Origin of the sequence: Idiomarina sp. (assembly GCF_048260185.1) — a bacterium.
In the GTDB taxonomy this organism is placed as follows: Bacteria; Pseudomonadota; Gammaproteobacteria; order Enterobacterales; family Alteromonadaceae; genus Idiomarina.
The window spans coordinates 226,747-340,010 of record NZ_JBLXHB010000003.1 but is presented as its reverse complement, the minus strand read 5'-3'; the positions used below and the strand labels follow the sequence as shown (position 1 = coordinate 340,010).

Here is a 113,264-nt window from a genome sequence, read left to right as displayed (position 1 = left end):
AGATTCGCGCACCATAGACGATGAGCCCACGTTACAAATTGTGAGGCTGCCTTTATAGCCAAGCTTTTTAGATAAACGCAGTGCAGCCAGGGTGTCTGCCGTTTCACCGCTTTGTGAAATAGTCACCAACAAACTGTTCGGGTGAACATAGGACTTGCGGTAACGAAACTCCGAGGCAATTTCAACATTGCACGACACATTCGCCATCGATTCCAGCCAATAACGCGCCACCATACCCGCATGGTAACTGGTACCGCAGGCGACAATTTGAACGTGTTCAATGTCTTTTAAGATACTTGCCGCATCTTCACCAAAAGCGTTATCCAACACAGTAGTTTCAGACAAACGGCCTTCCAGCGTGTTACGCACGGCAATAGGCTGCTCGTAAATTTCTTTCAGCATAAAATGCCGATACTGACCTTTACCACCCGCGTCGTAGCTTACGTCAGATTCAACAACCTCGCGCTCTACCGCGCTACCTTCAGAGTCATAAATGTCGATTTCAGTGCGGTTAATATCCGCAACATCGCCTTCTTCCAGATAGATAAACTTACGGGTTACCGGCAATAAAGCAAGCTGATCGGAAGCCACAAAGTTCTCGCCAATACCCACGCCAATAACCAGAGGGCTTCCGGAACGGGCAACCACTAAACGCTCAGGATATTTGGTATCCATAACCACGGTGCCGTAAGCACCTTCCAGCTGACGTACTGCTGATTTAACGGCAGCCAGCAAATCGCCATGAGTTTTACGCTCATGGTGAATTAAGTGAGCGATTACTTCGGTGTCAGTCTGTGAATTAAAGACATAACCTTCAGCTTGCAGCTCTTCGCGCAGGCGTTCGTGGTTTTCGATAATGCCATTATGCACTACGGCAATTTCGTCTTCAGAACGGTGAGGATGGGCGTTAGCTTCCGTAACCCCGCCATGCGTTGCCCAACGCGTATGGGCAATACCAATAGTGCCGTCTAATGGGTTCTGGTCTATGGCGTCTTTTAATTCCTGTACCTTACCGGTACGGCGTACGCTTTTAAGGTGATTATCAGCGTCGATAACAGCCACACCCGCCGAGTCATACCCCCGGTACTCCAGTCGTTTTAAGCCTTCCAGCAAAATACCTGTTACTCGACGTTCAGACGTCGCGCCTACAATACCGCACATAAGTTAACTTCCTTTTTTCGACTGTGGACGTTGCCATCCGCTGATATTACGCTGCTTGCCCCGGGCTACAGCCAGTTCGTCATCTGCTACCGCCCGGGTTATGACCGAGCCGGCACCGACGGTTGCATTTTTACCAATGGAGACAGGCGCAACCAGAGAGCTGTTTGAACCAATAAAAGCGCCGTCACCAATTTCTGTAAGCGCTTTATTCACACCATCGTAATTGCAGGTAATGGTACCTGCACCAATATTTGCGTATTCACCCACCTGGGTGTCGCCCAAATAGGTTAAATGGCTGGCTTTAGAACCTTTACCCAGGTGGCTTTTTTTCATCTCGACAAAGTTTCCGACCTGCGCTTCATCCGCAAGTTCCGCTCCTGGTCGCAAACGCGCAAAAGGACCGACTTTACAGCCTTTCGCAACTTTTGCGTCTTCAATATGGGAGTTTGCGCGAATAATGGTGTCATCACCAATAACGGAGTTTCTTATGACGCAGTTTGGTTCAATGACAACCCGGTCACCCAGAACCACATTGCCTTCAAACACCGCATTAATATCAATAGTGACATCGCTGCCGGCACTCAGTTTACCGCGACAATCGAAGCGGGCAGGGTCAATTAAGGTAACGCCCTGGGTCATCAGCTCTTCAGCCTGACGCTGCTGCAGTGCTCTCTCTAAAGAGGCTAATTGCTGGCGGTTATTGGCACCTTCCACTTCCTGCGCGTTGTCAGGCTGTGCAGTGGCAATATTAACGCCTTCCCGCGCGGCCATTGCTACAATATCGGTCAGGTAATATTCTTTTTGCGCATTATCATTGCTCAGTTGCTCAAGCCAGCTTTTTAATTTATCGCTGTCGGCAATCATAATGCCGGTGTTCACTTCATTAATCGCTAATTGCTGCGCGTTGGCATCTTTTTGCTCAACAATGCCGGTAACGCTGCGGCGTTCATTACGCACAATACGGCCATAACCTGTAGGCTCCGCAAGCGTCATAGTCAGCAGGCCAAGCGAGGTGTTTGCGCTGGCGGTTACCAATTTAATTAAGGTGGATTCGGTCAGCAGCGGCACGTCACCATACAAAATAATGACTTTTTCACTGCTTTTCAGGTGTGGAATAACCTGCTGAACCGCATGGCCGGTACCCAATTGTTCGCGTTGTTCAACCCAGGTTAAGTCATCACCTGCTATCGCCTGTTTAAGCTGATCGCCGCCATGGCCGTAAATTAAATTAATGGCGTCAGGCTTTAGCGACCTGGCTGTATCAATAACATGCTCTACCATAGGTTTATTCGCCACCTTATGTAGCACCTTTGGCAGCTCCGATCGCATGCGGGTTCCTTTTCCTGCGGCCAGAATAACAACGCGTAACTTCATATTAATGGGTCCTTAATTCAATCGCTGGCGTAAGCCTTATTGCATTAGCTTATTGTAACGACAAAAAAGGCCCTGTTGCACTAACAACAAGGCCTTTTACGTATTTTAACGCAGAAGTTTTAGCGCTTAAGCTTACGAATAATATCGATTTGAGCTAACGCACGCGATAGCTCAGCAATAGCTTCTGCATAGGTCACATCAGAACCTGAATCGGCAATGGCTTCTTCAGCGCGTTTCTTCGCTGCTTCAGCTTCCTGCAAGTCAAGCTCGTCACCGCGAACAGCAACGTCCGCAAGAACAATAACGTGACCAGGCTGTACTTCTAACACACCACCGGCAACATAAAGAAGCTCTTCGTCGCCCGCTTCGCTGACATAACGAACCATACCTGGTTTGATTTTAGTCAGCAGGGGCGCATGACCTGGGTAAATACCCAGCTCACCTTCGCTACCAGTGACCTGAACCGTTTGTACAACGCCTGAGAACAATTTGTCTTCAGCGCTGACAACGTCCAGATTTAATGTTTGTGTTGCCATTCAAACCTCCCGGTCGGTTACAGGTTTTTGGCTTTTTCTACCGCTTCTTCGATGGTACCAACCATGTAGAAGGCCTGCTCTGGCATATCGTCGTAATCGCCGTCCAAAATGCCTTTAAAGCCAGCAATAGTATCTTTCAAAGACACATATTTACCTGGAGCACCAGTGAATACTTCGGCTACGAAGAAAGGCTGCGACAAGAAGCGCTGAATTTTACGAGCACGAGATACTGACAGTTTGTCTTCTTCAGACAACTCGTCCATACCCAGAATCGCAATAATGTCTTTCAGCTCTTTATAGCGTTGCAGTACTTCCTGAACACCCATTGCTGTGTCGTAATGCTCATCACCGATAACCTGTGGGTCCAACTGACGTGACGTTGAATCCAACGGGTCAACCGCAGGGTAGATACCCAATGACGCGATGTCACGGTTAAGTACAACAGTCGCATCCAAGTGAGCGAAGGTTGTTGCCGGAGATGGGTCAGTCAAGTCATCCGCTGGTACGTAAACGGCCTGTACCGATGTGATTGAACCTGTCTTAGTAGAGGTGATACGTTCCTGCAGAACACCCATTTCTTCGGCCAGGGTAGGCTGATAACCAACCGCTGAAGGCATACGGCCTAACAGTGCTGATACCTCAGTACCGGCCAAGGTGTAACGGTAGATGTTATCAACGAAGAAAAGTACATCGCGACCTTCGTCACGGAATTTCTCAGCGATAGTCAAACCAGTCAGAGCAACACGTAAACGGTTACCCGGTGGCTCGTTCATCTGACCATAAACCAGTGATACTTTATCCAGAACGTTTGAATCGTTCATCTCGTGATAGAAGTCGTTACCTTCACGAGTACGCTCACCAACACCAGCGAATACTGAGTAGCCGCTGTGCTCGATAGCGATGTTACGGATAAGCTCCATCATGTTAACGGTTTTACCAACACCAGCACCACCGAACAGACCAACTTTACCACCTTTAGCAAACGGGCAAATCAAGTCGATGACTTTGATACCGGTTTCTAACAGTTCGTTAGTGTTTGACTGTTCTTCGTAGCTTGGTGCCGCACGGTGAATAGACATTTTCTCTTCTTCACCGATAGGGCCCGCTTCATCAATTGGGTTACCCAATACATCCATAATACGGCCCAGGGTTTTCTTACCCACTGGAACCATGATTGATTCACCGGTATTTTTAGCGGTGATACCACGACGCAGACCGTCAGTTGTACCCATTGCGATGGCACGTACGATTCCGCCGCCCAGCTGCTGCTGAACTTCCAGAACCAAACCTTCTAAGCCACCTTCGGTCACTTTCAGTGCGTCGTATACTTTTGGTACAGCGTCTTGTGGAAATTCTAAATCCACAACGGCGCCGATAATTTGTACGACCTTACCTTGACTCATGACGTTTCCTCTAACTCTTCAATTCTGTTAACCGTTGCCGCGTTATACCGCTTCGGCGCCGGACACGATTTCCGAAATTTCTTGCGTAATTGCTGCCTGACGAGCCTTGTTATATCGCAATTGTAATTGGTCAATAATGTCTTCGGCATTGTCGGTTGCAGCTTTCATAGCAATCATCCGAGCGGCTTGCTCACTAGCAAAGTTATCCACTACGCCTTGGTACACTTGCATTTCTACGAAGCGACGAATTAGCGTATCCAGGATACTTTCCGGATTCGGCTCATACAGATAATCCCAGCTACCTGTCTGCACATCTTCTTCCGATCCTGCTTGCGGCAATGGCAACAATTGATGAATGGTCGGCTCCTGGGTCATCGTATTCACAAACTTATTGAATACAACGTACAAGCGATCGATTTTGCCTTCTTCAAAGGCATCCAGCATAACCTGGATTGAACCAGTGATTTCTTTCAGTTCTGGCTTATCGCCCATACCTGAAACTTGCGCTTTCAACTTACCAAAACGCTTGAAGAAACTGGTTCCTTTGCTGCCTATAGCGGCAAAATCCGCTTCAACATCCTGCTCTTTCCATTCGTTAGCGTGTTTAACGACTTTTTTGAACTCATTACCGTTCAAGCCGCCACACAAACCACGATCGGTAGACACAATGATGTAACCCACACGCTTAACCTGACGTTCTTCCATAAATGGATGACGATATTCAAGGTTACCGCGCGCCACATGACCAATCACCTTGCGAATGGTGTCCGCATAGGGGCGACTTGCCTCCATACGTTCCTGCGCCTTTTTCATTTTCGACGCAGCGACCATTTCCATAGCACTGGTGATCTTCTGAGTATTACCGATACTCGAGATCTGAGTTTTTATCTCTTTACCGCTGGCCATGACGATTCTCCTGTTAACTCAACGACAAATGGCCGCTACTGCGGCCAGGTGCGATTACCATGATTGCGTTTGCTTGAATTTCTCAAGCGCAGCTTTCAATTGCGCATCGATGTCGTCGTTATAGTTGCCAGTTTTATCAATCTCAGCCATTAGCTCGGCGTATTCGCTCGCCATGAAAGATTGCAGAGATTCTTCAAAATCCATGATTTTGTCGATTTCTACGTCTTTCAAGAAGCCTTTTTCAACGGCATAAATTGATACAGCCATTTGAGCCACGCTCATAGGCTTGTACTGTTTCTGTTTCATCAGTTCAGTAACACGCTGACCGTGCTCTAACTGTGAACGAGTCGATTCATCAAGGTCAGATGCGAACTGAGCGAACGCCGCCAATTCACGATACTGAGCCAGGGCAAGACGGATACCGCCACCCAGTTTCTTGATGATTTTCGTTTGTGCTGAACCACCAACACGTGAAACCGAGACACCAGCGTTAACCGCAGGACGAATACCTGAGTTAAATAAGTCAGTTTCAAGGAAGATCTGACCATCGGTGATAGAGATAACGTTAGTCGGTACGAATGCCGATACGTCACCTGCCTGAGTTTCAATGATAGGTAAGGCAGTTAATGAGCCGGTCTGGCCTTTCACTTTACCGTCAGTGAATTTTTCTACGTAGTCAGCGTTAACACGCGCAGCACGCTCAAGTAGACGAGAGTGAAGGTAGAAAACGTCACCAGGGAATGCTTCACGACCCGGAGGACGACGCAACAACAGTGAAATTTGGCGATAAGCGACAGCCTGTTTAGACAGGTCATCGTATACAATCAGAGCGTCTTCACCGCGGTCACGGAAGTACTCACCCATAGTACAACCAGAGTAAGCTGCCAAATATTGCAGGGCTGCTGATTCAGAAGCAGAAGCTGCAACTACAATGGTGTTTTCCATTGCGCCGTGCTCTTCTAACTTACGCACAACCGCTGAAATGGTTGAGTTCTTCTGACCAATAGCTACGTAAACACACTTAATACCAGAATCTTTCTGGTTGATAATAGCGTCTACTGCTAAAGCCGTTTTACCTGTCTGACGGTCACCGATGATAAGCTCACGCTGACCACGACCAACCGGAATCATCGAGTCAATTGACTTGTAACCCGTTTGTACTGGCTGATCAACTGACTGACGTTCAATAACGCCCGGTGCGATTTTCTCGACTGGCTCATAGCCGTCAGCTTCAATTGGACCTTTACCGTCGATAGGCTGGCCTAGTGTGTTAACCACACGACCCAACAGTTTTTCGCCAACCGGAACTTCCAGAATACGACCTGTTGATTTTACTTTGGTGCCTTCCTGCAAGTCTGCATAAGGGCCCATAACAACCGCACCAACAGAATCACGTTCAAGGTTTAGTGCGATAGCGTAACGATTACCAGGTAGCTCAACCATTTCACCTTGCAGGCAGTCTGCAAGTCCGTGGATGCGAATGATACCGTCTTGTACAGACATGATGGTACCTTCGTTGCGAGCTTCGCTGGTGACTTCGAACTTCTCAATTCGCTGTTTGATCAGTTCTGCGATTTCATTTGAATTCAATTGCATGCTCAAGTCCCCAATTAGGATTGCAGTGCGTAAGCAAGTCTGTCGAGCTTGCCGCGCAAGGTGCCGTCAATGACGGTATCACCAGCTTCTATAACAAGTCCGCCAATAATGGACTTGTCGACACTGCAGTTCAGCTTAATTTTGCGTTGCAGGCGCTTCTCAAGTGCTTTACTCAAAGCCGTTTGTTGTGCTTTCAGCAGTTTAACTGCTGATTTAACATCTACAGTGACTTCTTTGTCATGTTCAGCACGAAGCGTCTGATAGAGCTCACTAACTGCTGGTAGCACTGGCAGACGTTCATTTTCAGCCAGTACTTTAACGAAGTTCTTAGCGTTGTCGTCGAGCTCGTCGCCGCAAACACCCAAGAAAACCTCTGTTGTTTTCCCAACAGTCGAGGAGCTACTCAAAAATGAGGCAATAGTCTCGTCTTGCGCTACCGCAGCAGCGAAGCTAAGCATTTCTGCCCACTTATCGAGCGCTCCCTGTTCTAAAGCAAAATCAAAAGCTGCTTTTGCGTAAGGGCGAGCGACCGTAGTCAGTTCTGACATAAGCTCAAACCCCTTTATTAAAGTTCAGCGACCAGTTTTTCAACAATGTCACTATGAGCGTCTTTATCAATTTCACGCTCAATGATTTTCTGAGCCCCAGACACCGCAAGTACGGCAACTTGCTTGCGCAGCTCTTCGCGAACGCGATTGCGTTCAGCGGCAACTTCTTCATGTCCAGCCGCAACGATTTTTTCACGTTCTTCGTGGCCACGTTGAGTTTCTTCCTCAACAATTTTTGCACCACGTTTTTTCGACTGTTCAATGATTTCAGCGGCTTGCTGTTTCGCTTCTTTGAGCTGCTCGGCAATTTCTTGCTGGGCTTTCTCTAAATCTTTTTGAGCACGTTCACCGGCATTAAGGCCGTCAGCAATTTTCTTCTGACGTTCCTCGATAGCTTTGATGATCGGTGGCCATACAAATTTCATGCAGAACCACACGAACACGATAAACGCGATCGTTTGTCCAATTAGAGTAGCGTTGATATTCACAACGGACCTCCTTCAGTTGGTGACCGTCGAATAACGATTAGCCTGCTACCTGGGTTAAGAATGGGTTCGCAAACGTGAACAGCAATGCAACAGCAACACCGATCATCGCGATAGCATCGATAAGACCAGCAACGATGAACATTTTAACTTGCAGCTGTGGTGCCAGTTCTGGTTGACGAGCAGCAGCTTCCAGGAATTTACCACCCAGAATACCAAAGCCCAGGGCAGTACCCAGTGCAGCCAGACCGATCATGATTGATACAGCGATAGCAGTAAAAGCAACTACAGTTTCCATTGATTTCTCCAGTTTTTCAGTAGATTAAAGTTAAAAGTAAAGCTAAAAACTTTTGTTTCGAACACTAGTGTTCAGATGACGCCATGCTTAAGTAAACAATGGTCAGCATCATGAAAATAAACGCTTGCAATGTAATAACCAGAATATGGAACACTGCCCACGCAAAGTGCGCCGGTAGCTGCCAGAATCCAATCATTGCAATTAGAATAAATATCAATTCACCTGCATACAGGTTACCGAACAAACGCAGTGCCAGTGACGCTGGTTTTGCCAATAACGTGATACTTTCCAGTACAAAGTTCACCGGTATTAATGCCCAGTGATTAAACGGGGTGAAAGTCATTTCTTTAGCGAAACCTTTCACGCCTTTGTATTTGATTGAGTAGATAATAATTAGCGCAAATACGCTTAAACTCAATGCAAAGGTTGTATTCAGGTCTGTTGTTGGTACCACTTTCATGTACACGTCATGCGGGTCGTCAACAAAGCCTAACCAATAACCACCATACATAGCAGCTGTTGGTAACCAGTCAACCGGAATTAAGTCCATCAGGTTCATCAGGAATATCCAGACGAAGATGGTTAATGCCAGAGGTGCTATCAGTTTATCTTTACCGTGAAAGGATTCTTTGACGCTGTTGTCAACAAACTCGACAATCATTTCGACAAAGCATTGCCATTTACCAGGTACCCCAGCAGAGGATTTTTTCGCTACTCTGCGGAAACTCCACAGAAACAGCACACCCAGTAACACGGACCAGAAGATAGTATCGACGTTCACCGCCCAGAACCCTTCACCAACCGTCCAATTTTGGAGGTGATGCTGGATATACTGAGTCGGAGTTTGTTCTCCACTTATCATGTTGTTTCCCAGTTAGGTTGATTTTAAAAATAAAACCGGTGCTATCCACTGCATGGTGACGGCGATGACAAAACCGACCAATAACCACACAGGATATAAATTTGTTACCAGCAATGCGATTGTTAACAACATAGCTGTAAGCAGTAGCTTAACGCCTTCGCCTAAAAAGAAACTTTGTACAACTTTCTGATTAGCGCGCGCGCCTGCGTGTCTAAAAGCGATAAGTGCAAATAGAGCGCTTGGTATTACGACGGTTAATCCGCCACACAGAATACCCAAAGCTGACTGTGTATTCGAAACTGCTATCGTGACAAGTGCGGCTATCAAAACCGCTATAAATTGCGTACCTACAACTTTTCCTGCCAGCTTTTTACCTACCGCATTAAGTGCCTGTGTCACGACTAAAACCTTTTAACTGGCGGCTATTTTTTTGAGGCTTTCAACCAGCCACAACGAAACTCGCGCTAGTATAAAGATCTGCCATGTAATTGCAAACAAATTTGCCTGTAGGCGACGGTTTCTATGCCATTTAACAAAAGTTCTACAACAATCAATGCATTGGAAATTATTATTTGATGTGAGTCAGAATTCCATCCAGTTCGTCCAGGTTGGTGTAACTGATAACCAGTTTACCCTTTCCTTTACGACCATGGTTAATGGAAACTTTGGCTCCCAGGGTCTCAGACAACTTGGTTTCTAAATGTTCAATATTAGCGTCTGGCTCTGGTTTTTCAGTTTCTTTGGGAGGGTCAATTGTACGTCTGACGAGCTTTTCTGCGTCACGTACGGTCATATCTTTTGCGACAATCTGTTGTGCTACGTCGGCTTGTTGTTCGCCTTCCAGCGCCAATAACAACTTGGCATGGCCAAGTTCAATATCACCACGCTCCAGTAACACTTTAACGCCGTCCTGCAAGTTATTCAGACGCAGCAAATTGGTCACTGTAGTCCGTGATTTACCGACTGCCTGAGCAACGTCCTGGTGAGTCATCTGAAACTCGACCAACAAACGTTGTAACGCAGTGGCTTCTTCCATCGCGTTTAAATCTTCACGCTGAATGTTTTCAATTAACGCGATAGCTACTGCGGCTTCATCGGGTACGTCTTTGATTAAACAAGGAACCAGTTCAAGCTTTGCCAGCTGCGCCGCACGCCAGCGACGCTCACCCGCAATAATCTCATACTCGTCTTTGCCAACAGGGCGCACAACAATAGGCTGTATTATCCCCTGGGCTTTTACCGAAGCGGCTAAGTCTTCTAAAGCTTCGGGTGACATGTCTTTACGAGGTTGATAACGGCCAGGCTTTAAAAACTCAACCGGCAGCTTCTGTAACTCACCTTTGACTTCTTCCGTCACTTGCTCTGATTGACGGTCAGAGTTTTGCTGATTACTGGTCAGTAAGGCATCCAGACCGCGACCTAAACCTCGTTTTTTTGCCGACATGATTCGCTTTATTCCCTTGTTATGATTCTTTTGCTACTTCTTTACGATTTTCAGAACGTCGGATAAGTTCACCCGCTAAGGCTAAATAGGCCTTTGACCCGGTGGATGACTTGTCGTAGTACATAGCCGGCGCACCAAATGAAGGTGCTTCGGCTAAACGGACGTTACGTGGAATAACGGTCCGGTAAACTTTCTCACCAAAGTGGTTTTTGAGCTGCTCTGAAACATCGTTAGCCAGACGATTACGCGGATCGTACATAGTCCGCAAAATACCTTCAATTTCCAGCCCAGGATTAACCACGTCGGCCAGCTGACGAATAGTTTCCATTAATGCGGTAAGACCTTCCAGTGCATAATACTCGCACTGCATGGGCACCAGAATAGAGTCAGCGGCGGCCATGCCGTTAACGGTCAGCATATTCAGCGATGGCGGACAATCAATAAAAATATAGTCGTAGCTATCCTGAACGGCTTTAAGTGCATTACGTAAACGCAATTCGCGTGCAAAAACTTCCATTAACTTGATTTCTGCAGCTGTAGCATCGGCGTTAGCCGCTATTAAATGGTATTTACCGTTGGTGTCTTTTACGGCAACGTCGCCGACTGGCTTTTCTTCAATCAGCAATTCGTAAATGGTATTTTCAACATCGTACTTATCAACGCCACTGCCCATAGTCGCGTTACCCTGAGGGTCCAGGTCAATCAACAACACTTTGCGACGGGTAGCAGCCATGGACGCAGCTAAGTTAACTGCTGTGGTTGTTTTTCCTACTCCGCCTTTTTGATTCGCAATAGCAATGGTTCTAGCCACGGGTTTTATAACCTCTTGTTGTTGTCGGATAGTCGACTGTCGGTTGTTTTATGACCGTTTGCTTATAATGACGATATGCCGGCTCGCGTCAATGCCGGGAACGTTAATTTGCTCAATACTTTCAATTTTATATTGCTCGGGCAACTGCTCCAGTTCGTCTTGCGGATACAGCCCTTTCAACGCATAAAACCGACCGTTTTCAGCCGGTAAATGTTCACACCATGAAAGCATATCATTAAGCGAGGCAAAGGCTCTACTGATTACACCATCAAACTGCTTTTCGTCCTGATAGTCTTCCACCCGCGCCTGCACAGCCGTAACATTGGTTAGTTTTAGCTCATGACAAACCTGACGAATAAAACGGATTCGCTTGCCTAAACTATCGAGTAAAACAAATTCATTATCCGGTTCGGCTATGGCTAAGGGTAAACCCGGTAGCCCTGGTCCTGTACCGACATCGATGAAGCGCTGCCCATGTAAATACTTACGAACAGCCAGGCTGTCCATAATATGTCGGGTCAGCATATCCTTCGGATTTCTCACGCTGGTCAGGTTATAGGCTTTATTCCATTTATCCAGTAAGCCTACTAACGCCAGTTGTTGCTCAATCTGTGCTTCTGACAGGTTTATTTGTGCCTGATCTAATAATCCCTTTAACTGCTCTTTCACATTTCTTCCTTAAGCACTTTTACGCAATAAACCCTGCTTTTTCAGGTGAACCAATAACATTGAAACAGCCGCCGGAGTAATTCCGGAAATACGCGCTGCTTTACCAACGGTCTCAGGCTGATGATCATTTAATTTCGCAACCACTTCGTTCGATAACCCCTTAATTTTAGCGTAATCGAAAGGCGAGGGCAGCAAGGTATTTTCATGACGTTGTTGTTTTGCTATTTCTTCCTGCTGACGCGTTATATAACCCGCGTATTTAATTTGGATCTCAACTTGTTCTGCCGCTAAAGGATCGTCTAACCCCGGCGCAAAAAAGTCAGTTAAGGCTAAATCTTTGTAATGAATTTCCGGGCGGCGTAATAGTTCTTCGCCACTGACTTCTTTGGTGACAGGGCTTTTAACCAGCGCGTTAATTTGCTCTACAGATGCATGATCTTTATGCACCCAGGTAGTTTTTAAGCGTTGTTTTTCCTGCTCGACTGATTCCATTTTCTTATTAAACGCGGCCCAGCGTTCATCATCCACTAAACCGAGATTACGGCCAATTTCAGTTAATCGCATATCGGCGTTATCTTCACGCAGCAACAGACGATATTCGGCACGCGAAGTGAACATACGGTAGGGCTCTTGAGTGCCCAGAGTCGATAAATCATCGATCAACACGCCCATATAAGCCTGATCGCGTCGTGGAGCCCAGGATTCTTTATCCTGCGCCTGCAATGCGGCATTTAAACCAGCAATAAGTCCTTGCGCACCGGCTTCTTCATAGCCTGTTGTACCGTTAATCTGGCCAGCGAAGAACAAGCCGTCAATGACTTTGGTTTCCAGAGACTGTTTCAGATCTCGGGGATCAAAATAATCGTACTCTATGGCGTAGCCAGGGCGTGTGATATGAGCATTTTCAAAGCCTTTAATTGACTGAACCAGACGCTGCTGAACGTCAAACGGTAAGCTGGTTGAAATGCCATTAGGGTAAATTTCAAAGGTATCTAAGCCTTCTGGTTCAACAAAAATTTGATGCGAGCCTTTGTCAGCAAAACGGACAATTTTATCTTCAATTGAAGGACAGTAACGTGGTCCTACGCCTTCAATCACACCAGAATACATGGGCGAACGATCAAGCCCCGAACGAATAATCTCGTGGGTATTTTCGTTCGTATGCGTGATGTAACACGGAATCTGCTGTGGGTGATCAGAACGAGAACCCATGTAAGAAAATACCGGAGTAGGGGTATCACCCGGTTGTTCCTGCATAACAGAAAAATCAACACTGTGGCTGGCGATACGTGGTGGTGTGCCAGTTTTTAAGCGTTCAACTCGTAATGGCAATGCACGTAATCGTTTAGCTAACGCGTTTGATGGAGGATCGCCTGCACGTCCGCCCTGGTAGTTATCCAGACCAATATGGATCTGTCCGCCCAGGAATGTTCCTACGGTCAGCACCACGGTTTTTGCCGTAAATTTAAGACCCATTTGGGTAACAACGCCAGTAACGCGATCGTTCTCGACGATCAGATCGTCACAACCTTGTTGGAATATTGACAGATTTGGTTGGGTTTCCAGTGCGTAGCGGATCGCTTGTTTGTAAAGCTGTCGGTCAGCCTGAGCTCTGGTTGCGCGCACTGCCGGGCCTTTGGATGAATTCAGTGTTCTGAATTGAATTCCGGCTTTATCAGCTGCTTTGGCCATAACGCCGCCAAGTGCATCGATCTCTTTTACTAAATGACCTTTTCCTATTCCCCCTATGGCTGGGTTGCAGGACATTTGCCCTAAAGTATCAATATTATGCGTAAGCAATAGGGTTTTAACACCTAAACGAGCGGCGGCTAACGCAGCTTCTGTTCCGGCGTGTCCTCCACCGACAACAATAACGTCAAAGTGTTGTTGGCTCTGTTGTGACATGCAAAGTGACCTTTGTTTGAAGAATAGGAAGTTAGCCGATTATTTTAACGCGATTTCACTTAAATCTAAATGGTTAAATTTCGTTCAGCGCTGTTAAAGATCTTAAAGAAGATCAGTAAAGGATCTTATTTAGATCTTTTATTACTATTACTACTAGTCAGCGGATTCCTGTGAATAGATCGCTGAAGCCCTTTTTAAATATATCCTGGAGCAAGATCACTCTTTGTAGATAAGTGCCCTTGAACCGGGATCATAGATCGTGGATAAGTAGGGTAGTTATACACAGATCAGTTTATCCCCAGTGTTATACCCACTTCACTGACAGTGCTTAAGTGATCTTATTCCAACCTTAGTCACAAGCTGAAATCCTTGTGCACAAGCCTGTGGGTATGATCACAGAGCCTTTACAGCATCAGCGATCGCGGGCAACCAGTTTAATGCTTTCTCTTCCGGATCGTCTTCCAGCATGTCGATTTCTAAACGATCGGTCATTTGTGTCCCGCCTAATTCCTGTAAGCGTTTATCGCAATGTCGACCGGCTTCGCAGAAGGTGTCATAACAGGATTCACCAACCGCCACTACGGCATAGTTCAGTCCGGCTAAATCAGGGCTTTGAGGATCGTTTATTTCGTCGTAGAAATCGAGCATGGAGTCGGCATAATCGCCCGCACCATGGCTGGCGAGAAAAATTAACCAGGGTTGATCGCTGGGTAGCTTCTCAAACTCCGGTTCGTAATGAAGCTCGGTTTCAATGCCCTGCTGATTTAATTTTTCGCTGACAGTATCGGCTAAAAATTCGGTATTTCCAGAAGTTGTACCCACTAAAAGATGTAAGACAGTCATAAAATTTCTAACTCATTTGCTACTATTAAAAACACGAGAATCATACAGGAGAACCCAAATGGTAAAAGCTCTGGTTAATGTATTAGTCGCTTTTAGTGTAGCAATAGTTTCAACGAATGTTTTTGCCGGCATTGAGTCACCCAAACAGGTGTCAGATAAGTTATGGGTGATGGGCACACCATCAAATGAGCAGTTGGCTGACTTTGCTGATGAAGGTGGTGAGGTTGTTATTAATCTGCTTTCACAAAAAGAAATGACCGACAGTGAGGAAGCCGCAGTGGTTACCCGTAATGGCATGGCGTATTACCATGTACCGGTTAACGGTGCAGACGGAGTGACACTTGAAAATGCACGCCTGGTCGATCGTATTTTATTAAAGAACAGCGATAAAACGGTGCTGGTTCATTGTGCTTCGAGTAACCGGGTTGGTGCGTTAATGGCATTACGTGCTGGCTGGTTAGATGGAATGTCGGTAGAAAAGGCGTTAGAGGTTGGGCGTGAACATGGAATGACGTCTCTGGAAAATAAAGTGAAGTCTATGCTTTCAGAGTAGTTAAAAAAAAGGCCAGCTCATGCGGATGAACTGGCCTTATGCCGTTGTTATTTTAAATGCTCTTTCAGCAATTCCGGCTGACGCTCCGGCGTGAATATTTCAATCCAGTAGCCATCCGGGTCTTTAATAAAGGCAATGCCTTTCATTTTTCCGTCGTTCGCGCGTTTTTGAAATTCTACGCCCATTTTTTCGAAACGCTCACAGGCGGCATCGATATCAGGTACGGCGAAACCTATGTGACCAAAACCTTTGGGCTCTTCGTTACCACTGTGGTAAGACACCGAGTCGTCGTTCTCGTCGCCCCAGTTGTGAGTCAGTTCCAGCATGGCCGGGCGACCAAAGGTCTGTTCAATGCGCTTGTCTTTGTCGGTTGACCAGTCTTTTCGTTGTTCAGGCGACATGGCAGCCATGAAATACAGCGTAAACTCCATTTCCGGGAAGTCGAAGCGCTTAACCAACGTCATGCCCAGAACTTCACTGTAAAATTTTAAAGTGCGCTCCGGGTCTTTAATGCGGAACATGGTCTGGTTGAACACAAAGTCGTGTGTTGCGGGGTCGTGTTGTTCAGACAAACCCTTGGCTTCATCAAAATGTCTGCTCATAATGTCATCCTTAGTCGGTTCATTGAGTAACTGTTGTTACACTGTGTATTGGGTTTAGCAGGAGAGAGTTCAAGTCGTGAGTTGGGCGGTTTATCTAATTAAATGTGCAGACAATACGTTTTATACCGGTGTCACAACGGACATTGAACGGCGTGTGAATGAGCATAATACCGACGATAAAAAAGGCGCTAAGTACACACGAGCTCGTCGTCCTGTGGTGCTTGTCTGGAGTGAGAAACACCCGAACCGAACTAAAGCATGCCAGCGTGAATATGAAATTAAACGTTGGCCGCGCGCTAAAAAGGTTGAGTTAGCCGGTGGAATTTAGTCGCTTCTGACCGGTTAAAAGGTGCCCGAGAATGGCGTTTTTGTCTTTCATTCCCAGCTTGTCGCTAATTTGGGTGAGCTTGATTACGCGATGGTAGAAACGTGCTTTACGTCGGTTGTACTGGCTTTCGGTGAGTTTTGTTTTATTCAGCTGGTCAATTTCTTCGGTCAAAGTTTGCAGTAAGCTTTGATAACGCGCTTTTAAATTGGTTGGATAAATAAGCCGATAAGCAATTAACGAAAGTAGGGGGGCTGCAACGACTGCCAGAGCAATACTCGCTGAATGACCAAGGTGGAACGAATAACCTATAGAGGGCTGCATTAACAGCAAAAAGACCAGGTTGAAATCCATACTGCCGTTCGCCGTTTTTTGATGAGCCATAGGAAAACCCGCCAGCAAAATAACCGGCATTAAAGCAACCAGCATCCATAAAATGGAATCCTGATATTGCCAGACCGTTGCCTGAATAAGTACTGCTGTTAGCGCGCCGGCACACTGCCCAAAAAATACATATTTCATGGTTAATGCCGGATTGTCTGCGGTGGAGAACAGCGTCAACATAACTGAAGCACCCAGCATTAAATAAGCGAATTGAAATAATTCGGTATACCACCAGCTTGCGCCAATGAGCCCCATAATAACGAACGTTCGTATGGCGGCCTGGCGTGCACCCAACCAGTCGCGATGCAAAATGGTTTTGCTGAGTAAGGTGGAAGTGGCGGTTTTGCCTGAATCACGAAAAGATAACCGGTCATTGGTTGCTTCAACGAATTCATTAAAGCGCTTTTTCAATGCGGCGTTTTTAATGGATTCCAGAGCATTTTTAAGAGGTTCTATAATTTCAGTTCGTTTAGCGGAAGCATTTAATTTATTTGACGCGTCGAGTAAGTAATCGCTTACTTCCAAATTTTTTTCTGGCTCCTGGATATTCAGTTCAGCCAAAAACCCCAATTGGCTGTTAATAACTACACGTAACGTTTTGGCCGATTCATGAGCACTGACAGAGCCGGTACCGTGATCGAGCAGTTGGGCTTCCAGTGCTGCCAGTTTTGATAATTTATCGGCAAGGTTTAAATCGTTATTATCCGGTTCGGCGAAGTAACGGCTAATATCGTGCAAGTTAGCCGCGGTTTGTCGGCGAAGTTGGTTAATTAAGCTTTGTTCCGCTCTTTTATAAGTAAAAGCCCAGCCAATAACGAGTGATGTCATAATGCCGACAAAAACCGTGAGTAAACGGTCAACACCCAGCGGCATGAGTGCGTCTGAGCTTTGTGTTAGCAACACCACCATGGACGCTGAATAACCGGCAAGTATGGTGCCGTAAGAAATGAGCCCGTGCAGTAAATTACCCGTGTAAACACAAAGCGATACCCACAGAGTTAAGCCCGCCACCAGCCAAATGATTTCGCCACTGGCAGAAACAACCAGCACCATACCGAACATAGTCCCTAAAAGAGTGCCTAACGCCCGGTATGCGGCCTTTTCTATAAGAAGACCACGAGTTGGCTGGGAAACAGCCCAAACCGTCATAGCAGACCATTGAGGATGCTCTAAGCCCATAGCCCAGGCAATAATAAGAGATAAGCAGGCAGCAACGCCGGTTCGGAAGCCAAACCGCAGGCGAACATAGTCAAACCCCCATTGCGCTAACTTGTCTTTCACTGGTGCTCCTTAGTTGTACGACTAAGAAAAAGCTTTATTTACCAATACAAAACGAACCAAAAATCTGGCCAAGGAGATCATCGGAAGTGAATTCGCCGGTAATTTCATTGAGGTGCTGTTGAGTTAGACGCAGTTCTTCTGCCAGTATTTCACCTGCCATATTGGCTTCTAACTGTTCCAGACCTTGCAGTAGATGTACTTTCGCTTTAGCCAGAGCCTCTAGATGGCGGCGTCTTGCCATGAAACTGCCTTCGGAGGTTGCACTGTAACCAACACAATGTTTTAGGTGTTCTCTAAGCAATTCAATGCCGTGTCCGGTTTTGGCGGAAAGATGAATAACCGGAATGTTGTTGTGTTCATCTATACCCGTGGGCTCTTCCGATAAATCGACTTTATTGCGAATAACGGTGTAGGGCATATCTTCTGGTAGCTGAGCGAAAAACTCTGGCCAAATATCGTCGGGATGAATGGCAGAGGTTTCCTGACTGTCGACCATAAACAGCACGCGGTCAGCCTGGCGTATTTCATCCCAGGCGCGTTCAATACCAATTTTCTCAACATGGTCAGGGCTTTCGCGTAAACCTGCGGTATCGATAATATGCAGCGGCATACTGTCTATTTGAATGTGCTCCCGCAGAACATCGCGAGTGGTTCCGGCTATTTCTGTCACAATAGCTGATTCACGACCCGCCAGCGCGTTAAGCAAGCTGGACTTACCCGCATTGGGGCGTCCGGCAATAACAATGCGCATGCCTTCGCGCATGAGCGTGCCTTGCTTGGCTTCTTGTTCTATGTGGAACAGCTGGTCGATAATTTCAGCTAAATCGCCGGATACTTTGCCATCGGAAAGAAAATCGATTTCTTCATCAGGAAAGTCGATAGCCGCTTCAACGTATATTCTCAGGTGAATAACGGCGTCTACCAACTGATCAATTTTATGAGAAAACTCACCTTTTAGGCTTTGTAAGGCGGCTTTTGCGGCCTGCTCTGAGTTGGTATCAATTAGGTCGGCAATGGCTTCTGCCTGGGTGAGATCGAGCTTGTCGTTTAAGAATGCTCGTTCGCTAAACTCACCGGGACGAGCAGGGCGAATACCGGGAATTTCCAGTATTGCTCGAATTATCATATCGATAATAACCGGCCCGCCGTGGCCTTGCAGTTCTAAGACATCTTCTCCGGTAAAGGAGTTTGGACCTGGGAAAAAGAGCGCTATGCCTTCGTCCAACAGTTGTTCCTGTAAGTCATAAAAAGGCAAGTACTCTGCTTTACGAGGCTTGGGGCAGTGACCTAACAGCTTTTCTGCAACCTCTTTACAGGCTTTTCCGCTCACGCGAACAATACCAACACCGCCGCGTCCGGGAGGCGTTGCCTGAGCTACTATGGTGTCGTCAAAATCTGTTTCAGTTTGCATTTTTGCTGCTCCCAAAAGGACTAAAGCCCGGCATTAGCCGGGCCTTAATGCTGGATTACTTCTTGTTTCGAACGTTAATCCCTTTCTTTTCTAACCCACGGTAAATGATCAGCATTTGCGCAATGGTAATCAAGTTACTGACCAGCCAGTACAGTACCAGACCCGATGGGAACCACAGGAAGAATACGGTAAAGATAACCGGCATATACTGAAACAGTTTCTGTTGCATTGGGTCAGCTGTCGGTGTCGGCTGCAGTCGCTGCATCAGGAACATACTGGCACCCATTAAAATAGGCAGGATGTAGTATGGGTCTTTGGTTGACAGATCCTGTATCCAGAACACAAAAGCAGAATGACGCAGTTCAACACTTTCCAATAGCACCCAGTATAGCGCCAGGAAGATTGGAAGTTGTAACAGCATAGGCAGACAGCCGCCCAGAGGATTCACTTTCTCCTCTTTATAGAGCTTCATCATGGCGCCTGACATCTTTTGTCGGTCGTCACCATAACGCTCGCGCAGAGCCGTCATTTTTGGCTGCAGCATGCGCATCTTAGCCATTGAAACGTATTGCGCCTTAGTTAGCGGGAACAATAGCGCTTTAACAATAACTGTGGTCAGGATAATAGCCAGACCCCAGTTAATAACGATGCTTTGTAAGAACTGCAGCAGTTTGAATATCGGTTGAGCTAACCACCATAGGAAACCATAGTCGACGGTTAAGTCCAGATACTCGACGACTTCAGCCATAGCGTCTTGGTCTTTTGGACCCAGAAATACTTGAGACTCAATCGTTTTGGAGCTGCCTGGCTGAATATCAGTCATTGGATAAATGACACCGATAATTGCCTGGCTGCCATTGGCTACTCGAGAATAAAGACGATTTTGCTGACCTTGTTTCGGCACCCAGGCTGACACGAAATAGTGCTCAAGCATTCCGACCCAACCAGTTTGCGAAGTAACGTTCAGCTTTTTGTCCTGCATGCTGTCGAAATCGTATTTTTCGAACTTGTCTTCATCGTAGGAATAAGCTGCACCAAAATAGGTAGGCATGATCATACTGCCACTTTCGCCTGAGTGTACGGAACGTTTTAATTGGCCGTAAAATTGGGTTTCAAGCGTTTTGCTGGTGTTATTTTCTACTTCGTACCGAACATCAACAGTGTATTTTCCTGGCGTGAAGGTAAATACTTTACGATAAACAGAGCCGTTCTCAGCCGTATAGGTTAAAGGAACTTCAATAACCTCGCTTGTAGACTCGTAGCTTTCTTGTTCGTAGTTATAAGAAGGGCGGCCGTCTTTGCCATCAATTCCGTCCGGGCCAATTAGGCCTGACTGAGCGACGTAAACGTTGTTTGAACTGTTTTGCAGAAGTTGAAAGCGTTCTTCAGAACCCTGAGTTTTCGCAAACTTGAGTAAGTGAGTCGAAACAACATCACCACCGCGGGTATCTATCTCAACATCTAACACGTCGGTGCGAACGTGAACTGTGGTTTCAGCCCGCTGAGCTACAACCGGCTGATCACTTTCCGGGACGTCTGCCGAAACGGCTGAACTGCCTGAGGGCACATCGCTGTTTTCAGCGTTATTGCTCGATTGTGTTGAGGTAACGTTTTCAGGTGCTTTTGTTCCGGGTGCGGTTTCCACCATCCAATTCTGGTATAGGAAGAAAGACACCACTAAAAAGGCAATAAATAATATCGTGCGTGGCGAATTCATAGTGATTTCGTCTCTGTTGGCTGATTTAGTAAAGATTCGGATTCGCTGTTATTTTCTGGCTTGGCGTCTTGCTTAGCAAGTGGAACCGGGTCGTAGCCGCCCTCATGAGCTGGGTGACATTTACTGATTCTTACTGCAGCAAGGCCAATGCCACGGATTGTACCGTGTTTTTGTATGGCCTCACAGGCATAATGTGAGCAAGATGGATAAAAACGACAACGCGGGCCCAGCAGTGGACTGATAAACCACTGATAAACCTTTATGAACGCGATTGGTATTGTTCGCAACGCTTTGCTAATTTTCGCCATAAATAATTCAACGTATCCCGTAATGCGGCGTTATCCTGCTCGACAATACCCTGCTTAGCAATAATTACAATGTCAAAAGCGGGAATTTTATGTTGCCTTAAACGGAAGGTTTCACGTATTTGTCGTTTTATGCGGTTTCGGTCAACGGCGCGCTTAGCTCGCTTTTTGCTGACGGTAACACCAATACGTGGGTGCCCTAACTCATTGGGGGTTGCCAACATAGTGACATGAGCAGTAACGGCTTTTACAGGAGGGTTTGAGAATACAGTCTGGAAATGAGAGGGAGTTAACAGACGTAACTCCCTTCCGTATGAGATACTTTTATGCACTCAGTACTTTACGACCACGTGCACGGCGACGAGCCAGTACTTTGCGGCCATTTTTTGTTGCCATGCGAGCACGGAAACCGTGTGAACGCTTGCGCTTTAATACGCTTGGTTGAAATGTTCTTTTCATAACTAATATTCCATCGGTCAGTTTGCTATTTCCCACGCTGGCCGAATAAGTTGAAACCAAACGTGAACGGAATTTTTTAGAGCGCGGATCTTACCGATCTTTTCTCGTTGAGTCAATGACCAGAGGCTTTTTTAGGCAATAAATCCTAAAATAATATCATCCACAATCTGTTGAGATTATAACATTAATAATGTGGATAAAATAACAGTTATTCACTATTTGCTTTGTTTTCATGTTTTAGGGGAATATAGACTTTTAAGCAATTTATGCGCCAGTTTTGGTTTCAATGGCTATTTTTTAACTCCTTTATTGACGCTGTTTTCAGGCAGTTTATGCTAGCGAATATTAGCTGAGTGAAGTACAATCTTTGGTTATGTTTATAAAGAAACGATCCAGGAGAAGAGTGTGAATAATTCGCTTTGGCAACAATGTGCAGAGCGACTGCAATCGGAGTTACCGTTACAGCAGTTCAACACGTGGATCAGACCCCTACAAGCCAAACTCAATGGCGAAACATTAACCTTGTTTGCTCCGAATATTTATTCGGTAGACTGGGTGCGTGACAAGTACCTGAAAACCATTAATACCTATTTAGAAGCTTTGTGTGACGACAAAGTACCTAATGTAGTTTTAAAAGTTGGGGAAGCGTCACCAACACAGCGTGACAGCGGTTCACCGCAACGCGCTGCTGCAACCCGCAGAAAAACACCTAACTTCTCATCCGGTAATACCGATGTGGAAGTGCCTTTTGAAAGCAATATTCATCCGGAATACACCTTCGATAACTTTGTTGAGGGTAAATCAAACCAGCTGGCGCGTGCGGCTGCTATTCAGGTAGCAGAGAATCCTGGCGGCGTTTATAACCCCCTATTTGTTTATGGTGGTACCGGCTTGGGTAAGACTCACCTTTTGCATGCGGTCGGTAATGGCATTATGGCGCACAAAAAGGACGCCAAGGTGTTTTACATTCGGGCCGAACGCTTTGTGCAGGACATGGTGAACTCTATTCGTAACAGTTCAACCAATGAGTTTAAGCGTTACTATCGTTCGGTAGATGCGTTATTGATTGATGACATTCACTTCTTTGCGAATAAAAAAGGCTCGCAGGAAGAGTTTTTCCATACCTTTAATGCGTTGTTGGAAGGTAATCAGCAAATCATTATGACCAGCGATCTTTATCCGAAAGAAATAGACGGAGTTGAAGATCGACTGAAATCTCGTTTTGGCTGGGGCCTTACCATTGCCATTGAACCCCCGGAATTAGAAACCCGGGTGGCTATTTTAATGCGTAAAGCTGACGAACGTGGCTTACATATGCCACACGAAGTTGCTTTTTTCATAGCTAAACGTTTGCGTTCAAACGTTCGGGAGCTGGAAGGTGCATTGAACCGGGTTGTGGCTAATGTGCAACTCACAGGACGGCCTATAACTATAGATTTTGTCCGCGAAGCTTTGCGTGACCTAATTGCCGCTCAGGAAAAATTGGTTACTATTGATAATATTCAGAAGACGGTGGCGGAATACTATAATATTAAGTTAGCCGATATTTTATCAAAACGCCGTAGCCGCTCTGTAGCGCGTCCGCGGCAGTTAGCAATGGCCTTAGCTAAGGAACTGACTAATCATAGCTTACCGGAAATAGGCGACGCGTTCGGCGGTCGGGATCACACAACGGTTTTGCATGCTTGTCGGAAGATACAAGAATTAAAAGATGCGCAGCACGACATTAAAGAAGATTATCGAAATCTAATTCGTACATTGTCGTCATAAAAGTATGTCGTTATAAACAGGGGACTCAGTCATGAAATTTTCAATTAACCGCGATGCTTTTTTAAAGCCGCTGCAGGTTGTAAGTGGCGCTGTTGAACGGCGGCATACCTTACCAATTTTGTCGAATTTGTTGCTTCAGGTCGATAATGGTCAGCTTAAATTAACCGGAACAGACCTTGAGGTTGAACTGGTTTCGGCTGTACCGCTCGAGTCAGCGGATATGGATGCGGCTGTTACTGTACCGGCCAAGAAGTTGCTGGATATTGTGCGCAGCTTACCTGAGGGCTCTACCATCGAGTTTACCTCTCAGGAAGACAGTGCCACGGTTAAGTCTGGTCGCAGTAAATTTAAATTGAGTACCCTGTCTTCAGATGACTTTCCAAATATCGACGACTGGAAAAGTGACATCCATCTGGTAACAGAGCAGGCAGTATTAAAAGATTTAATGTTGAAAACGCATTTCTCCATGGCGAATCAGGACGTGCGCTATTATCTAAACGGCATGTTGTTCGAAACCGATAACGGTATGTTGCGTTCCGTAGCGACCGATGGCCACCGTTTAGCCATGAGCACTTGTGCTATTGACCAGCCAGGTTTGGCTCAACGCCAGGTGATTGTTCCGCGCAAAGGTGTTGTCGAATTACTTCGCTTGTTAGGTGACGACGATCAGGAAGTGTCAGTGTCGATAGGAAATAACCATATTCGTGTCGAAACGCCAGAGCTTGTTTTTACGAGTAAGCTGGTAGATGGTCGTTTCCCTGATTACCGTCGTGTCTTACCGAGCGGTGGAGACAAAGTTATTGTTGCCCATCGCGATGCGTTGCGGCAGTCCTTTGGGCGAGCATCAATTCTTTCTAATGAAAAGTTTCGCGGTGTGCGTTTAAACTTGAGTAGTGGTGAACTTTGCATTACGGCAACGAACCCCGAGCAGGAACAAGCGGAAGAAGTCATAGAAGTGGATTATCAAGGTGATGATCTGGAAATTGGTTTCAACGTTAGCTATTTGCTCGATGTCTTGAATAACATTGATGACGAACAGGTTTCTTTTACACTGTCTGATTCAAACAGTAGTGCATTAATTGAACCTCAGCACGACGAGTCTTGCTGTTACGTTATTATGCCGATGCGTTTGTAACCTGCCTCATAAATGTTCATTGAGACGTTGAATTTAAGCCACTTCCGAAATTTTTCAGAGGTGGCTCTATCTCCCAGCCCCAAAATTAATATCATAACCGGCGATAATGGCTCCGGAAAAACCAGTTTGCTTGAAGCTATCTATTTACTCGGTTTTGGACGTTCTTTTCGGCCGGGAGGGTTTCGTCAGTTGATTAAAGAAGGGAACTCTGGTTTCACCGTATTTTGCCGTTCCCAAGATTACGCTATAGGTGTAAGACGTAGTACCGATGGTGAACAGTCGCTTAGGTTGAATGGCGCCAACGTTCAACGCATGTCAGATGTCGCCCGCTTGGTACCGGTACAACTCTTAACGCCAGAGTCCGTCGATATTCTGCTGGAAGGTCCAGGACAGAGAAGACAGTTTATAGATTGGGGAGTGTTCCACGTGGAACACTCCTTTTATTCTGACTGGGTTGCATATACTCAACTCCTGAAGCAAAGAAACAGCTTACTCAAGCAACGCTCGCTTCCTGTAAGAGAAGATAGGTATTGGAAAGAGCAGTTAGCTTATTATGGTGAGCGCATTAGTAAAAGTCGCGAAAAATACCTAGAAGAACTGAATGATTATATACAAGAACTAGCGAAATCTTTTCTCTCCGATGTTACAATGGAGGTTCGATTAAAATCGGGCTGGGATACTAGCCAAAGCTTATTTGACGCCTTAGAAAGCCATACAGAGAAAGATAAGAAATACGGCTTTACCTCAGTTGGGGCACATAAGGCAGATATAAAAGTGATAGCGGATGGGGTGGAAGTAAAACATCGCCTGTCTCGCGGGCAATTAAAGACCGCGATTACCGCTTTAAAGTTAGCGCAAGGGAAGCATTACCAAAAAATAAAAAGGCAACCCTGCATTTATTTAGTCGATGATTTAACGTCAGAGCTTGATTCAAAAAATCAGGCGTTACTCTGTCGTGAGTTAGAAAATCTAGACGCACAAGTGTTTATCACCGCAATTACTGGAAAGCAGTTGTCGGATAAATTTCAAAAATCACCCCGAATGTTCCACGTGGAACATGGGGTAATAAACGAATGATATCGAGATAATACTATGGAAGAAAATAATTACGGTTCATCGAGTATCAAAGTTCTGAAAGGGTTGGATGCGGTTCGCAAACGCCCGGGTATGTACATTGGTGACACGGATGATGGAACTGGTTTGCACCACATGGTTTTTGAAGTTGTCGATAACTCTATTGACGAGGCCTTAGCGGGTCACTGTTCAGAAATTATGGTTACCATTCACTCTGACGGTTCAGTTAGCGTGAAGGATGATGGTCGCGGAATTCCAGTTGATATACATGAAGAAGAAGGTGTTTCAGCTGCACAGGTTATTATGACCGTATTGCACGCCGGCGGTAAATTCGACGACAACTCTTATAAAGTTTCCGGTGGTTTGCACGGGGTGGGTATCTCTGTTGTAAACGCGCTATCTGAAAAGCTGCAACTGACTATTCGTCGACAAGGCCAGGTTTACGAACAGACTTATCATATGGGTGAGCCTGACAGTGATGTAAAACCTGTTGGCGATACTGATACAACGGGTACAGAACTGCGTTTTTGGCCTAGCCATGAAACTTTTACCAATACTGAATTTCACTACGATATTCTGGCCAAGCGCCTGCGCGAACTTTCGTTCCTTAACTCTGGTGTTGGTATTCGGTTGCGCGACGAGCGTGACGACCGCGAAGATTTATTTAAATATGAAGGCGGTATTGCTGCCTTTGTTAATTATTTGAATAAGAATAAAACGCCAATTCACCAGAAGGCTTTTTACTTCACAATACAAAGAGAAGACGGTATTGGTGTTGAAGTCAGCATGCAGTGGAATGATTCATTCCAGGAAAACATCTATTGTTTTACCAACAACATTCCACAGCGTGATGGTGGTACACACTTAGCCGGTTTCCGTGCCGCTTTGACGCGTACATTGAACACCTACATGGAAAAAGAGGGTTATAATAAAAAATCCAAAACCTCTGCAACAGGTGACGACGCGCGTGAAGGTCTAACCGCCATTATTTCTGTTAAAGTTCCTGATCCTAAGTTTTCGTCTCAAACAAAAGATAAGCTGGTTTCTTCAGAAGTGAAATCTGCTGTTGAGCAGACAATGAACGAGCAGTTAGCGGACTATTTATTAGAAAACCCAGGCGAAGCGAAACTTATCATCAATAAAATTATTGATGCAGCAAGAGCTCGTGAAGCCGCTCGTAAAGCACGTGAAATGACACGACGTAAAGGTGCTCTGGATATTGCGGGCTTACCTGGTAAGTTGGCCGATTGTCAGGAAAAAGACCCGGCACTGTCTGAACTTTATATTGTGGAGGGTGACTCTGCAGGCGGTTCCGCTAAGCAGGGCCGTAACCGTAAAAACCAGGCGATTTTGCCACTTAAAGGTAAAATTCTTAACGTAGAAAAAGCGCGTTTTGACAAAATGCTGTCTTCAGTCGAGGTTGGTACATTAATTACTGCTATGGGCTGTGGTATTGGTCGTGATGAGTACAACCCGGATAAAACACGTTATCACCGTATTATTATTATGACGGATGCGGACGTTGACGGATCTCACATTCGTACTTTGTTGTTGACGTTCTTCTATCGTCAAATGCCTGAAATTATCGAGCGCGGATATATCTATATTGCTCAGCCCCCGCTATACAAAGTGAAGAAGGGCAAGCAGGAAGTTTATATTAAAGATGACCCTGCATTGATTCGCTACTTAACCAGTTTAGCTCTGGATAATGCATCTTTACATGTTAATGAAACCGCACCAGGTATTTCTGGTGAGAAGCTCGAAACTTTGGTTAACGGCTATCAGATGGCGCAGGAAAATATTAAGCGTTTAAGTCGTCGTATGCCTGAGCGTTTCTTACAGCGTCTGTTCTATGCGCCTCGTTTAACGGATGATCGTTTGAAAGATAAAGATTACATGGAGAAGTGGGTTAAAACATTAAATGATGATTTAACCGCCCGTGAAATTAACTCGGCAACTTATACCGTTTCTCTGCATGAAGATACCGAACGCAAGATGTGGTTACCGTCGACGACGATTCGTCAACACGGTGTCGACACAGATTACCCGCTGAACTATGAGTTCTTAATGTCTAAAGACTACGAACAAATAGTGACGCTTGGCGAAGAGATAGACTCTCTGGTTGAGCCGGGTGGATATGTGCTTCGCGGTGAGAAGAAGCAGCCAGTTACACACTTCGTTGAAGCTGTGGAATGGCTTATTGGTGAATCTAAGCGTGGTTTATACGTTCAGCGTTATAAAGGTCTGGGTGAAATGAACCCTGACCAGTTGTGGGAAACTACGATGGACCCTGACACTCGCCGTATGCTTCAGGTAACGATTGAAGATGCTATTGGCGCTGATCAACTGTTCACCACGTTAATGGGTGACGAAGTTGAACCGCGTAGAGCCTTTATTGAATCAAACGCTCTTAAGGTTGCTAACTTGGACGTTTAGTCCGAGCCGAGACATTAGCGATAGGCAACAAAAAAGCCGGCTTCATTTTCATGAGCCGGCTTTTTATTTATTAAAAATCAAAGTGTTGGTTACTGAAGCAAAGAAATATCCGCTATTTCTAAGAACAGCTGACGCAAGCGGAACAGCAAGTTGAGGCGGTTAATACGGACTTTATCGTCATCGGCATTGACCATGACATGCTCAAAAAACGCATCCACAGGCTCTTTAAGCTCGGATAAATGCGTGAGGGCGTCGTTGTATTTACCATCAGCAATTAGTGGCTTAACGGAGCCTTCTGTTTGATTAACCAAACGATAAAGTGTTGTTTCAGACTCTTCCTGTAGAAGAGCTTCATCCACGTTACCTGATATCTCTTCGTCAGATTTTGCCAGGATATTACCCACCCGCTTATTGGCAGCGGCAAGGCTGGCAGCAGAATCCATAGACTTAAATGACTGAACCGCCTTTACCCTTTGGTCGAAGTCCGTTGGCTTAGAGGGTGAGCGGGCAAGTACGGACTGAATAACATCGACAGAGATGCCTTGATCCTGGTACCAGGGACGAAAACGACCGAGTAGAAATTCGAAAACATCGTTAGCTACGGTGCTATTCGATAGCTTGTCACCAAAACCTTCGACGGATGCCGCTAACAGTTCATGCAAGTCTAATGAAAGCTCTCGTTCTACCAGGGTACGCAATAAGCCAAGAGCGGCACGGCGCAGAGCGAATGGGTCACGGTCACCTTTAGGTACCTGACCAATACCGAATATACCGACCAGTGTGTCGAGTTTGTCAGCTAAAGCAACGGCACAAGCCTCTTTAGTTAAAGGCAGTTCGTCACCGGAAAAACGAGGCCAGTAGTGCTGTTCTATTGCTTCGGCTACTACCGGGCTTTCGCCGTCGTTTAACGCATAGTGTTTACCCATAACGCCCTGGGTTTCAGGGAACTCAGAAACCATATCGGAAACCAAATCGGCCTTGCACAGCAGACCGGCTCGTTCTGAGGCTTTTACGTCGGCAGTTAACTGGTTTGCAATTTTACCTGCTAATACCGATATACGACGAGCCTTATCGCCAATACTACCCAGTTGTTTTTGGAACAGAACAGAATCCAGTGCAGCAACTCGCGACTCTAAAGGGGCTTTCTTATCGGACTCAAAGAAAAACTGTGCATCCGCCAGGCGAGGGCGAACGACTTTCTCGTTACCCTTAATGATTTGTTGAGGGTCACGGCTTTCAATATTGGTAATGAAAATAAACTGTGGCAGTAAGTTACCTTTGCCATCTTCCACCGGAAAGTAACGCTGGTCGTCTTTCATGGTAACGATAAGCGGCTCTTTTGGTACCGCGAGGAAGCCTTGATCGAAACTAGCTGTTAAAGCAACCGGCCATTCCACCAAGGCCGCAACTTCCTCAACTAACTCGTCATCCTGAATAACCTGGCCGCCGAGTTCTGAGGCAAGACGTGATACTTCCGACTGAATGGTTTCAATACGCTCCTCGAAGTTAGCGATCACTTTCGCTTCATGAAGCTTAGTTAGGTAGTTGTCGACATGATCGAGCTCAAAACCTTGGGGCGAATGAAAGCGATGACCCTGGATAAAGCGGGCACTCTTCGTTTCCAGAATTTCAGCTTCAATAAGCTCGCTACCCAGCATAACAGTGAGTGTGTGCACAGGACGAATAAATTGCGCCGTGCTGTCGCCCCAACGCATCGGTTTTGGGATAGGCAGAGCTTTAATTGCTGCTTCTAAGATACCCTGAACTAAGTCAGCTAGTGTCTGGCCTTTTACTGTCGCCTTATGCAGCAGCCATTCGCCCTTGTCTGTTTTAAGCCGGTCAGCCTGCTCTACCGTAATGCCGTTTGAACGTGCCCAGCCTTCGGCAGCTTTAGTTGGCTTACCGGTATCATCAAAGGCTACATTTACTGCTGGCCCGCGCTTCTCGACTTCTTTGTCCTGCTGTTCGGTTTCAACTTGTTTCACCAGCACGGCAAGTCGGCGAGGGGTTGCATACGCCTTGATGCTATCAAAACTCAGTTCGGCGCTTTTTAAGCCTGACTCAATACCCGACTTTAAGCTGTCACGCAGCGACTTTAAGGCTTTTGGAGGAAGCTCTTCAGTACCTAACTCAATCAATAAGTTTTCTTTTTGCACGCTCTGCTCTCCTTAGTTCGCTGCTGGTTTGTTTTTATCGTCGGCTAAAGGGAAGCCAAGAGCTTCACGAGTCTGGTAATAGACTTCGGCAACGGCTTTTGCCATGGTTCTGACGCGAAGTATGTAGCGCTGTCTTTCGGTTACAGATATCGCGTGTCGGGCATCCAGTAAGTTAAAGGCGTGAGATGCGCGCATAACCTGCTCGTATGCGGGTAAAGCCAGCGATTTTTCAATTAGCAGTTCACATTCTTTTTCGCAGTCGTCGAAGCGGCGGAACAGCACATCAACATCGGCGTATTCAAAGTTGTAAGTCGACTGTTCAACTTCGTTCTGATGGAAAACATCGCGATACAAGATTTTACCGCGCGGGCCGTCTGTCCAGACCAGGTCATAAATGCTGTCCACGCCCTGAATGTACATAGCTAAACGTTCAAGACCGTAGGTGATTTCTCCGGCCACCGGGCGACACTCAATACCACCAACCTGTTGGAAGTAAGTAAACTGAGTGACTTCCATACCGTTAAGCCAGACCTCCCAGCCCAGACCCCAGGCACCCAGAGTAGGCGATTCCCAGTTGTCTTCTACAAAGCGTATGTCATGAGTCAGTGTGTCAAAGCCCAGCATTTCTAAAGAACCCAGATAAAGCTCCTGAATGTTTTTAGGCGATGGCTTCATAATGACCTGAAACTGATAATAATGCTGCAGGCGGTTCGGGTTTTCGCCATAACGGCCGTCGGTAGGGCGGCGGCAAGGTTGCACATAGGCAAAACTGGCAGGCTCCGGGCCTAATGAGCGCAGAAAGGTCATTGGATGAAAGGTACCCGCGCCCACTTCCATATCCAGTGGCTGAACCACGGCACAGCCTTGCTGAGCCCAGTAATCCTGAAGAGCAAGAATAAGCCCCTGAAAGGTTTTCACATCGTACGTCGACATACGCATTCTCTGCTTTGTTATTTGTGGTTGACCGAAGGTCGAGAAATATGCGTAGATTATACCCTCTGAATCGCCTTGGTTATAGGGGAAGGTATGACAAATAATCAGCCAGAACGGTGTTCCTGGTGTGAATCCACTGACGACTACCGTGCTTATCATGACAATGTGTGGGGGCGTCCGGTAAGCGACCCGATAGAACTTTTTGCCAAACTGTGTCTGGACGGGCAGCAGGCGGGGCTTAGCTGGTTAACCATTCTGCGTAAACAGGCCGGCTATGAGAAAGCCTTTTTAGGTTTTGACCCACAAGCTATCGTGGCAATGAGTGACGCTGATCGTGAATTGTTGTACAGCAACCGTGATATTATCCGTAGCAAGGCCAAAATTGATGCCATTTTTACTAACGCTGAAGCGTATTTAAGAATGGAAGAAAAGGGCGTCAAATTTGAGCGGTGGTTATGGGAGTTTGTAGGCGGCTCACCGATTATTAATGAGCACCAGGCGCAAAGTCAGATCCCAACAGAAACAGAAGCTTCCCAAAGCATGGCAAAAGCGTTAAAAAAGGAAGGCTTTAAGTTTGTCGGACCGACCATTTGCTATGCTTTTATGCAAGCAGTTGGTATGGTGAACGACCATGTTACTAGCTGTCATTGTTATCAGCCTGTTGCTGACCAAATGAAACAGTTTACGTTGTAAAATGAGCGAAGGAAGAATGATAGAAATTACTCTTGCGGACTACAGCAACCCCAAACACCGTAATGCCGTTATTTCCATGCTGGATGCTTATGCCAAAGACCCAATGGGCGGTGGCGAGGGCATATCAGATGAAGTTAAAGAAAGCCTGATAGATGAAATGGCAAAGCGAGACCATGTGTTTTCTTTGCTGGCCTACGATGGTGACACTCCGGTTGGCGTTGCAAACTGTGTAGAAGGCTTCTCAACCTTCGCTGCTAAACCACTAATGAATATTCATGACATAGCCGTTATTCCCGAATATCGGGGGCAGGGCGTTGCTAAAAAGCTTTTAGAAGAAGTGAAAACGCTGGCGGAATTTCGCGGTTGCGTGAAGCTGACACTGGAAGTGCTTGAGAACAATGACCGGGCGAAAAAAGCCTATGAGAACTTCGGCTTCGCACCTTATGAATTAGGTGACGTAGGTCAGGCCGAGTTTTGGGAAATGTACTTGAATAAAGACAAAGCCTGACATCTAAAAGTCAGGCTATTAATGAGATTTCCTAACCCAGTAGCGGTAGGGCATTTCTTCGGTCACAGACTCCACCAACTCATGCTCCATAAACTCGCAAAAGCCCGGAATATCCCGGGTTGTTGCGGGATCATCCGCAATAATCAGTAATACCTCACCAACCTTCATTTTACGAATAGCAGCTCTTACCAGCATGACTGGCTCCGGGCATTTAAGGCCAAGGGTATCGAGTTCTTTGTCGCAGGTAATTTGAGTCATGACTTCTTTAAAAGATGTTAAGCGAAATTACCGAGTAGTTTAACACTTTCGCGACTAAGAGGTGAGGGGTGAGTGATGGATTGCTGCAGTCAAGCCCCCAGGGATGGGTTCACGGCGTGTTTCTGAGTATTTCCTGACAATAAAAAGGGGCGAGCCTTCGCTCCCCCCTTCCTCAGAGCAGTTAAAGTGTTAAACCGCCCTAACTTTGCTGTTTCTTTTAAACGCGTTCGAAGACAGTAGCAATACCCTGGCCAAGGCCAATGCACATGGTTGCTAAGCCAAGCTTCGCGTTTTTCTCTTCCATTAAGTTGATTAGCGTCGTTGAGATACGTGCGCCAGAGCAGCCTAATGGGTGACCTAGAGCGATAGCACCGCCGTTCAGGTTCACTTTTTCTTCCATCTTATCGAACAGTTTCAGGCCTTTAAGAACAGGCAGTGACTGTGCGGCAAAGGCTTCGTTCAGTTCAACAACATCGATGTCGTCAATAGACACACCAGCACGCTTCAGTGCTTTTTCTGTTGCCGGAACCGGGCCGTAACCCATAATGGACGGATCGCAACCTGCAACGGCCATTGAACGGATTTTAACGCGTGGCGTCAGACCCAGTTCTTTGGCTTTGTCAGCAGACATAACCAACATGGCAGCGGCGCCGTCAGACAAGGCTGACGAAGTACCTGCGGTTACCGTACCGTTAGCAGGGTCAAACACTGGGCGAAGCTGTGACAGGCCTTCTGCGGTGGTTTCTGGACGAATCACTTCGTCTTCAGTCACGCGTACCAGTTCGCCATCGGCATTGTGGCCGTTAATTGGGTAAATCTCTTTAGCAAAGCGGCCTTCAACCGTGGCTTCGTGCGCTTTGCGATGAGAGCGAGCGCCGAATTCGTCTTGTTGTTCACGGGTAATACCGAACTTACGAGACAATAGTTCAGCGGTCATACCCATGCTGCCAGAGGCTTTCGCTACAGACTTGTTCATGCCCGGGTGAAAGTCGATTCCATGAGTCATTGGTACGTGACCCATGTGCTCAACACCACCGGCCATAAAGATGTCGCCGTCGCCGTTCATAATAGCGCGGGCTGCGTCGTGCAGAGCCTGCATTGAAGAGCCACACAAACGGTTAACCGTTACACCAGCCACTTTATGCGGAATACCAGCAATAAGCGCCGAGTTACGCGCAATGTTAAAGCCTTGCTCCAGGGTTTGCTGTACGCAACCCCAGTAAATGTCTTCCAGTTCTTCCGGGTCAACTTCCGGGTTACGCTCAAGTAAGCCCTTCATCAGCGCAGCTGAGAGGTCTTCGGCACGAGTATGGCGGAAAACACCATTTTTTGAACGCCCCATTGGCGTACGAATACAATCTACAATGACGATGTCTTTCATTTTAATAACCTCCTCAAGCCTTACTTCGCGCTGGTTGTGTCAAAGTAAGATTTACCGGCTTTAGCCATTTCACGCATGCCGTCGGTAACCTGATAAATTTCACCCAGGTGCGCGTATTTGTCTGCCAGTTGAATAAAGTTGTCCATGCCCAGCGTTTCCAGATAACGGAAAGGGCCGCCGCGGAATGGAGGGAAGCCTAAGCCATAAAGCAATGCCATGTCTGCTTCATCAGCAGAGCCTACAATGTCTTCTTCCAGGCAACGAACCACTTCGTTCACCATAGGGATCATGCAGCGGGCAATCACTTCGTCGGCATCCAGTTTCTTACCTTGCTCACAGCCTAATAGCTCGTAAGTGGCTGGATCCGCTTCTTTGGTTGGCTTACCTTTTTTGTCGGTGCCGTAAACATAGAAGCCTTTACCATTTTTCTGGCCGTAGCGCTCAGCGGCTGCCAGTTTGGCAATGGCGCTGGACTCGTCACGCTTCATGCGGGCAGGGAAGCCTGCTTCCATAACAACGGTGCAGTGATCGGCGGTGTCGATACCGACAACATCGCTTAAGTAAGCTGGTCCCATTGGCCAACCGAATTGCTTCTCCATGACCTTGTCGATGCCGACGAAATCGACGCCTTCATCAACCATACCGGCAAAGCCTGCCAGGTAAGGGAAGAGTACTCGGTTAACAAGGAATCCTGGACAGTCGTTAACAACGATAGGGGTTTTGCCTAGTTTAAGCGCGTACGCTACAACGGCATTAACGGTATCGTCAGAAGTCTTTTCACCACGGATAATTTCAACCAATGGCATTTTGTGGACCGGGTTGAAAAAGTGCATACCGCAGAATTTTTCAGGGCGCTTCAGGTTCTTCGCCAGCTCAGTAATAGAAATGGTCGACGTGTTTGAAGTCAAAATGGCGTCATCACCAATCACGCCTTCAATTTCAGCCAGTACAGAACCTTTAACCTTCGGGTTTTCAACAACCGCTTCAACCACGATATCCACGTCTTTGACTGCTTCGTTCAGCAGCGTAGGCGTGATAGATGATAATATTTTAATCATCTTCTCGTTGTTAACCTTGCCGCGCTCAACGCCTTTTTTCAGGATCTTGCCGGCTTCTTTCATGCCTAAGTCTAAAGCGTCTTGCTTAATGTCTTTCATAACCGCAGGTACGCCTTTAAGCGCTGACTGGTAGGCGATACCGCCGCCCATAATGCCTGCACCTAAAACACCTGCTGTCTTAATTTCTTTGGTTGCTGCCTTAGCGTACTTTTTCGACTTACTTTTAACTGCCTGATCCGCCAGGAAGATACCAACCTGTGCCTGGCATGCCTCGGTTTGGGTGAGGTCGAAAAATGCGTTGTTTTCAGCTGTCAACGCGCCTTCACGATGCTCGCGGGCACCGTTCTCAATTGCTTCTAACGCTTTATGCGGTGCAGGATAGTGCTTGCCTGCTTTCGCTGCAATTAAGCCTTTAGCGGTCACCAGAGTCATCATCAACTCAGTGTCGTTAGCTTTTAACGGCTCAAGTTTTGGCTGACGCTTCGCTTTCCAGTCCTGTTGACCAGCGGCTGCATCTTTCGCCAAGTTAAGAGCGGCTTTGGTCAGGTTTTCCGGTTCAACAACGGCATCAACTGCGCCGACTTTCAATGCATCAAGAGCTTTGTTATTTTTACCTGTGGTTATCCATTCAAGCGCGTTGTCCGGACCAATCACGCGAGGTAAACGCATAGTGCCGCCAAAGCCAGGAATAAGGCCCAGTTTAACTTCTGGTAGGCCGATAGTTGCTGTGGTGTCCGCTACACGGTAGTCACAGGCTAACAATGCTTCACAACCGCCGCCTAATGCGAAACCTTTAACTGCACCAACTGTTGGTACAGGCAGGTCTTCCAATTGGTCAAATACGCGCGATGCTTTTGCCACCCAGCTGCGGGTTTTTTCCTGATCAGAGAACAGTGTCAGGAACTCGGTAATATCAGCGCCGACAATAAAGGTCGACTTGCTGCTGGTAACAATGACGCCGCGCAGGTCGTTAGTGTTTTGTAATTTTGTCAGTGCTTCACTGAATTCTTCTAATGTCGCCTGGTCGAATTTATTAACCGAGCCTTTCGCATCAAATTGTAATTCTGCGAAACCTGGTTCGATAAAATCGACCCGAATGCTTTCACCTTGATAGATCATCTTGGGTCTCCCACGACTTCCATTAATTTGTTGCTATAAAGAAACTGATTCTGCTATAGCTTTGGGTTAAGGTAGACAGAGTTTGGCGCGAATACGCCAATTTTTCAACGGTTATTTAAACATGCGTTTGAATTAATGAAAAAGCAGTCGTTTATCATACGTTACAGTGCGCCATTGTTTTTCGTGTTGTCCCTGTTAAGCATTGGTGCGGTTCAGTCTGAACCTGTTGATACAAAGCAACGGGAGCAGCAGCGTGAGCTATTCAAAAAAGCAGAGTATGCGGCTAAGCGTGGTCGCCTGGGTGAGTATCGGCTATTACTTAAAAAGCTGAAAGATTACCCTTTGCTACCGTACTTGGAATTGGCTCGACTTGAGCAAATTGGATACCTGGCCAATGAAGACCGCGTTCTGGCTTTTCTCGATAAGTATGAAAAGACGCCCCTCGACTGGCAACTAAGACAGCCCTGGCTTACTTATTTGGCAGGGCAGGAGGAGTATTCTCGTTTTATTCGGGACTTCCGGCATCCGGGAACCTTAACTCACCGTTGTCAATTTATTGAGTCGCAGCGTGAAAAGGGTCTGGACGACGGGCCTTTCAGGCGTCAGGTTGATGCTATCTGGAAGCATGGGTTTTCGCTTCCTTCGGCTTGCGACCCCATTTTGGACGAATGGCAAGAATTGGGTGGCCGTACCGAAGACAAAGTTTGGGAACGACTGGAGTTGGCTGCTGAGCATGGTAACCCGACTCTGCTCCCGTATTTAACTGGTTTATTGCCTGAGTTACAGCAGTATCTGGGTGAGTTTTATCACAAGGTGAGGTATTCACCCGCCGCTATAGAGGACGACTCTTGGTACAAGGGGCGCTATCCTGGAAAAGAGGCACAAATAGTTACCTATGCTTTAACCAAGCTGGTTTGGCGTGATGAAAACATTGCTCTGCGAAGCTATAAAAAGCTGAGTTCACAATTGCCTTTTACTGAACAGCAAGAGGGCCGCATCGCCGAAGAATTTGCTGTTGCGTTAAGCTTAAACTCTCATCCCGAAGCTCGTGTCTGGCATGATCGCGTCCCGGTAAACGCGCTAAATGAACGAGTTTTACAGTGGCGTTTGGCTATTTACCTTAAGGACAAAGATTACGAGGGCCTGAGAGACGCGATTCAAAGTTTGCCGGTTGCCATTCGGCAGGGTAATCAATGGCGTTACTGGCTGGCTCGCTCACAGGAGATAACCGGTAACGCTTTGGCCGCACAGGAGCTGTACGAAGATTTAGCCGACGAACGGCATTACTACGGCTTTTTGTCGGCCGCGCGACTGCAGAAGCCGGTGAGCCTTGAACAAGAGAAACTTGAAGTCAGTGTTGTTCAGCTTGAGCAAATTCGTAATCATCCTAGCGTGCAACGTGCGTATGAACTGATTCAACTGGAGCGTTGGGTCGACGCCCGGCGCGAATGGAACCATTTATTGACGCAGCTTGATGGCGAGGAGCAAAAGGTTGCGGCATATCTCGCCAGCGAGTGGGGATGGCACGATCAGGCAATATGGACATTAGCGCAAATAGGGCATTTTGACGCTGTGGGCATTCGTTTCCCTTTAGCCTACAAAGATATATTAGGGCGAGCGTCACAGGCCGCCGGAATCGATGAAAACTGGGCTTTAGCTATTACGCGCCGGGAAAGTAACTTTAGGCATGATGCGTATTCAAGTGCTGGTGCAAGGGGACTAATGCAGATTCTGCCTGGTACTGCAAAGCAACTGGATACTAAGAATAATAGCTGGCGTCGGTTGAACGACCCCGCTGTTAATGTGCGTCTGGGCACTGACTATTTAAGTCGACTGAAACACCGCTTTGAGAATAATTGGTTATTAGCTACGGCAAGCTATAATGCAGGCTATTATAGAGTCAAAGACTGGTTACCCGACGAGTCTGTTGCTGCCGATGAGTGGGTCGAAACCATTCCGTACCATGAAACCAGAGATTATGTAAAAGCGGTATTGAGTTATCAGCAAATTTATAGGATGTTGGGTGGTAACGAGGATAATTTGTTTGAGCAAGTTGTTGATATGACAATTGTTGATACTGAATAAGGCGATCCAATATGACTGCGATAGCAGATTTGTGGCCGTTGTTTCCTGACCATATAAAGCAGCTTCAGACTCGTGCTGAACGACTTTTTAAACGAGAAAATTTAGATTTAGTTGCTATTCATTCAGGCCAGCAAAAGCGCTGGTTTTTGGATGATATGAATTATCCTTTCCGTGCAAATCCTCATTTTAAAGCCTGGTGCCCGGAAACTCAGTTGCCTAATGCCTGGGTTATTTTAAGGCCCAACACGCGGCCGACATTAGTTTTATTAAGTTCTCCGGACTTTTGGCATACGACGACAAGCCTAGAGGGGGCTCCCTGGTTAGAAGAGTTCCACGTGGAACACATCAGTTCGCCAGAGGCCATTGAAAAACTACTTCCTTACGATAAGAAAAATGCGGCTTACCTTGGTGAACATATTGAGGTTGCCAAGGCTTTGGGCTTTGAGAATATAAACCCAGACCCCGTGCTTCATTTCTTTCATTATCATCGCTTGTTTAAAACCGATTACGAAATTGCCTGTTTGACCCAGGCTAATCATATTGCGGCTGAAGGCCATGTTGCGGCCGCTGACGCCTTCTTTAACGGTGAGTCGGAGTTTGATTGTCTGCTGAAATATATGGCAGCTACTCGGCAAGGGCAGAATGAAGTGCCTTACAACCATATTATTGGGCAAAATGAAAATGCCAGTGTTTTGCATCACTGGATGCCCGATAAGACAGCTCCTAGTTCACTCAAGTCGATGCTGGTTGACGCTGGCGCTGAGGTTTACGGTTATGCCGCAGACATTAGCCGTACCTGGTCTAAACAACACAATGAATACGAAGAGTTGATAGCTGCACTTGACCAAATTACATTGGCGTTAATTGATAAAATGAAGCCGGGCGTCGAATTCCCGGCGCTGCACCAGTTGGCTCATGAACAAATTGCTAATGTGCTTTTTGCTTTTGGTTTTGTCAGTTGCAGTCCTGAACAAATGATTGAAGACGGCATAACTACGGTATTCCTTCCGCATGGTTTAGGTCATCCTCTGGGCTTGCAGGTACACGACGTTGGTGCTGCGCAGGCTGATGAAAGGGGTACGCCAATAGCGCCACCCAGTGGTCATCTTACGTTAAAAACCACTCGTACCGTAGAGCCCCGACAGGTTTATACCATTGAGCCAGGAATCTACTTTATTGAGCCTTTGCTGCAGAAGCTGGCGAATTCGCGCAATAAGCATTTGATTAACTGGCGCCGGGTGGATGAGTTTAAACCCTTTGGTGGCGTGCGAGTTGAGGATAACATTGTGGTTTACCGGGAGCGAAATGATAACCTTACACGCCAAACCGCATTAGATGCTTACGTGAAAAAGGTTACCCGTCTTGCATGATCAGGATTACGACATTCCGGCTTCGGAAACGGAAGTCGAAATAGAAGTTAAAGGCAGCCGCTTTATTGCGTGCCTGGCACATACGCCAAACGCCGACAGCGCCGCTGAGTTTCTGACTGTTGTAAAAAAACGCTGGCCCAAGGCGTCTCACTATTGCTCTGCATCGCTTTTTTCCGCACCTAATAACAGCCAGAGTATGGCTTACAGCGACGACGGTGAACCCTCTGGAACGGCGGGGCGACCCATGCTTATGGCACTACAAAATAGCGGCGTAGGCGAGGTTACCGCTATAGTCGTGCGATATTTTGGTGGGGTGAAGTTGGGAACGGGCGGACTTCAGCGAGCCTATACCGACGCAACAGTCGCCGCATTAGCTGAACTTGAAAAAGAGCAAAGGGTTTTTAAACAACGCTTTCAGTTAAATTTTGCTTATACTGACCAGGGCGATGTTGAACCGCTTTTGCTTGAGGCTAATGCTGAAATGGAATCTTCGGAGTATGAAGAGAGTGTGCGACTTAAGGTATTGCTACGCCCCGTGAATGTTGGGGCGTTGCAGAAGAAGCTACAGGCTGCTACCCGTGGCCGGGTGCAATTGAAAGAACTGGACTAAAAGAACATCGCACTTGGCTGGAAGACTTTTTCAACCTGATCAATGTACTTTTTATCCAGCAAGAAAAGAATAACGTGGTCGTCGGAGTGAATAATGGTTTCACTGTGCGCCATAAGTACCTCTTGTCCGCGAACAACAGCACCAATAGTGGTTCCCGGCGGAAGCTTGATATCTTTAATGGCTTTACCCACCACTCGGGACGTGTCTTCATCACCATGTGCAATTGCCTCAATAGCTTCGGCAGCACCTTTTCGCAGTGAGTAAACGTTAACAATATCGCCACGGCGTACGTGAGTTAGTAGAGCTGAAACTGTGGCGCGTTGCGGTGAAATGGCAATATCAATTTCGCCTCCCTGCACCAAGTCAACGTAGGCGCTACGCTGAATGAGCACCATGGTTTTACGGGCGCCCATACGTTTAGCCAGCATTGCTGACATAATATTCGCTTCGTCGTCGTTGGTAACCGCAATAAACACGTCGATGTCTTCAACGTGCTCTTCTTCCAGCAATTTTTGGTCGGACGCGTCGCCGCGAAAAATTAAGGTATGCTCAAGGCTTTGCGAAAGCTCTTCCGCACGGGTTTCTGAGCGTTCTATCAGCTTAACTCGATGATCGACTTCCAGTTGTTTCGCCAGACCGGCACCAATGTTCCCGCCACCAACAATCATTATTCTGCGGTACTTATCTTCCAGCTTTTGCAGTTCCTGCATTACGGTACTAATGTGGCGGGTGTCTGCAATGAAGAAAACTTCATCATCGGCTTCGATGATCGTGGTTCCGGTAGGGCGTATAGGCTTACCCTGACGATAAATAGCCGCAACCCGGGTGTCGATATTGGGAATATGCTCCCGCAGTGTTGAGATAGCATGGCCAACGAGCTTTCCGCCGTAGTAGGCCTTTACCGCCACCAGGCTGGCTCGTCCGTTGGCAAACTCCATAACTTGCAGAGCGCCCGGGTAGTCAATAAGCCGGCGAATATAGCTGGTTACCAGTTGTTCCGGTGAAATAATGTGGTCAACTGGCGCATCCTGATTATGAAACAGCTGATCTTTATAGCGGATGTATTCTTCAGAGCGAATTCTGGCTATTTTCTTTGGCGTATTAAATATCGAGTAAGCAACCTGACAGGCAATCATATTGGTTTCGTCGCTGCTGGTTACTGCAATAAGTAAGTCGGCATCGTCGGCACCCGCGCGACGTAAAACATCAGGATGGGCTCCGTTACCAACGACGACTCGCAGATCATACTTATCCTGCAAATCGTCCAGTAAATCGTTATTGGTATCAACTATGGTGATATCGTTGCGTTCGCCAACCAGATTTTCCGCTAATGTGCCGCCGACCTGGCCAACACCGAGTATGATAATTTTCATTCGACTTTTTTCAATCTCGCGTAAAAGAAACCATCCCCGTTATGTTCACCCGGGAGCAGTTGCAGAGTTTTCTGCTTTTCATCAATAGGTATCAGACTAGCACTCGATTGCTGTTTTAGAAAAGACTCAATTTGAGTTTGGTTTTCCTGGCTTAGAATAGAGCAGGTTGCGTAAAGCAGTTCTCCGCCGGGTTTAAGTAAAGGCCAAAGCGAATTTAGTATCTGGTTTTGCAATTGCGCGAGCTCATTAATGTCCTCAGCGCGACGCAGCCACTTGATATCGGGGTGGCGGCGTATCACGCCCGTTGCCGAGCAGGGCGCGTCCAGTAGTATGCGGTCAAATTGCTCGCCGTCCCACCAATCATCAGTTGAAGCAACATCGGCGCAATGAACTATGGCACTTAAACCGGCGCGTTCCAGGTTTTCGTCCACTCGCTCAAGACGTTTAGCATCGATATCGATGGCCTGAACTGGTTGTTCAAAGTCATTTCGCTCAAGCAGGTGCAATAGCTTGCCTCCCGGAGCGGCGCAACAATCGAGTACGCGGTGGGAAGCCTTTACGTTCAGGTAATCCGCAGCTAACTGGGCCGAACGGTCCTGCACCGATGCGTGGCCCCGGTCAAACCCCGGAAGCCTTTCAACCGGAACAGGCGAATGCAGTCGAATGGCATCGCCGGCCAGGGTGTCGCCTTCGGCGGCAATACCGCTGTCTTCAAGTTGTCTTAAATAATCATCGCGATTGAAAAAACGACGGTTCACACGCAACCACATGGGCGGGTGTGCGTTGTTTTCTAAAAGAATGTCGCTGGCTTGTTGCGGGTGGTCTGCCTGAACTGCATCAAACAACCAGCGCGGATGATTTTGCATCGCATCAACAGGCAGTTCGCGCTGCTGTGACTCATCTGCGGTTGGTGCTTCGCGCAGCAATTGGCGCAGTATACCGTTTACCAGGCCTTTGTGATTACGTTTGCCCAGAATACGCGCGGCTTCTACTGTGGCACTGACGGCAGCGTGGTCTTTAATGCGCAGACAATAAAGCTGATAGGCACCTACCAGTAGTAAGTAGTGCAATACTTTAAGCTTACCTTTAAGTGGCTTATCCAGTTTAGCCCCAACCAGCTTGTTAAGGCTGGGCAGAACCCTTAAAACACCGTAGCTAATTGCACTGGCAAGACGTTTATCTGCGTCAGAGAGTTTTCCGGTGGCGTGGGGTAAGGCCGCGGAAAGCGACTCGCCTTTCTCTAATACATGAAAGAGGGCGGTTGCTGCGGCGGCCCGGCTAGTTGCTCCCTGACCGCCGTTTTCTGACTTTTTCTGCTGGCTCATTGTAATTCCAGTCCCGGGCTAAAGACATTGCTATAGCCGTTAACCAAGGTACTGGCTGGCTGAGTCTTTTTCCCTGGCATCTGTGCCTGAGTGATACGTAAAATACCACCCCCGGTCACCACGTCGATGCCTTCGTGTGTGCTATTAATAATCGTGCCCGGACCTTTATTGCTGGCGCCCTGAATAAGTTCAGCTGCGTGAATTTTTACTGTGTTCTGTTCGGCTTTTAAATGTTCTGACTGGCACCAGCTCATTGGCCAGGGGTTAAACGCTCGTACGCAGCGTTCGATAAAGGCCGCCGGTTGTGTCCAGTCTATTTTACCTTCCTGCTTGGTCAGCTTTTTTGCATAAGTGGCATTGGCATCACTTTGCGGTTTAGCCTGGCTCTGATAGCCGTCGAGATCTTTTAATACTTTAATTAACGCCTTAGGCCCCAGGCTTTCAAGCTTGTGATAAAGCGAAGCCGAGGTTTCGTCCGGACTGATGGCGCAGCGCTCTTCGTGCAGCACCGGACCGGTATCCAGCCCGGCTTCCATTTGCATAATGCAGACACCGGATTCTAAGTCGCCAGCCCATATCGCGCGTTGAATTGGAGCGGCACCTCGCCAGCGGGGTAACAAAGAACCGTGCACGTTCAGGCAGCCTTTTGTAGGAATATCTAATACTGCCTGCGGAAGCAGTAAGCCATAAGCCACCACAACCATAACGTCAGGTTTTAGATCGGCTAGTGCAGCCTGATCCTCTTCTGATTTCAGGGACTCGGGCTGATAAACAGGAAGCTGGTGTTCGAGCGCAAGCTTCTTAACCGCACTGGGTTGTGGCTTTTTGCCTCGTCCTGCAGGCCTGTCGGGTTGGGTATAAACACCCACTACCTGATGAGATCCATCAAGCAGTTGTTGTAAGTGTTTTGCTGCAAAGTCCGGAGTACCGGCAAAGACAATTCGCATTATTGTGCTTCCGCCGCTTGCTTCTCGGCTAAACGTTGCTCTTTCTCAAGCTTTTTGCGAATACGCTCGCGCTTCAGCGGCGATAAATAATCAACAAAGAGTTTACCGTCTAAGTGGTCAATCTCATGCTGAATACAAATGGCCAGTAGCCCTTCAGCAGAACGACTGAAACGCTCACCATTTTTATCCAGTGCCGTAACGGTAATTTTCTCAGCGCGTTCAACTTTGGCGTAAACGCCGGGAAACGACAGACAGCCTTCGTCGTTTTTAAAGTGGCCTTCTGCTTCGGTAATTTCCGGATTAATGAACACCAGTGGCTCGTTTTGATCTTCGCTGCAATCGGCGACAAATAGCCGTCTGTGCACGTCAACCTGGGTTGCCGCAAGACCTACACCTTGTTCTTCGTACATGGTTTCGAACATATCGTCGATAACCGAGCGGATGTTGTCATCTACCTTTTCAATCTTCTGTGCGACTTTGCGCAAACGTTCGTCTGGATATTGCAGAACCGTCATTTTTGCCATTAGAACCTCCAATTCTTGATCTACCCTTAGTTTACCTTAAATTGGTAGGTCAAGGACAGTCTGTGAACACACAGGAATTATGTGTATTAATGGGGATGACACGCGCATCAAACAAGGTACAGAAAGCTGCTCGGGAATGTGAGAACTGGGAAGCTATTTTTGAGCGATGGGGGCAATCGCTAAAACCGGTAGAGGCGCGTTGGTTAAACGCAGCTGAAAACTGGTGCCGTAGTGACTATCAGGGCGTTATTTCTTATTTTAGTGAAGACTACCCAGCTGCGTTAAAAACCATAGCCAATCCGCCCTGGTTACTTTATTACCGGGGACGTAAAGAGCTGCTACAGGGTGTTAGTGTGGCTATTGTTGGCAGCCGTAAAGCCACTCACAGTGGTTTACAAATTGCTGACTGGTTCAGCGAGCGCTTAGTGGCGGCGGGTGTTGTGGTGGTTAGCGGTCTGGCTATGGGCATTGACGCTCAAGCACATAAAACCGCAGCCGATAAAGGAAAAACCATAGCGGTTTTAGGTACCGGTATCGATCAGTATTACCCCAGAAGAAACAAAGCCTTACAGGACTTTATTGCGCATCAGGGGCTGCTGATTTCTGAATTTCCGCCGGGGCAAACCGCGCGAATCGATCATTTTCCCCGCCGTAACCGTATTATTAGTGGTATCAGTCAGGCCGTTGTAGTGGTTGAAGCAGCACGTAAGAGTGGTTCGCTTTCAACGGCAATACACGCGTTGAACGAAGGGCGTGAAGTCGGAGCTGTACCGGGGTCGGTGTTGCTGCCGGAGCATCAGGGCTGCCACTGGTTAATCCAACAGGGCGCTAAGCTAATTAATACGCCGCAGGACATTCTCGACTGGTTCTCGGTTGACGATACTGAGGTTGCCATAGAAGGTGATACAGAATGTCGCGATGAAAGCTTGGCAAACAATCGATTGTTCGCTAGTCTGAGTTCAGAGCCACGAACAATTGATGACATGGTACAATTGTCCGGACTCGAGGTTGCTGAAGTCATGGAGAAAGTAGTGTTACTCGAATTAGAAGGGCTAGTAGCAGCCGTACCAGGCGGTTATATCAAAGTGGGGAGGCGCTAAAGTATGTTTGATATCCTCATGTACTTGTTTGAAAACTACATTCATTCGGAAATGGAAGTTGTAGTTGATCACGATGAGTTAACCAATGAACTTACCCGGGCTGGTTTCCGTCACCAGGAAATCCAGAAAGCTTTGGCGTGGCTAGAACGGCTGGCCGATTTGCAGCAAATGGAAACCAAGTCTTATCTGGATGTTGCTCCGCAGCAGTCTACCCGTATTTATACCGCGGCAGAGATGACTCGTCTGGACAGCCAGAGTCGGGGTTTTCTGATGTACCTGGAAAACCTGGGGGTACTTGATTTTGCTACACGAGAAGTGGTTGTTGACCGTGTGATGGAACTGGAAACGCCGAACTTTACTCTGGATGACCTGAAATGGGTTGTACTTATGGTGCTGTTTAATGTTCCGGGCCAGGAAGCTGCGTACGACCAAATGGAAGGTTTGCTGTTTGAGGAAGCTGAAGGACCCCTGCATTAATGTCATCAGATGAGCGCTGCCCCCGTTGTGAGCGACCACTGGTTATTAAACATGTTGGGCATAACAGCTTTTTAGGCTGTACCGGTTACCCGGACTGCGATTATAAGCGAGGCCTTCGGGAGCAATCTGAAATTGAGCCCGAAGATCTCGGCGTTCCTTGCCCTGAGTGTGGCAAAGAACTGCAGTTAAAGAGCGGTCGTTATGGCCTATTTGTTGGCTGCAGCGGCTTTCCTGAATGTGAGTTCGTTACTGAACCGAACGTTGAGGAAGAAGAGACGATTCGCTGCCCTGAATGCGGCAAAGGCCAGTTACATCAAAAAACATCGCGGCGCGGTACCGTATTCTATGCTTGCGACCAATACCCGAAATGTGAATTTACCGTGAATCAGCCTCCGGTTGATGAAGCCTGTCCTAAATGCCAGTACCCGCTGCTGGTGAAAAAGAAAACCGCCGCCGGAATTCGCAAAGTCTGCCCGCAAAAGCAATGCGACTATAAGTCGGACGCGTTATAATCCGGCTCATTGAGTTGAGGAGTGATTATGGCAGATACATGGGAAGCAGCGCACAGCGCTATAAAAACGGGCATTATTGCCTATCCAACCGAGGCGGTATTTGGACTGGGATGCGACCCTCGCAATGAAGTGGCTGTGCAGAGGCTGTTAAGCCTGAAACAGCGACCCGCCGAGAAAGGTCTTATATTAATTGCCGCCGATTACAGTCAGTTACTTCCCTATGTTGAAGACTCCGCTATTGCGCAGGACAAACGTTTCAGCGTTTTGTCGCATTGGCCGGGGCCCGTTACATTAATTCTGCCGGTAAGAAAAGGCGTATCAACCTTATTGACGGGCGGTCGCGATACTATCGCTGTGCGCGTGACCGCGCATGAACCTGCCAGAGCGCTGTGCCGCGAGCTGGGTCATGCGTTAGTCTCTACCAGCGCCAATTTAACCGGGCAGGAACCCGCCCGAACTGCGGCGGAAGTTCGTCAGCAATTTGGTGACAGTGTGGACTGGATAATGGATGAAAGCACCGGTGGAGCCGCGAATCCGACTCGAATCATAAACCCACTAAATAATCAGGTTTTCAGAGACGATGCATAATGATTACTTGAAGCAGGTAAAAAGCTACCTGATGTCGTTGCAGGATGCTATTTGTCAGCAGTTGGCGCAGGCGGACGGTGAGCAGAGCTTTCAGGAAGACAGCTGGGACCGGCCGGGAGGCGGCGGTGGTCGCTCGAGGATCATAAAAAACGGTGCGGTTTTTGAACAGGGTGGTGTAGGTTTTTCGCACGTTTATGGTGAGAAAATGCCTGCCTCGGCAACGGCACACCGACCAGAGCTGGAAGGTCGCGATTTCAATGCCTGTGGTGTTTCTCTGGTAATGCATCCGGAAAACCCTATGGTACCGACGGTCCATATGAATGTGCGTTTTTTTATTGCGCAAAAAGAAGGTGAAGAACCTGTCTGGTGGTTTGGCGGCGGCTTTGATTTAACGCCGTTTTATCCTTTTGACGAGGACATTATCGAATGGCATCAACAGGCGAAAAACGCGCTCGATAGCGTCGATGAAAAGCTCTATCCGGAATATAAAGCCTGGTGCGACGATTACTTTTTCCTTAAGCATCGCGATGAAGCGCGCGGTGTGGGCGGCATATTCTTTGATGACCTTAACGACCGTTCATTTGACGAGTGCTTTTCGGTTATAAAAGCGGTAGGTGATGCTTTCGCCAAAGCTTATCTGCCTATTGTCGAACGTCGCAAAAACCTGGCTTATACTCAGCAACAAAGAGACTTTCAGCTATATCGGCGCGGGCGTTATGTGGAGTTTAATCTGGTCTGGGATAGGGGAACTTTGTTTGGTCTGCAAACCGGTGGCAGAACCGAGTCTATTTTAATGTCGATGCCACCGCTGGCGCGTTGGGAGTATGACTGGCAAGCTGAGCCAGGCTCTGCAGAAGAGCAGCTTACCGAGTATTATTTAAAACCCAGAGATTGGCTGTCCGTATGAAATCCGTGACCAGCCTGGGCGTATTCGGGAATCCCATAGCGCATAGCCTGTCGCCGCGTATTCATGCGCTGTTTGCGCAGACCCGGCAGGACTCAATTAACTATCAACGCTATTTATCCACGCCTTCGCACTTTCCCCGCCGGATTGCTGAATTTTTCCGCCATGGCGGGCAGGGTGCCAATGTCACCTTACCATTTAAACAGCAGGCCGCATCCTTGGTTACTAAACTGTCCGCTCGTGCGCGGTTAGCGGGGGCGGTGAACACCTTAATTCCTTACGGCAATGGCCAGCTGTTAGGTGATAATACTGACGGCGAAGGCTTGATTATTGACCTTGAAAACAAAGGTTTTAGCGTAAGTGAGCGCTCACTTGTTGTTTTTGGTGCCGGAGGATCAGCACGTGGGATAATACCTCTTCTGCTGGAGCAAAATCCGCGGTGTCTGTATTTGGTTAATCGAACGGCAGAGAAAGCCGAAATGCTTAAATCTCAGCTAGAGACACTGGGGCTGGTTGCAGCTAACCGAATTCAGGTACGTTCGTCTGCGTCTGCAATTGACGAACCCATAGATCTGTTAATTAACGCAACCAGCAGCAGTTTGAATGGACAGCGCTTAACACTCCCTACTCTGCTGTCCGAAAATGCTGCTGGCTATGATTTAATGTATTCCGACCAGCCAACAATATTTATGGAGCAACTGACGCAGGCTGGCTGCAAAAATGTCAGCGATGGATTTGGCATGTTGATTGAGCAGGCTGCGTCCTCTTACCAACTTTGGATGGGAGATGAACGCCCCGATACTGCATTTGTTATGGCTGAAATGCGAACTCCTAGTTGATTGATTGAAAAGGGGTTTTCTTTGCTTTTTATAAGTAAAGAAAAATGAGGAACAAAAGGTTATAAAAAAACTGAATTTGTCAGTAGATCATTGCTGATTTTATGGTAATCTGTCTGACCTGCTTTTGAGGCATTTCCTTCCATTTCAGGACAAAAGCAGAATAGTTTCCACAGTGAAACATAACAATAAAAAGTACTAGGTATTTCGGGAAACCTGCCGTTTTAAATCCCATACTATCAATAACTTAAGTAAATTTTGGACACGGGGAAATTCAAACTTCCGGCTGTGGCATGACTCGTTGTTAACAGAGTTACTAACAGGTTATGCACACTCTGTTCAGTGGCCTGAATTGCCGTTCTGTGGCATCCTATAGGTAACGCTTAATTTAGGTTCTTAACTATGGCCACATCTGTTCCAGAAAATCCTTTTATCCTTGTCGATGGTTCTTCTTATTTGTTCCGCGCTTTTCATGCGCCGCCGCATTTAACCAACTCAAAAGGTGAACCGACCGGAGCTATTTACGGTGTTGTTAATATGCTCCGAAGCCTGCTAAAGCGCTATAAACCCAGCCATATGGCGGTAGTTTTCGATGCCAAAGGCAAAACCTTTCGTAGCGACATTTACCAGGACTACAAAGCAAACCGTCCGCCTATGCCAGACGATTTGCGAAGTCAGATCAAACCTTTGCATGACATTGTCCGGGCTATGGGTTTACCGCTGCTTTGCATTGACGATGTTGAAGCTGATGATGTTATTGGCACGCTGGCGCGCCAGGCCGGCGACAAGGGTCGCTTTACGCTGATTAGTACCGGCGATAAAGACATGGCTCAGCTGGTCAATGAACATGTCATGCTCATTAACACCATGACCGATACTTTAATGGATCCTGAAGGGGTTGAGAAAAAGTTCGGGGTTAAGCCAAACCAAATTATCGATTATTTAGCGCTTATGGGTGACAGCTCTGACAATATTCCAGGCTTGCCCAAAGTGGGCGAAAAGACAGCACAGGCGCTGCTGCAAAGTATTCCCAGCATTGACGCTATTTACGAAAATGTGAATGCAGTAACTGAGCTCTCTTTTCGTGGTGCGAAGTCTATGCCGGCTAAGCTTAATGAATATAAAGAACAGCTGCTGATGTCGCGTGAGCTGGCGACCATTAAGCTCGATGTGGCAATGGACTTACAACCGGAAGAGTTGAAAATACAGACGGCAGACAGCGAAAAACTGCAGGAGCTCTATAGTCGTTGTGAATTCCGCCGGTGGCTTGGCGAGCTGATGGAAACTGGAGCGGCAACGGATCAGGCTCTGGGTGAAACCGATGGCGAAAAACCGACCAGCGATATAAACAGAGACGCGTATCGTGTATTGATGACTGAAAAAGAGGTCAGCGATTACATAACTCAACTGAAGAAATGTGATTACTTTGCCTTTGATACCGAAACAACCAGCCTTAATTATATGGAGGCTGAACTGGTTGGTGTGTCGTTAGCCATGGCACCTGGCGAAGCTGTGTATATACCTGTCGGGCATGATTACATGGAAGCGCCGGAGCAGGTTGGCCGGGACTGGTTACTAAAGCAGTTAAAGCCTTTACTTGAAGCTGAAAAGCCACAAAAAGTGGGGCAAAACCTGAAATACGACTCGCATATTCTGCGTCGCTATAAAATTCGCCTGGCGGGAATTTTAAATGACACCATGCTTGCCTCCTACGTGTTTAACAGCGTTGGATCGCGGCATGATATGGATACCTTAAGCCTTCATTATCTGAACCATAAAACCATTAGCTTTGAAGACATTGCAGGTAAGGGTGCGAAGCAACTGACGTTTAACCAAATTGCTTTAGAGCAGGCCGGGCCCTACGCGGCTGAAGATGCTGACATTACGTACCGGTTGCATGATGTGCTCTGGAACAAAGTAAAAGAAACCGGCAGTGAGCTGCAAAGTGTTCTAACCGATATAGAAGTGCCGTTAGTACCGATATTGTGCGATATGGAGCAATACGGTGTGCGCATTGACGCAAACTTGCTGGGTAAGCAAAGCCAGGAAATTGCGGAAAAGCTCGATGCTCTGGAGAAAAAGGCTTTTGAAATTGCAGGCGAGGAGTTCAACCTGGGTTCACCGAAACAGCTGCAACGCATATTCTTCGAAAAGCTTGAGTTGCCAATTGTGAAGAAAACACCAAAAGGCGCGCCGTCAACGGCTGAGGAAGTTTTGCACGAGCTGGCACATGACTACCCCTTGCCGGATGTGATACTGCAGCACCGCGGCTTGTCTAAGCTTAAATCAACCTATACCGACAAGTTACCGAAGATGATTAACCCCGATACAGGGCGCGTACACACCTCGTACCAACAGGCGGTTACCGCAACCGGGCGTTTGTCTTCAACGGACCCTAACCTGCAGAATATTCCAATTCGTACCGCCGAAGGGCGCAGAGTGCGTCAGGCCTTTATTCCTGAGCAAGGTTATAAGATTGTCGCTATCGACTATAGCCAGATTGAACTGCGCATTATGGCGCACTTGTCGCAAGATGAGTCTTTGCTTAAAGCCTTTGCCGAAGGCCTGGATATTCACCGTGCGACAGCGGCCGAAGTGTTTGGCTGTAAGGCTGATGAAGTCAGTAATGACCAGCGCCGTCAGGCAAAAGCGGTGAACTTCGGGCTAATTTACGGTATGTCAGCCTTTGGGCTGGCGCGGCAACTGGGTATTGCCCGTCATGAAGCTCAGCACTATATGGACAAGTATTTTGAACGCTTCCCTGGAGTTTTGCGTTACATGGAAGATACTCGCAAGCAGGCAAAAGAGCAGGGCTATGTTAAAACCCTGTTTGGACGTCGTTTACCCTTGCCGGATATAAAAGCCAGTAACGGAGCCCGTAGAAAAGGGGCGGAACGTGCAGCTATCAATGCGCCAATGCAGGGCACTGCAGCGGATATCATTAAGAAAGCTATGCTGAAAGTTGCCGACTGGATTGACAGTAATAACTGTCAGGATGATGTGCGTATGCTAATGCAAGTTCACGATGAACTGGTGTTTGAAATAAAAGAGTCGAAATTAACGGATTATATTGAACAATTAACTGAAGTAATGGAAAAGGCTGCAAGCCTTGATGTGCCTTTAATAGCGGAAGCTGGTAAAGGCAATAACTGGGACGAAGCTCATTAATTTTAAGAATTGTCTGAACTTTTTATAAAGGGTCTAGTCACAACAGGTGAGGGCATTAATCCTCCCTCAAAAAATTGTTCTCCCTGGATTACTTTTCGCCCGACTTTTTAGTCGGGCTTTTTTCTGTCTATTTCTGTGGTATACCAGCCATACCGGAGCGGCCTCTGCGGTTAGCGAACCAAACCCCAACTAAAATGGCGAGCATTCCAACTCCCTGTTGCAACCAGAAGTCTTCGCCATCAAGTATCCCTAGTATAAGAGCGACAATGGGAATTAGGTAGGTGACCGAGCTGGTAAAAACGGTATTGGTGAGTTGTACTACATGGTTAAAAATAACTAAAGCGCCGGCGGTTCCTGCGATACCCAGAGCCAGAACAGAAAACAGCGATAACATTGCGCCCGGCTGCTGAACCTGAGTAATAAACTCCGTTCCTGCAAACAAGTAGATTGTTGCCGGAACGGCAGCCATAAGCAAAGATATGCCGGTAATGGTTAATGGCGATAAGTCACTGATTTTGTGTTTGATGAGGTTCAGGTTGAGCCCATAACAAACGGTTGCGGCCAGGACTAACAAGGCGTACAGATTAAAGTCCCAGCTGCCATTAGCCGAAGCGGTAACCAGAAGCAAGGTACCAAACAAGCCAATGGCTACGCCAATAACCTGTGCTAAGCGCGCTTTTTGATGAAAGAACAATGCACCAATAACCAGTGTTGCGATAGGGGTTAATGCATTTAGGACCCCGGTAACGCCGCTTGCCAGCTGTGTTTGGGCAATAGCAAACATAAAAGCCGGAATAAGACTGCCAACCAGCCCGACACTGGCAAGCTTTAACCAATGTTTGCGGGTAATTTTATTCAGTCGGCGGGCAATGAAAGGGGCAAGCACAAGTCCTGCTGAGCTGATGCGTAGTGCGCCAACTTCCATTGGACCAAAGGCCAGTAAGCCTTTTTTTATTAACAAAAAAGAGCTACCCCAAATTAATGCGAGTAACCCTAATAATAACCAGGCACTAAGTGGTGGCGTGTTATTCGTCGTCATACTCTTTGCTATACCACTGGTTGAGTTTCTCTTCGACTTGCTCGACGCCTATGCGCTTCAATGAGGAAAAGGCTTCAACCTGGACGTCGCCGTTGAAGGCAATTGCCGCTTGCTTGGCTTTTAAAACGGTTGATTTGCGCGCGCCTTGTTTGAGTTTGTCTGCTTTAGTTAATAAAGCCAGTACCGGCAGGTCGCAGTCTACAGCCCAGTAAATTAATTCCTGATCGGTTTCGCGGAAAGGGTGACGAATATCCATTAATACCACGATGCCCTTTAAACTGTCCCTTTGCTGAAGGTACTCGCTTAAAGAACGTTGCCATTTTTCTTTGACAGCTAATGGAACCTTAGCGAATCCGTAGCCGGGTAGATCTATCAGTCGCTGACCTGTGGTTAGTTCAAAAACGTTAATTAACTGAGTCCGTCCCGGCGTTTTACTGGTGCGGGCCAACGCTTTTTGACGCGTCAGGGTGTTTAACGCACTGGATTTCCCTGCGTTAGAACGGCCGGCGAAAGCAACTTCAATGCCCGAGTCCGGAGGCAGTTTGCTGATATCCGGGGCACTGGTCACAAATTTTGCCGATGCGTAATCTAATTGCTGATCTGCCACTATTAAGGTCACTTTTATTGAAAAAACGGAACATCTACGCGCATTATGAAGTATCCGGACAGTATCTCCAATGATCATTTAGCAATTGATTCGGTTTTAATCATTTAATCCACACAAGTTTTGTGTAAAATAGCAACCTGCTTAAGGTGATTTATTGGGGCGCGTGGCGCCATCCAGAACAGAAGAGAAGCAAACATGAAAAAATTCGCAATCTTTTTGGGACTTTTCTTCGGTACCGCCGGTATCGCAGTAGCACAAAGCGGCGACGCTGAAGTCGGAAAAGAGAAATCGCAAGTTTGTGCGGCTTGCCATGGACCCAATGGTGAATCTCCGACCGATATGTACCCACATTTGGCCGGTCAGCACCAAAAGTATTTGTTGAAGCAGCTGAAAGATTTCAAATTGGCCTCTGAAACAGGCGGCGAAGAAGGCCGTAATAACCCCATTATGATGGGGCAGGTTGCCTCCTTATCAGAAGAGGACATGGCCGACCTTGCTGCGTTTTATGCAGCGAAGGACTCACCGAAAGGCGAAACTCCTGAAGACATCATCGCTAAAGGCGAAGATTTATTCCGCCGCGGGAACCCTGAGACCAATATGCCGTCATGTGCAGGTTGTCACGGCCCTCGTGGTAACGGCATTGGGCTAGCTGCGTTTCCTGACATTTCAGGTCAGCATGCCGCATACACTAAGTCTCAGCTAGAAATGTTCCGTAGTGGTGAGCGTGCAAACGACCCGAATGGAATGATGCAGGGCGTTACAGAGAAAATGACAGATGAAGAAATTGAGTTGCTGTCTAAGTTCTTGAGTGGCCTGTATTAAATTTGTATTTGCGAATAGAAAAGCGACTTCGGTCGCTTTTTTTATGAGTATGAAAAATGTTATGAGGAATATGCCTTTTTGTGCCTTGTTAATAAAAAGTAATAAAAAAGTGGTTTTTTAGATCAATAAAATCATTGAATTAATATTTGGTTCAAGTAGTCTTAACAACGCTCGGGGAGCTTCCAGACAGAAAAAAATGAAAAAAAGATGTTAAAAGCCCTTGAGAAAATAATAAAAAGACTGTAAAAATACAGCTGACTCGACACAAAAAAATAACAAGAGGTCGAGAGGTTATCGAAAAGTCAGATGTTATCTTATTTCTCGATAATCCAGGGAGTAAAGCCAACAGGCTCGCGGTTGCTCCACTTAATAATAACAATAATAAAAAGCAAACAGGTTACGGAAAACCGCAATAAAAACTCGGAAACAGTGACAACCATTCTCATAGTTGCAGTGCGCTGCCAATGTTATGAGAGAATCAGGCGATGTGAAAGCATCGCCTTTTTTCTTGCCTAAAAATCATCTCAGACTTGTAATTCGTTGCTCCCCACTGACGTAATCCACGTTATTGCGTTACAATAGACCACATTAGTTGTTATTCAGGAGCGACCATGACTCGCCGCAAAAAGACACGTAAAGCCGGACCACTGGCACAGCCTAAAACTCCGAGAGACGCACGCACAACAGATGCGGCATCTAAGGGCAAGAAAAAAGGAAAAGGACAAGCGCCTGGTCAGCGACATTCATCGGCTAAAGTTTTGCAACAAAGCAAAACAAAAGGAGATGAGAAAGATCCCCGCCATGGAAGTCGTCGTAAAATAGCTTTGGTGATGACACCTGAGCAGGAGCTGAAGCAGTTGCAGGAAGATACCAAACTGCAGCTACTGGCTGAACGCTTCGAAAACGATGAGTCTCTGACAGCAGAAGAGCAAAGCTACCTTGACGAGAAATCTGAGCGTTACGAGCAGCTGATTGCCAAACTGGGTTATGAACTCGATGAAGAATGGGACGACGAGGAGAGCTAATGTCCAGCGAACTCTATTGGATTATCGCCATTGTAGGCGTATTGATTATTGTAGCTCTGGGTTGGTACGCTTCGACTTTACTGTTGCGCCTGCGTACTCAGACTCAAGTTCGCGAAGCAGCGGTACAAAAACGCGTTGACCGTATTGATGAAAGCATTATTACCATAGCCAAAGCGATGCAGCAGGAGCAATGTCCGCTGTCTGAAGGATGCTTGAGAATTGTAGTGTTGCTTGATCATCGACCTGAAGCGGTCGATTACGATTACTCTAATGACTACCCTGCAATGCACGATATGTACGAGAAAATTAAGCACATGCCAACGCATGAATCGCGTAAGAAGTTTCCTAAGAAGAAAGTGAAGGAAATGGACGACGAGCGAGAAGGCTATGAGAAGTCCATGCGCGATATTATTCTTGCTGACGTTGATAAGCTATTAAAGCAATTTCCGGCGGCCTGAGGAGGCGGCATGGCGTTTTTTAAAGGTGTAAAAGAAGATATAGCCAGCGTTTTTGCAAGAGACCCGGCTGCGCGCAATACCATGGAAGTGTTATTTCACTATCCCGGGCTTCATGCTACCTGGTTTCATCGCGTAAGCCATAAGCTTTGGGGCTGGAAACTGTACTGGCTTGCCCGTTTTGTGTCTAATATTTCACGCTGGCTTACCGGTATTGAGATCCATCCCGGGGCTAAAATTGGCCGTCGATTCTTTATCGATCATGGTATGGGTGTGGTTATTGGTGAAACTGCGGAAATTGGTGACGATGTTACTCTTTACCATGGTGTCACTCTTGGTGGTACAAGCTGGCATAAAGGTAAGCGACACCCGACATTAAAAGACGGTGTGGTTATTGGTGCCGGCGCTAAAGTACTGGGTCCCATTACGGTTGGAAAGTCTGCCCGCATTGGTTCTAACGCTGTTGTTGTCCGCGACGTACCTGAGTTAACAACGGTTGTAGGCATTCCGGCTCGTGTGGCTCAGTCTGGTGTTGATAAAGAAACGACCGAGCGACGCAAGAAAATGGCTCAGGAATACGGCTTTGATGCTTATGCTATCTCAGCAGATAATCCTGACCCGGTGGCAACCGCAATAGGTCGAATGTTGGATCATGTGCAGGTATTGGATAACAAGGTGTCTGACCTATGCCAGGCGGTTAATAAGCTCGGTGGCGATGTCTGCGGCGAGATCCCCGAAGTTGATATGGACGACGTCGAGTTTCTGGAAGAAAGCGAGCGCGCCGCTAAACGGCGCGCCCACAAAGATGATGCTTCTGCATCAGATGAGCAAAACCATTAACTTTTTAAGTTAAAGCGCTCAATCAACGAATACAGCTCTTTGCTGGTATTTTGCAGTTCGTTGCTTGAGTGCTGAGTTTGCTCTGCCGTTTTCTGAGTCTCGCGAGCGGTATCAGCAATTTGAGTAATCTGTTCACTGATATGGTCGGCAACCCCGCTTTGCTCTTCGACGGCAGACGCCATTTGCGCTGACATGTCAGAAATCTCCTGAATTGCCACTGATATTTCACCCAAGGCACTGTCCGCGAGGCGAACTTTTTCCACCCCCTCGGATGCAGCCTGCTCTCCTTGCCTGGAGACTTCAACAGCATTACGGGCCCGATCGCGAAGTTGCTGAATCACTTTATGAATGCCCTCGGTAGACTGAGTGGTTCTTGAAGCCAGCGAGCGGACTTCGTCAGCGACTACGGAAAAGCCGCGACCATGTTCACCGGCACGGGCAGCCTCAATTGCGGCGTTCAATGCTAATAAATTGGTCTGGTCCGCAATAGAAGAGATTAAATCGGCGGCTTCGCCGATAGCTCCGGTAGATTGATCAAGCTCCTCAACCGTTTTGGCTATTTCTTTTACTGCGTCATGTAATCGGATTATCACTTCACTGGCTTCTCTTGCCAGCCCGACGCTTTCGTCAATGTTGGCCTTGGCTGATTCGGCCTGCTCCGCATTACGCTCTATTGTGTCGGCCACTTCTTGAATGGCGGTCGCCATCTGGTTCATTGCGGTTGCAGTTTGCTGAGTAGAGGCGGTCTGTTTATCGACATACTGACTGCTCAGCTGCGCCTGATTGTATGTATCTTCGGTGACTTTCAGAAGACCGCCGACCGCGTCTTTCATGCGACTTAAAGCGGTTCGGTTACGTGCGCCTTCGCTAATGAGCTGCATAGCAAGCCTGGCTTCCCGACCCTGCTTGTTGAAATAAGTCATGCCGACTAACTCAGAGTCGAAAGCATCTGTGCGCAAAGTTAATAACCCTTGCAGCATACGGCCAACATAGGCGCCATAAGCAAGCGTTGATATTGCGGTACCTGCTAAAGTGATAAGTGCGGCTACGGGCTCACCTAGCGCGGCTATAATGGCACTGGCTACCACACCGGGAACTATTACAGGTATTAAATCTTTACAGCCCAGCCATAGACGTTTGCCAAATGGAATGGCATGTTTTCCGGCATTCAGCCTGTCATAAACGCCTTGTGCGCGTCTTTTGAGTTCATCTGAAGTGGCAACCCGCACCGATTCGAAACCCACCGGCTTATCGTTTTCCATTATTGGTGTAATATAAGCACTGACCCAATAATGATCGCCATTTTTACAGCGGTTTTTAACCAAGCCCATCCAGGGTTTGCCACGTTTAATGGTTTTCCACATATGTTCGAAAACGCTGCCCGGCATATCGGGGTGACGTAAAAGGTTGTGCGGTGAACCAATTAATTCATCACGGGTATAACCACTAATATTAACGAAGTCGTCGTTACAATGTCTGATGACCCCTTTTAGATCGGTTGAAGATATCAATCGATAGTGGTCAGGAAAGCGGCTTTCCTTTCCTGTTACCGGACCGTTATTTTTCATAAGCGCCTTTAAGTTATTTGATTAACATCAATATTAGTAAGGTTATCGTGATTTTCTAGAAAAAGTTTAGCGAAGCAGGCATTTAGGCATAAAAAAACGCCGCTAAAAGCGACGTTTTTGAAATTCTTTGTGTAAACGTTCGATACCCGTAAGGGCAACGAAGGTTCCTTACATAGGAACTACGTTTTCAGCTTGTGGACCTTTAGGGCCTTGAGCTACGGTGAAAGAAACCTGCTGGCCTTCTGCCAGAGTTTTAAAACCGTCAGACTGAATAGCGCTGAAATGTACGAAAACGTCTGCGCCGTTTTCTTGTTCGATGAAACCGAAGCCTTTAGCTTCGTTAAAGAATTTTACTTTACCAGTAGTAGTAGACATGCTGATATTCCTCGTAGTGCATGTTGAAATCAATGTATTGCTCAAAAAACTTAGGTATTACTTGGACTTACAAAACGAGGTACAGCAAAAAGGACTTCGTAAAAAATCTCAAATCAATAGCCGAAATTTTCTCAGCGGTTTCGAGTATACGCTTAATATAACCCGAGTCAACAATACCTTGCGTTATTTTAACCAGTTACGGCTGATATGGCGAAAAGTATCGGTGCCGGACTTCTCTAACCATTCAAATGCCGCCATTTCTGAAGTAATAATTTCAACGCCGGCGTTCCGCATCCGTTCAATGGCGCTGTCTTTATCTGTTGGACGGCGTGAGCCTACTGTGTCAGCTGGCAAGAAGACCTGATAACCCGAAGCCTGAAGTTCTATGGCTGTTTGTAAGACACAGACGTGGGTTTCCATGCCCATAATAACCACATGCTTTTTATTGTACTCGGATAGCACATCGCGAAAAGTGTCGTCACGCAGCGCACTAAAGTGGGTCTTTTCAACCACTCGCGCTGCTTCAATAATATCTTGCAGGCTATCAACGGTGTAACCTAAACCTTTCGGATACTGTTCAGTAATAAGAATAGGCAAATCCAGCTGCATGGCAATTTCACCTAGCCAGCGCATACGAGAAGTAACCACATCGCGTTGGTGGATGGCTGGCAGTAACTTCTCCTGAGCATCAACAATCAGTAGTAAAGAGTCTTTCGCAGAAAGTAGCATTATGTATTCCTGTTGGTACTAAGTGATAACAGATACTAACTCTAGCTGATTAACACTACTATCAGCAAAAAGTCTAAACTGAGTTAATAAATCTGGTTAATAATTATGCGTGAAATTTGCAGTTAAGGCGGTCAATGGCTACAATCCCCGCCTTTCCAAATGCAGATGCACATCCAAACAGTAAATAAAAGGTGACACCATGGCTCCGGTATTGATTCTAATGGGTTCCCAGTCCGATTGGCCGGTAATGCAAAAAGCGGCAGAAATGCTCGAGTCTCTGGGCATTAAATGGCAGGCGAAAGTGGTCTCTGCACACCGCACGCCGGATTTACTTAAATCGACAATGGAACAAGCGGAGCAAGACGGAGTGCCTGTGGTTATCGCCGGTGCCGGTGGTGCTGCTCATTTACCGGGTATGCTGGCGGCTTATACGGCCATTCCGGTATTTGGTGTTCCGGTTCCGAGCAAGCAGTTAAAAGGTTTAGACAGCTTATTGTCTATTGTGCAAATGCCTAAGGGTGTGGCTGTTGGTACTCTGGCTATTGGCGATGCCGGAGCGGTAAACGCTGGCTTACTGGCGGCACAGGTTATTGGCAGCTTTGATAGTGACGTGCGCAAACGGGTACACGACTTCCGCAGCGCGCAAAAAGAAAAAGTGATGGCTAATTCAGATTTGGAACTACCAAAATGAAAATTCTGATCCTTGGTAACGGACAGTTAGGACAAATGCTGGGTAAAGCGGTTATTCAGCAGGGTCATGAATGCGTTTTATACAGCGACAGACAAGATCAGGTCATGGCATTGGGTAGCCAACAGCCGTTAGCCATGACACTGGCAGAAGCGAATGAGTGGGCTGATGTCACTACCTGGGAGCATGAGCACTTAGGTGAAGAGCTGGTGGCTAAAGCTGCCGACAAATTTCTGTTGCAACCTGAACGATTTAATCAGCTGGTTGACCGTCGCTCTCAAAAAGCCCTGTGCGATGAGCTGGATATACCTACATCGACCTGGAAGGCATACGAAAACGTAGCCGAGTTAAGCGCAATTTTAAACACTTGTGACCATGCCGTTGTGATTAAATCTGCCAAAGGTGGGTACGACGGCAAAGGCCAATGGCGCTGGCGTCCGGGTGACGACATTGCTGCGGTTGCAGAAGATGCCGGACAACGCCCAGGTATTGTGGAAGATATGATCGACTTTACCGATGAAGTGTCGGTTGTTGGTGCGCGTTCACATAAAGGTGAGCAACGCTGCTTCCCGCTGACGTTGAATGTGCATACCCAGGGTATTTTGTCTTATAGCCTGGCGGGTGCAGAGCATTTTTCAAAAGAACTGGAAACCTTAGCCAAAGAACATCATCAGAAACTGACCAATGCGCTGGACTACGTCGGTGTATTAGCCATTGAGTTCTTCGTTGTCGGTGAAGGTGACAACCAACACTTGCTGGTGAACGAAGTGGCGCCGCGGGTTCATAACTCCGGTCACTGGACCATGAGCGGTGCCAATTGCGACCAGTTTAATCTGCACATTCGCGCTATTACCGGCTTGCCATTACCGGACTTGCTGATTGCGCCGACATTAATGGTGAACGTAATTGGTGTTGCCGGTATTCCTGAAGCCTTGTGGGAAGCTGCCGCCGCCGACTGTCACTGGTACGGCAAAGAGGCACGTCCTGGCCGTAAGGTGGGTCATGTGAATATTATGATTGACTCATTTGAACGCGGCGAGAACCTGGCCAGCAGTTGGGCTGAAAAGCTGCAATTGCTGGCTGGCTAAACTTTATAAAGCTGTAACAATTCTTTGAATGAGCGGCTAAAACCGCTCATTCAGCCATTTCTGCATATCCTGAACCTGCTCCATACACAGTGAATGTGGCATGGGGTAGGTCTGATAAGTAACTGTAAAACCTTTTTCTTTTAATACCGCACAGGCTTTTTGTCCCAGAACTTCCGGTACTACCGGGTCCTGCGTACCGTGCTGAACCAAAATGGGCAGTTGCGCATTGGCTTCATTTACCTCAATGTCACCCGCAGTGGCAAAGTAAGTTGAATGCGCCATTAAACCCGCCAGTGGTTTAGGGTAAGTCAAAGCCGCTTCATAACCCACCGCGCCACCTTGTGAAAATCCGGCAATAATAATGCGCTTGCTGTCTATGCCCTGAGCAACTTGTTCGTCGATCATGGCGTGCACTTTAGCGGCAGATTCGCGTAGCTGTTGGCTGTCAATTTGGCGGTCGATGCTCATGTCGGTAATGTCATACCAGGCTGGCATGACCATGCCCTGGTTTATGGTAACTGGCATTTGCGGTGCATGAGGAAACAAAAAGCGAACCTGCGCGTTATTAATTTTTATGTGCTCTGTCATGGGCACAAAGTCGTTACCCGACGCACCTAAACCGTGAAGCCAAATAATAACCGCGTCGGCGTTACCCGCCGGCTCATGTTTAATAACTTCCAGAGACATTACTGATTCCCTATAGCTGCGGCCGGGTACGAACCCAGCCAGTGAATGTTGTTCATTTTAGCAAGCTCGCGCAAAGCGGCTGCTACACCTGGCTCGCTGAGGTGCCCGTCAAAATCAATAAAGAAATGATAGTCACCAAACTGACTGCCCGCCGGTCTTGAAACAATGGAGGTTAAGTTAATTTGCTGTTTTGCAAAAACCTGTAAGCTGTCGACCAATAAGCCCGGGTGATCGTTGTCGTCAATGAGCAGCAAACTGCTTTTCCAATGCGTACTTTTATCAAATTCCGGCGTTTCAGATGTTGCGGATAATACCACGAAGCGCGTTTCGTTACGTGGGTTGTCAGCAATGTTGCTGTTCAGAATCTGTAATGAAGCGGGACAGTTTACGTGCTTGGGAACCACCGCCGCAGATGGCTTTTCGGTGGCCAGCAAGGCATCCAGCGACAATGCATTACTCGCGGTGTGTATAACCGGAAGCTCCAATTCATTCAGGTACTGATTGCATTGACCGGCTGCTACAAATTGTGCCCATATTTGCTGTGGCTGAGCACTGTTGGCCAGGCACTGAAAACCAACCGGAATGCGAATTTCCGCCTGAATATGCAGTGGGCGCTGAACCAGGTAGTCCACAACAGGAGAGACAAAGCCCTCGGTTAAATTTTCAATAGGCACAACTGCAGCGTCGCAGTCATTACCAATTGCGTCCAGACAACTCACCAGGCTGTCCAGTAACTGAATTTGCTGTTGCCTTTCGGGTTGATAAAGCCCTGCCGCAACCTCGGAAAAGGTGCCGGCAGGGCCCAGTGTCGCTATTCTCATTTCTTATACTGCTCAAACCACGCCAGCGCGTGTTCAATTTTGGCTATCATATTAGAAGGGCGAGCCGTAACACCGTGAAAAGCGCCTGGAACACGTACCATAGCGGTGTCGACTTTTTGCAGCTTCAACGCCTGATAGAACTGCTCGGTTTCCGATATTGGCGTACGGCGGTCTTCTTCACCAGTGAACAACAATACCGGTGTTTCAACGTCACCCACCATAGACAGCGGGGAGCGTTGCCAGTAATGCTCCAGTTCTTCCCATGGCATACCCGGGAACTGGTTTGTAATTTGACCAATAGAGCTATCAGCTGTCAGTACTTTACTCACCCAGTTAATAACGGGGTTAGTGGCTGCCGCGGCGTTAAAGCGGTTAGTCAGACCTACCGCATAGGCGGTTGCAATACCGCCGGCAGAGCCGCCAGCTATAAAGAGGTTGTCTGAGTCGGCAATACCCTTATCAATGAGTAAATCAATGCCACTCATGTGATCAGCAAAGTCGTAAGGTGACGAGTAGTTGCCGTCCAGCAGCATGGCAAAGTCTTTACCGTAAGACGTACTGCCGCGGTGGTTCACGTACAGCACCACATAGCCTTCGGCTGCGTAGCGCTGGTGCTCGGCGGCAAAGTGTGGACCGTAAGACAGATGAGGGCCACCATGCACTTCTAATAGCAAAGGATACTCTTTGCTTTCATCGTAATTAGGCGGCGTAATATACCAGCCATGAATTTCTTCGCCGTCGTAGCGCGACTCATAGCGAATTTCGTGAACTTCCCCCAGTTCACGGTGACCGAGCAGGTCTTCATTTAGCTGAGTAAACTGAACCGCTTCACCCCCTTGTGGCTGGTAACCAACATCCGCCGGACGGTATTCAGACCCTTTGGTGTAAGCAATAGCGCCAGTTTGTGAGGCCGTAAATGAGCCCATGGTATAAGGACGGCTGACATAAACACCGGAAACATCATCCACCCGATTCGTCAGTTCATTGCTCAAGGTGACATCAGCAACGACGGTTTTCCCCTGGTCGGCGTATGAAACCGCAAGCGACTCATTGCCTGTCCATTGTGGTGAGCTGAAGGAACGGTCAAAGTCAGACTGGAGTTCAGTCTCTGAACGCTCACTCCAGTCCATTATCCATAATTGTGACTTATGGTAGGGCACCGGCTCGTTAGAGCTGTGCAAGTAAGCTAAATGTTCGCCGTCTGGCGAGAACTGTGGTGATGACTCGCGACCGGGTTTGTCGGTTACCTGGGTCACTTCTTTGGAATCTAAGCTAACGCTGTACAAGTCACTTTCATTGACCTGATAGGCCCAGTCTTCAGAGCGGTTGCCAGAAAAAACAATGTGTTTGTTATCGGAGGTCCAGGCCAGAGAGCCGCCATGTCGGTAAGGTCCGTCGGTTAGCTGACGAGCACTGCCGCCTTCTGCAGGTACCACAAAAATTTGGGTGTGCGCGGGCTCTAATACGCCACGACCATCGCGTTGATAATAGGCTTCCTGAACAATAATGGGAGAGTCGGACCACTTAGCGCCTTTAGGCTTTGTCGGTTTTTTCACACTTTTAGCAAAAGGCGTAGCTTCGGCTTTAACCGACATAGTAAAAGCCAGCTGGGTGTCGTCGTTAGACCAGCTAATACTGCCGGGGCTTTCACTTACATGAGTCACTTTGGCGGTGCGTTGTTCTTTAATCCAGTGCACATGAATCTGGTTCTTTTCAGAACGGTTAGAGGCAAAGGCAAGGCGAGTACCGTCATTCGACCAGGCGAGGCTGCCGTAGTTAAACTGATCGTCAAAAATCGGTAAATGTTGACCGGTTTCGGTATCAATTAGCCATAATGAGCGCTGGGTATTGTCTTTCATGTCGTCAAAACTGTTGCGGATATACGCAATGTATTTGCCGTCGGGTGAAATACTGACCTGATTAGCGTATTCAAGCTGGAAAATATCGTCCGCCTGGAATGTTTCTTGTGATAAGGCTGGAACGGAAGTAAAAAGTAGCACTAAGCTACCGGCAATGACAGATTGCTTTAACCACATTGTTATTCTCCTTTTGGGTTATGGCTTTACGTTACTCAAGCTTGCGGAGCGATGCAAAGAGTTCCGTTCAAGTTGTTGGAAAATACGGTAAACTGAAGGCCTTTTCGAAAAGCCGGACGAAAATTAAAAAGGAAACCCCATGCACTACCGCCAAACTCGCGCTGAGATTTCTTCCTCCGCTATACAGCACAACGCTAAGTGGGTACGTCATAAAATGGCGGGCGGAAAACTTCTGGGCGTAGTGAAAGCTGACGGTTACGGACACGGTGTAGCTCCCGCCGTTCAGGCGTTGACAGAGTTGGTTGATGGTATGGCTGCGGGTTTTATGGAAGAGGCCTTGGCGGTGCGGGAAAGCGGTTATAAAGGGCCCTTGGTAATACTGGAGGGCTGCTTCTCAGCTACTGAACTGAACCTGTGTTGTGAACATCAGCTGAGCCCGGTGGTGCATTGCGAACAGCAACTTGAGAGTATTGAGCAAGCGCAGTTGACTAGCCCTTTGTGGGTCTGGTTAAAAGTGGACACCGGTATGCACCGGCTTGGCTGGTCTGAAGAGCAGGCTCCGCAAGCATTAAAGCGCCTGCGTGCGAGCAAGAATGTCGCCGGTGTGACCTTAATGTCGCACTTAGCCAACGCCGATGCAGAGCATCGTTTAAACGCCCGTCAAAAACAGCAGTTCTGCCAGTTGTCGGAAACCCTTAAAGACTATCAGGCACGGAGCTTCCACAACTCAGCCGGACTTTTAAACCCGGATACTCAGTGGTCACTTCAGGATAATGACTGGGCCAGAGCGGGTTTACTGCTTTATGGTGTGAATCCGTCTACGGTGACTGAAGTGCAGGCAGAACTGAAGCCTGCAATGCGCTTAGTTGCTCCGGTTATTGCATTGCACCAGCTGGAAAAAGGCGAGTCGGTAGGTTACGGCAGCGGCTGGAGTGCCGATAAACCCAGTGTTATAGCGACAGTGGCTATGGGCTACGCCGACGGTTACCCAAGGCAGGCGATAAATGGCACACCGGCAATGGTTCGTGGAAAGCGTGTGGGTTTGGCCGGACGAGTCTCTATGGACATGCTGACGATTGATGTCACCGGTATTGAAAACCTGCAGTTAGGTGATGACGTCGAGCTTTGGGGCCCTAATATCGACGTGCGAGAAGTCGCCGCCTGTGCTGATACTATTTCCTGGCACTTGCTGACCGGCGTTAGCGGCCGGGTTCCCAGAGTACTTGTATAGGGTTTTCGTTCATTAGCCATACAAAAAGTATGGCATTTATTAGTATTTATCCTACAAGTTTTACATCGGCACCCCTGATCTTTGTCAACAAAAGCGTATACTTGAGACAAACCTTAATTAAGGGTGCTTGCTATGTTCGAAAGTTTTGACGCACTGTTTTTAGCGCGCTTCCAGTTCGCGTTTACCATCGCGTTTCACATTATTTTTCCTGCCTTTACTATCGGGGTTGCTAGTTACCTGGCGGTTCTCGAAGGCCTGTACCTCAAAACCCGCAACCCGGTGTACCAGCAGTTGTTTCGTTACTGGGTGAAGATCTTCGCTGTAGCCTTTGGTATGGGCGTGGTCTCCGGTATTGTCATGAGCTACCAGTTCGGCACTAATTGGTCGGTATTTTCTGATAAAGCTGGTCCGGTTATCGGCCCGCTAATGGGTTACGAAGTACTCACGGCGTTCTTCCTTGAAGCTGGCTTCCTTGGCGTCATGCTGTTCGGCATGAATAAGGTGGGCGAGAAACTGCACTTCTTCGCTACCCTGATGGTGGCAGTGGGCACTGCTATTTCTGCCTTCTGGATTTTATCGGTAAACAGCTGGATGCAGACGCCCGCTGGTTACGCGATGAATGACGTAGGGCAGTTCGTGGTCACCGACTGGTTTGAGGTGGTGTTTAACCCGTCTTTCCCTTATCGGCTGGCGCACATGCTGCTGGCAGCCTACCTGACAGTAGCCTTTGTGGTCGGTGCGGTGGGTGCCTGGCATTTGCTGAAAGACAAAACCAACGCGGCAGCTCGTAAAATGTTCTCCATGGCCATGTGGATGGCACTCATTGTGGCACCGCTGCAGGTTCTTGTCGGAGACTTTCACGGACTGAATACGCAGGAGCATCAGCCGGCGAAAGTCGCGGCAATGGAAGGGCACTTCCATACCGAAGCCCGGGCACCGCTGTATTTATTCGGGATGCCGAATCAGGAAACCGCGGAAGTGGACTACGCTCTGAAAGTTCCCGGTCTTGCCAGCATCATTCTTAAGCATGACATCGACGCGGAAGTGACCGGTCTTGATCAGTATCCACGGGAAGACTGGCCGCCGGTGGCTACCGTATTCTGGGCTTTCCGGATAATGGTCGGCGTGGGCATGCTGATGGTACTTGCCGGACTCTGGTCGGGCTTCCAGCGCCTGCGCGGCAAACTGTACGACAACAAAACCTTGCTGCGTTTCAGTTTATTTATGGGACCTATGGGCTTTGTGGCGGTCATTGCCGGCTGGATAGTCACCGAAGTGGGGCGTCAGCCCTGGGTGGTCTATGGCCTGCTGCGCACCGCCGATGCGGCATCGCCCATCGACAAAGCCGGTGTGGCGGGCAGCCTGATAGCCTTTATTGTGGTGTACTTCCTCGTTTTTGGTGCGGGTACCTTCTACATTCTGCGCAAAATGGCGGGGAACCCTGAGCAGGTTACTATTCCCGACTATGCGAAGCATAAGCCCACTATGGCCGCTGAGCGCATCTACGATGAGGAGGTGTAAGCTATGGATTACGCACTGATTTGGGCAATATTAATTTCGGTCGCCGTATTTGCTTACGTCGCACTCGATGGCTTTGACCTGGGGATAGCGCTGCTGTTTCCCTGGTTCAAAAAAGAAGAAGACCGTGACGTGATGATGAACACCGTGGCGCCGGTCTGGGACGGTAACGAAACCTGGCTGGTGTTGGGCGGTGGTGGTCTGCTGGCGGTGTTCCCGCTGGCTTACTCGGTGCTGATGCCGGCGCTGTATATGCCTGTTATTGCCATGTTGCTGGGGCTTATTTTCCGCGGCGTGGCCTTTGAGTACCGCTTTAAAACCAAACGCGCCAAAGGTATCTGGGATTTATCCTTTATTACCGGCTCGCTGATAGCGGCAATGAGTCAGGGCATTATGCTGGGCGCTATGCTGCAGGGCATTCAGGTAACAGACCGCGCTTATTCCGGAGGTTGGTTCGACTGGCTGACGCCATTTACTATTTTCTGTGGTGTGGCGGTAGTTATTGGCTACATGATGCTGGGCGCGACCTGGCTGGTGATGAAAACCAGCGGCGATCTGCAGCGTCAAAGCTACCGTGCCGGCTGGTACACCACGATATTGCTGGTGGCCTGCATTGCGTTTGTGAGCCTTTACTTACCTTATGTCGATATGTTTATTGCCGAGCGTTGGTTCACTTACCCGGCCTCTGTTGGCCTGTGGGCTTTGCCAATACTGCTGGCGGTGATGACCATTGGTTTGCTGCGTTCGCTGCATAGAAAACAGGAAGGACGGCCCTACCTTTGGGGTTTGGGTATGTTCCTGTTGGCTTACACCGGCTTTGCAGTCAGCATATTCCCCTATTTGGTGCCCCGCAGCATTACCCTGTGGGAAGCCGCCGCACCGGACAACAGCCTGAAGTTCTTACTCGTGGGTGCCGTGTTCCTGTTGCCGATAATTTTCGCTTACACCGGCTATACCTACTGGGTGTTCCGAGGCAAGGTTGACCCTGACAGCGGATACCACGACTGATGAAAGCTGTACTTAAGAAGTGGTTGTGGTTTGTTGGCTTATGGTGTCTGGGTGTTCTGGCCGTCACTTTAGTTGGCGGCCTTATCCGCTGGGCTTTATTGTAAGCTTGCGCTAGGCTAAAGGCAGACTTGACGCCGGAGGCAACCAAAATGAAATTGACTCACCTTCTGGCCGCAACTGTTGCGGCCTTATTTTTATCTGCGTGTAACAATGCAGAGCCCCAGAACAATGAAACTCGTAGTGCTGATTATGTCATTAAAAACGTGACCCTTGTTGACTGGCTTAAGGGCGAGCCCAATGTTAGTGAGCAGCAGACGTTAGTGGTTAATGACGGATACATCAGCGGTGTGTTTGCGAACGCTGAAGCCCCTGCTTTTGACGACAATACGCAGGTCATTGATGCCGAAGGGCAATACGTTTTGCCAGGCATGGCAGAAATGCACGGTCATGTGCCGCCGGCAACAGACTTTGGTGATTTCCCTAAACGCTACGCCGACGACATGTTGTTTTTGTATATTGCCAATGGCGTAACAACGGTGCGTGGCATGCTGGGGTATCCGCACCAGTTGCAGCTTAAATCCGATATTGAGTCGGGCAAGCGGCAGGGTCCAACGTTGTATTTAGCTGGCCCCAGCTTCAGTGGCAATACCATAGAATCGGTTGAGCAGGTGACAGAACGGGTTATAGCACAACGCGATGAAGGCTGGGACTTACTGAAAGTGCACCCGGGGTTAACCCTTGAAGAGTATGAGGCCATGGCTAGTACGGCTCGTCAGGCGGGTATGGATTTTGCCGGACATGTGCCTGCAGATGTCGGATTAAAGCGCTCCATGGAAGCAGGCCAGAGGACCATTGACCACCTGGACGGTTACCTCGCTTACGTTGATGCTATGAACAGAGAAATAACGCAGGACGAGCTCGATTTGCTGGTCTCTATGACGCTGGAACAAGACGTTGCGGTTGTGCCCACCCAAGCCTTATGGAAAACCCTGATAGGTGCGGCTGATCCCGACAAACTGAAAGATTACCCGGAAATTCAGTTGGTACCAGAGGCGGTTCGTGAAGGCTGGCTAAATTACTATGATAACCCCAGCAGTTACTTTAATCAGGAACAGGCGCAAGTGCAGCAGGATAATCGGCAAAAGCTATTGCACGCTCTGCACGAAGGCGGAGCTCAAATTATTTTTGGAACCGACGCGCCACAGTTGTTTAGTGTTCCGGGTTATTCGGTACATCACGAAATACGGTTGATGTCAGAAGCGGGCATACCTATGACTGATATTTTACGCTCGGCCACAGTAGCGGCAGGCGACTACTTTGCCGAACAGGATACTTTTGGGCGCATTGCTGCGGGACATCGAGCTGACTTTATTTTGTTAAAGGATAACCCTCTGGAGAATCCGGATACCCTGCGTGAGAACCAAGGGGTTATGGTACGCGGACAATGGCTGAGTCGTGAGGCTATTGATAAAAAAGTTGAGGAAATTCGGGCGGCTTACGCTGACTAACGGCTATTGATAATAAGGAACCGATAAATGAAACCGTTATTTAAAATGTTAAGTTCAGTTTCGCTTGGCGTTACTTTGTTGGCCAGTGCACCTGTTTGGGCACAAAGCGCAGACAGCATTCGCAATACCGCCGAGGAAACGCTGAAGGCGTTTAACATTCCGGGCCTGGCCGTTGTTGCGGTTAAAGACGGCGAAGTGATTTTAGCCGAGGGTTTCGGCGTGCGTGATATAGACAGCGGTGAGCCGGTAAATGCCAATACACTGTTTGGTATTGCTTCAAACACCAAAGCTTTTACCGCAGCGGCTATGGCAACGCTGGTAGAACAGGGGAAACTCAACTGGGACGACAAAGTTATAGACTACATTCCTGAGTTTCGTCTGGCCGACTCTGCTATTACTCAATCTCTAACAATTCGCGATATCCTGAGTCACCGCTCGGGCCTTGGTCTGGGAGCGGGTGACTTAATGATCTGGCCTAACACCGACAAGTCCACCAGCGATATTCTTGCCGGGCTGGCGCACGTACCTATTGACCACGGTTTGCGCGAGCGTTTTGCCTATAACAACTTGATGTTCGTAACGGCCGGTGAAGTTATCCACCGGGTTACCGGCATGCCATACAGAGAATACGTTGAGAAAACCTTTTTTCAGCCTTTGAATATGGACGAGAGCGTTATTGGTTTTTCGCATATACCTGAAACTAATGACAACGTCGCGGTAGGCACTATTGAAATGAACGGCGAGTTGCATCGTTTCCCTCTGGATTTTCTCGAGGACTTTGGGGCTGCCGGAGCCACAGCAGCCAGTGTGGATGATTTAGGTAACTGGTTGATCACTCAGCTGCAGGGCGGCGTGAGCCCATCGGGTGACCGTATTTTTTCAGAAGCCTCGCAACAGGCCATGTGGCAGTTAACGACGCCGTTGGGTACATCACCTGATGCTGCTGAACAAGGCACGTATTTTGGTGGTTACGGCATGGGCTGGTTCGTAAAAGACTACCAGGGCGTAAAGCGGGTGTATCACAGTGGCGGTATTCTGGGCATGTTGTCGCTGACCACACTGATACCTGAAAAGAACTTTGGCATGGTGGTTCTGAGTAACCAGCAGGCTTTTGGTGGTTTAACCGCAATTACCGAAGAAGCCTTAGAAGACCTGTTAGATTTGCCCAACCGCGACTGGGTGGAGGAAGAGCAGCAAAAATATCAGGCCTTTATGAAAAGAAAAGCCGAGTTCGCGGTAGAGGAGCCTGAAGAAATAAGAGAGGCGCTTCCGCTTAAAAGCTACGCCGGTACTTATAATGACGCCTGGTACGGCGACGTAGAAATTAGCTACGAGCAGGAAAAGCTGCGCATCAACTTTACGCACACTCCTATGCTGCAGGGCACCTTAGAGCATTATAACGACGATACTTTTATTGTGCGCTGGGACGAGCCGTTACTTGAGGCTGATGCGTTTATCGACTTTAGCGTGAACCGCAACAATGAAGTGAGCAGTGCAACGCTGGAAGCCGTAGCGCCTTATACAGATTTCAGCTTCGATTTCCATAACCTGAATTTGAAAAAACAGAAGCAGGAAACCGGTGATTAAAAGATTCAGCAGCCAGAGCCTTCTGGCTGCTTATTTTCAGACGTTCTAGCCTTTACTCAATTCGTCATCGAGTTTCGTTGCCCGCTGGAAAGCGGGGCGCTTCTCAATTCGTTCAACATAACGTTTGAATGAGTCGCGCTCCTCCAGTGTTTTGAACTGCATGCCCCAGCTAATATGACTACCAACGTATACATCTGCCGCGGTAAACTGCTCGCCACAAATATAAGGTCCTTTAGAAACGGCTAATTCAAGAGCTTTCAGGACATCGTCGTGACTACCAGAGCCAACCATTCGCAGGTTATCTTCAAGGTTCCAGCCACAGGCTTTCGCGCTGTTTGCCATTTCTACCGGGCCGGCCGCAAAGAATAACCAACGGTAGTAAGTTCCCCGTTCCGGGCTGTCCAGTGGTGGAGCTAAGTTCTTTTCCGGAAACTGATCGGCCAGGTAGGCACAAATAGCCGCGGTTTCCGTAACAACCAAGTCGCCGTGTTGTATTGCCGGTACCTTACCTAACGGATTAACTTTCAGATACTCGGGCGTTTTCATCTCGCCATTGTAATTAAGTACTTTGACCGTATACGGCTGGCCAACCTCTTCCAGCATACGACGAACAATGCGTGCCCGGGACTCAGGGTTAGTATAAAAAACGATTTCTTTGGTATTTTTAGACATATTTTCTTTCATAGCTCAGCTCCTTTTTATTATGGGTTTTACTTCTGATAAGAACTATATTGGTTATATAGGTCATAATTAGTCCTATATAAAAATATTTATCAAAATTTATTTTCACCACCTTTTATCAGGAAAATTATGAACGGCCCGACAACACGAGTACTCGCCTTACTGGAGTTATTGCAGTCTCACAAACGTTTGAGTGGCACTGAAATTGCCGAAATGCTAGGCGTGGATAAACGCACGGTCAGGCGCTATATCAGTGCGCTTGAGGAGTTGGGTATTCCGGTTACCACAGAGCATGGCCCTCATGGAGGCTATATGCTGGTTGCCGGTTTTAAGCTGCCGCCGATGATGTTTACTCATGAAGAAACGCTGGCGCTCTCGCTAGGCTTGTTGGCCGCGAAGAGTCTTCAGCTGACCGATGCCTCGCCTGCGTTGACCAGCGTTCAGGCAAAACTTGAGCGCGTTATGCCAGAGCATATTCAGGCAAGGGCTCGTTCCATTACTCAGCATACAAACCTGTTATTGCCCGACTCAGGGCTGCCGCAGGAGCATTCGTTATTAATGCCATTAATGGAAGCCATAGAGAGCCAGCGGCGGGTACAAGTTGTGTATGTGGGCAAAGCCGAGCCCGGGCAGCGGCGCAAGCTAGACCCATATGGTATGTTTTATAGACTAGGGCATTGGTATATAGGCGGATTCTGCCATTTGCGACAGGCACTGCGCACCTTTCGATTAGATCGTTTAGCCGAGGTGACACTACTTAAAGAAACCTTTGAAAGGCCTTTAAACTACAACGCTGCCGAACAGTTCAAACAAAGCCTGTGTGCCATGCCAGGCAACCTGAAGGTGCGAGTTTTATTACATACGGACCTGGCCACAGCGACCCGCGAGCTAGGCACAAGCTCCAGTATTTTAACCCAGGAAGACAATGCGATATTTATTGAAACCGTGGTAGACAGCACAGAATGGTTTGCCTGGTGGTTGGTTCGCTTACCTTTCGACTTCACTATTATAAGCCCCGATAGCTTGAAACAAGCCTTGCGGCGCCGCGCCGAGCAGCTTATGAGTTATTGTTAGCAGTATATACGCGGTTTGCAGCACTGGACATTGCAGCCGATATTCCCTAAAATCCACGCCTGCTCTGAAGACTCCTAACTACGCGCCCGTAGCTCAGCTGGATAGAGCGCCGCCCTCCGGAGGCGGAGGTCACAGGTTCGACTCCTGTCGGGCGCGCCATTTCCCTAGCCTTTAGCGATTTTGTTCCTTTCGTATATACTCTAAATTCTTCTCTTTGCTGTTTTTTCGGCGTGACCGTTAGCTAAATTCTGTTGGCAGACGTTAATCATGGCACTTGTACTGTTTAAGATTTTCCTAGGTACGGCAACAAAAATTGAGACACACTAATAGCACACAGGCCGATCTCCACTTTCACACCGCCCGCTCTCAGTATTTCTGCGCCTTTACCATTGTTTCTTATGTCTGGGTCAAGCATTGCGATAACCACATGCTTGATGCCCGAAGCGAGAAGTGTGCTTGCGCAAGCAGCAGTCCGGCCGACAAAAGAACAAGGCTCTAAAGTGACGTATGCAGTAACGCCGCTTAGGTCTCCTGAATGAGCATTTAAAGCCTCTACTTCTGCATGACTTCCACCAATGGCCTGCGTAAAGCCTTTGGATATTACTTCGCCATCTTTAACCAGCACACATCCGACAGGAGGATTCGGTTCACAGTGGGGAAGTGCTTGTTTGGAAATATTCAAAGCTTCCAGCATGAATTTTTCAGACATTTGAAACCTTCACCCCCGGTTTAGCTGGTTTACTTTAGTATGCCGTCATCAACAGCCTGCTCAAGTTTACTTCTGATGACAGACCAAAGCGCTTTGATGTCGCTCTCAATTCGTTGGTTTACGGAAAGCCCCTTACCTTTAGTAATTCCATGCGCCTTCCAGTTGGGGTTCTACTTCGTTATCACGGACGGTTTAAAATCGCGCTAAACTGCTGATCTTGTTTTGCCAGTCTACGACGCATTCTTGGATTATGAAACCGCTCAATATAATCAAAAATATCTGAACGAGCTTTATCCCTTGTTCGATAATGGCGATAATTCACTCTTTCACGCTTCAGTATCCCAAAAAATCCTTCACAGCCGGCGTTGTCGCTGCAGTTACCGACTGCGCTCATGCTGCTGATCAGGTTATTAAATTTGAGAGCACGCTGATAATCACCGCTGGTAAATTGAGAACCGCTATCCGAATGTAAAATCACAGGCTGATTGCCTGTTCGTTGCCAGACGGCCATTTCCACTGCGCGAACAACCATGTAACGATCCTGCCGATGATGCATAGACCAGCCCACTATCAGTTTGCTGTACAAGTCGAGCACAACGCACAGAAACGGTTTACCTTCGGTGGTTTTGACTTCGCCATTTAGTTTCAGGCTCTGTTGCTGTGAAGTCACGTGCCAGGTGATCTTTAAGGCCAGCGGGTCTGGCGGCCGGTCGCTTTCGGCCTCGTCCTTTCTTATGAGTCCAGCCCTGAAAGCCATTAACGGCCATTAAGCGGGCCACACGATTCAGACTCACTCGTTCACCTTCAATAGACAGATCTTCATGCATACGTGGTGCGCCAATTACACCACCACTGTCCTCGTGGATCTCCTTAATGCGCGTCAGTATCCGCTGATTTTCGACGTCCCGGGCACTGGGAGGCTGTGCTGCCCAGGCGTAATATCCGTTGGGTGACATTTTCAGACATCGACACATTAAGCGTATCGGAAACTTATCTCGGCAACGCTCTATCGCCTGATATCTCAGAACGAGTCTTTTGCGAAGAACGTTGCCGCTTCTCGCAAAAATCCCGTTCCTTTTTAAGCCGGGAATTCTCGCGTTTAAGCCGCGCCATTTCTTCGTCACGGGGGTTACTTGATCCCTTGAAAGCTTTTTAGAGGATGGTTCGGCTTCACGCCGCCACCGGCTGAGCAAAGAGTAATTTAAGGCCAGACTTCCGACTTTAAGCCGATCTATTAGAGTTCCGCAGAGTTAAAACGGTGAGTGGTGCAATGATAAGGACTGAACCTATATAAAACCTTGCGTCAGGGGTTTCGGTAAAAAACACAATCCCCAGTATTACCGCCCCAATAAGGCCTGTATACTCGGCGCTGGTGACTTTGTTGCTTTCTGCGGCTCGATAAGCAAAAACGCAGGTACCGGCATAAATCATCGCAAACAAACTGGAGCCCACTGAAATTAAAAAAGTACTGACATCAAAACTGGCACCTTCAAACCATGCCATTGCAGAAGCTAAAGGAATACCCAATAGGTTAGTTAAGTAAAGCGTGTCCAGAATACTGTGTTCAGCCGGAAGCTTTTTTACTAGCAGATTATTGAGCGCCAGGGTTGTAGCAACCACCAGGGCCGCCAACGCAAAAATGTTTGTAGAGGAGGGGTTCACAATTACCAATACGCCAACCATGCCTAAGACTGCAGTAATCAAAGATAAGCGTGTGACACGCTCTTTAAAAAACATGCGGGCTAATACAACCGTGATAATAGGCGCCGCATAAAATATGGCATTCGCAGTCGCTAGCGGTAAAGTGGTTAATGATATCACCATAAACACCGTACCGAGTAAAAAAATATGAGCGCGAGTGGCATGCCAACGTATATTCTTAGGCAATAATGGGCGCTTAAAAAGCAACATAAACGGTAAAAGCATCAGCGTGGCACTTATTTGACGGTATAAAACAAATTGAAAAGGTGCCTCAAAACCATCCAGTAGCTTAATCAAAGAATCTGAGAGAATAACGATGTTATTTCCTAAGACCAACATAATAATAGCCATGAGCAATGAGCGATCCACCTTTGTTCTCCTCTTTAAACTGTTAGCGATGAGGGCATTTTACGTGGCTCTTTTTATTAAATATAATGATATTAACTAATTTTCACATGAGGTTTTTAGATAATGAGCCTTCCGCTTCGCTCCATCCATTATTTTGTTGAAGTTGCGCGTTGCGAGAGCTTTTCCCTGGCAGCAGAGCGCTTACATGTGTCACAAAGTGCCGTGAGTCATCAGGTGGCACTACTTGAAGGATATTTGGGTGATGATCTCTTTGTTCGGCGGGGCCGCAAAATTTTGTTAACAGCAGTCGGCGAGAACTATTTTAATGAAGTTGCTGGAGCAATTAACGCGATTGAAGGGGCGACTGCAAACGTCAGGCAATATGATACCCGGCAGGTAAAGCTGGCGGTGCATGGTTCGTTAGCGGTAAAGTGGCTGATACCGGCCCTCGATGAGTTCCGACAACGCTATCCTAATGTGGAATTGACGCTGCAAATGCTGACTCAGGATGGTAATTTTGATACCCAGTGGGCTGACTGCTTTATTACAACACAGCCGCCAGGCATGGGTTATCAGCGCTACCATTTGTATGATGAAACGTTAAAGCCCTATTGTTCAAAAGCATTATGGGCTGAGGCTCATCGGCTCGAAAGTGCGGGTGACCTCATTCAATATCCATTACTGTCAGCGATAAGCGCATTTGCCAGCGGCGAACCGGGAACCGACTGGCAGCGTTGGTTTAAAAAAGCCAACCTTCGGTTACCTGTGAGCGCTAGGGTTCACCACTTTAGTCATTTATTACTTGCTGCCGAGGCGGCTAAATACGGACAGGGAATTGCGCTGTTAAATGAGTTTATGACAACCGAGCAAGAGCGTGAAGAAAGTTTGTTTGAATTGCCGTTTCACAGTATTCAAACCGATGACAGTTTCTATTTTGTTTACCCTTCCAGTACCGCTAAAAGTCCCGGGCTTGAGTCCCTGGGCGATTGGTTGGTCGCCTTATGCCGTACACGGCATTAGTCTTGATACTTAACTTGTCAGCCTTAGCAATACTGGCCTCGAGTTCTCTCCAGGTAGCGATGTGTCTCGAGCCTAATGGCAATGAGGAACCCAGATTTATCTTGTAAAAAATGAGTGGGTAGAATCCAGGTGCTGCTAAGAAGCGCCCGGTAGATTTAAACCCCCAAAGTTACAGCATAAGTTAGCATCAGTATCGAGAGTCCAATGAAGATAATACACAGAGGCAGAAACTGCATAGGGAGGTTTAGCTCCCTTTCAAGAGCACTTGCTCCTACCAAATTATAGGCGTTTTAGTTAATATTTAAACCACGGTGATTGCTAATCGACGCATAATTTAGGGTAGTGGTTATCTGGCTAACTATCCTTTTTTCCATACCCTTTTGTGGCAAGTTTTGCAGGGGTTGGAGATAAAACGCTAAAACATCTGGCTAAATGGCCTCGTTAAAATATTCCTGAGATCCCTATAGAACGTGGCCTGCACGGTTAGTAACTTCTCTCACCATTTAACGTCAGCCAGTCGCTATTTACTCCGGAGGCGGAGGTCACAGGTTCGACTCCTGTCGGGCGCGCCATCTTTTGAAGTTCTCGCATTGATAGTAACTATTAACTCAATTTCTCTTGTGTCCATTCTGTGTCCCAAATTATCTCCGACTACACGCTTACGATAACTTTGTTATTTTAGTAGGGCGTTTTACCCTTCATTGCTTTCCTAACTGTCAACAAAGCACAATTAACATATGCTGCTCTGAAAGAATTAAAAAAACGGTAATATTTTCGACAACTGGATCGTCTTTAAGTCGAGATGTGTTTTTGGAGAATGACATTGCAGCAACACAAAGCGAAAATATCTGACTTGGCACTGCAACACGGGAGGCTAGTCTTTCACTGCGCATATCGACTGTTAAGCGATACACACCTTGCAGAGGATGTGACTCAAGACGTATTTATTAAACTGTTTAAAAAATCTCTTAAAAGCATGAACGAGGTGAAAAACTGGCCTGCTTATTTAAAGTCTATGGCAGTTACCACAGCGATTGATTATCTACGTCGTAATAAAAGATTAGCGGAAGACGACTTGGAAAGCGTGCCTGAAAATGAAAGTGATACATCAAGGCACCCTTTGAACCAAGTTTTACGAGACCGTGATTTGATACTGTTCAAACAAGCCCTTTTGCAATTGACAGAGCAAGACGCTCACATATATTGCCTGCGTCATGTCGAAGGATACTCTTACCAAGAAATCGCCGAATTAATGCATGTCTCTAGCAATTCAGTCGGCGTATCCCTGCATCGCTCACAGCTAAAACTCTCCAGTATCGTAGGTAAATCAGAATATTTAGGAGCTCGTCATGAACACTAATCACGATTCTATTCAGACTATGCTTAATAAAGTTAAGGGACAAAAGCCTTCGGAACATGACGATATAGCAATGCAGTCCCGACTTCACGCTGCCATTGATGCACAAGACAACCCTGTAGATGAAGAAGAACCCGGCAACGGTATGATTCGTCTTTGGAGTTGGTTAAAAACCGCCTCACAACCAAAGCGATTTGGCTTTGCTGGAACGGCTGCCGCTTTGGTGCTAACCGCTGTGTTGATTATCACCACGTCGGTGAGCAAACCTGCATTTGCATCGGTGGTCAAGAAGTTAAGCGAAATCACCAGTATGGTGTACACAGGACAAATGCAGTCGGATGACCAAGTTATTATGACAGTAGAGGTTTTTTACCAATCGCCCAGTAAAATTAGGGTGGTCAACACACCGCTTCCAGACATTGAAGGTGCACCTTCAGTAGTGAACGTGATGGATACTAAACTTGGTAAGGGGTTAATACTCTTCCCTGAACGCAAAGTTGCCATGCCTATTAATTTTACGCCTGGTCAAAACGCGAAAGAGGCGCTGGAAAATGAGTTACTTGATTGGCACACGAAAATTTTAAATTACGACGGTGAAGTGAAGAGTGAACCAGGTGTAGTTATCGATGGAATAGAAACGACTGTCTTTACAGTGGAGCCTGAAAACATGAGATTGACTTTATGGGTCGATCCTAAGACTGAATTACCTATTCGTATAAGAGTAGAGACAATGGATGGACCGTATTTTGTTTTTGAGGCAGATGTGGCATTTAATGAAGCGATAGACCCTGAAATGTTCGACTTAGCGCCATCTGGCTATGAAATTATGGGAGCGGATTCGGAGTAAGCCAGGCTGTTGCCGAGCTCGGGCACTTGCGAATCGGCCGTGGCGCTACGGGGTTATAAACCATCAGTAATGCCCGAGTCGGCAACGGCAGAACGAGTATCCCAACTAAAATCCAGAAGGATACTTGCCAGAACATGTTTAACTCCCTTTACGTATAACGGTTCTTTTTCAACAGGTCTTTGCCTATTATTCTTTACCAAACTTTCCGGCTATCTGCTCTGTTTACCAATTTACTTATTAAGTAAGCAGCTAAGAAAAAAGCAGGCGTCGCAAAAATGTCTGGATGCATAATCCAGGTTGCCAGTCCCAGTAACACGCTTAAGTACTCGACCCAAACGAGTTTATTTCTTCTATTGACGCCAAACAAACTTAATTTGAACCAGACCGGTTGTTGCTTCCAGTATTTAGATTCTTTATCAATCACAGTAATTTCCTCCGTTAGCTTCGACACATCAACTTCGAATACAGAGGCCAGTGATTTAAGAGATTCCATACTTGCTTTATTGCCGCTTTCTATACGTTGAATTGTTCTTACACTCAAGCCTGACATTATCGCTAATTGTTCTTGAGACCAATTTTTACGTTCTCTCAATTTTTTAATCATTCAAATTCTCCTGGTATCTGTATTCAGGCTCAATGATGAAGCAACAACGTCGGTGTCGGTCACGAAATATACACGACAGACGGGCGACACTAACTGTAGTGGTCAAGAGAAGCTAACCACAGGTTTACGATTTTCCTGTGCCTTCAGTTTGACTAATTCATTATACACGTCAATAATTAACGTGTATAAAGTATATTGCAAACCAAAAGAGCATCACATGTTAAATCATGAAGCGGGCAAAACGCTAAAGCAAAAACTTCCTCTCGGTATGATAGCAACAAAGCGTTGGCTACAAGAGCAGGGCTTGAGTTTGCACTATATCGACAACTCCGTCCGACGAGGAGCTTTAATCGTTGCTACGCCCGGGGTCTATTATCGCGAAGAAGCTTACCCAACCTGGCAAGGTGTTGTGGCTTCATTGCAGCGAATAGCTACGTTCGCAGTCAATGTGGGGGGCCTGACAGCTCTAGAGTTAAATGGTGTAAGCCATTACGTAAATCAAAGTGGAAAACCTACGATTGGTCTATATTGTCCTGAGAAGCTGCCTGTATGGGTTGATAAAATTGGTGTGGAAGCTACTTTCGAATGGCATGGAACGAAGCGATTGTGGCCAGAATCACTCATGCGCGACCAGCGCGTTCTCCGTCCTTATGAATGGTCAAAAGGTTTGCCGGAAATAACGTATTCTTGTGTTGAAAAAGCTTATCTGGAAGTGCTCAACGAGGTACCTAAACATATCAGTTTTGAGCATGCTGATGCGCTGCTTCAGGGGTTGCATAACTTATCACCCCGGAAGTTAGATACGCTGCTAAAAAACTGCCTTAATGTCAAAGTAAAACGGCTATTCTTTTGGCTAGCGGAGCGCAATCAACAGCCCTGGTTTAAACGTTTAGTGTCAACAGACTACGATCTAGGCTCAGGTAAAAGAGCTATCGCGGTAAATGGTCGCCTGGAAAGCAAATGGCAGATCACGGTACCCAAGGAGATGTAAATTATCATGGATAGAAATAGCATTTATTATCGGCAGGTTCAGTTGCTTATGCAGGTGTTACCATTTGTTGCGGCTCATGACTGCTTTGCGCTCAAAGGCGGCACAGCGATTAACCTATTTGTCAGAGACTTTCCGCGACTGTCGGTTGATATTGATCTCGTTTTTCTACCTATGATGGATCGAGATGAAGCACTTAATACGATCACTAGTCACCTGGAGAAAATAGGTAAAAAGCTCACAGCCGAAATTCAGAATGTGACTGTCATACGCCCATTTGAAGTCAAAAAAGACGCGCTCCGTTTATTGGTGGAGCGTGAGGTTCGCGGTACAAAGGTTCAGATAAAGATAGAACTGTCACCCGTACTTCGAGGAACTGTCTACAAACCGACAACCTTGAGTGTTACTGAAGCGGTGGAAAATGAATTTGGCTTCGCAGAAATTTCCGTGGTTAATTTCGCCGATCTCTATGCTGGTAAGATTTGCGCCGCGCTCGACCGGCAGCACCCCAGAGATTTGTTTGACGTAAAACTACTTCTGGATAACGAAGGCTTCACTGATGATATTCGTAAAGCGTTACTTGTTTATATTGTCAGCCACCCCCGTCCTATTTCGGAGTTATTACGACCCCATTTCAAAGATATTTCCGAACTTTATGAGGGGGAGTTTAAATCGATGGCGGACATCGATGTCCCATTCGCGGAGCTTGTGGCTGCGCGTGGGAAAATTGTAAAACTCATGCATGCGGCATTTACTGACGAGGAGAGGTCGTTTCTTTTGACGTTTAAATCACGCAAACCGGATTGGTCATTACTCGGACTTGATGGTGTTGATCGGCTACCGGCGGTTAGGTGGAAGCTGAAAAATCTTGGAGAAATGAGTGAGGAAAGACATCGGAGAGCTTATAACAGACTTGTGGATGCACTCAATTCAGTGGGTTTAGTTACGAGATAATCCATATATGCATTATTTGACTATATTCCATATATAAACTAAATTTTTATATTCTCTATTTAGTATAAATGCCTATATTCTATATAAGGAATTAAAATGCGAATCACCACTCCCGGTTCCTTGGGTAAATATATAGCACAACGGCGACAGGAAGCTGGTTATAGCCAAATGGAATTAGGCAAACGGATTGGTAAAGATCAGCGTTTTATATCCCGTGTTGAGACCAAAACATCATCCATTACTTTCGCTAACTTAATGAAAGTAATGGCTGCTTTGGACATTCGGTTCGATATTTCTAATTCCGCAGATGACGGTTATGAAGTCTTAAATAGGGTCAGGAAAGCGTCTGTGGATGAAAATCTCCCGCAAACCAAGCATCGGCCTCTTGATGCGCTTAAGAGCAATCGTAGGCCTATTGTGATTCGAAAATCACCACCTAAAAAGTAAAAGGAAGATTCGTCATGCCAAGGCGCAAGGCTACACGAGAATTACATTGCGGGATTAATGGAATAAAAGTAGGAACCGTAAGGCGGAAAAGTGGCACCTTCGAGTTTATTTATGATGATGAATGGTTGGGAGCAGAATATGCGCATTCGATAAGCTTGTCACTGCCAATGACATCTAAACGACATACAGGCGAGCGCGTTCGTTATTTTTTTGATAATTTGTTGCCAGATAATGAAGAAGTTCGTCAGCAAATTGTTGATAGAATCGGCGCTTACTCAACAGACACTATGGATTTGCTATCAGCTATCGGGCGTGACTGTGTGGGAGCGTTATCTCTTTCCTTAACGGAAATACCTCCAGAACCATCTATGCAGATGAACCCGGTCGATGAGAATGAAATCAATGAGATTTTAAATCATGCGGTTACCGGGCATACCCTCGGAATGGGGGATGACGATACTTTTCGTATTTCTATTGCCGGAGCTCAGGAAAAAACAGCATTAACCTATCACCGTGGTCAGTGGCATCAACCGATAGGTAACACTCCTACAACCCATATTTTTAAAATGGCTATGGGAAAGTTACCTGGTGGCATAAATATGGAGCAAAGTGTCGACAATGAATGGTTTTGTTTACGCTTTATGCATCATTTAGGGTTTGATGTAGCGCACGCTGAGATAGAAGTTTTTAGTGAGCAAAAGGTACTTGTTGTCGAACGTTTTGATAGATATACGGATGAAGATGGTCAAATTTTAAGGATAAGCCAGGAAGATATGTGCCAGGCTCTGGGCAGAGCCGGGCAATCGAAGTATGAGGATAAAGGAGGTCCGGGCGCTTTTGAAATATCGGATCTGCTCGCAACGAGTCAGCAAGGTTTAAAAGATCAGCAAGTGTTTTTTTTGAGTCAATACGTATTCTGGTTACTGTGTGCTATTGATGGTCATGCAAAGAATTTCAGTGTTTATTTGGACGCTTCGGGTTATTGGTTAACGCCAATCTATGATGTCCTTTCAGCGTATCCAACCCTAGGTAAAATACAGCCGAAAAAAGCTAAAATGGCAATGAGGGTAAAAAGTAAAAACTCCCATTATCATTGGCATAAAATTTTACCTCGGCATTGGCCTAATCATGCCAAATTTTCTGGCCTTTCCCCCGATATTGCTCAAGAATTAATTGGTGCGATAAATGAGGAGTTGCAGGGTGCTCTTGATAAAACCTGGGCTGATGCTCCCGAACACTTTCATCAGGAAACAGGAGAACAAATAACCAAAGGCGTTCTGGATCTAGCAAGGAAAAAACTGCTGATATGAACGATCTAAAAAGTTATTTGGAAGTGTTCCTTCATTAACCCAGAAGGATACTTGCCAATCATGGTGGCGTGTCCCGTGGCGCTCAAAGCTGGCTCCCCAATACAAGATGGCTGTAGCAGTCGATATTAACGCGAAGACAGAGAGTTTTTGGGACTTCGGCGGCCTTCCCACAACTAAAACTTTGAACAAACACAAGACTTGCTACTGAGTGGTTTTGGATTTATAACAAAGAAAGGTCGAACACGGCTATCCGCGGCATCCATTCGAGGTGGTAAACGAGTTAATTCAATAATAAAAGGGACAGAATATGAAGGTTGTTATACGCAGCTTTTTGCTGGCTATATGTTTACTAACGGTGAACTCCGCATTTAGTAAACAAAATGTAGCTGATGAAAGGGAAGCCTATATCAGGGCAAACTACACCAAATATGAATATCAGATCCCAATGCGTGATGGTGTGAAATTATTCACGTCGGTGTACGTACCCAATGATACCAGAAAATCTTATCCTATTATGATGCAGCGAACGCCTTATCGCGTTGCACCGTACGGGGTAGACCAGTATAAAAAACGTTTGGGACCGAGCGAAGCATTTGAAAAAGACGGTTTTATTTTTGTCTTCCAGGACGTGCGCGGCAAGTTCATGTCGGAGGGGGATTTCGTCAACATGCGCCCGCAGGATGCCTACACTCGCGGAAAGAACGCAACGGATGACGCCACAGATACGTACGACACGATTGATTGGCTCGTAAGCAATATCGAAGGTAACAACGGCAAAGTCGGTATGTGGGGAACCTCTTACCCCGGTTACTACACGTCGGTGGCATCAATTAACAGTCACCCTGCGCTTAAGGCTATTTCACCTCAGGCTCCTATTGCCGATTGGTTTTTTGATGATTTTCATAGAAATGGCGCTTTCGTCACGCCCATGGCTTTCATATTTTTTGATACCTTCGATAAGCAGCGCGATGGCACCTTCGCTTACTGGCCTGAAGGTATGAAAACTGAAACGCCAGACGGCTATCAGTTTTTCAAAAATCTTGGGCCACTTTCCAATGTAAACGATAAGTACTTTAACGGTGAACGCCCATTTTGGAATGAGATTATTCAGCACCCCAATTACGACGATTATTGGAAGTCGCGAAATGTTTTACAGCACTTATCAAACACTAAGCCTGCCACGCTAGTTGTTGGCGGTTGGTATGATACAGAAGACCTTTACGGACCGCTTTATACCTATCAAACCATGTCAGACAACAATAAGAAGGATCATGTTCAACTGGTAATGGGGCCCTGGTATCACGGTCAATGGCAAAGCGAGCAGGGCGGTACTGAACTTGGAGAGGCTCATTTTGGTTTTGATACCAGCGCTTGGTTTCAAAGAGATGTGTTGCTGCCATTTTTTAAAGAGCATCTAAAAGGCGCCGATGAAGCCAATCTGGCTAAGGCAACCATGTTTGAAACAGGCAGTAATCGCTGGCGCCGTTTCGATGCCTGGCCGCCTAAGGATACATCTAGAGAAACCCTGTATTTAGCAAATGACGAAAAAATCGTTGAGCAGGAAAACAATACGGGTAGCAGCGAGTACCTAAGTGATCCTAACAAGCCGGTCCCTCATTCTGCCGAAATCAGTCGCGGCTGGGATAGACCATACATGGTAGAAGATCAGCGTTTTACGGCGAGAAGACCTGACGTTCTGGTATTTGAGACCGATACGCTGGAATCGGACTTAACAATTGCCGGCGCCATCGACCTTAACCTATGGTTCGCTACCAATAAATCAGCGGCGGATATTGTGGTGAAGCTTGTCGATGTCTTTCCTTCCATTGATGAGAATACCAATAAGGCTGACATGGAGCGCGGGAACCGCCATGAGCTTGTGCGTTGGGGCGTGTTACGAGGGCGCTTTCGTGAGAGTATGAGTGAGCCTAAAGCATTCGTTCCAAATCAACCAACTGAAATTGGGTTTGAGTTGTACGATGTTTTACATACGTTCAAACGCGGGCATAAGCTGCAGATTCAAATACAAAGCAGCATGTTTCCGTTTCTGGATATTAACCCCCAGAATTACGTTGAAAACATTTTTAATGCAAAAGAGAGCGACTTTACAAAGGCAACTCATAAAATTTATCACAACTCTGAGTATCCGAGTTCGATAAGCTTTAACGTGCTTTAATCGACTCCGACCAGACGTTTGATTTACCGGCGGCTCTTCTAAATTTTTCTATTGAGCCGCTGCTTCAACCTGTGGTTCTCAGCTTTTATCTGCTCAATTTCATCAAGCAGGTTTAGCACTAAATAGAGATCGGCCCAGTCTATATTTAGATCCCGGTTGAGACGCGCCGCCTTTTTTACTGTCATCACAGAGGTAACATGAAATATCCACTGACGTGGGTGTTCTCCGGTGACTGGTACCGCAATTTCATGCTCAATCAGCTCAAGCATGGTTTCGGCGCTGACATTTGCAGAAAGACAGAGCTCTTCGAAACTCAGGTGAAAATTGGGTGAGTACACTTGTTGTAAGGTTGTCATTATCTATCGCTCCATTCGCGACGAGGGTCAAAGGTTTCGCTGTCCGCGAGCTGAGCCCAAAGGGTCTTACTGTTTTCATTTAGTGAGGATGGCATCACAATCTTTATTGTGGCAATCAAATCGCCATTTGAGAGCTTCCCGACCAAGCCTTTGCCTTTTACACGTAAGCGCTGACCTGCCTGGCTGTAAGCTGGAATGGTTAGTTGAACTTTGCCAGAGAGCGTCGGCACCTCTACTTTAGTTCCCAATGCCGCTTCCCATGGCGCGAGCGGTAAGGTGAGCAAAAGATTATTGGCTTCCACATCAAATAATGGATGCGGAAGTAATTTGATAGTTAAGTAAGCATCGCCGCTTGGGGCGTTACCGTAAGCCGGGGCACCTTGTCCTTTTAGTCGAATACGTTCGCCATCCCGTGCGCCAGCAGGAATTTTTACTTTGAGCGATTTTTTTACTTGCTGCTGGTAACCTTGTTGGTCATAAACCGGAATAACGAACTCAATTTGTTTGGTCGTGTCGGCCAAGGTGTCTTCGAGCATAACCGGCCAGTCGAATTCAACATCAGCTCCTTTGGCTTGGTTGGCGTCCTCATACCAAGGTTGCTGACGATGTTGTTGGCGACTGCGTGAACCTGCTGCTCCAAACACTGAGTTAAAGAAGTCAGTAAAGTCCTGATTACCCATCGCACTATTATTAGTGTGATAGTTGGTGCTCGATTTCCTATTTTGATTGTTATAACCGCGTTTGCGAGCCTCGCACAAAGCATCATATTCAGCACGCTTTTCAGTACTATGTAATACTTCATAGGCTTGGGCTACGCGCTTAAAATTCTCGGCTGCATCTGGTAACTTGCTTACATCGGGATGATACTTTCGGCCGAGTTTGCGGTACGCGGTTTTAATTGCTTTACTATCGGCGGTCGGCTCTACACCCAGTACTTCGTAATAATCAATAAACTCCATTGCAAAGCCTTATGTTCGTATTATCGAACCTGAGTATAGCTTTAAAGAAAATTTTCGTCTGTGTTCACAGATTAAAAAAAACAGGTCACCGTTTTAGAGTGAATCCGGTAGGTGTAATGGTGCGATGAGAGCTATTAAAACAACTGCGTAATACCCAGCAAAATAGCGTAGCGGCCAGCTTTACTAATGAAAACCAGAATCAAAAATTGCCAGAAGGTTAATCGCAGCATACCGGCTATAAACGTAAGAGGATCGCCAATGAAGGGTGCCCAGGCCATCAGCAGCGACCACTTACCAAAGCGTTCAAACCAGCGATGACCACGGGCAAGAGATTTTGGTTTGAACGGGAACCAGCGGCGATCCTGATACCGTACCAAAAAACGACCCAGAACATAGTTGACCACTGACCCCAGCGTATTACCGATTGAGGCCAGCCACCAGGTTATCCAGACATCGTAATCCATGCGCTGGGCTGCCACGACCACAAACTCAGACTGAGCAGGCAGTATTGTGGCGGCCAGAAAGGCTGTCAGAAATATACTTAAATACATAAAATCCTATTACGTGGCACAGCTTATAACGGATGTCATCAGCGTAATGGAAATGACAAACACAAAAGTTTTTGACTACACTAAATAATGAACACTCATCAATAAAACAGAGAGGTACTTTAATGGCATTCGAAAAATGTCCAAAGTGCGAAGACCAGGTACTGGATAATAACTATAGCTGCCCGGCCTGTGGTTTTGTGAAGAGTGAAAAACCGGAACAAGAGAACCAACCGGGCGAGAACAGCGCGATTACCTCCGAGAACACATCGAAAAGCTTGCAGATACAAGGCGTGTTATCGCTCGTTATTCTTATCGTGGGTGTGCTTTGGTTTTTTCTAACCTCCGAGGAATCTCAGCAAAGTAACGAAATCAATGTGATACCTCTGGTTATGTTTATCGGCGGTCTTATCTGGTACATCGTGACGCGCTTTCGAATCTGGCGTTCGCACTCTTCTTAAATAAGGGCAATAACGCGGTTATCGAGCGATGCTACTGCTCTATGGGCTCTTCGTGCAGGGACTCCCATGCCTGAATCATCTCTTTCTTCGTTGAGCCCCAGCGGTAGCCGCCCAAAGCGCCGCTTTTCTGAATAACACGGTGACACGGAATTAGCATGGCAACAGGGTTTGCGCCAACAGCATTACCAACCGCCCGAGACGCTTTAGGGTAACCCAACGCATTGGCAATTTGGGAGTAACTGGCCAGTTGTCCCGATGGTATCCTCAACAAAGCTCGCCACACGGCCACTTGAAAATTAGTGCCCATTACGTGCAATGACAAGGGGTTAGACTGCCCGTCTTTTAATCGACTAAACAGTACGTTAGCCACATAGTTGGTCGCGTTGTCGTTTCTTACGAGCGAGGCTCTGAGCCAGTCTTTATGCACACTGGCAAGTATCTCGTCAACAGCTCTGGAGCCCAAAAACTCAATGCGGCATATGCCCCGTGGAGTAATTGCGACAAATATCTTACCAAAAGGCGTTTCATTTACGCCGTATTGAATAGTAACTCCCTGGCCTCCGTTCCTGTATTCACCCGGCGTTACGGCTTCTAGCTTCACAAAGTGGTCATACAGTCGGGAGCCTCCACTTAGACCCATGCTGAGGGATACGTCCATTAGAGAGCCTTCGTCCTTCAGCAGTCGCTTGCTGCGTTCCAGGGTAAGAGCCTGCAGGAAACGTTTCGGTGTGGTGCCTGCCCATTTACAAAACACCCGATGGAAGTGGAACGGACTGAGATGCACATGAGCAGCAACGTCTTCCAGGGGTGGCTGGCTCGATACATGCTCTGACATATAGGTCATGGCTTTTTCAATACGGATATAATCAGACATAACCATCACCTTTAGATACGATTAATTGATATACCACTATCCAGAAGTGGTAAAACCTAAAGCATCAGACGCTAGGAGTAATGCTGGCTGAGCTATTAATCATAGAAGGCTTTTTAGCTGATGCCGACCCGAAGCTTGCTCTTTAGCAAACCCAGCAATTACTGCTGGGCTTGATTTAACGCCTGAATAGCAAAGCTGCCAAGCCAGTGACCACCTTCGTAGCTATCGCCGATTAGATTAGGGTAGGAGTGCGCCATATGCTTATCGGCTATTTTGCGTAAATGCCTGTACTGCGGGTATTGGTTAGCCAGCGCATAGAGGTTCCAGGCGCGGCTAAAGTTTAATCCGTCCAGATGAACCAGTTTGCCATCGGTTCTGTCGCCAACTTTACCTACCGCCAGACTGAATTCTGGGTCAGCGAGTTGCGGCATAAAATCATCTAGCCAGGTTAAAAACTGCTGCTTCGGCAGAACGCGCTGCATTAAGCCAATTTCTTCCAGGCAGGGCGAAAGAAAGTCGTAGCCGCTTGGTTCCCAGCCTATGGGGCAGTTTTTATCTTCCAGAAAATAGTCTTTCGCGCGTTTGGCAATTAACTGCTGCAGTTCGTTGTGCTGCTGGTTAACGGCATAGTCGTAGGCGAAACTTAAGCCAAAGGCCGTGTTGGTATGCTCGCCCACCCGCACTGGGTAAACTAATCGAGGTAAGAAGTTGATATAGCGATCAACAATTAAATCGGCTAATGGTTGTAAGTTAGCGGCTAGGTCTTTGGCCATAGGGTCCTGCCAGGAATGGAGCTCGTTAGACAGCTTTAACAACCAGGCCCAACCGTAAGTGCGCTCGAACGAGTCATTAATATCTTTACTGAAAAAGTCGACTTCGCGCGCCACTTTTTCAGCGGTTAAATTACCTTTAAGTATGGCTTTGACTTCGTCGGCCTGTTCTAAGTTTGGAAACTGACGCAATAAAGTCATCATTGACCAATAACCATGAGCAGCGCTATGCCAGTCAAAGCAGCCATAAAAAATCGGGTGTATAACCGAAGGTTCCTTTAAATCATCGGCACTTCCCAGTATTACTCCCGTTTTGTATGGATAAGGTGTCTCGACACAATGCAGTGGTAGCTCCACCAGCTTATTCGCTTCGGACAAGGTTAGGCTGTGCGAAGATGTGTGCCCGGTGTCGGCAGCCTGAGTGAACAGACTAACCGACATAAGTAGGGCACTGCTTATAATGCCGCGAATATTCATAATGTTGCCTTATAGGTTCGAGACTGTGTGAACTGGCTCATTTGCTTTTCAGTAAATCGAGAAAGAAAGCGTATTCCAGCGCCGTGTTTTGCAAGCGCTTAAAGCGCCCGGAAACACCGCCGTGGCCCGCTTCCATTTCGGTTTTAAACAACAGCAGATTATCATCGGTTTTATAATCTCTGAGTTTGGCAACCCACTTGGCTGGTTCGAAATACTGCACTTGTGAGTCAAATAGGCCGGTGGTTACCAGCAGGTTAGGGTAGTCTTGAGCGCTAATTTGATCATAAGGTGAATACGACAGCATATAGTCGTAATAAACTTTCTCTTTCGGGTTACCCCACTCGTCAAACTCGTTGGTAGTGAGAGGAATACTTTCATCCAGCATGGTTGTTACAACATCGACAAAAGGTACATGTGCCGCTACGCCAAGGTATAGTTCCGGCGCCTGATTGATCACTGCGCCCATTAACAGACCACCAGCACTACCACCCATGGCGAAGACTTTATCCTTGGCGCCATAGCCTTGCTCAACCAATGCCTTAGTGACATCGACAAAATCATTAAAGGTGTTTTGTTTTGTCAGTTTTTTGCCGTCTTCGTACCAAGGGCGCCCCAGCATTTGCGAGCCGCGAATATGGGCTATAGCAAAGACAAACCCGCGATCCAGTAAGCTTAGACGGTTGCTGCTAAAGCTGGGTTCTGAAGTTGAACCGTAAGAACCGTAGCCATATTGATATAGTGGGTTGGTGCCGTCTTTTTTGAATTTATCCTTACGGTAAACCAGTGTTACCGGTACCTCAGCACCGTCCCGGGCGGTGACAAACAACCGTTCGGAAGCATAGTTTTCAGGCTTAAAATCGCCCACTACTGGCTGTTGCTTTAACAGGGCTTTATCCAGGCTGTTCAGGTCCACATTATAGTGGCTACCCGGAGTGGTCATACTGGTGTAGTAAAGGCGCAGCTCAGGGTTATCGGCTTCTTTGTTGCCATAAAAATACAGCGTGTAAGCTTTATCCCGGAAGGAAATCTCTTGTTCATCACCGGTGTTTAAATTACGCACAAACACCTGTGTCTGGCCTCGCTGGCGCTGTTTATAGACCAAATGCTGGTCAAACAGCTCAATGTCTTCCAGCCGCGTGTCTTCTTTATGTGGAATAACTTCCTGCCACAGCTGTTTATCGCCAAGCTTGTCTGCGCTTACCCGCATCAGACGAAAGTTCACGGCATCCAGATTGGTCAATACATAATAAGCATCGCCGTGTTTGGCGATGCTGTATTCCAGGCCGTCTTCTCTTGAGACAAAAGGTACAGGCTTGGCGTTGGGATCATTGGCATCGATAAGTGATACAGCTTTAGATTCAGTTGCGTCATGGACAATATAAATTTGAGAGTCGTCTTTACTCTTGCTGATGCCGGTGTAAAAGGTTGTGTCTTCTTCTTCGTAGACCAGTTCATCTTGTTGCTGTTCGGTACCCAAGGTATGACGATAGACTTGATAGCCGAGCAGGGTTTCCGGGTCTTTCTTTATGTAATAAAAATGCTGTCCGTTGTTGCCCCAGACTATACTCCCCGACGTATTTTTGATTTCATCCGGGAGTAATTCGCCGGTCTTCATATCCTTAAGTTTAATTTCATACATACGACGGCTAACGGTATCTTCACTATAGGCAAGAATCGCATCGTCCGGGCTAACTTCAAGGCTGCCTACAGAGTAATAATCTTTACCTTCAGCAAGCTCATTAACATTTAACAAAACTTGCTTATCGATACCGGAAAAATCTTTACTGCGAACGTAAATAGGGTACTCGTTATCGCCGCGCATTTCTGTTGAGTAATAGTATTCGCCGTCACGTACCGGTACGGAGTTATCATCTTTGGCAATGCGGCTTTTCATTTCTTCAAACAGCTTTTGCTGCAAATCTTCCGTGTGAGCAAGCATCTCATCCGTATAAGCGTTCTCTGCCTCAAGATAAGCTAGTACTTTAGGGTCTTTACGTTCATCGTCCCGCATCCAGTAGTAATTATCGATGCGGGTATCACCATGAATAGTCATTTCATGAGGGACTTTTTCTGCAACCGGAGCTTCAACGCTTTTTTTAGAGGTCGATGAGCTGGTTTCGGTATTTTGATTCGCGGGAGAACAGGCCTGCAGTAATGCGGCACCTAATAGAGCAATATAAACGGGACGAAGCTTTTGCATGTGGCGATCTCGTTATGATTATTATTTTAATTCAAATGATATTAACAAAGTTATAATTTGTTAGCTATATCGGGGGAACCCCGCAGTGATAGGAAGTTCTTAACTGCAGTAGTTTGGCTTTAAGAGCAAAAAAGCCCAACAACATGGTTGCCAGGCTTCCGGAGTGGTTTACTAATTGTACAAATTAATTAGCTTTTGAGTTCACCCGATGCTGACTCGATATGAGCACGGACAAACCACTGGAATTGCTCAAGCTCGGCGAGTTGGCCAGTGAGCATGTCTTCCGAAACAGGGTCAAGTTCAGAGAGTTTATTGAGCGCGTCTCTGTGGTCTTTATTTACACCGTTGTACACTTTATCAAGTGCAACTAAATGTTCAGTGACCAGACCTCTGCCTATCGAATAGTCTTTCCATGAACGGCGGTCCACAATTGACTGCGGGGTACCGGCGGGAACGCCGCCCATAGTGGCGATGCGCTCTGCGATGGTATCGGTCATTTCACGAATGCTATCAACCTGCGGGTCCAGCATTTCATGTACGCCAATAAAGTTTGGACCAACCACGTTCCAGTGAACATGTTTAAGCGTCAGTTGGAGGTCAAGCAGTGCGACCAGGCGGTCGTCGAGTAGTGCTATAGCGTCTTGGGCAGACTTGTCTTTAATCCCAGGGGCCGTGAATTCAGCTGTTTTATCACTTGTATTCATTATTCCTCCTGTTATTTGTTCATCACCCCTTTATACGCGTAAACTGACTTAATGGATCTCGGTGCTTAATAAGCAAAGGCGGCCACCGTATAGGGTGACCGCCTTTGCTTGAGGTGCGAAAAACTTATTGCCTAGTAGCGTTCAAGCCAGTGTGCATAAGGTGAAGGTAATACCCAAGAAGGCTTCTCGACACGCAGTGCTTTGGCTGCATTGTACGGCCAGTGAGGGTTCTCCAAATGAGCACGGCCAACCATGACCAAATCCAGTTGCCCTTGTGCAACCGTGTGTTCTGCCAGCTGAGGTAAATCAATGCCCCAGGCGGAAGCCACTGGAATATCCGCTTCTTTACGAATGCGCTCCGCAATAGGTGCCATAAAGCCTGGGCCCCAGGGAATGTTGGCGTTTGGTGTTGAGAAACTGATACTGACATTTAAAAAGTCCAGTCCCTCAGCTTTTAGTAACTGAGTCAGCTTAACGGACTCCTGCATTTGCTGTTCGTCATTGCCATCATACTCAATCACACCAAAGCGCGCAGTCAGCGGAAAGTTATCTGGCCATACTTGTTTTACCGCACGAACTGTCTCTACCAGAAAACGGGCGCGGTTCTCGAATGAACCACCGTATTCGTCAGTACGCTGGTTCGCATGAGGAGAGAAAAAGCTCTGCCCTAAGTAGCCATGAGCAAAGTGCAGTTCAAGCCATTCAAACCCTAAGTCACGAGCTCGTTCCGCAGCGGAAACAAAGTCATTTTGCACGCGTTTTATGTCATCCAGCGACATTTCTTTAGGTTCGCGAGGCAAGTTTGCGCCAAAAGCGACAGGAGAAGGCGATATTGGTTGCCAACCTTTAGCATCATTCTCAGCTATATGATCGTCCCCGTCCCACGGGCGGTTTGCGCTGGCTTTGCGTCCGGCGTGACCAATTTGAATACCGGCAACGGCGCCTGCTTTTTTAATATTTTCGACAACAGGTGCAAAAGCTTTTGCCTGTTCGTCGTTCCAGAGACCGGTGCAGTTGGGGGTAATGCGGCCTTCAGGAGAAACCGCGGTGGCTTCAACAATCACTAAGCCGGCACCGCCACGCGCCAGGCTGGTGTAATGGCTTAAATGCCAATCGTTAACGACACCTTCTTCAGCCATATACTGGCACATTGGGGGAACGGCAATGCGGTTACGCAAACGTACGTCTTTTAACTCGAACGGTTGAAATAATGCGGACAACTTAAGTACTCCTGTTAATTACTGCGCTTGCTGTGAAAGCAATTTTGAGGCACCTATACTAGCTCGTGCGCTAGCTTTAGATAATTAGAAATAATCTATCTCAACCATCGAAAAAATGAATCAAACGAAGTATCACCCGGCCAACTGAGCGTAACTGTTTTCAGACGCCTCTCGGAATTCATTAATGTCGGCTTTCGGCGACTGTCCAAATAAGCGGCTATACTCGCGGCTAAACTGAGATGGACTTTCATAACCCACCTGATAGCAGGCGGTGCTGACATCGCTTCCTTCAAACAACATAATCCTCCGTGCCTCATCTAGTCGCAGCTTTTTCTGAAATTGAATGGGCGACATGGCAGTCACACTTTTAAATGCCTGATAAAAGGCAGATTCACTTAAATGTACCGCACTAGCTAAATCTTTAACGCGCAGCGGCTCGTGTAGCCGGCGTTTGATAATATCGATGGCTTGAGCAATACGACTTGCCTGGGTGTCTATAAGGTTAAAATCTCGCAATAGACCTCCCAGCTCTCCGAGTAACAAACGATACATCAATTCGCGTCTAATTAAGGGAAACAGCACTTTCGCGTCATCGGGTTTTTCCAGCAATTCAGTTGCGCGCTCCAGTAACTGCATCATTTCGCTGTCGACCTTTCCAACACACAGGCTACTATGTGATTTTACCGTTGCAGGAATGCGGTCGCCCAATAACAGAATTAATTCACGCAATTCGGCAGTGTCAAAATTAAAACTTAAACCGACGTAGGGGTTATCCGGGGATGCTTGTGACACTCGACCAGAAACCGGCAACATGACCGGAATCAAAAGATAATTCATTTGCTCGTAAGTGACTTTGGTATTGCCCACCAGCAGCTCTTTTGCTCCTTGCAGCATAAAGCAAACCGCGGGGCGATAAATAATGGGGCGAGCCTGGGACGGGTTACTAAGATGCATCAGTGAAATGTCATCAATGGCTGTTTGCGTAAGGCTTTCTTTTGTAAGTAACGGAAGCAGCCGCTGTGTCAGGTCTGCCATTCGCCGGGTAAGGTACTGATCAGACATAATTGTAATCCTCGAGCTGTGGCTAGATTCACCCTTTAAATCAGATTAATCAGTATAGATGCGGGTATTACGTTTCGACTAGCGAATGGCTCAAGAGTTGTAGTATTAGGCAAGTATTGCGGAGGATCTTACATGTTGCGCTTGTTTAACCCCGAAAAGTCAGGCCTTAGGAAAGTTTTCCAGAACCATATCAGCAACCGCATATAACTCGGCGGTAGAGGCACCATTATTAGCCTGTACGCACATACCTTGTAACACGGTACCAATATAAGAAGCTAGATTAGCCGCATCAATATGCTGTGGTAGATCGCCATCCTGCTGCGCTTGTTCAAAACGCTTCTGGAGTGCTTGTTGCCCTTCAAGTCTCCGCTTAACTAGTGCATCTTTAACGGTTGCTGAAGCCTCACTACAAGATAACGCGCCCTGGACAATGACACAGCCTTGAGGGTGATCAGCGTTCGCCATTCTGTCGGCAGCTCCGCGCAGCATCGCTTGCACCACTAAGTATGCAGTTTTCTGCTCCATTGCCGGATAAAAGAAGGCATCAGGCCGTTCTTCATACAGGTCGATAGCCTGTAGAAACAGCTGTTCTTTATTACCAAAAGCAGAGTAGAGGCTGGGTTTATTAATACCCATCACTTTTGTCAGGTCGCTTAATGAGGTGCCTTCGTAGCCATTACGCCAAAATAGCTCTAACGCTTTACCCAGTGCTTCTTCTTTATTAAAAGCACATGGCCGTCCGCGACAAACCGTTTGAGTTTTCGTTGTCATAGCTATACTCCTCATCGACACTTTAATGCCCTTGCTGGCACGCTCACATAGTAAACAGGCGGGCGAATACTGTCCAGCGATACTCTGTCTGATTCTGCTGCGGCAAAAAGGCCGCTGGCATCAATCGGAAACAGAGATTTCATATCGACTCTATAGAAATAGGCAAGTAGTCAGCAGTTTTCGGCACGCTAATTTCTACCTGCAATAACTATACTTTACCTCGTATTAAAGGCGGCCTGTTTTTGGTTGCTTCAGTTGTTCTTACGTCGTTTTTCTGTATTTAGTTCAAAATAAACATCAATTTTACCGATCAGTACAAAATTCATTTGACAGCAACTTCGATTTCTATATTCTTACCGAACGGTACATAAATAGCTAGTTTTATTTGATGCAACTTTTTGCAGCATAGGGCAATAATTTGGAGAGCAAGGCCATGAGTACGACAAACACGTTAAAATTTCTTTTAGGAGGTATTGCTGCGCTGGTATTAGCCGCGTGCAGCAATCCGGAAGCAGCAGAAGAGACTGCGGCACCGGCTCCGCCGCAAGTTAGCGTAGCGCAGGTGGTGCATGAGCGAATCACCGAATGGGATGAATTCACCGGCCGTTTGCAAGCGCCACAGACGGTTCAGTTGATACCCCGAGTTTCTGGTTATATCGAGGAAGTTCATTTCAACGAGGGGGCTCTGGTAGATAAAGGAGACTTGCTGGTACAGATTGATCCTAAACCTTTCGCTACCGAAGTTGCGCGGCTTAAAGCTGAGCTGCAAAGTGCGCAAAGCGCTGCGGTTCAGGCGGAAAAGGAATACCTCCGGGCTGAAAAACTCAGTAGCCAGCGGGCAATTTCTGCTGAACTGCTGGACAGTCGTTTAGCTCGTAAACAGCAAACTGCGGCAACCGTTGCTTCGGTTGAAGCGGCACTGGAACGCGCTGAACTCGACTTAAGCTACACCCGCATTACTGCGCCTATTAGTGGCCGGGTATCTTATGCTCAGGTTACCGCTGGTAACTTTGTGAGCGCTGGGCAAAGTCAAATTACCAGCCTGGTTTCAACCGAGAAAATGTATGCGTATTTCGATGTAGACGAGCAAAGCTACCTCAAGTACGCACGTCTGGCTGAAACAGGTAAACGAGCTGATACCCGCGACTCGACCTCGAACCCCGTTTATATGGCACTGGCTAACGACAGCAATTATCAGCACGTAGGCCGGGTCGATTTTGTCGATAACCGCATTGATGCGCAAACCGGCACTATTCGTATACGCGCCAGTTTCCCTAACGATGACAACGCCTTGTTACCCGGTCTATTTGCCCGTATTCGTTTGGTGGGCAGCGACTCTTATGAAGGCATTTTGATTGACGAAAAGGCTGTTGGAACCGACCTGAATAATAAGTTTGTATTGGTTGTTAAGAGCAACAACGAGTTGGAGTATCGGGCGATTGAGCTGGGTGAAAAAGTTAATGGTCTGCGCATAGTGACAGAAGGCTTAACGCCAAAGGACAAAATTGTGGTGAACGGTCTGCAGCGAGTTGGAGCCAATATGCAAATTGACCCTCAACCTGTGCCAATGGCAAGTAGCGAGCAACTGGTTCGGTTACGTAAAGCGCAACAGCTGCTCGATGAAGCCAGCAATGAACTGACGGCGCAGATATCTACAGCAGATAACCACGGTTAAGGGGCACTCAATGTTTTCACAGTTTTTCATCCGACGGCCGATTTTCGCCGCGGTTATCTCGCTGTTGTTCTTTATTACCGGTGCGATAGCAGTATGGCAACTGCCTATTACCGAATACCCGGAAGTGGTGCCACCAACGGTTGTGGTAACGGCGAACTACCCGGGTGCGAACCCCAAAGTCATAGCGGAAACCGTGGCCTCGCCACTGGAGCAGGAAATTAATGGTGTCGAGGACATGTTGTATATGTCCTCTCAGGCCACCTCGGATGGTCGCATGACATTGACCGTTACCTTTGCTATCGGCACGGATGTCAATTTAGCGCAAACTCAGGTGCAAAGCCGGGTAGAGCGGGCTAAGCCGCGCCTACCTCAGGTGGTGCAACGTTTAGGTGTGGTAACTGAGAAGTCGTCGCCGAATTTAACCATGGTGGTGCATTTGACTTCACCGGATGATCGCTACGACATGCTGTACCTGTCGAATTATGCGAACTTAAATATCAAGGACGAACTGGCGCGCATAGAAGGTGTTGGGGCCGTTCGGTTATTTGGTGCCGGTGAATACAGCATGCGGGTCTGGCTGGACCCAAATAAAGTCTCGGCGCTGGGTTTGTCTCCGGCACAAATCACTGCGGCTATTCGGGAGCAAAACCAGCAGGCGGCAGCCGGAAGTTTAGGTTCTCAGCCAAGTGGCGATGCTGATTTTCAGTTGCTTATCAACGTAAAAGGCCGTCTGACAGACGTCGAAGAGTTTGAAGATATTATTATCAAAGTGGGCGAGAACGGCGAGATTAGTCGCCTAAAAGATGTCGCTCGTGTTGAGCTTGGCGCCTCGACGTATGCATTGCGCTCGTTGCTGAACAATAAAGACGCGGTAGCGCTTCCTATTTTTCAGGCGTCTGGTTCGAATGCGATTCAAATTTCCGACGATGTGCGTGCCAAAATGGCGGAGTTATCAGAGGGCTTTCCGGACGGCTTAACATACGACATAGTTTATGACCCAACCGTTTTTGTACGCGGCTCTATCGATGCAGTAGTCAAAACTCTGCTCGAAGCTGTATTGCTGGTGGTGCTGGTTGTGGTGCTGTTCCTGCAAACCTGGCGTGCTTCAATTATTCCATTGGTCGCCGTGCCGGTATCGCTGGTGGGTACTTTCGCCTTTATGCATATGCTGGGCTTTTCGTTAAACGCCTTGTCGCTGTTTGGACTGGTACTAGCCATTGGTATTGTGGTGGATGACGCCATTGTGGTGGTGGAAAACGTAGAGCGGAATATTAGCGAAGGCTTGTCCCCTATTGCTGCTACACAAAAAGCCATGAAAGAGGTGACTGGTCCTATTGTCGCGACGACCCTGGTGTTGGCAGCGGTGTTTATTCCAACCGCCTTTATGTCGGGTTTAACCGGGCAATTTTATAAGCAGTTTGCTTTAACCATTACCATCTCTACCTTTATTTCGGCCATCAATTCACTAACGCTGAGCCCTGCCTTGGCGGCGCTTCTGTTAAAAGGTCATGGCGAGAAAAAAGACATACTGACCCGCGGTATGGATAAGCTGTTAGGCCGTTGGTTATTTGAACCCTTTAACCGCTTTTTTGCCCGTTTGTCTAAAGGTTACGGCTGGCTGGTTAAGAAAGTCATCCGCTATGGTGTCATTGTGGGCGTATTGTATGTGGCTTTATTAGGGCTAACCGGTCTGCAGTTCGCAACGACGCCCACCGGTTATGTACCCAGTCAGGACAAGCAATACCTGGTGGCCTTTGCTCAATTGCCGGATGCCGCTTCGCTGGAGCGCACCGATGCAGTTATCAAAGAAATGTCGAGTATTGCCCTGGATCATCCGGGTGTGGCGAATTCCATTGCCTTTCCGGGTCTGAGTATTAACGGTTTCACTAACAGTCCGAATTCCGGAATTGTGTTTGTGTCGCTAACTGACTTTGATGAGCGAACAGATTCCTCGATGTCGGCCAATGCTATAGCGGGTGCGTTGAACCAGAAGTTTGCCGCTATTGATGAAGCTTATATTGCCATATTCCCGCCGCCACCAGTGCAGGGGTTAGGCACCATTGGTGGTTTTCGTCTGCAAATCCAGGATCGTGCCAACTATGGTTACGAGGAGCTGTATAAGGTCAATATGGAGGTGATGCAAAAAGCCTGGGCGACGCCTGAACTGACCGGCGTGTTCTCCAGTTATCAGGTAAATGTGCCGCAGCTCGATATCGATGTCGACCGTACGAAAGCTAAGCAACAAGATGTGAGCCTGGATGAGGTATTCCAGACTTTGCAGGCCTACATGGGCTCAGTGTATGTGAATGACTTTAACCGCTTCGGGCGTACCTATCAGGTGAATATGCAGGCAGATGAGCAGTTTCGTCAGACGCCTGAACAGATCAGTCAGCTGAAAGTGCGTAACGGCAGTGGCGAAATGGTTCCAGTGGGGTCTTTTATGAACATTACCAACACGGCAGGGCCGGATAGGGTAATGCACTATAATGGCTTTACCACCGCTGAAATTAACGGTGGTCCTGCGCCGGGTTACAGCACTGGGGAAGCGCAGGCCGCCATTGAAAAAATCTTGGCTGAAACCTTGCCGAACGGCATGACCTACGAGTGGACAGAACTGACCTACCAGCAAATTCTGGCCGGCAATGCGGGCATGTTCATTTATCCGCTGGTTATCCTGCTGGTGTTTATGGTGTTGGCTGCGCAGTACGAAAGCTTAACTTTGCCGTTGGCTATTATTCTTATCATTCCGATGACTTTATTGTCGGCACTAAGCGGCGTGCTTATCTATGGCGGGGACAACAACATTCTTACCCAGATAGGCTTAATTGTGCTGGTGGGGCTGGCGACGAAGAACGCCATATTGATAGTGGAGTTTGCCAAAGAGCTGCAGGACCACGGTATGAGCACCATGGAAGCCATTCTGGAAGCGGGTCGCCTGCGTTTACGGCCCATACTGATGACGTCTATTGCCTTTATTATGGGTGTCGTGCCTATGGTGTTCTCAAGCGGTGCCGGTGCTGAAATGCGTCAGGCCATGGGCGTTGCCGTATTCTCCGGCATGATAGGCGTCACCATTTTCGGTCTGATTCTAACGCCGCTGTTCTACTACATGTTGGTTAAACGTGGCGAGAAAAAGGCGCTATCAGAGCCTGCGAAAAACTCTTCGGAGGAAAGTAATCATGCGTAATACAGTGAAGCTATCAACCCTGGCTCTACTCGTGGCGTCGCTAAGCGCCTGCTCTGCGGGGCCGGACTACCAAAGGCCGGAGAAGGTAGAAAGCATTAACCTAAGCCAGCCGTATCAGCAGGCCGAGCAGGCTTTGAACTGGTGGCAGGCGTTTGACGATGCTGAGCTTAATCAGTTGGTAGAACGTGCTCTGGAGCAGAACCGTACCCTGGCGCAAGCCAGGGCGAATGTCGACCGGGCTTATGCGGTATTTCGTGATGCCGACAACAATTCATGGCCGAAAGGGACGCTGGAAACAGGTTATCAGGCGAGTGAAAACAATACTCTGTCGGCAGACGATGATGACGTTATTACCCGCGGGTACAGCAGCGGTGCCAACTTAAGCTGGGATCTGGACTTGTTCGGCAAATTACGTCGAGCCAGTGAAGCGGCGGAGGCTCAGGCGCAGCAAGCCGATATTCTCTGGCGCGACGCGCAAGTGCGACTGATCAGTCAGGTGGCCACCAGCTACGGAGAGTACCGCGGAGCGCAGTTGCGGCTGGAGGTTGCCGAAGAAAATCTGGAAAACTTGCAGCAAAGTCGTGCCATAGTGCTGGCCAGATTAGAGGTCGGCATGGCTTCAGAGCTGGAGTTAGCACAAATTGACGTGCAATTGCACCGGGTGAAATCGTCAGTGCCCGCATACCGGGAAGCGCTATCGGCGGCGGATGCAACCTTGTCAGCATTGTTGGCGTTAGAACCGGGTCAGCTGGAGTTAAGTGCTGATCCGCAATTGCCCGAGCTGAAGCGTCCGGTGGCTGTGGTCGACGGTGAGAACTATCTGCGCCATCGGGCGGACGTGGCAAGTAGCGAGCGGCTATTAGCAGCTCGTACGGCAAATATTGGTGTGGCGACAGCGGATTTATATCCGAACCTCTCGGTGCGTGGTTTTCTGGGTTTTTTATCCGGCCCGGGATTAACACTGGGTAGTGAAACACAAAGCTGGTCAGTGGCACCGAGTTTAAGTTGGCAGGCTGCCGATTTAGGTTCGGTAAAAGCACGCATTCGGCAGGCTGAAGCCAGTGCGCAAATGGCGCTGGCTCAGTTTGAGCAACAGGTATTTGACGCCATTAACGACATGCAGTTATCGCTTAACAGTTACAACCTGAGCCGCGAGCAGCAACTTAATACCGAGCAACAGTGGCAGGCCAGTAAAAAGGCCGTGAAAATTGCCCGTCAGCGATACGAAGCGGGTAGCAACGAGTTTCTGGATTTACTTGATGCCGAACGCGAACTGTTGAGCAGCCGTGACCAGCTGGCGCAATTACAACAACAGAGTTTTATACGCTTAGTCGACATTTACCGGAACTTTGGCGGCGGTATCCAGTTAAGGTAATTCGGACTCTGGCCTGAGCTTTCAATAAAGGTGATTTCGGTAAGTGATACGTAAGTCTTGTACTAGATGATAGAGGATCACGCGCTAGTGGTTAACAGGAGTGTCTGTCGGTTGTATCAGCTGCTAGCGCACGTCTCTCCAGGAATTATTTTTTGGTGAAGAAAAATGTATAAGTATCTACTCATTAACAGTCAAACACTTTTAGCGAAGCAGTTTATAAGCGGCCTTAAATCTCCAGCAACTGAGGTCTGGGAATTAAGCTTCACTGATGACTATGTAACTACATCAAAGAACAATAAACACTCTTTCAGTAGTATTTGCGACCCCAAAGATGACTGGAGTCTGAACTATGAGCTTGAAAGAGCCTTTTTGGAGTTTGGCTCTTTTGATGAAGTGATTCTATTTCCGGGAGACCTGAAGTTTGGTGCCATTGAGGCTATTCCTTCACGAATTATTGATGAACAGGTTTCCCGGCAAATAGTGTCTGTCATGCAAATATACCGAATACTGGCAGACAGACTGAGGTCACAAAAGTCATGTTGCGTCACTCAATTTTTGTACGAAGAGTCCTACGAGTTCAGCGCCTTGTCGTCTCTGCCTATGGCAGTAAACGGGGCGCTTCGTGGACTCGTGAATGGTTTGCGAAAAGAGTTTTCCGAGATTAATGTTGATATTGGCTTTAAAACGTTGAAACCCATTTATAAGGATTTTATCAACGGGGAGTACTCTTTTCTTAATGACCTGCAGCTTACTCATTACCAGCCATTAGTTAATCGCCATTTAGAAAGTGTTGATAAGTTATTCGCAAATAGATAGTACGCCGGCGCAAGCTTTTGGCGGCTGATGAGCGCTATAGAGTTGTCGTATACTGGAAAATATGAGACTACTGCTACAAAAATAGACCGGAGATAATCATGCTGAAGTTGAAAACGATACTAATCAGTTTTGTATTGTGTTTATTGAGTACCTCCGCGCAGGCTGAAATCCTCTACAAGCTTACAAAAGAAGACCAGACCATTTGGGTATACGGCACGCTGCATGCGGCAAAAAAGGACGCGATAATCTTATCTGAAACCGCAAGGAACGCGCTTAAAAATAGCGAAACGGTATGGTTTGAAGTGCATCCTGAAAAGTTAGGAAGTGCTCAATCCTTATTTATGCAGCATGCCCGCCGCTCCGAGGGTAAGTTATCTGACTCGGTCGATAGTGAAACCTGGCAGCAGCTCACTACACAGGTTGAAAAGTATGGTATGAACGCCAGTGCGCTGGAACAGCTCAATGCTTGGTTCGCACAAATTGTCATTGTTTCGCAAGCCATTGCGCAATCGGGTTACACCGCCGAAGGTGGCTCTGAGGGAAAACTGTTTGAATTGGCAAGAAACTCGGACATACCGGTTAAAGGGCTGGAAACCGTCGAGCGGCAAATTGATGCTTTACGCGCGGCTCAAAGCGAATCTGGTGAGGGTGAATTGCTGGAGCAGACGCTTGCGGAAGTGGAAAAAATTGAAGAAGTTTTTGCCGATATCCAGAAGACCTGGCTAGAGGGCGATTTGGATAAACTCACCCACTACTTAAACCAGAACCTACCTGCTAAGGCGTTAGACGAGCTGATCACTAAACGTAATAATGAATGGATAACAAAACTCGCTAAGGTAAATGAGTCTGATACCGTATTCGTGGCCGTTGGGGCGGGGCACCTTGGTGGCCAGCAAGGCGTGCTTGAGCAATTTGAAAAGCAGGGCGCTGATATTGAAAAAATGTAGGAGATAGTCGCCATTACAGCTGGTTAACGACGTAATCAAACTGTCATTTAAAGTCAGTACTATTGCCTGTTCGAAAATATAACGCTGAGCTTGTTAAGCCAGAGGTTTCAGAACGGGGAAGACGGCATGACCGCGAAAGAGAAAAAGCTGAAGATTGATATTTCAGGTGTTGATCCAATTTGTAATAAGTCAAAAGGTGATGACTTTTACGATGTGGTGAATCGTCAGTTAAGCCGGCGCTCTTTCCTTAAAGGTGGTCTTGGCGTGGCTGTCAGCTCCTTTATGTTGTCGCCTTTAATGGTCGGTTGTACGTCCTCTACAGGCTCTGCCCGTTCATCCGCGGGGCTTGGTTTTCAGGCCATTGCCGGCAACCGAACTGATGTTGTTGATGTACCCGTTGGGTATCGTGCTCAGCCTTTTCTGCCCTGGGGTACACCACTTGTGCCTGGTGCCGGTGAGTTTAAAACTGACGCAAGCAATTCGGCGTTAGATCAGGCGCGGCAAGTTGGTTCGCATCACGATGGCATGCATTTCTTTCCCATAGATGTGAAAGAAGGCGGTGCTTCCTCGAAAGAAGGGCTGCTGGTGATGAACCATGAATACGTCGATCCGCAAATTCTTCACACCAGTTTTTCCCCTAACGCACCGCGCCCGCAGCAGGAAGTATTGAAGGAGATGATGGCGCACGGCGTATCGGTCGCTCATATTATTCGTAAACCCGACGGAGAATGGCAGCTTGTTGAAGGCAGCTCCTACAACCGTCGAATTACCGCAAGTACCCCAATGCAAATGAGCGGGCCTGTTGCCGGTCATGACAAGTTGATAACTCGTTTTAGCCCTGACGGCACCAGGACTCGCGGAACCATCAATAACTGTTCGCATGGCCATACGCCCTGGGGCACGTACTTAACCTGCGAAGAAAACTGGGCGGGCTGCTTCATGAACGATGACGAGACTCATCCTCGTGAGCATGAAAGATACGGTGTGAACCGCGAGAACAGCCGTTATTACTGGGAAACGGCAACGCCGGGTCTTGATGAAACCGCGCGCTTTAATGCCTCTTCTACCGGTGCTGCAGCCGCAGATGATTACCGAAATGAACCGAACCACTTTGGCTGGATTGTTGAAATAGACCCTTTTAACGCTAAAAGCACACCGGTTAAACGAAGTATGCTGGGTCGCTTTGCTCATGAAGGTATTGTGTTTGCTCCGGCAGTGGAAGGTGAGCCGTTGGTGGCTTATTCCGGCGATGATTCGCGCTTTGAATATATTTATAAGTTTGTTTCGGCGAAGCCTTATTATAAAGCGACTGCCTCAGGCGAGCTGTTGAATGAAGGTACGCTGTACGTTGCGCAATTTAATGATGACGGAACGGGTCGCTGGCTGCCGTTAGATATTGAAAACTCAGAGTTCCAGGCAAAGGCCAGCGAAGCGGGCGTCTGGTTCCATTCTCAGGCCGATGTGCTGTTAAATACCCGGCTTGCGGCCGATGTTATGGGGGCGACGAAAATGGACCGTCCGGAATGGGGCGCTGTTCACCCAACGACCAAAGAAGTCTACTTCAGTTTAACCAATAACACCCGGCGTACTGAAGTGCAGACTAATGCTGTGAACCCGCGTGCAGAGAACGCTTACGGTCATATTGTGCGCTGGAGCGAAGACCACCAGCAAAGCGCTGAATCCTTTCACTGGGATATTTTCTTAATGGGCGGAGAAGCGGGTACACGCACTCCAAACGCTGAAGGGGATGACCTGACTCTAACGGCCGACAATCAGTTCGCCTGCCCGGATGGCTTGTGGTTTGATCATAGAGGAACGCTCTGGATCCAGACGGACATGAGTGGTGAGCTGTTAAGCCAGGGCGGTTTTGGTAACAACGGTATGTACGCTGCTAACCCTGAATCTGGCGAGTTGAAACGCTTTTTAGTTGGCCCTGTAGATTGCGAAATTACCGGAGTGGTAACAACGCCGGATGGCAAAACTATGTTTGTTAATGTTCAGCACCCTGGTGACCGACTGGCGCCCGGTAAGTTCAGCAGTAGCTGGCCTGCCGGTAACGGTGCACGCCCGCGTTCAGCAACGGTTATTATTACTCGTGAAGACGGCGGGGTAGTAGGAGCCTGAAATAGCCAGCCGATCAGTTAAACTGATCGGCTGACACTCTCAACACCACCGCTGTTAATAGCGGTTACACCGTGACGTTCAGGCGTACGTCGATGTTATTACGCGTCGCGTTTGAGTACGGACAAACCTGGTGTGCTTTTTCAGCAATAGATTCAGCTTCGTCCTGGCTCATGCCCGGCAAATGAATGTTCAGCGTGGCATCAATACCAAACCCGCCTTCAATCTGGCCAATACCTATTTCGGCTTTAACTTCAGTATCTTTGGGCAGTTTCACTTTTTCCTGACCCGCAGCGAACTTCAGTGCGCCGATAAAACATGCTGAATAACCCGCCGCAAACAATTGCTCAGGATTGGTACCGTCGCCGCCTGCGCCACCCAGTTCTTTAGGCGTTGTCAGTTTTACTTTCAGTTGACCGTCGTCAGACTCTGATTGACCATCGCGTCCGCCGGTTGATGTTGCTACTGCTTTGTACAGAATATCCATAACGATTACCTCACTATTTGGTGTGTTGGGAACTAACACGGATAATGTTAGTGCAATAATAGTTATCGCGATAACAGTATTTTCCGAACGAAGTTATCGATATTTTCGATGCATTTGACTTGGCTAGCGGTCGGGCTTGTCTTGTAACTGCGCCCGCAGTGATTCAAGGGTGTGTTTTAAGGCAAGGGCCTCATCAGGCTCAAGTTGAGTGGCACAGAAAACCTGCTCCGGAACATCGCAGGCAGACTGTTCCAGTTGCCGACCTTGTTCGGTGAGGTATAAATGCAGTTGTCGCTCATCGTCGATATTGCGCTTTCGGGTTATTAGCCCGCGCTGTTCCAGCCGCTTAATAACCGGACTTAACGCGCCTTTTTCCTGAAACAGCTTGCGGCTTATTTCCGTAATGGTCACGCCATCGCGCTCCCATAAAAGCAATAAAATAAGGTATTGTGGATAGGTCAAATCAAGCTTCGAGAGCAGCGGCTTGTAGAGCTTATTCATTGCCAGCGAGGTTGAGTACAACGCAAAGCAAAGCTGGTTATCCAGCCTGAGCGCTTTATTACTGTTATTGTCTGCCATGCGTTGCTCCTGTGTCGTTTGTCTCAATGATACGCAAAGTCAGCTTACAAACAAAGTTTAGGGTTTGTAGTTAAACAAGTTAATGTCTTATAGTAATACAAATTAACTTTGTGCGAATTGAGTTCGGGGTAGTCTCTAAAGCTATTTTCCGAATACCTTAAACCAGGAACCATGTCATATGCCGAATAAATTACTTACCATGCTCGGGGGTTTTGTGCTGGCGGCTTCAGCTATTGGCTCTGCTGTGGCCGGAAACCCAATTATTAAAGAACGCTTTACCGCCGACCCGGCAACGTTGGTGCATGACGGTGTGGTCTATCTGTATGTAGGCCACGACGAAGCTAAAGAGGACGGCGACTTTCCGGGCCTCGGCACCTTGAATATGAGAAAAAGAGTCCCATGTTTTCCTTAACACGCCGTGCGTTCATCGCTTTTCTGTGTCGCGCGGATATCCAGAAAAAAGGAGCAACTTATGCACATTAATCTGAACGGAAAACACGCCATTATTACTGGCTCCACGGCCGGTATTGGTTTTGCTATTGCCCAGGGGCTTGCCAAGGCTGGTGCTAATGTAGTGGTTACCGGGCGTACTCAACAGCGGGTTGACGAAGCCATAGCCAGGATTAAAAAAGTGGCTCCTGATGCTGATATTGAAGGTGTCGCTGCCGATCTTGGAACAGCGGAAGGTTGCAAAGCTTTGACTGAGCAGCAACCAGACACCGACATTTTGGTTAATAATGTTGGTATTTTTGGGCCCGAGGACTTTTTTGAGGTAGAAGACGACACCTGGCAGCAGTTTTTCGATGTGAACGTGATGAGTGCAGTGAGGCTCTCACGTCATTATGCGAAAGGCATGAAGGCGCGAGACTGGGGGCGTATTCAGTTTATATCCAGTGAATCGGGCATTAATATTCCGAGTGAAATGGTGCATTACGGCATGACAAAATCAGCGTTGTTGTCCATTTCCCGAGGGTTGGCGAAAGTACTTAGCGGCACTCAAGTGACTGTTAACGCCATACTGCCCGGACCCACACGCTCAGAAGGCGTGCTTAGCATGATTAAAGGCATGGCTGAGGAAGAGGGTGTCTCTCAGGAGGACATCGAAACTCGTTTTGTTCAGGAAAATCGGCCGTCGTCCATTATTCAGCGCTTAGCAACGCCTGAAGAGGTTGCCAATATGAGTGTTTACGTGGCATCGCCGCAGGCCAGCGCCACTACGGGCGCAGCGCTGCGAGTTGAAGGCGGCATTGTCGATACCTTAACCTAGCTCTGGTTCTTCTATCTGCAGGCCAGTGAGTCATGGCTCGAAGTTTGGCTTCCCATAAAAATTTGTGGGTTTTGAGTTAGATTGCTAAAATGCTGCCCGCGTTGGGGAGTAGCCTATTTCCAGTTGTTGGAAGCGTTCGTGTCAACATACTTGGCCACATGCCATGGTGCGAACACCTTTCGGTTGGCGAGACCATCGATACATCCATGCCTGAAGTCGGGCGTGTGGGTGTGTCGTTGACTCAATAAGCCTGACTGGAGAATGTGCCATGAACCCAATCGCTCTCATTTTACTTGCCTTTGCTATGTCTACCGACGCCTTTGCTGCAGCGATAGGCAAAGGTGCCAGTCTTAAAAATCCCCGCTTATCTGAAGCACTAAAAATGGGGGTAATCTTCGGTACAATTGAAGCAATAACACCTATTATTGGCTGGTTGATCGGGAAATCAGCGGTTTCTTACGTAGAAACCTGGGATCATTGGATAGCTTTGGTTTTATTGGTTTTTCTTGGCGTGCATATGATTTATGAAGGTTTGAAGCCCGGTGCTGATGTCATCGAGAAGCCGATCAAGCAGTCATTTTTTAAAGTATCTCTCACGGCTCTGGGGACCAGTATTGACGCCATGGCTGTAGGTATTGGCCTTGCATTTGTTGACGTTAATATCTTGGCCGCAGCTGCGCTTATTGGTCTTGCTACGACAATTATGGTCACGTTAGGGGTGATGTTGGGTCGGGTTGTTGGCGCGGTGATAGGCCACCGCGCAGAAATTTTTGGGGGCGTTATGCTCATCGGAGTTGGATTCTGGATTTTATCTAGTCACCTATAGCTTATAAACAACAGAGTCTCCTTGCCAGGTTTAACTATTAAAAGCACGACGACGCCGACGAAAGCGACTTAAGCGAGCTGGCTGAGCATCCGAGAATGTGTATTTCATCAGCGACAGCTCGCCGTCGTGATTTTCGAAAAGAGCGGTGCAATTTTCCACCCAGTCACCGGTATTGGCGTACAGTAAGCCGTCAGACTCAACCAATTCTGGGTGATGAATGTGTCCGCATACAATACCGTCTAAACCACGCTTTTTAGTTTCGCGGAATGAGGCCGCCCGATAGCGGCCAATGACTTCTTCGGCTTTACCAATTTGGCTTTTCACGTAGGCCGACAATGACCAGTAATTGTGGCCAAACAGGTTGCGAATGCGGTTTGTTGTTCGGTTAAGCCACAGTAAGAAGTCATAAAGATGGTCGCCAACAAACGACAGCCAGCGGCTATGGCAGGTTTCGGCATCAAACGCGTCGCCGTGCATTACCAGCAAACGTTTGTTGTCAGCGGTAGTATGAATAGCCTGACGTTGAATGCGAATACTGGCCACATCTGGATGGCGATATTTACGCATAACTTCGTCATGGTTGCCGGGAATGTAGATAACCTCGACACCGTTACGTGCCATTGCCAGTATTTGCTGAAGTACCTTATGATGCTGATCCGGCCAAAATATCTGCCGTTTCATTGCCCAAAAGTCGACAATGTCGCCAACCAGATACAACCGCTCAATATCAACGCGTTTGAGCAGGTGAAGCAGAAATTCGGCTTTGCAATCTTTAGAGCCAAGGTGTACGTCGGAAATAAACAAAGTTCGGGCGTTCAAGCGAGCCTGAGGCATAACGATCTCCCACTGTGGGTTTCGTCCATACTCCTCTGCTTAAATGAACCGCCGTTGACAGTTCATTTAAGCTTTTGTGACATCGGCAGACTATTTGCGACAAGATCAGCTTTATTATGAATGGCATAAAGTCAGGAAGCATTGTGCACCGGCTCAGGCATTAACCAGGCATAATCTTTAAAACGCTCATAGAGCCTGATACTCCGATCTAGCGTGCTTGTTCTACTTTTTGCCATGACGTCCCTGTCTATTGGGTAATGCGAATATGAAACCCGAAAACCATAAACCGGACAAGCATCTTTACAGTAATCATACATGAGAACCAAGGGGCGCTTGATTCCCCGACGACTTTTGACCATGCTTATTTTAATTAAGTTACTGAGTAACGGTAAAAACTTGGAGGTTTAAATGGATAACAAAGACGCATTTGAGAAAAAGCACGAAGCAAAAATAGAAGAAATGAAAGCTGAGATTGACCGCTTAAAAGCGAAAGCAAAGCAGTCGGAAGCGGAGTCTGAAATTAAGTATGAAGAAAAAATTAGTGAACTTGAAGCGTTAAGAAATGATGCAGAAACTAAGCTGGAAGAAGTTAAGAAATCCAGCAAAGACGCATGGTCTGACGTTAGTAAGGGACTTGAGTCGGCAACAGAGTCTTTATCAACGGCGCTGAAATCGGCCAGTCAGCAATTTAAAAAATAAAGGGTTTAGGGGTGGCTACTTGCTGGCTGTTAGCCACCCTGCAAAAAATGCTGCGGCAAGTGCCCCGGCAATAATAGCGATAAACCATGCAGCTCCAGCCCGCTTTCCTAAATTAATTGTCCAGCCAAGCATTGGATAAAATTTCGGCACCCAGCTGCGCGTATCTTTCTTGCTAAAGTATATGCCGAGCCACAAAGGCCGTGACCAGTTGCTTTCGTCATGCCATTCCTGAGAATTGATTTCTTCTTGAGTCATAAAGGCCTCCTAAGAACAAATAGTAGTCGATTTTTCCGGGAAATCACGGGGTGAGTTGATATCTCCCGCAACTCAATGTAATTTTCAGTCCATTCTCACTAATCTGAAGCCATTATGTCCTCTTTGTTAAACTGGATGAAAACTCTGGGCACGATACCTCTAGCCCTTTGCGTTCTTTTCGTTGTATTTCTGCCTTCAATTTTATTCGCGGCATTTATTGTCTGGATTTTCGACTTGCTGTTTTTAGACCTGGCATGGATGTCCTGGTCAACTTTTTGGTGGATACTGGGCGTTTGGGTTGTGACCATGATTATTGCGTTAGCTGGTCAAGCCGACAAGATTCTGTTTGGTACGCCGAAGTAACTTGCTTGTAATGGTTTTAGATAGTTGGGTTAGATATGGATAAAGCGGCGTGTTGTTGGCGAAGCTCGTCGGGAACAATACCCAGCCAGCGTTTGCAGGCGCGTCGAAAGTTGTTGGGGTTACTGTACCCCAGCTTCTGCGCAAGCTCGACATTGCTGTAGGGATGTTTTTGCAGCAGGTTCAGCAGTTTGTGTAGCCTCACCAGGTCATATATTTGCTGAAAGCTGTAGCCATGACTGGCCAGCAGACGTTTGCACGAGGAAAGGCTAATGCCAACTTCAGCCGCCAATTCGGTTAGCGAGGCGTCATGGCCCGTTTCGAGCTGATAATCCAGCCACTTAAAAACGCTTAGCATGACAGAAGCTTGAGCCTGTGTCTGATGCTGCATCTGACAAAAGCTAAGTGCCTGATGATATTGGGCTAAGTTGCGCTCAGGCGAATGTTCCTGAAGCTGTTCCGCCGGAATAGAGAGTCCACAAATAGGGCGTGAACTCACCTTTTTTACCCATTTTTTCCAGGTGGGTAAGGGCGAAATATCATCAGGCAGAGCAACATGCCACTGGTTAATAGCTAAGCCACGAGCTCTGCCCAGCATTAAAAGTATTGCTACACCAATTTTACAGTTGGCAGAATAGCAGAGTTGATTCATTTTCCCTGACAGCCCCTCAACCGGAATAAAGTCCAGTTGTAAGTAATTTTCAAAGCGTTGGGTGGGGGTAAATAAAAAGGGCTGTAGCAGGCTTTGAAAGCGCGACAAATGAATAAGCGCCTGCTTTAGTGTTTTTGCGTGAACGGTCAGGTCAATCAGTGGATTAAGTCTGTCACTGAACAGTGTTTCTACAACCAATTGCCATAAGTGCGGGTCGTTAATTTTTTCTTCAGCAGACGCCAGTAACAACAGCATTTCATGATCGGTGAGCCGAAAGTTGTTTATCTGCAGTTTTTGTTCAGATAATGAGGTGCCCCTGAAAAGCTCCGAAGAGGAAATGCCGCGCCTCTCGGCAAGTGGCAGCAGCGCCCGTATAAAGGGTTTACCAAGCAAACGACGTTGTTCGTTAGTTGGCCAGGGGCGCATAGTGAGTCATCTCCTCAACTTGCGTGTGTAATGCATTAATTGCATCAACAGCTGAGAGTTCTTCAACGCGGTGAGTATGCACTTCCACACTCATGTAATTGGGTAACTCTAGTTCGGAGTTTAGGTTTTGAGCTATAACACTCATTAACCTATTGGCCTGAGACAAACGAGTTTGCGGAAGCAGTATTAGGAAATGGTCACTGTGTTCCCGGCACAGACAGTCCTGAGGCCTTAGCAGTAACACCATTAACTCGCTGGCCTGATGCAGGAGTTCGTCTCCGGCTTTTGTG

The 113,264-nt window shown here is 47.4% G+C and carries 110 protein-coding genes, 1 tRNA gene, 1 pseudogene and 1 riboswitch (2 of these 113 only partly in view); of the genes and pseudogenes, 51 read left to right on the top strand and 61 right to left on the bottom strand.

The genetic code is table 11. The features are described from left to right. The 16 genes from glmS to ACN0RF_RS09230 form a co-directional block, all read right to left on the bottom strand. Positions 1-1,161 carry the 5' portion of a glutamine--fructose-6-phosphate transaminase (isomerizing) gene (gene glmS / locus ACN0RF_RS09305; RefSeq protein ID WP_417438772.1) on the bottom strand. It extends 672 nt beyond the left edge of the window, so only the first 1,161 of its 1,833 coding nucleotides appear in the window; the start codon lies at positions 1,159-1,161; its stop codon lies beyond the left edge, outside the window. A gap of 3 nt (positions 1,162-1,164) precedes the next feature. Beyond that, positions 1,165-2,535, bottom strand: coding sequence for a bifunctional UDP-N-acetylglucosamine diphosphorylase/glucosamine-1-phosphate N-acetyltransferase GlmU (glmU, locus tag ACN0RF_RS09300; protein ID WP_273025253.1), 1,371 nt, complete (start codon positions 2,533-2,535; stop codon positions 1,165-1,167). 119 nt (positions 2,536-2,654) lie between these two features. Further along, on the bottom strand, positions 2,655-3,071 hold the full coding sequence (locus ACN0RF_RS09295; protein WP_011235841.1) for a F0F1 ATP synthase subunit epsilon: 417 nt from the start codon (positions 3,069-3,071) through the stop codon (positions 2,655-2,657). A 17-nt stretch (positions 3,072-3,088) separates the two neighbouring features. Beyond that, entirely contained in the window at positions 3,089-4,474 is a 1,386-nt protein-coding gene (gene atpD, locus ACN0RF_RS09290; protein ID WP_011235842.1) for a F0F1 ATP synthase subunit beta, read from the bottom strand. 42 nt (positions 4,475-4,516) lie between these two features. Further along, complete coding sequence (gene atpG / locus ACN0RF_RS09285) at positions 4,517-5,380, bottom strand: F0F1 ATP synthase subunit gamma (protein WP_011235843.1); 864 nt, start codon at positions 5,378-5,380, stop codon at positions 4,517-4,519. 54 nt (positions 5,381-5,434) lie between these two features. After that, a complete protein-coding gene (gene atpA / locus ACN0RF_RS09280; RefSeq protein WP_011235844.1) occupies positions 5,435-6,976 on the bottom strand; it encodes a F0F1 ATP synthase subunit alpha in 1,542 nt (513 codons plus the stop codon). A gap of 14 nt (positions 6,977-6,990) precedes the next feature. Further along, complete coding sequence (gene atpH, locus ACN0RF_RS09275; protein ID WP_110012831.1) at positions 6,991-7,524, bottom strand: F0F1 ATP synthase subunit delta; 534 nt, start codon at positions 7,522-7,524, stop codon at positions 6,991-6,993. A 17-nt stretch (positions 7,525-7,541) separates the two neighbouring features. Next, positions 7,542-8,012 carry a F0F1 ATP synthase subunit B gene (gene atpF / locus ACN0RF_RS09270; RefSeq protein WP_011235846.1) on the bottom strand — a complete coding sequence of 157 codons (471 nt, stop codon included), beginning with the start codon at positions 8,010-8,012 and terminating at the stop codon, positions 7,542-7,544. A gap of 37 nt (positions 8,013-8,049) precedes the next feature. Beyond that, positions 8,050-8,307 (bottom strand): F0F1 ATP synthase subunit C, encoded by a 258-nt coding sequence (gene atpE, locus ACN0RF_RS09265; RefSeq protein WP_011235847.1) that lies wholly within the window; start codon positions 8,305-8,307, stop codon positions 8,050-8,052. Positions 8,308-8,371: 64 nt separating this feature from the next. Beyond that, entirely contained in the window at positions 8,372-9,169 is a 798-nt protein-coding gene (atpB, locus tag ACN0RF_RS09260) for a F0F1 ATP synthase subunit A (protein ID WP_153849330.1), read from the bottom strand. A 12-nt stretch (positions 9,170-9,181) separates the two neighbouring features. Next, the gene (locus tag ACN0RF_RS09255; RefSeq protein ID WP_417438771.1) at positions 9,182-9,568 is read right to left on the bottom strand and encodes an ATP synthase subunit I; all 387 of its coding nucleotides are present in this window, start codon (positions 9,566-9,568) and stop codon (positions 9,182-9,184) included. 169 nt (positions 9,569-9,737) lie between these two features. Then, on the bottom strand, positions 9,738-10,613 hold the full coding sequence (locus ACN0RF_RS09250; RefSeq protein WP_011235850.1) for a ParB/RepB/Spo0J family partition protein: 876 nt from the start codon (positions 10,611-10,613) through the stop codon (positions 9,738-9,740). Between the two features lie 19 nt (positions 10,614-10,632). Further along, a complete protein-coding gene (locus ACN0RF_RS09245; RefSeq protein ID WP_011235851.1) occupies positions 10,633-11,424 on the bottom strand; it encodes a ParA family protein in 792 nt (263 codons plus the stop codon). 48 nt (positions 11,425-11,472) lie between these two features. Further along, positions 11,473-12,093 (bottom strand): 16S rRNA (guanine(527)-N(7))-methyltransferase RsmG, encoded by a 621-nt coding sequence (gene rsmG, locus ACN0RF_RS09240; RefSeq protein WP_034819462.1) that lies wholly within the window; start codon positions 12,091-12,093, stop codon positions 11,473-11,475. 9 nt (positions 12,094-12,102) lie between these two features. Further along, on the bottom strand, positions 12,103-13,998 hold the full coding sequence (mnmG, locus tag ACN0RF_RS09235) for a tRNA uridine-5-carboxymethylaminomethyl(34) synthesis enzyme MnmG (protein ID WP_417438770.1): 1,896 nt from the start codon (positions 13,996-13,998) through the stop codon (positions 12,103-12,105). Positions 13,999-14,391: 393 nt separating this feature from the next. After that, entirely contained in the window at positions 14,392-14,841 is a 450-nt protein-coding gene (locus tag ACN0RF_RS09230; RefSeq protein WP_253617421.1) for a flavodoxin domain-containing protein, read from the bottom strand. 58 nt (positions 14,842-14,899) lie between these two features. Here ACN0RF_RS09230 and ACN0RF_RS09225 point away from each other — a divergent pair, with 58 nt between their 5' ends. Beyond that, the gene (locus ACN0RF_RS09225; RefSeq protein ID WP_417438769.1) at positions 14,900-15,394 is read left to right on the top strand and encodes a serine/threonine protein phosphatase; all 495 of its coding nucleotides are present in this window, start codon (positions 14,900-14,902) and stop codon (positions 15,392-15,394) included. A gap of 47 nt (positions 15,395-15,441) precedes the next feature. On the opposite strand, the gene gloA is transcribed toward ACN0RF_RS09225, so the two are convergent. Beyond that, a complete protein-coding gene (gene gloA, locus ACN0RF_RS09220) occupies positions 15,442-15,996 on the bottom strand; it encodes a lactoylglutathione lyase (protein WP_417438768.1) in 555 nt (184 codons plus the stop codon). A gap of 76 nt (positions 15,997-16,072) precedes the next feature. On the opposite strand from gloA, the gene ACN0RF_RS09215 reads away from it, so the two are divergent. Further along, a complete protein-coding gene (locus tag ACN0RF_RS09215; RefSeq protein WP_110012838.1) occupies positions 16,073-16,324 on the top strand; it encodes a GIY-YIG nuclease family protein in 252 nt (83 codons plus the stop codon). Here the strand turns inward: ACN0RF_RS09215 and ACN0RF_RS09210 are convergent. The 6 genes from ACN0RF_RS09210 to rpmH are packed head-to-tail and all read right to left on the bottom strand — an operon-like array spanning position 16,307 to position 21,878. Then, positions 16,307-17,986: an FUSC family protein gene (locus tag ACN0RF_RS09210; protein ID WP_011235858.1), complete on the bottom strand. Its 1,680-nt coding sequence runs from the start codon at positions 17,984-17,986 to the stop codon at positions 16,307-16,309. The genes ACN0RF_RS09215 and ACN0RF_RS09210 overlap by 18 nt on opposite strands. A 34-nt stretch (positions 17,987-18,020) precedes the next feature. Then, a complete protein-coding gene (gene mnmE / locus ACN0RF_RS09205; RefSeq protein ID WP_011235859.1) occupies positions 18,021-19,397 on the bottom strand; it encodes a tRNA uridine-5-carboxymethylaminomethyl(34) synthesis GTPase MnmE in 1,377 nt (458 codons plus the stop codon). Between the two features lie 55 nt (positions 19,398-19,452). Then, positions 19,453-21,114 (bottom strand): membrane protein insertase YidC, encoded by a 1,662-nt coding sequence (yidC, locus tag ACN0RF_RS09200; RefSeq protein WP_417438767.1) that lies wholly within the window; start codon positions 21,112-21,114, stop codon positions 19,453-19,455. After that, positions 21,111-21,422 (bottom strand): membrane protein insertion efficiency factor YidD, encoded by a 312-nt coding sequence (gene yidD, locus ACN0RF_RS09195; RefSeq protein WP_011235861.1) that lies wholly within the window; start codon positions 21,420-21,422, stop codon positions 21,111-21,113. Before yidD ends, yidC begins: the two co-directional genes overlap by 4 nt. Beyond that, positions 21,374-21,751, bottom strand: a complete 378-nt coding sequence (rnpA, locus tag ACN0RF_RS09190; protein ID WP_011235862.1) for a ribonuclease P protein component — start codon at positions 21,749-21,751, stop codon at positions 21,374-21,376. Before rnpA ends, yidD begins: the two co-directional genes overlap by 49 nt. Next, positions 21,744-21,878 (bottom strand): 50S ribosomal protein L34, encoded by a 135-nt coding sequence (gene rpmH / locus ACN0RF_RS09185; protein ID WP_011235863.1) that lies wholly within the window; start codon positions 21,876-21,878, stop codon positions 21,744-21,746. The genes rnpA and rpmH overlap by 8 nt, the downstream gene beginning before the upstream one ends. Before the next feature lie 405 nt (positions 21,879-22,283). Between rpmH and dnaA the strand changes: the two genes are divergently transcribed. From dnaA to gyrB, 4 genes are read left to right on the top strand one after another with little or no spacing between them, the layout of a single operon-like run. Beyond that, positions 22,284-23,648, top strand: a complete 1,365-nt coding sequence (gene dnaA, locus ACN0RF_RS09180; RefSeq protein ID WP_011233265.1) for a chromosomal replication initiator protein DnaA — start codon at positions 22,284-22,286, stop codon at positions 23,646-23,648. A 31-nt stretch (positions 23,649-23,679) separates the two neighbouring features. Then, a complete protein-coding gene (gene dnaN / locus ACN0RF_RS09175; RefSeq protein ID WP_011233266.1) occupies positions 23,680-24,783 on the top strand; it encodes a DNA polymerase III subunit beta in 1,104 nt (367 codons plus the stop codon). Between the two features lie 12 nt (positions 24,784-24,795). Continuing rightward, positions 24,796-25,860, top strand: coding sequence for a DNA replication/repair protein RecF (recF, locus tag ACN0RF_RS09170; RefSeq protein ID WP_011233267.1), 1,065 nt, complete (start codon positions 24,796-24,798; stop codon positions 25,858-25,860). 15 nt (positions 25,861-25,875) lie between these two features. After that, positions 25,876-28,293, top strand: a complete 2,418-nt coding sequence (gene gyrB / locus ACN0RF_RS09165) for a DNA topoisomerase (ATP-hydrolyzing) subunit B (RefSeq protein ID WP_342487704.1) — start codon at positions 25,876-25,878, stop codon at positions 28,291-28,293. 89 nt (positions 28,294-28,382) lie between these two features. On the opposite strand, the gene glyS is transcribed toward gyrB, so the two are convergent. Next, positions 28,383-30,449, bottom strand: a complete 2,067-nt coding sequence (gene glyS, locus ACN0RF_RS09160) for a glycine--tRNA ligase subunit beta (RefSeq protein ID WP_417438766.1) — start codon at positions 30,447-30,449, stop codon at positions 28,383-28,385. A 12-nt stretch (positions 30,450-30,461) separates the two neighbouring features. Then, positions 30,462-31,382, bottom strand: a complete 921-nt coding sequence (gene glyQ / locus ACN0RF_RS09155) for a glycine--tRNA ligase subunit alpha (RefSeq protein ID WP_034819530.1) — start codon at positions 31,380-31,382, stop codon at positions 30,462-30,464. A gap of 93 nt (positions 31,383-31,475) precedes the next feature. Here glyQ and ACN0RF_RS09150 point away from each other — a divergent pair, with 93 nt between their 5' ends. Beyond that, the gene (locus ACN0RF_RS09150; protein WP_110012849.1) at positions 31,476-32,075 is read left to right on the top strand and encodes a DNA-3-methyladenine glycosylase I; all 600 of its coding nucleotides are present in this window, start codon (positions 31,476-31,478) and stop codon (positions 32,073-32,075) included. A 16-nt stretch (positions 32,076-32,091) separates the two neighbouring features. Then, positions 32,092-32,583, top strand: coding sequence for a GNAT family N-acetyltransferase (locus ACN0RF_RS09145; protein WP_417438802.1), 492 nt, complete (start codon positions 32,092-32,094; stop codon positions 32,581-32,583). A gap of 18 nt (positions 32,584-32,601) precedes the next feature. Here the strand turns inward: ACN0RF_RS09145 and tusA are convergent, their stop codons facing one another. The 3 genes from tusA to fadB form a co-directional block, all read right to left on the bottom strand. Continuing rightward, positions 32,602-32,841 carry a sulfurtransferase TusA gene (gene tusA, locus ACN0RF_RS09140; RefSeq protein ID WP_417438765.1) on the bottom strand — a complete coding sequence of 80 codons (240 nt, stop codon included), beginning with the start codon at positions 32,839-32,841 and terminating at the stop codon, positions 32,602-32,604. A gap of 217 nt (positions 32,842-33,058) precedes the next feature. Next, a complete protein-coding gene (gene fadA, locus ACN0RF_RS09135) occupies positions 33,059-34,222 on the bottom strand; it encodes an acetyl-CoA C-acyltransferase FadA (RefSeq protein ID WP_034819396.1) in 1,164 nt (387 codons plus the stop codon). 20 nt (positions 34,223-34,242) lie between these two features. Beyond that, complete coding sequence (fadB, locus tag ACN0RF_RS09130; protein ID WP_417438764.1) at positions 34,243-36,399, bottom strand: fatty acid oxidation complex subunit alpha FadB; 2,157 nt, start codon at positions 36,397-36,399, stop codon at positions 34,243-34,245. A gap of 135 nt (positions 36,400-36,534) precedes the next feature. Here fadB and ACN0RF_RS09125 point away from each other — a divergent pair, with 135 nt between their 5' ends. From ACN0RF_RS09125 to ACN0RF_RS09115, 3 genes are read left to right on the top strand one after another with little or no spacing between them, the layout of a single operon-like run. Then, positions 36,535-38,484 (top strand): transglycosylase SLT domain-containing protein, encoded by a 1,950-nt coding sequence (locus ACN0RF_RS09125; protein WP_417438763.1) that lies wholly within the window; start codon positions 36,535-36,537, stop codon positions 38,482-38,484. Positions 38,485-38,495: 11 nt separating this feature from the next. Then, a complete protein-coding gene (gene pepQ, locus ACN0RF_RS09120; RefSeq protein WP_417438762.1) occupies positions 38,496-39,854 on the top strand; it encodes a Xaa-Pro dipeptidase in 1,359 nt (452 codons plus the stop codon). Continuing rightward, entirely contained in the window at positions 39,847-40,464 is a 618-nt protein-coding gene (locus ACN0RF_RS09115) for a YigZ family protein (RefSeq protein WP_417438761.1), read from the top strand. Before pepQ ends, ACN0RF_RS09115 begins: the two co-directional genes overlap by 8 nt. On the opposite strand, the gene trkA is transcribed toward ACN0RF_RS09115, so the two are convergent. From trkA to def, 4 genes are read right to left on the bottom strand one after another with little or no spacing between them, the layout of a single operon-like run. Then, positions 40,461-41,837 (bottom strand): Trk system potassium transporter TrkA, encoded by a 1,377-nt coding sequence (trkA, locus tag ACN0RF_RS09110; RefSeq protein ID WP_011233279.1) that lies wholly within the window; start codon positions 41,835-41,837, stop codon positions 40,461-40,463. The two genes, ACN0RF_RS09115 and trkA, sit on opposite strands and share 4 nt — an antisense overlap. After that, positions 41,834-43,162, bottom strand: coding sequence for a 16S rRNA (cytosine(967)-C(5))-methyltransferase RsmB (gene rsmB / locus ACN0RF_RS09105; RefSeq protein WP_417438760.1), 1,329 nt, complete (start codon positions 43,160-43,162; stop codon positions 41,834-41,836). The genes trkA and rsmB overlap by 4 nt, the downstream gene beginning before the upstream one ends. After that, positions 43,159-44,109, bottom strand: coding sequence for a methionyl-tRNA formyltransferase (gene fmt / locus ACN0RF_RS09100; protein ID WP_417438759.1), 951 nt, complete (start codon positions 44,107-44,109; stop codon positions 43,159-43,161). Before fmt ends, rsmB begins: the two co-directional genes overlap by 4 nt. After that, positions 44,109-44,633 (bottom strand): peptide deformylase, encoded by a 525-nt coding sequence (def, locus tag ACN0RF_RS09095; protein WP_253617382.1) that lies wholly within the window; start codon positions 44,631-44,633, stop codon positions 44,109-44,111. Before def ends, fmt begins: the two co-directional genes overlap by 1 nt. A gap of 62 nt (positions 44,634-44,695) precedes the next feature. On the opposite strand from def, the gene dprA reads away from it, so the two are divergent. The 7 genes from dprA to polA all read left to right on the top strand — a co-directional run bounded on the left by dprA (position 44,696) and on the right by polA (position 52,218). Next, positions 44,696-45,733: a DNA-processing protein DprA gene (dprA, locus tag ACN0RF_RS09090; RefSeq protein ID WP_417438758.1), complete on the top strand. Its 1,038-nt coding sequence runs from the start codon at positions 44,696-44,698 to the stop codon at positions 45,731-45,733. A gap of 3 nt (positions 45,734-45,736) precedes the next feature. Next, on the top strand, positions 45,737-46,210 hold the full coding sequence (locus ACN0RF_RS09085; RefSeq protein WP_034819371.1) for a DUF494 family protein: 474 nt from the start codon (positions 45,737-45,739) through the stop codon (positions 46,208-46,210). Continuing rightward, positions 46,210-46,722 carry a type I DNA topoisomerase gene (locus tag ACN0RF_RS09080; RefSeq protein ID WP_253617379.1) on the top strand — a complete coding sequence of 171 codons (513 nt, stop codon included), beginning with the start codon at positions 46,210-46,212 and terminating at the stop codon, positions 46,720-46,722. Before ACN0RF_RS09085 ends, ACN0RF_RS09080 begins: the two co-directional genes overlap by 1 nt. A 27-nt stretch (positions 46,723-46,749) precedes the next feature. After that, positions 46,750-47,310: an L-threonylcarbamoyladenylate synthase gene (locus ACN0RF_RS09075; RefSeq protein ID WP_034819366.1), complete on the top strand. Its 561-nt coding sequence runs from the start codon at positions 46,750-46,752 to the stop codon at positions 47,308-47,310. Beyond that, a complete protein-coding gene (hemF, locus tag ACN0RF_RS09070) occupies positions 47,303-48,217 on the top strand; it encodes an oxygen-dependent coproporphyrinogen oxidase (protein WP_417438757.1) in 915 nt (304 codons plus the stop codon). Before ACN0RF_RS09075 ends, hemF begins: the two co-directional genes overlap by 8 nt. After that, entirely contained in the window at positions 48,214-49,053 is an 840-nt protein-coding gene (gene aroE, locus ACN0RF_RS09065) for a shikimate dehydrogenase (RefSeq protein ID WP_034819363.1), read from the top strand. Before hemF ends, aroE begins: the two co-directional genes overlap by 4 nt. Before the next feature lie 399 nt (positions 49,054-49,452). Next, positions 49,453-52,218, top strand: coding sequence for a DNA polymerase I (polA, locus tag ACN0RF_RS09060; RefSeq protein ID WP_417438756.1), 2,766 nt, complete (start codon positions 49,453-49,455; stop codon positions 52,216-52,218). Positions 52,219-52,345: 127 nt separating this feature from the next. On the opposite strand, the gene ACN0RF_RS09055 is transcribed toward polA, so the two are convergent. Together ACN0RF_RS09055 and yihA are read right to left on the bottom strand one after the other, a co-directional pair. After that, positions 52,346-53,257 (bottom strand): DMT family transporter, encoded by a 912-nt coding sequence (locus ACN0RF_RS09055; protein WP_016341242.1) that lies wholly within the window; start codon positions 53,255-53,257, stop codon positions 52,346-52,348. Continuing rightward, complete coding sequence (gene yihA / locus ACN0RF_RS09050; protein WP_011233291.1) at positions 53,244-53,864, bottom strand: ribosome biogenesis GTP-binding protein YihA/YsxC; 621 nt, start codon at positions 53,862-53,864, stop codon at positions 53,244-53,246. Before yihA ends, ACN0RF_RS09055 begins: the two co-directional genes overlap by 14 nt. A gap of 195 nt (positions 53,865-54,059) precedes the next feature. On the opposite strand from yihA, the gene ACN0RF_RS09045 reads away from it, so the two are divergent. The 4 genes from ACN0RF_RS09045 to cysE all read left to right on the top strand — a co-directional run bounded on the left by ACN0RF_RS09045 (position 54,060) and on the right by cysE (position 57,006). Then, positions 54,060-54,686, top strand: coding sequence for a c-type cytochrome (locus tag ACN0RF_RS09045; RefSeq protein ID WP_417438755.1), 627 nt, complete (start codon positions 54,060-54,062; stop codon positions 54,684-54,686). A 611-nt stretch (positions 54,687-55,297) separates the two neighbouring features. Beyond that, positions 55,298-55,711, top strand: coding sequence for a GTPase-activating protein (locus ACN0RF_RS09040; RefSeq protein ID WP_253617371.1), 414 nt, complete (start codon positions 55,298-55,300; stop codon positions 55,709-55,711). Next, the gene (locus ACN0RF_RS09035; RefSeq protein ID WP_417438754.1) at positions 55,711-56,169 is read left to right on the top strand and encodes a DUF2489 domain-containing protein; all 459 of its coding nucleotides are present in this window, start codon (positions 55,711-55,713) and stop codon (positions 56,167-56,169) included. The genes ACN0RF_RS09040 and ACN0RF_RS09035 overlap by 1 nt, the downstream gene beginning before the upstream one ends. Before the next feature lie 9 nt (positions 56,170-56,178). Then, complete coding sequence (gene cysE, locus ACN0RF_RS09030; RefSeq protein ID WP_110012866.1) at positions 56,179-57,006, top strand: serine O-acetyltransferase; 828 nt, start codon at positions 56,179-56,181, stop codon at positions 57,004-57,006. On the opposite strand, the gene ACN0RF_RS09025 is transcribed toward cysE, so the two are convergent. From ACN0RF_RS09025 to ACN0RF_RS09015, 3 genes are all read right to left on the bottom strand, one after another. Further along, positions 57,003-58,574 carry a PAS domain-containing methyl-accepting chemotaxis protein gene (locus tag ACN0RF_RS09025; protein WP_417438753.1) on the bottom strand — a complete coding sequence of 524 codons (1,572 nt, stop codon included), beginning with the start codon at positions 58,572-58,574 and terminating at the stop codon, positions 57,003-57,005. The two genes, cysE and ACN0RF_RS09025, sit on opposite strands and share 4 nt — an antisense overlap. A 168-nt stretch (positions 58,575-58,742) precedes the next feature. Continuing rightward, entirely contained in the window at positions 58,743-58,949 is a 207-nt protein-coding gene (locus tag ACN0RF_RS09020) for a cold-shock protein (protein ID WP_011233297.1), read from the bottom strand. A 183-nt stretch (positions 58,950-59,132) separates the two neighbouring features. Beyond that, positions 59,133-59,678 (bottom strand): hydrolase, encoded by a 546-nt coding sequence (locus ACN0RF_RS09015; RefSeq protein WP_034819335.1) that lies wholly within the window; start codon positions 59,676-59,678, stop codon positions 59,133-59,135. 199 nt (positions 59,679-59,877) lie between these two features. Between ACN0RF_RS09015 and purE the strand changes: the two genes are divergently transcribed. Beyond that, positions 59,878-60,369 (top strand): 5-(carboxyamino)imidazole ribonucleotide mutase, encoded by a 492-nt coding sequence (gene purE, locus ACN0RF_RS09010; RefSeq protein ID WP_417438752.1) that lies wholly within the window; start codon positions 59,878-59,880, stop codon positions 60,367-60,369. Further along, positions 60,366-61,454: an ATP-grasp domain-containing protein gene (locus ACN0RF_RS09005; protein WP_417438751.1), complete on the top strand. Its 1,089-nt coding sequence runs from the start codon at positions 60,366-60,368 to the stop codon at positions 61,452-61,454. Before purE ends, ACN0RF_RS09005 begins: the two co-directional genes overlap by 4 nt. Positions 61,455-61,490: 36 nt before the next feature. On the opposite strand, the gene ACN0RF_RS09000 is transcribed toward ACN0RF_RS09005, so the two are convergent. Genes ACN0RF_RS09000 through ACN0RF_RS08990 form a run of 3 tightly spaced genes read right to left on the bottom strand, consistent with a single transcriptional unit; the run spans position 61,491 to position 64,998 of the window. After that, positions 61,491-62,141 carry an alpha/beta hydrolase gene (locus ACN0RF_RS09000; RefSeq protein WP_011233301.1) on the bottom strand — a complete coding sequence of 217 codons (651 nt, stop codon included), beginning with the start codon at positions 62,139-62,141 and terminating at the stop codon, positions 61,491-61,493. Then, positions 62,141-62,962 carry a prephenate dehydratase gene (locus tag ACN0RF_RS08995; RefSeq protein ID WP_417438750.1) on the bottom strand — a complete coding sequence of 274 codons (822 nt, stop codon included), beginning with the start codon at positions 62,960-62,962 and terminating at the stop codon, positions 62,141-62,143. The genes ACN0RF_RS09000 and ACN0RF_RS08995 overlap by 1 nt, the downstream gene beginning before the upstream one ends. Next, on the bottom strand, positions 62,959-64,998 hold the full coding sequence (locus ACN0RF_RS08990) for a S9 family peptidase (RefSeq protein ID WP_417438749.1): 2,040 nt from the start codon (positions 64,996-64,998) through the stop codon (positions 62,959-62,961). The genes ACN0RF_RS08995 and ACN0RF_RS08990 overlap by 4 nt, the downstream gene beginning before the upstream one ends. A gap of 139 nt (positions 64,999-65,137) precedes the next feature. Here ACN0RF_RS08990 and alr point away from each other — a divergent pair, with 139 nt between their 5' ends. The 5 genes from alr (at position 65,138) to ACN0RF_RS08965 (ending at position 71,850) form a co-directional block, all read left to right on the top strand. After that, positions 65,138-66,229 carry an alanine racemase gene (gene alr, locus ACN0RF_RS08985; RefSeq protein WP_417438748.1) on the top strand — a complete coding sequence of 364 codons (1,092 nt, stop codon included), beginning with the start codon at positions 65,138-65,140 and terminating at the stop codon, positions 66,227-66,229. A 132-nt stretch (positions 66,230-66,361) separates the two neighbouring features. After that, the gene (locus ACN0RF_RS08980) at positions 66,362-67,750 is read left to right on the top strand and encodes a cytochrome ubiquinol oxidase subunit I (RefSeq protein WP_417438801.1); all 1,389 of its coding nucleotides are present in this window, start codon (positions 66,362-66,364) and stop codon (positions 67,748-67,750) included. 3 nt (positions 67,751-67,753) lie between these two features. Next, a complete protein-coding gene (cydB, locus tag ACN0RF_RS08975; protein WP_011233306.1) occupies positions 67,754-68,755 on the top strand; it encodes a cytochrome d ubiquinol oxidase subunit II in 1,002 nt (333 codons plus the stop codon). A 149-nt stretch (positions 68,756-68,904) separates the two neighbouring features. Beyond that, positions 68,905-70,263, top strand: a complete 1,359-nt coding sequence (locus tag ACN0RF_RS08970; RefSeq protein WP_417438747.1) for an amidohydrolase family protein — start codon at positions 68,905-68,907, stop codon at positions 70,261-70,263. 27 nt (positions 70,264-70,290) lie between these two features. Continuing rightward, a complete protein-coding gene (locus ACN0RF_RS08965; protein WP_417438746.1) occupies positions 70,291-71,850 on the top strand; it encodes a serine hydrolase in 1,560 nt (519 codons plus the stop codon). A gap of 45 nt (positions 71,851-71,895) precedes the next feature. On the opposite strand, the gene ACN0RF_RS08960 is transcribed toward ACN0RF_RS08965, so the two are convergent. Further along, positions 71,896-72,534 (bottom strand): glutathione S-transferase family protein, encoded by a 639-nt coding sequence (locus ACN0RF_RS08960; protein WP_417438745.1) that lies wholly within the window; start codon positions 72,532-72,534, stop codon positions 71,896-71,898. Between the two features lie 126 nt (positions 72,535-72,660). On the opposite strand from ACN0RF_RS08960, the gene ACN0RF_RS08955 reads away from it, so the two are divergent. Together ACN0RF_RS08955 and ACN0RF_RS08950 are read left to right on the top strand one after the other, a co-directional pair. Next, positions 72,661-73,605 carry a helix-turn-helix transcriptional regulator gene (locus ACN0RF_RS08955; protein WP_417438744.1) on the top strand — a complete coding sequence of 315 codons (945 nt, stop codon included), beginning with the start codon at positions 72,661-72,663 and terminating at the stop codon, positions 73,603-73,605. Positions 73,606-73,687: 82 nt separating this feature from the next. Next, a tRNA-Arg gene (locus ACN0RF_RS08950) sits at positions 73,688-73,764 on the top strand. Positions 73,765-73,888: 124 nt separating this feature from the next. On the opposite strand, the gene ACN0RF_RS08945 is transcribed toward ACN0RF_RS08950, so the two are convergent. The 3 genes and pseudogenes from ACN0RF_RS08945 to ACN0RF_RS08935 all read right to left on the bottom strand — a co-directional run bounded on the left by ACN0RF_RS08945 (position 73,889) and on the right by ACN0RF_RS08935 (position 76,384). Next, positions 73,889-74,314 carry a bifunctional diaminohydroxyphosphoribosylaminopyrimidine deaminase/5-amino-6-(5-phosphoribosylamino)uracil reductase RibD gene (locus ACN0RF_RS08945; RefSeq protein ID WP_417438743.1) on the bottom strand — a complete coding sequence of 142 codons (426 nt, stop codon included), beginning with the start codon at positions 74,312-74,314 and terminating at the stop codon, positions 73,889-73,891. Between the two features lie 181 nt (positions 74,315-74,495). Beyond that, positions 74,496-75,516, bottom strand: a pseudogene (locus tag ACN0RF_RS08940) (IS3 family transposase); the annotation flags it as partial. Between the two features lie 19 nt (positions 75,517-75,535). After that, the gene (locus ACN0RF_RS08935) at positions 75,536-76,384 is read right to left on the bottom strand and encodes a DMT family transporter (protein WP_011233316.1); all 849 of its coding nucleotides are present in this window, start codon (positions 76,382-76,384) and stop codon (positions 75,536-75,538) included. Positions 76,385-76,486: 102 nt separating this feature from the next. Here ACN0RF_RS08935 and ACN0RF_RS08930 point away from each other — a divergent pair, with 102 nt between their 5' ends. From ACN0RF_RS08930 to ACN0RF_RS08920, 3 genes are all read left to right on the top strand, one after another. Then, positions 76,487-77,383: a LysR substrate-binding domain-containing protein gene (locus tag ACN0RF_RS08930; protein WP_011233317.1), complete on the top strand. Its 897-nt coding sequence runs from the start codon at positions 76,487-76,489 to the stop codon at positions 77,381-77,383. 817 nt (positions 77,384-78,200) lie between these two features. Beyond that, complete coding sequence (locus tag ACN0RF_RS08925) at positions 78,201-78,743, top strand: RNA polymerase sigma factor (RefSeq protein ID WP_011233318.1); 543 nt, start codon at positions 78,201-78,203, stop codon at positions 78,741-78,743. After that, positions 78,733-79,587 carry a LolA family protein gene (locus tag ACN0RF_RS08920; RefSeq protein WP_011233319.1) on the top strand — a complete coding sequence of 285 codons (855 nt, stop codon included), beginning with the start codon at positions 78,733-78,735 and terminating at the stop codon, positions 79,585-79,587. The genes ACN0RF_RS08925 and ACN0RF_RS08920 overlap by 11 nt, the downstream gene beginning before the upstream one ends. Positions 79,588-79,780: 193 nt before the next feature. Here ACN0RF_RS08920 and ACN0RF_RS08915 read toward each other — a convergent pair whose 3' ends face one another. Further along, positions 79,781-80,191 carry a helix-turn-helix domain-containing protein gene (locus ACN0RF_RS08915; protein ID WP_034819211.1) on the bottom strand — a complete coding sequence of 137 codons (411 nt, stop codon included), beginning with the start codon at positions 80,189-80,191 and terminating at the stop codon, positions 79,781-79,783. Positions 80,192-80,408: 217 nt separating this feature from the next. On the opposite strand from ACN0RF_RS08915, the gene ACN0RF_RS08910 reads away from it, so the two are divergent. The 5 genes from ACN0RF_RS08910 (at position 80,409) to ACN0RF_RS08890 (ending at position 86,066) form a co-directional block, all read left to right on the top strand. Beyond that, positions 80,409-81,182 carry a type IV toxin-antitoxin system AbiEi family antitoxin domain-containing protein gene (locus ACN0RF_RS08910; RefSeq protein ID WP_034819209.1) on the top strand — a complete coding sequence of 258 codons (774 nt, stop codon included), beginning with the start codon at positions 80,409-80,411 and terminating at the stop codon, positions 81,180-81,182. A 6-nt stretch (positions 81,183-81,188) separates the two neighbouring features. Next, positions 81,189-82,133 (top strand): nucleotidyl transferase AbiEii/AbiGii toxin family protein, encoded by a 945-nt coding sequence (locus ACN0RF_RS08905; RefSeq protein ID WP_034819207.1) that lies wholly within the window; start codon positions 81,189-81,191, stop codon positions 82,131-82,133. A 96-nt stretch (positions 82,134-82,229) separates the two neighbouring features. Then, positions 82,230-82,580 (top strand): helix-turn-helix domain-containing protein, encoded by a 351-nt coding sequence (locus tag ACN0RF_RS08900; protein WP_417438742.1) that lies wholly within the window; start codon positions 82,230-82,232, stop codon positions 82,578-82,580. A 14-nt stretch (positions 82,581-82,594) separates the two neighbouring features. Next, a complete protein-coding gene (locus ACN0RF_RS08895) occupies positions 82,595-83,890 on the top strand; it encodes a type II toxin-antitoxin system HipA family toxin (protein ID WP_417438741.1) in 1,296 nt (431 codons plus the stop codon). A gap of 307 nt (positions 83,891-84,197) precedes the next feature. Next, positions 84,198-86,066, top strand: coding sequence for a CocE/NonD family hydrolase (locus ACN0RF_RS08890; RefSeq protein WP_417438740.1), 1,869 nt, complete (start codon positions 84,198-84,200; stop codon positions 86,064-86,066). 38 nt (positions 86,067-86,104) lie between these two features. Here ACN0RF_RS08890 and ACN0RF_RS08885 read toward each other — a convergent pair whose 3' ends face one another. From ACN0RF_RS08885 to ACN0RF_RS08875, 3 genes are all read right to left on the bottom strand, one after another. After that, positions 86,105-86,422: a chaperone modulator CbpM gene (locus tag ACN0RF_RS08885; RefSeq protein ID WP_417438739.1), complete on the bottom strand. Its 318-nt coding sequence runs from the start codon at positions 86,420-86,422 to the stop codon at positions 86,105-86,107. Further along, positions 86,422-87,381 (bottom strand): DnaJ C-terminal domain-containing protein, encoded by a 960-nt coding sequence (locus ACN0RF_RS08880; protein WP_417438738.1) that lies wholly within the window; start codon positions 87,379-87,381, stop codon positions 86,422-86,424. Before ACN0RF_RS08880 ends, ACN0RF_RS08885 begins: the two co-directional genes overlap by 1 nt. A gap of 134 nt (positions 87,382-87,515) precedes the next feature. Next, complete coding sequence (locus ACN0RF_RS08875; RefSeq protein WP_417438737.1) at positions 87,516-87,932, bottom strand: YqaA family protein; 417 nt, start codon at positions 87,930-87,932, stop codon at positions 87,516-87,518. Between the two features lie 122 nt (positions 87,933-88,054). On the opposite strand from ACN0RF_RS08875, the gene ACN0RF_RS08870 reads away from it, so the two are divergent. After that, a complete protein-coding gene (locus ACN0RF_RS08870) occupies positions 88,055-88,390 on the top strand; it encodes a zinc ribbon domain-containing protein (protein ID WP_417438736.1) in 336 nt (111 codons plus the stop codon). 31 nt (positions 88,391-88,421) lie between these two features. Here ACN0RF_RS08870 and ACN0RF_RS08865 read toward each other — a convergent pair whose 3' ends face one another. The 7 genes from ACN0RF_RS08865 to ACN0RF_RS08835 all read right to left on the bottom strand — a co-directional run bounded on the left by ACN0RF_RS08865 (position 88,422) and on the right by ACN0RF_RS08835 (position 96,468). Continuing rightward, positions 88,422-89,264, bottom strand: a complete 843-nt coding sequence (locus ACN0RF_RS08865; RefSeq protein ID WP_417438735.1) for a bifunctional transcriptional activator/DNA repair enzyme AdaA — start codon at positions 89,262-89,264, stop codon at positions 88,422-88,424. Positions 89,265-89,422: 158 nt separating this feature from the next. Further along, positions 89,423-90,511, bottom strand: a complete 1,089-nt coding sequence (locus ACN0RF_RS08860) for a DUF2891 domain-containing protein (protein ID WP_417438734.1) — start codon at positions 90,509-90,511, stop codon at positions 89,423-89,425. Positions 90,512-90,548: 37 nt separating this feature from the next. Then, positions 90,549-92,711, bottom strand: a complete 2,163-nt coding sequence (locus ACN0RF_RS08855) for a S9 family peptidase (RefSeq protein ID WP_417438733.1) — start codon at positions 92,709-92,711, stop codon at positions 90,549-90,551. A gap of 188 nt (positions 92,712-92,899) precedes the next feature. Further along, positions 92,900-93,415 carry a DNA starvation/stationary phase protection protein Dps gene (dps, locus tag ACN0RF_RS08850; RefSeq protein ID WP_417438732.1) on the bottom strand — a complete coding sequence of 172 codons (516 nt, stop codon included), beginning with the start codon at positions 93,413-93,415 and terminating at the stop codon, positions 92,900-92,902. Between the two features lie 131 nt (positions 93,416-93,546). Continuing rightward, on the bottom strand, positions 93,547-94,635 hold the full coding sequence (locus ACN0RF_RS08845; RefSeq protein ID WP_417438731.1) for an NADH:flavin oxidoreductase/NADH oxidase: 1,089 nt from the start codon (positions 94,633-94,635) through the stop codon (positions 93,547-93,549). Between the two features lie 132 nt (positions 94,636-94,767). Then, the gene (locus tag ACN0RF_RS08840; RefSeq protein WP_417438730.1) at positions 94,768-95,697 is read right to left on the bottom strand and encodes an AraC family transcriptional regulator N-terminal domain-containing protein; all 930 of its coding nucleotides are present in this window, start codon (positions 95,695-95,697) and stop codon (positions 94,768-94,770) included. A 159-nt stretch (positions 95,698-95,856) separates the two neighbouring features. Beyond that, complete coding sequence (locus ACN0RF_RS08835) at positions 95,857-96,468, bottom strand: TetR/AcrR family transcriptional regulator (RefSeq protein WP_417438729.1); 612 nt, start codon at positions 96,466-96,468, stop codon at positions 95,857-95,859. A gap of 433 nt (positions 96,469-96,901) precedes the next feature. Between ACN0RF_RS08835 and ACN0RF_RS08830 the strand changes: the two genes are divergently transcribed. The 6 genes from ACN0RF_RS08830 to ACN0RF_RS08805 all read left to right on the top strand — a co-directional run bounded on the left by ACN0RF_RS08830 (position 96,902) and on the right by ACN0RF_RS08805 (position 106,592). Continuing rightward, entirely contained in the window at positions 96,902-98,143 is a 1,242-nt protein-coding gene (locus ACN0RF_RS08830) for an efflux RND transporter periplasmic adaptor subunit (RefSeq protein ID WP_417438728.1), read from the top strand. A 10-nt stretch (positions 98,144-98,153) separates the two neighbouring features. After that, complete coding sequence (locus ACN0RF_RS08825) at positions 98,154-101,330, top strand: efflux RND transporter permease subunit (protein ID WP_417438727.1); 3,177 nt, start codon at positions 98,154-98,156, stop codon at positions 101,328-101,330. Further along, a complete protein-coding gene (locus ACN0RF_RS08820; protein ID WP_417438726.1) occupies positions 101,323-102,705 on the top strand; it encodes an efflux transporter outer membrane subunit in 1,383 nt (460 codons plus the stop codon). Before ACN0RF_RS08825 ends, ACN0RF_RS08820 begins: the two co-directional genes overlap by 8 nt. A gap of 165 nt (positions 102,706-102,870) precedes the next feature. Beyond that, positions 102,871-103,521, top strand: a complete 651-nt coding sequence (locus ACN0RF_RS08815; protein ID WP_417438725.1) for a hypothetical protein — start codon at positions 102,871-102,873, stop codon at positions 103,519-103,521. Positions 103,522-103,619: 98 nt separating this feature from the next. Further along, the gene (locus ACN0RF_RS08810) at positions 103,620-104,468 is read left to right on the top strand and encodes a TraB/GumN family protein (RefSeq protein WP_417438724.1); all 849 of its coding nucleotides are present in this window, start codon (positions 103,620-103,622) and stop codon (positions 104,466-104,468) included. A gap of 126 nt (positions 104,469-104,594) precedes the next feature. After that, positions 104,595-106,592: a PhoX family protein gene (locus tag ACN0RF_RS08805; RefSeq protein WP_417438723.1), complete on the top strand. Its 1,998-nt coding sequence runs from the start codon at positions 104,595-104,597 to the stop codon at positions 106,590-106,592. Positions 106,593-106,656: 64 nt separating this feature from the next. On the opposite strand, the gene ACN0RF_RS08800 is transcribed toward ACN0RF_RS08805, so the two are convergent. Both ACN0RF_RS08800 and ACN0RF_RS08795 read right to left on the bottom strand, forming a co-directional pair. Beyond that, positions 106,657-107,076, bottom strand: a complete 420-nt coding sequence (locus ACN0RF_RS08800; RefSeq protein ID WP_286823151.1) for an organic hydroperoxide resistance protein — start codon at positions 107,074-107,076, stop codon at positions 106,657-106,659. A 123-nt stretch (positions 107,077-107,199) separates the two neighbouring features. Next, a complete protein-coding gene (locus ACN0RF_RS08795) occupies positions 107,200-107,655 on the bottom strand; it encodes a MarR family winged helix-turn-helix transcriptional regulator (RefSeq protein ID WP_417438722.1) in 456 nt (151 codons plus the stop codon). 178 nt (positions 107,656-107,833) lie between these two features. Between ACN0RF_RS08795 and ACN0RF_RS08790 the strand changes: the two genes are divergently transcribed. The 3 genes from ACN0RF_RS08790 to mntP all read left to right on the top strand — a co-directional run bounded on the left by ACN0RF_RS08790 (position 107,834) and on the right by mntP (position 109,748). Then, complete coding sequence (locus ACN0RF_RS08790) at positions 107,834-108,067, top strand: hypothetical protein (protein ID WP_417438721.1); 234 nt, start codon at positions 107,834-107,836, stop codon at positions 108,065-108,067. Positions 108,068-108,127: 60 nt separating this feature from the next. Further along, positions 108,128-108,922: an SDR family NAD(P)-dependent oxidoreductase gene (locus ACN0RF_RS08785; RefSeq protein ID WP_417438720.1), complete on the top strand. Its 795-nt coding sequence runs from the start codon at positions 108,128-108,130 to the stop codon at positions 108,920-108,922. Positions 108,923-109,013: 91 nt separating this feature from the next. Then, a riboswitch (yybP-ykoY riboswitch) is annotated at positions 109,014-109,180 on the top strand. Between the two features lie 10 nt (positions 109,181-109,190). Further along, on the top strand, positions 109,191-109,748 hold the full coding sequence (gene mntP, locus ACN0RF_RS08780; RefSeq protein WP_417438719.1) for a manganese efflux pump MntP: 558 nt from the start codon (positions 109,191-109,193) through the stop codon (positions 109,746-109,748). 30 nt (positions 109,749-109,778) lie between these two features. Here mntP and ACN0RF_RS08775 read toward each other — a convergent pair whose 3' ends face one another. Next, positions 109,779-110,582, bottom strand: coding sequence for a UDP-2,3-diacylglucosamine diphosphatase (locus ACN0RF_RS08775; RefSeq protein WP_417438718.1), 804 nt, complete (start codon positions 110,580-110,582; stop codon positions 109,779-109,781). 408 nt (positions 110,583-110,990) lie between these two features. Here ACN0RF_RS08775 and ACN0RF_RS08770 point away from each other — a divergent pair, with 408 nt between their 5' ends. Continuing rightward, positions 110,991-111,281: a hypothetical protein gene (locus ACN0RF_RS08770; protein ID WP_011233348.1), complete on the top strand. Its 291-nt coding sequence runs from the start codon at positions 110,991-110,993 to the stop codon at positions 111,279-111,281. Positions 111,282-111,296: 15 nt separating this feature from the next. On the opposite strand, the gene ACN0RF_RS08765 is transcribed toward ACN0RF_RS08770, so the two are convergent. Beyond that, positions 111,297-111,536 carry a hypothetical protein gene (locus tag ACN0RF_RS08765; RefSeq protein WP_011233349.1) on the bottom strand — a complete coding sequence of 80 codons (240 nt, stop codon included), beginning with the start codon at positions 111,534-111,536 and terminating at the stop codon, positions 111,297-111,299. 114 nt (positions 111,537-111,650) lie between these two features. Between ACN0RF_RS08765 and ACN0RF_RS08760 the strand changes: the two genes are divergently transcribed. After that, positions 111,651-111,899, top strand: coding sequence for a hypothetical protein (locus tag ACN0RF_RS08760; protein ID WP_011233350.1), 249 nt, complete (start codon positions 111,651-111,653; stop codon positions 111,897-111,899). Positions 111,900-111,915: 16 nt separating this feature from the next. Here the strand turns inward: ACN0RF_RS08760 and ACN0RF_RS08755 are convergent, their stop codons facing one another. Together ACN0RF_RS08755 and ACN0RF_RS08750 are read right to left on the bottom strand one after the other, a co-directional pair. Further along, positions 111,916-112,974, bottom strand: coding sequence for a helix-turn-helix transcriptional regulator (locus ACN0RF_RS08755; RefSeq protein WP_417438717.1), 1,059 nt, complete (start codon positions 112,972-112,974; stop codon positions 111,916-111,918). Next, on the bottom strand, positions 112,955-113,264 hold the 3' portion of the coding sequence (locus ACN0RF_RS08750) for a GGDEF domain-containing protein (RefSeq protein ID WP_417438716.1). 596 nt of this gene lie beyond the right edge of the window; only the last 310 of its 906 coding nucleotides appear in the window; its start codon lies beyond the right edge, outside the window; it ends in the stop codon at positions 112,955-112,957. Before ACN0RF_RS08750 ends, ACN0RF_RS08755 begins: the two co-directional genes overlap by 20 nt.

What these genes read in the sequence shown, in the direction of transcription:
- ACN0RF_RS08805 (WP_417438723.1), top strand. Translation starts at nt 104,595, where the DNA reads ATGACCGCGAAAGAGAAAAAGCTGAAGATTGATATTTCAGGTGTTGAT.
- ACN0RF_RS09145 (WP_417438802.1), top strand. Translation starts at nt 32,092, where the DNA reads ATGATAGAAATTACTCTTGCGGACTACAGCAACCCCAAACACCGTAAT.
- cysE (WP_110012866.1), top strand. Translation starts at nt 56,179, where the DNA reads ATGGCGTTTTTTAAAGGTGTAAAAGAAGATATAGCCAGCGTTTTTGCA.
- ACN0RF_RS08755 (WP_417438717.1), bottom strand. Translation starts at nt 112,974, where the DNA reads ATGCGCCCCTGGCCAACTAACGAACAACGTCGTTTGCTTGGTAAACCC.
- ACN0RF_RS08770 (WP_011233348.1), top strand. Translation starts at nt 110,991, where the DNA reads ATGGATAACAAAGACGCATTTGAGAAAAAGCACGAAGCAAAAATAGAA.
- ACN0RF_RS08910 (WP_034819209.1), top strand. Translation starts at nt 80,409, where the DNA reads ATGTTAAATCATGAAGCGGGCAAAACGCTAAAGCAAAAACTTCCTCTC.
- ACN0RF_RS08900 (WP_417438742.1), top strand. Translation starts at nt 82,230, where the DNA reads ATGCGAATCACCACTCCCGGTTCCTTGGGTAAATATATAGCACAACGG.
- ACN0RF_RS08800 (WP_286823151.1), bottom strand. Translation starts at nt 107,076, where the DNA reads ATGGATATTCTGTACAAAGCAGTAGCAACATCAACCGGCGGACGCGAT.
- ACN0RF_RS09015 (WP_034819335.1), bottom strand. Translation starts at nt 59,678, where the DNA reads ATGCTACTTTCTGCGAAAGACTCTTTACTACTGATTGTTGATGCTCAG.
- ACN0RF_RS08990 (WP_417438749.1), bottom strand. Translation starts at nt 64,998, where the DNA reads ATGTGGTTAAAGCAATCTGTCATTGCCGGTAGCTTAGTGCTACTTTTT.
- ACN0RF_RS08925 (WP_011233318.1), top strand. Translation starts at nt 78,201, where the DNA reads ATGACATTGCAGCAACACAAAGCGAAAATATCTGACTTGGCACTGCAA.
- ACN0RF_RS08960 (WP_417438745.1), bottom strand. Translation starts at nt 72,534, where the DNA reads ATGAAAGAAAATATGTCTAAAAATACCAAAGAAATCGTTTTTTATACT.
- ACN0RF_RS08760 (WP_011233350.1), top strand. Translation starts at nt 111,651, where the DNA reads ATGTCCTCTTTGTTAAACTGGATGAAAACTCTGGGCACGATACCTCTA.
- trkA (WP_011233279.1), bottom strand. Translation starts at nt 41,837, where the DNA reads ATGAAAATTATCATACTCGGTGTTGGCCAGGTCGGCGGCACATTAGCG.
- ACN0RF_RS09000 (WP_011233301.1), bottom strand. Translation starts at nt 62,141, where the DNA reads ATGTCTCTGGAAGTTATTAAACATGAGCCGGCGGGTAACGCCGACGCG.
- alr (WP_417438748.1), top strand. Translation starts at nt 65,138, where the DNA reads ATGCACTACCGCCAAACTCGCGCTGAGATTTCTTCCTCCGCTATACAG.
- ACN0RF_RS08885 (WP_417438739.1), bottom strand. Translation starts at nt 86,422, where the DNA reads ATGACAACCTTACAACAAGTGTACTCACCCAATTTTCACCTGAGTTTC.
- dnaN (WP_011233266.1), top strand. Translation starts at nt 23,680, where the DNA reads ATGAAATTTTCAATTAACCGCGATGCTTTTTTAAAGCCGCTGCAGGTT.
- ACN0RF_RS08895 (WP_417438741.1), top strand. Translation starts at nt 82,595, where the DNA reads ATGCCAAGGCGCAAGGCTACACGAGAATTACATTGCGGGATTAATGGA.
- atpG (WP_011235843.1), bottom strand. Translation starts at nt 5,380, where the DNA reads ATGGCCAGCGGTAAAGAGATAAAAACTCAGATCTCGAGTATCGGTAAT.
- yidD (WP_011235861.1), bottom strand. Translation starts at nt 21,422, where the DNA reads ATGGCGAAAATTAGCAAAGCGTTGCGAACAATACCAATCGCGTTCATA.
- ACN0RF_RS09020 (WP_011233297.1), bottom strand. Translation starts at nt 58,949, where the DNA reads ATGTCTACTACTACTGGTAAAGTAAAATTCTTTAACGAAGCTAAAGGC.
- rpmH (WP_011235863.1), bottom strand. Translation starts at nt 21,878, where the DNA reads ATGAAAAGAACATTTCAACCAAGCGTATTAAAGCGCAAGCGTTCACAC.
- ACN0RF_RS08865 (WP_417438735.1), bottom strand. Translation starts at nt 89,264, where the DNA reads ATGTCTGATTATATCCGTATTGAAAAAGCCATGACCTATATGTCAGAG.
- ACN0RF_RS09080 (WP_253617379.1), top strand. Translation starts at nt 46,210, where the DNA reads ATGTCATCAGATGAGCGCTGCCCCCGTTGTGAGCGACCACTGGTTATT.
- atpH (WP_110012831.1), bottom strand. Translation starts at nt 7,524, where the DNA reads ATGTCAGAACTGACTACGGTCGCTCGCCCTTACGCAAAAGCAGCTTTT.
- recF (WP_011233267.1), top strand. Translation starts at nt 24,796, where the DNA reads ATGTTCATTGAGACGTTGAATTTAAGCCACTTCCGAAATTTTTCAGAG.
- tusA (WP_417438765.1), bottom strand. Translation starts at nt 32,841, where the DNA reads ATGACTCAAATTACCTGCGACAAAGAACTCGATACCCTTGGCCTTAAA.
- ACN0RF_RS08875 (WP_417438737.1), bottom strand. Translation starts at nt 87,932, where the DNA reads ATGTATTTAAGTATATTTCTGACAGCCTTTCTGGCCGCCACAATACTG.
- ACN0RF_RS08775 (WP_417438718.1), bottom strand. Translation starts at nt 110,582, where the DNA reads ATGCCTCAGGCTCGCTTGAACGCCCGAACTTTGTTTATTTCCGACGTA.
- cydB (WP_011233306.1), top strand. Translation starts at nt 67,754, where the DNA reads ATGGATTACGCACTGATTTGGGCAATATTAATTTCGGTCGCCGTATTT.
- aroE (WP_034819363.1), top strand. Translation starts at nt 48,214, where the DNA reads ATGAAATCCGTGACCAGCCTGGGCGTATTCGGGAATCCCATAGCGCAT.
- ACN0RF_RS09125 (WP_417438763.1), top strand. Translation starts at nt 36,535, where the DNA reads ATGAAAAAGCAGTCGTTTATCATACGTTACAGTGCGCCATTGTTTTTC.
- ACN0RF_RS08915 (WP_034819211.1), bottom strand. Translation starts at nt 80,191, where the DNA reads ATGATTAAAAAATTGAGAGAACGTAAAAATTGGTCTCAAGAACAATTA.
- glmU (WP_273025253.1), bottom strand. Translation starts at nt 2,535, where the DNA reads ATGAAGTTACGCGTTGTTATTCTGGCCGCAGGAAAAGGAACCCGCATG.
- ACN0RF_RS08820 (WP_417438726.1), top strand. Translation starts at nt 101,323, where the DNA reads ATGCGTAATACAGTGAAGCTATCAACCCTGGCTCTACTCGTGGCGTCG.
- ACN0RF_RS08905 (WP_034819207.1), top strand. Translation starts at nt 81,189, where the DNA reads ATGGATAGAAATAGCATTTATTATCGGCAGGTTCAGTTGCTTATGCAG.
- ACN0RF_RS08945 (WP_417438743.1), bottom strand. Translation starts at nt 74,314, where the DNA reads ATGTCTGAAAAATTCATGCTGGAAGCTTTGAATATTTCCAAACAAGCA.
- ACN0RF_RS08840 (WP_417438730.1), bottom strand. Translation starts at nt 95,697, where the DNA reads ATGTCTGATCAGTACCTTACCCGGCGAATGGCAGACCTGACACAGCGG.
- fmt (WP_417438759.1), bottom strand. Translation starts at nt 44,109, where the DNA reads ATGCGAATTGTCTTTGCCGGTACTCCGGACTTTGCAGCAAAACACTTA.
- ACN0RF_RS09045 (WP_417438755.1), top strand. Translation starts at nt 54,060, where the DNA reads ATGAAAAAATTCGCAATCTTTTTGGGACTTTTCTTCGGTACCGCCGGT.
- atpE (WP_011235847.1), bottom strand. Translation starts at nt 8,307, where the DNA reads ATGGAAACTGTAGTTGCTTTTACTGCTATCGCTGTATCAATCATGATC.
- ACN0RF_RS08855 (WP_417438733.1), bottom strand. Translation starts at nt 92,711, where the DNA reads ATGCAAAAGCTTCGTCCCGTTTATATTGCTCTATTAGGTGCCGCATTA.
- ACN0RF_RS08965 (WP_417438746.1), top strand. Translation starts at nt 70,291, where the DNA reads ATGAAACCGTTATTTAAAATGTTAAGTTCAGTTTCGCTTGGCGTTACT.
- rsmB (WP_417438760.1), bottom strand. Translation starts at nt 43,162, where the DNA reads ATGAGCCAGCAGAAAAAGTCAGAAAACGGCGGTCAGGGAGCAACTAGC.
- ACN0RF_RS09005 (WP_417438751.1), top strand. Translation starts at nt 60,366, where the DNA reads ATGAAAATTCTGATCCTTGGTAACGGACAGTTAGGACAAATGCTGGGT.
- atpB (WP_153849330.1), bottom strand. Translation starts at nt 9,169, where the DNA reads ATGATAAGTGGAGAACAAACTCCGACTCAGTATATCCAGCATCACCTC.
- ACN0RF_RS08930 (WP_011233317.1), top strand. Translation starts at nt 76,487, where the DNA reads ATGAGCCTTCCGCTTCGCTCCATCCATTATTTTGTTGAAGTTGCGCGT.
- dps (WP_417438732.1), bottom strand. Translation starts at nt 93,415, where the DNA reads ATGAATACAAGTGATAAAACAGCTGAATTCACGGCCCCTGGGATTAAA.
- ACN0RF_RS09150 (WP_110012849.1), top strand. Translation starts at nt 31,476, where the DNA reads ATGACAAATAATCAGCCAGAACGGTGTTCCTGGTGTGAATCCACTGAC.
- ACN0RF_RS08970 (WP_417438747.1), top strand. Translation starts at nt 68,905, where the DNA reads ATGAAATTGACTCACCTTCTGGCCGCAACTGTTGCGGCCTTATTTTTA.
- gloA (WP_417438768.1), bottom strand. Translation starts at nt 15,996, where the DNA reads ATGAGCAGACATTTTGATGAAGCCAAGGGTTTGTCTGAACAACACGAC.
- ACN0RF_RS08955 (WP_417438744.1), top strand. Translation starts at nt 72,661, where the DNA reads ATGAACGGCCCGACAACACGAGTACTCGCCTTACTGGAGTTATTGCAG.
- glyQ (WP_034819530.1), bottom strand. Translation starts at nt 31,382, where the DNA reads ATGTCGACGTACGATGTGAAAACCTTTCAGGGGCTTATTCTTGCTCTT.
- purE (WP_417438752.1), top strand. Translation starts at nt 59,878, where the DNA reads ATGGCTCCGGTATTGATTCTAATGGGTTCCCAGTCCGATTGGCCGGTA.
- ACN0RF_RS08995 (WP_417438750.1), bottom strand. Translation starts at nt 62,962, where the DNA reads ATGAGAATAGCGACACTGGGCCCTGCCGGCACCTTTTCCGAGGTTGCG.
- ACN0RF_RS09055 (WP_016341242.1), bottom strand. Translation starts at nt 53,257, where the DNA reads ATGACGACGAATAACACGCCACCACTTAGTGCCTGGTTATTATTAGGG.
- ACN0RF_RS09075 (WP_034819366.1), top strand. Translation starts at nt 46,750, where the DNA reads ATGGCAGATACATGGGAAGCAGCGCACAGCGCTATAAAAACGGGCATT.
- fadB (WP_417438764.1), bottom strand. Translation starts at nt 36,399, where the DNA reads ATGATCTATCAAGGTGAAAGCATTCGGGTCGATTTTATCGAACCAGGT.
- polA (WP_417438756.1), top strand. Translation starts at nt 49,453, where the DNA reads ATGGCCACATCTGTTCCAGAAAATCCTTTTATCCTTGTCGATGGTTCT.
- ACN0RF_RS09230 (WP_253617421.1), bottom strand. Translation starts at nt 14,841, where the DNA reads ATGACTGTCTTACATCTTTTAGTGGGTACAACTTCTGGAAATACCGAA.
- ACN0RF_RS08920 (WP_011233319.1), top strand. Translation starts at nt 78,733, where the DNA reads ATGAACACTAATCACGATTCTATTCAGACTATGCTTAATAAAGTTAAG.
- atpD (WP_011235842.1), bottom strand. Translation starts at nt 4,474, where the DNA reads ATGAGTCAAGGTAAGGTCGTACAAATTATCGGCGCCGTTGTGGATTTA.
- ACN0RF_RS08860 (WP_417438734.1), bottom strand. Translation starts at nt 90,511, where the DNA reads ATGAATATTCGCGGCATTATAAGCAGTGCCCTACTTATGTCGGTTAGT.
- ACN0RF_RS08825 (WP_417438727.1), top strand. Translation starts at nt 98,154, where the DNA reads ATGTTTTCACAGTTTTTCATCCGACGGCCGATTTTCGCCGCGGTTATC.
- mnmG (WP_417438770.1), bottom strand. Translation starts at nt 13,998, where the DNA reads ATGTCACAACAGAGCCAACAACACTTTGACGTTATTGTTGTCGGTGGA.
- ACN0RF_RS08830 (WP_417438728.1), top strand. Translation starts at nt 96,902, where the DNA reads ATGAGTACGACAAACACGTTAAAATTTCTTTTAGGAGGTATTGCTGCG.
- ACN0RF_RS08785 (WP_417438720.1), top strand. Translation starts at nt 108,128, where the DNA reads ATGCACATTAATCTGAACGGAAAACACGCCATTATTACTGGCTCCACG.
- def (WP_253617382.1), bottom strand. Translation starts at nt 44,633, where the DNA reads ATGGCAAAAATGACGGTTCTGCAATATCCAGACGAACGTTTGCGCAAA.
- mnmE (WP_011235859.1), bottom strand. Translation starts at nt 19,397, where the DNA reads ATGCAAACTGAAACAGATTTTGACGACACCATAGTAGCTCAGGCAACG.
- ACN0RF_RS08890 (WP_417438740.1), top strand. Translation starts at nt 84,198, where the DNA reads ATGAAGGTTGTTATACGCAGCTTTTTGCTGGCTATATGTTTACTAACG.
- hemF (WP_417438757.1), top strand. Translation starts at nt 47,303, where the DNA reads ATGCATAATGATTACTTGAAGCAGGTAAAAAGCTACCTGATGTCGTTG.
- ACN0RF_RS08795 (WP_417438722.1), bottom strand. Translation starts at nt 107,655, where the DNA reads ATGGCAGACAATAACAGTAATAAAGCGCTCAGGCTGGATAACCAGCTT.
- ACN0RF_RS09295 (WP_011235841.1), bottom strand. Translation starts at nt 3,071, where the DNA reads ATGGCAACACAAACATTAAATCTGGACGTTGTCAGCGCTGAAGACAAA.
- gyrB (WP_342487704.1), top strand. Translation starts at nt 25,876, where the DNA reads ATGGAAGAAAATAATTACGGTTCATCGAGTATCAAAGTTCTGAAAGGG.
- ACN0RF_RS09085 (WP_034819371.1), top strand. Translation starts at nt 45,737, where the DNA reads ATGTTTGATATCCTCATGTACTTGTTTGAAAACTACATTCATTCGGAA.
- ACN0RF_RS09025 (WP_417438753.1), bottom strand. Translation starts at nt 58,574, where the DNA reads ATGAAAAATAACGGTCCGGTAACAGGAAAGGAAAGCCGCTTTCCTGAC.
- ACN0RF_RS09040 (WP_253617371.1), top strand. Translation starts at nt 55,298, where the DNA reads ATGACTCGCCGCAAAAAGACACGTAAAGCCGGACCACTGGCACAGCCT.
- ACN0RF_RS08980 (WP_417438801.1), top strand. Translation starts at nt 66,362, where the DNA reads ATGTTCGAAAGTTTTGACGCACTGTTTTTAGCGCGCTTCCAGTTCGCG.
- ACN0RF_RS09035 (WP_417438754.1), top strand. Translation starts at nt 55,711, where the DNA reads ATGTCCAGCGAACTCTATTGGATTATCGCCATTGTAGGCGTATTGATT.
- ACN0RF_RS08815 (WP_417438725.1), top strand. Translation starts at nt 102,871, where the DNA reads ATGTATAAGTATCTACTCATTAACAGTCAAACACTTTTAGCGAAGCAG.
- fadA (WP_034819396.1), bottom strand. Translation starts at nt 34,222, where the DNA reads ATGAAAGACATCGTCATTGTAGATTGTATTCGTACGCCAATGGGGCGT.
- ACN0RF_RS09225 (WP_417438769.1), top strand. Translation starts at nt 14,900, where the DNA reads ATGGTAAAAGCTCTGGTTAATGTATTAGTCGCTTTTAGTGTAGCAATA.
- ACN0RF_RS08870 (WP_417438736.1), top strand. Translation starts at nt 88,055, where the DNA reads ATGGCATTCGAAAAATGTCCAAAGTGCGAAGACCAGGTACTGGATAAT.
- ACN0RF_RS08765 (WP_011233349.1), bottom strand. Translation starts at nt 111,536, where the DNA reads ATGACTCAAGAAGAAATCAATTCTCAGGAATGGCATGACGAAAGCAAC.
- ACN0RF_RS09250 (WP_011235850.1), bottom strand. Translation starts at nt 10,613, where the DNA reads ATGTCGGCAAAAAAACGAGGTTTAGGTCGCGGTCTGGATGCCTTACTG.
- ACN0RF_RS08810 (WP_417438724.1), top strand. Translation starts at nt 103,620, where the DNA reads ATGCTGAAGTTGAAAACGATACTAATCAGTTTTGTATTGTGTTTATTG.
- atpA (WP_011235844.1), bottom strand. Translation starts at nt 6,976, where the DNA reads ATGCAATTGAATTCAAATGAAATCGCAGAACTGATCAAACAGCGAATT.
- yidC (WP_417438767.1), bottom strand. Translation starts at nt 21,114, where the DNA reads ATGAATTCGCCACGCACGATATTATTTATTGCCTTTTTAGTGGTGTCT.
- ACN0RF_RS08880 (WP_417438738.1), bottom strand. Translation starts at nt 87,381, where the DNA reads ATGGAGTTTATTGATTATTACGAAGTACTGGGTGTAGAGCCGACCGCC.
- pepQ (WP_417438762.1), top strand. Translation starts at nt 38,496, where the DNA reads ATGACTGCGATAGCAGATTTGTGGCCGTTGTTTCCTGACCATATAAAG.
- mntP (WP_417438719.1), top strand. Translation starts at nt 109,191, where the DNA reads ATGAACCCAATCGCTCTCATTTTACTTGCCTTTGCTATGTCTACCGAC.
- ACN0RF_RS08835 (WP_417438729.1), bottom strand. Translation starts at nt 96,468, where the DNA reads ATGACAACGAAAACTCAAACGGTTTGTCGCGGACGGCCATGTGCTTTT.
- ACN0RF_RS08790 (WP_417438721.1), top strand. Translation starts at nt 107,834, where the DNA reads ATGCCGAATAAATTACTTACCATGCTCGGGGGTTTTGTGCTGGCGGCT.